Raw genomic sequence first — 94,999 nt, 5'->3', positions numbered from 1 at the left:
TGAAGTAACCAGTCGGTTACCTCACCTACTCATCAACCCTATTTGACAAAGAGCCAAAAATCATCTGAAGAATTAACTAATGTCATTATTATGTTTGACCCCCTCATCCATCACTGGCTCCATCATTACCAATTGTCTACCCACCATAACGATTATCAAGACCATCTTCAGGAGATGCGGTTAGAGTTGATAAGGCTTTATCAAAAGTTTGAAGGCGATCCCTTAAATTGTATCGATCATCGCTATCAATTTATCGCTTATGCGGGTAAGGGTTTAAAATGGTTTCTACTCAATCGTTTGCGCCAATCCACTTATCAAGTGACCCCGACAGATCCTGTTATTTTATCAGATCTTATCGAAGAGCTGAGAGAAGAATGCTCAAAAGAATCAATCTTTTTATTGGAACAAACTGTTAAAGACCATCTAAAAGAACGAGAGCGTAAGATTTTCAATTTAATTTTACAAGGAAAATGGCGCAATCGTGAAATCTGCCAGCTCTGCAACATTTCTGAGCGCACCCTCCGCAATGATAAAAAGCGTATTGCAGCTAAGCTCGGTCATCTCTTTAAAGAAAAATCTAAAAACTTGTCTTTTTCTTGCCGTTTTTGATGATCTGATTGTGTGTATAAGGTGTAAGATCGTACGGCTTACATAAATACCTAGGAGGAATGAAAAATGGAAAGTAAAGAATACAAATCAGGGCGTTTAGCGCTTAAAGGTATGAATCCGACAACGGAGAAGACTTTTAATGTCTCTATTCAAGGCTTGATTGAGGGGGTTACTCCCAATCAAGTGCAGTTGGTTAAAGATCAAATCGATCAATTAACCATTAATCCAACCGATACCGCTCAAGCTGTTTATGCTTATAATTTTATTTAATGATGGAAAGGGGAAAGCAAGATGAAAGATAGTATGGTATTAGAATTGATTTTCTTAGATGCGGCGGGTAAAACGCGTAAGATTACGATTAATCAACCAGCTGATTCAGTTACTAAAGAAACTGCCGAAGCTGTGATGCAGGCTCTAGTTGACTGTGATTTATTCAAAGATGATCAGGGCGTAGATATGTATGTGACTCCGGTTGCCGCTCGCTATGTTGAGCGTAATGTTACCGATGTTTATGCCTATGAAGAAGCTTAGTTAAGCATGATTTTAGAGGGGCTGAGTGTTTGCTCAGCTCCTTATTACTAAAAGGAGGTTGTGCATGCATTTGATTGATTTGGGTTCTTATGCTGGAGCGATTATTGCAGTGATTACCTTGATTTCTAAGTTAATTGGCCTGATTACTGCCTTGCATGATCTAATTGAACGCATTGATTGGATGCAGGCCAAACTAGAAGCGTTTAACCAAGAGCTACAAACGATTAAACAAAAGGTCGATCAAAACGATTATTTTATGTGGCCGGCAGAAAGTCGTCAATGGATATAAAAATAATAGAAAGGGTGATAGAATGTTATCTAATCGTTTTTATGATTTAGGCAAATGGCTCGTATTAATTTTTCTACCAGCCTTGGCTGTTTTTGTACAAGGAATGGCCGACTTGTACCACTTGAATCAAGGAGGTCAATGGGTGGGGCTGATTAATTTGTTAACCATCTTTTTAGGATCTATCTTACAAATATCCTCTTATCACTATCATCATAATGATAACTCGCCTAAGGGATGGGGGGCATTGATATGATAAGAGAGGCTTGGATGAGTCGAAGATTAGCTAGTTTGCGACCGCTCTTTCAAAAATATCCTAGCACTATATCCGTTGCAACTCGGATGGCACAATTTGTCTTAGAGTCAAATGGCGGGAGATCTCCACTTTATCTAAAGTCTAATAATGGTTTTGGTATTAAAGCATCTGCTCCCTGGCAGGGTAAGGTAGTCGACCATCCTTCACTGGAAGCAAATGGCCAGATGGTGGTTTCACAGTTTCGCGCCTATAAGAGTCTGGAAGAAGGCGTTGAAGACCACGCTATTTTCTTCACTTCAACCAACTACCGTAAGCAGGTTGCCTATAAAGCGGCAATCGAAGCAAAGGATTCCTTTGAAGAGGCCAGGGCTTTAACAGGCATTTATGCCAGTGACCCCCATTATGGTGATAAGTTAATTGAAATTATCAACTGCTATGATCTTACGAGCTATAACCTAGCTGTTAATAGCCTCAAGCAATTGGATGAGCCTCTTATTATTGACCGGCGGTCAGAAGCTCTAGGTGGACAAGCTCATGATCGCTCCTTAGATGCTATCACAACCATTGTCTGGCACTATACAGGTGTGAAACGGTCTTTAAATCGTCACATTACAGACCACGAGGTCTTTTGGCATAAGCAACGTGGATGGGATCGTGGAGGCTATCACTTTTATATCGATAGTCAAGGACGAATTTACCAAAATTATGACCTAGAACGCATGACTTGGGGGGTAGCCAATTGTAATCATTTCTGTGTCCATCTGTCCGTAGAAGCTAATGCCAAAGAAGACTATTCGCCTCAACAAATCAAAGCTAGAGACTGGCTCACGCGTAAACTCATGAAAGATTTAAACTTACCCGCTTCTGCTGTTAAAGGACATTGGGAAGTTAACAATAATACCCTGTGTCCCGGTTATAATCGAGCAGAAATGGAGCAATTTCGTCAGCAATTAGCGATACCACTTAAAAAAGAAAAGCAAAAATTACAAGCCACTTTTGAATTAGCCGGCAAGCGCTATCAAATCACCGAAATCTGATAAGCGAAAGTTAAGTTTATCAGTAAATATCCTAATAAATTCAATTAAAATACCTATTGAAAGGCTGAATTTACTGGGCTATAATTTAAGCATAAAAAAGAAAGAGGTGGCCGTAATGGATCAGCAGGATGATAAGTTAGAAGCAAAAGAAAGAGGGCTTGATTTCTCTAAATTAAAAAAGATTAATTTTAAAAAGAGAGACCTAAAGTTTGTTATTGGAGCCCTTGTAGCAGTTGTTTTAGTAGGAGTGGCTGGTAGCTTAGGATTTGGCCCCTTTTCTAGTATTTTTCCGCAGGATGTAACCAGTAAAGACATGGAGTTACTCAAAACGCGCTTAGAAGAGTCACAAGAATTAACGACTATGAAATACCACTATACTAATATGGCGCATTTTGAAAAACAAAAAGCCATTGAAAACTGGAAGATACCTTTTACCGAATCCGAATTTATCTATTCCTATACCGGTGTTATTCATGCCGGTATAGATCTAAAAGAGATTAAGTTAGATTCTAAAGACAACCAAGTCATTGTTACTATTCCTAAAGCTAAAATATTAGCCCACCAAGTCAATGATGACTCCTTAAAAATCATCGATGAAGACCGTTCCTTTATTAACCCATTCAAACTAAGTGACATCACAGATTTCCAGGCAGAATTAAATGCTCAAATGGAAGCGGATGCCTTGGGTAATGGCTTGTTAACTGAAGCCCAAGAATACTCTAAAGTTCAAGTTAAAAACCTCTTCTTTGATATGATTCGTTCAATCAATCCAGATATTGAACTAAAAATTGAAGTTGCTAAATAATTCATTCACTGAAAGTTCTTACCGCTTGGTAAGGGCTTTTTATTTGTTATGATTCTATACTGTAAAGCGAATTCAAATTCGTTATAATGGAAGTTGAGAAAAAGATAATGGAGGTGCATTATGAAAGTAGCAATTATTGGAGCAGGGGTTGCTGGAGCGGCTGCCGTTAAAACAATCCTTGAAGAAAATCACCAAGGTCTGATAAATCATGTGGATGTTTTTGAAGATCGGAAACAATTGGGAGTAGGCTCCCCTTATGAGCCTGATTCTAACCAATTATTAATGAACTCCTATGTCGGTGATTTAGGTTTTGAATGGCAAGACGCTGACCACTATCTAAGGTGGTTACAAGATCATTATCCCGAATATGCTCGCAGGGATATTTTTTCACCCAGACCTATTTTTGGTGAGTATATCCAAGATTATTTTAGTCCATACTTTGAAGACGAAATCATTCATGTAGTTCATCAGCGTATTCATCAACTGAAAATTAAATCCCCCAAGTCTTATTATCTATATGACGCGCAAGGTAAGCAATATGGACCTTATGATTCTGTCTTAATGACAGTAGGTCATCCACCTTATGCCGATTATTATAATCTTTTGGGACAAGAAGGCTATATTCACCATCCTTATCCAGTTGAACAGCTTCTAAGTGATTTGGACTATCAAAAAGGAATTGGAATCATTGGATCCGGATTAACTGGGATTGATATTATGCGTTATTTACAAGATCACTATCCAATTACCATTGATCATCCGGTGACTTTTTATATTTTAGACCAGCCCTTTTCGACACCGAAGTTTGAACGCTATGCCGAAGACTTGGTTTTTAACTTAAATGCAGATTGGATTGATAAGCAGTTGGCCCAATCTGATGGTCAAACAATCCCTTTAGAAGCTATATTTCATCAATTTGAAGAGGATATGGAAGCCAATGGGGTAGATTGGAAATCTTTAGTCGAAAGATACAGTCAAGGATCCATTGGGGAAGGTTTAATGGCTATCCACCAACAAAACCGTCGATTAAGTATCTTACAATTATATGGTCGCAAGTTGACTGCCTTTCTACCAGCCTTGAATATGGCCTTATCATCCAAAGATCGCATACGCTTCTTTAAAGATTTTATGGGACTTTTCGAACATTTTAGAAGTCAAACACCGGCTGAAAGTATTGCGTTTATTTTACAAGGTTTGAAAGATGGACGTATTCGGATTGTTTCTGGTATGAAAGCTGTGGAAGTGAATGCCCAAGGATTTACCGTTGTCACTCAAAAAGGCTTACGCTATCAAAGCGGCTATTTAATCAATGCAACCGGCTTTGATCAAAACTTAGAGACAGCCGCTCAACATGATCCTTTAATTAATCAAATGTATCAAGAAGGAATTATCCAAGCAAATCCATTGGGTGGTATTCTTGTTGATTGGCCGCATACTCAAGTTCTTAGTCAAAGATTTGGCCGATTGGAGCATTTATATCTAACAGGTCATTGGATTTTCTCTACTCAATTTGGTAACAATAATACCAAGCTGACCTATAAGCAAGCAGAAGCTTGTGTGAAACACTTGCTTGAATCTGCACGGGATATTTAGTTTTAACTTAGAGTGAACTTTTGTATAATAGAATTAAAATAACGAAAGATAAGGTGGCGTCATGAAAATAACAGTTGCAGGAATGGGTTATGTCGGGCTTTCAAATGCGATTCTTTTGGCTCAATATAATGAAGTGAAAGCGATGGAAATTGTTAAAGAAAGGGTCGATTTAATCAATCAAAAAATTGCACCTATTGTGGACGCTGAAATGGAAGATTACCTAGCCAATCATTCTTTAAATTTAGAAGCCACCGATGATCCTAGCTATGCTTATAGTGGAGCAGAATTAGTGATTATTGCTACGCCAACTAATTATGATGACGCTAATAATCACTTTGACACTTCAGCTGTCGAAGAGGCGCTCGATAAAGTTAAAGAATATGCCCCTCAGGCAGTAGTTGTGATTAAATCAACCATTCCTGTCGGCTATACTGAGGAAATTCGTCAAAAATATGGTATGGATATTATCTTCTCACCAGAATTTTTGAGAGAAGGTAAGGCGCTTTACGACAACTTGCATCCTTCTCGTATTATTGTCGGCAATGAATCTGTTCATAGTCAGACAGTAGCTGAATTATTTGCTGAGGCTTGCTTGGATGAAGAAGTGTCTATCTTAACCATGCCTTCAACTGAAGCAGAAGCAGTAAAACTCTTCTCCAATACTTATTTGGCTTTAAGGATTTCATATTTTAATGAATTGGACACCTATGCTGAAGTACGTGGCTTAAACAGTCAGCACATTATCCAAGGAGTAGGGCTTGACCCTAGAATTGGTGATCACTACAATAATCCGTCATTTGGGTATGGTGGCTATTGCCTGCCTAAGGATACCAAGCAATTGCTGGCTAATTATCAAGACGTTCCAAACAACTTAATTCAAGCGATTGTGGATTCGAATGCAACCCGTAAAGAACACATTGCTTCACAAGTTTTAAAACATCAAGCGCAAGTAATCGGTATTTACCGCTTGACCATGAAATCCAATTCGGATAATTTCCGTCAATCTGCTATTCTTGATATTATTAAACAGCTGCGAGCAGAAGGCAAAGAGATAATTATCTATGAACCGACACTTGAAGAAAAGCAATTTGATGGCGAAGAAGTTGTAGCTGATTTTGAAGTCTTTTGTCAAAAGGCTGATATTATTCTTGCTAATCGCCTTGCAGATCAATTAGCAGCTGTAAAAGAAAAAGTCTATAGTCGCGACGTTTTTGGCAATAATTAAGATAAATATAAAACCTTCCGTTAATTTGAAAACGGAAGGTTTCTTTTTATTGATTATGTTGATGTTTGAAAGCATCCAATTGGTTGAGTGCTTTTCGTAATTCAATTTCAGCTGAATGATAAGCGCGAATATCTTGATTGATTTCTGCTTGTTTCAGCTTATCTTCAGCCATGGACAACTCCATTTTAGTCTGGGCGTCATCAATATCTAGGGCTCGAACGGCCATGTTGGCAATAATATTAAGTTCGTTGTCCCGAATTTCCAATAGTCCACCGTTAATAGCGATATAGTCATCCGGTTTGCCTTCGACTAGAGGTGCTACGATAACAGTTGAGATGTCTAAGACGGTCATCATGGCAATATGATTGGGTAGAATGGTGATACCACCATCAATGGTTTGCACATGACATTTGCGGGCACGTTTGGTATAGACTACGCCATTAGGAGAGATAATCTGAACTTGTAGATTTTTAAGCGTTTGCGTCATCCAAATCCACTCCCATTTTCTTAGCTTTTTCAATGGCTTGATCGATATTTCCTACGTTACGGAAAGCTTCTTCAGGCAGATTATCGTAATCACCATTTAGAATACCTTCGAAGCCGTCAATTGTTTCTTGTACGGTTACGTATGAACCTGGAATACCAGTAAAGGCTTCTGCTACGTGGAAGTTTTGTGATAGGAAGAGCTGAATACGTCGGGCTCTTTTAACGGTTAGTTTTTCAACTTCACTCAACTCATCTACACCCAAGATGGCGATGATATCTTTGAGGTCTTGATAGCCTTGCAAAGTTTGTTGAACGCCACGAGCTACCCGATAGTGTCGTTCGCCAACAACATCTTCAGATAAGGCTGAAGAAGAGGAGGCGAGTGGATCAACCGCTGGGTAGATACCCTGCTCGGTTAATTTACGCTCTAAGTTAGTGGTTGCATCTAAGTGAGAGAAGGTAGTCGCTGGCGCTGGATCTGTATAGTCATCGGCTGGTACATATACTGCTTGAATGGATGTAATCGATCCTGCCTTGGTGGAAGTGATTCTCTCTTGCATGGCTCCCATTTCAGAAGCTAAGGTAGGTTGATAACCTACTGCTGAAGGCATCCTTCCAAGTAGAGCCGAAACTTCAGAACCTGCTTGAGTAAAACGGTAGATGTTATCAATAAAGAGCAAGACATCTTGATGCTTTACATCACGAAAATACTCTGCCATGGTTAAACCAGACAAAGCTACCCGCATTCTAGCTCCAGGGGGTTCATTCATTTGGCCAAAAACCATGGCTGTATTTTTAGAAACGCCAGAGTCGCGCATTTCATGGACGAGGTCGTTTCCTTCACGCGTTCTTTCACCAACTCCAGTGAAGACCGAAAGGCCACCGTGTTCTTGGGTAATGTTATGAATTAATTCTTGAATTAATACCGTCTTACCGACACCGGCTCCTCCAAAAAGACCAATTTTTCCACCCTTGAGGTAGGGAGCTAATAAGTCAATGACCTTTATTCCTGTTTCTAAGATTTCGAAGTTTGAAGCCAGCTCGCTATATTCAGGCGCATCGGCATGAATGGAATGTTTGACTACATCTGGGAAGAGTTCAGGTCCATTATCGACTGTATCTCCTAAAACATTGAATACGCGTCCCAATGTAGCTTCACCTACGGGTACTTTAATGGCTTCACCTAAATCGACAACAGCCATGCCCCGTGATAAACCTTCGGTTGCTTCCATGGCAATGGTACGTACGGTGTCATGCCCAATATCAATAGCGACTTCGAGTACCACTTTTCGGTGTTGGAGAATCGTCTTTAAGTCGGATGTTTCATTTACTTCCTCAAGGTCGGTTACAACCAGGGCATGATGGATTTCTGGTGTTCCGTATTCTAAAGGAAAGGAAACATCCACGACCGGTCCGATTACTTGTTTGATATGTCCGATTCGCATACTTATTTCCTTCTTTCTTTATGTTGGGCTTGAGCACCTGCAACAATTTCGATAATTTCATTGGTTACTTTAACTTGTCGGGCGCGATTATAGCGCAACTGCAAGTCTTCAATAATTTCTTTAGCATTTTCAGTGGCCGATTGCATGGCAATCATACGTGAGAAATGTTCAGCTGTTTTGGCCTGTAAGAGGGCACCGTAGACAAAAGATTCGATATATTGAGGAACTAAGCCTTCTAATACTGCTTCCATTGAGGGCTCGATTAAAAAGACTTCCGAAATTAATTCTTTTTTATCAAAAGATGGATCAAGTTCCATACGGCGGTTTAAAGAAACTACCGGTAATAAGTTATCGACTCCAAATTTTGAATTCGTACCGGAACCTACTCCATAGTGATTGTAAGCTAAATAAAGCTCATCACATTCTTTCTCCACATAGGCTGAACGTAGTTGTCTGATGAAGTAGTGAGCTTCTTGAAAGCCCGGCTGGTCAGACAGCGGATAGTAAGAGCGAGCAATTTTGTAGCCCCGTTCGCGGCAATATCTTTCACCTGTCCGTCCTAGGGTATAAAAAACTAATTCTTGTTCTTCATCAAAGTTTTGTTCTTCAATCCACTCATCCAGCCCCTTAATTAAGTTAACATTATAGGAACCTGCTAAGCCCTTATCAGTTGAGATAAGAAAAATACCAATTTTGTTCACTTTCCGAGGAGTGATTAAAGAGCGAATTTCTGGTTTGGAAAAGTTAGGAGGGGTGACTTTTAAGGTATAGTGCAGTTGCACTATGGTTTCTCTTAAATGATCAATATAGACTTGATAAGATTGAGTCATATCCAATAAATGGTTGACTTTATTTCTTGAGACCATCTGCATAGCATTAGTTATTTTTTTTGTTTTTTCAGTAGAAGCAATATGTCGTTTGATTTCGTTTAAAGACGGCATTACTTATCACTTCCTGTTTTAGATCCTTCAGAATGAACAAGGATAAAATTATCAACAACTTTGTCTAAAATACCATTTAATTCGATTTCAGTTGGTAGGGGTTGGTTATCTTCTAATTGTCGTAAAAGCCCGGCATGATAGGTAGTAAATTCATTAGCAATTACTTCTTCTAATTGGTGAATTAAATTAACGGATACCTTATCAAAGTAACCATTACCTAAAGCGTAGAAGACGATGATTTGAACGCCAGAGCGCATAGGTTTGTGAAGGTCTTGCTTTAAAACTTCAACGATGCGCTCGCCACGTCTTAATTGGCGGGCAGTCATTTCATCGATGTCTGATCCAAAGGAAGTAAAGGCTTCTAATTCGCGATAGGAAGCTAGGTCTAAACGTAAGGTTCCTGATACTTGTTTCATGGCTTTTAATTGCGCAGATCCCCCAACCCGTGAAACCGATAGTCCGGCATTAATGGCTGGTCGAACGCCAGAGAAGAAGAGATCACTTTGTAAGAAGATCTGTCCGTCTGTAATGGAAATAACGTTGGTTGGGATATAAGCTGAGATATCACCTGCTTGCGTTTCAACAATCGGTAAAGAAGTGATCGAACCACCGCCTAATTCATCCGATAATTTAGCTGAACGTTCTAAAAGACGTGAGTGTAGATAAAAAATATCCCCAGGATAGGCTTCACGCCCAGGTGGTCGTTTGAGCAAGAGGGACATTTCACGATAAGCTGCTGCTTGTTTGGATAAATCGTCATATATAATTAAGACGTGCTTTCCTTCGTACATAAACTCCTCAGCCATAGCAGTTGCCGCATAGGGAGCGATGTATAGAAGAGGAGCAGGCTTGGAAGCAGAAGCAGTCATTACAATAGTGTAATCCATTGCACCACGGTTGGTCAGAGTATTGACAATGTTTTTTACCGTTGATTCCTTTTGTCCAATCGCTACATAGATACAAATAACATCTTTGCCTTTTTGATTTAAGACGGCATCGATGGCGAGTGAAGTTTTACCAGTTTTACGGTCTCCAATAATTAATTCCCTTTGACCTCTTCCGATGGGAACTAGGGAGTCAATGGCCTTAATACCTGTTTCCAAAGGTTTTTTAACCGACTGTCTTTCCATGATGCCCGGAGCTTCTTGTTCGACGGGTCGTGTTTTGTTGGTTAAAATAGGTCCTTTATCATCTATGGGACGTCCCAAGGCGTCTACCACTCGTCCAAGCAGGGCCTTACCAACGGGAACTTCCATGGTGTGGTTCATTCGACGAATAATATCGCCTTCATGGATTTGATGGTAGGAGCCAAAAATAATTACTCCGACTTGGTCGTTTTCAAGGTTTTGTACCATGCCGATGGTTCCATCATTGAACTCAACCATCTCACCATACATGGCGTTGTCTAATCCTTCAGAAAAGGCGATACCGTCGCCGACATAAGAAACGGTTCCGATTTCTTCTAACTTCTTATCAATTTCAAAGTCGTGGATTTGTTTTAAAACATCTTTTGTAAACTTTTCGTTTGTGCTCATGAAGAAATCACCTCTTCACTTTCCGGAATATTAATTTCATTTTGCATAGTTTGCAAGATCTGTCCGCCAGAAAGCTCATAATAGAAGCGTTCGCTTTGTAAGCGGACACCAATAATTAAGTCTGGGTTAATAATAGTGGTAAAAGAACGAATAGAAAAGCCAGTAATGCGCATGAATTCACGGGCAATTTTGAGCTTTTCTGCTTTGGTTAAGGGGATCGCTGAAGATAAAAAGAGTCGCTCTCCAGTTAACTCTTTTAAGATTTCTTGACCTTCTTCTTCATCATTAATTTCAATGTCTAGCAGTTCGAAGAGCAGGTCATCTTCATAGGTGACCTGTCGTCCTGATTTTAGGGCGAGCTCTGCTAAGTCTTCTTGTTTGTGAAGTCTACCGTTGTTCATCGAGCTCCTCCAATCGAGTGATAAATTCTTGAATCATTTGACGGTGGTCATCTTCTGAAATTTCACGACGAATGACCTTGCCTGCCATGGCAACTGCCATATGGACTAATGATTCTTGCATATTTTCGGCAAAGTTTTGTCTTTGTAGTTTTAAATCTTCTTGCGTCATTTGCAGCATTTTGCTTTGTTCTTGACGTGTTTCTTCAATCATCTTGTCGCGCAGATGATTGGCATCAATTTGTGCTTGACGAATAATTTTTTCAGCTTCTAAGTGAGCTGATTTTAGTTGTGCATCAATTTGTGATAGGGCTTCCTTGTTCTTATTCTTAGCTTCTTCAGCCGCTTGCCAATCGTCAGTAATTTTCTTCTGACGCGTTTCTAGCATTTGGTTGAAGGGTTTCCATGCGAATTTATGGATGACAAAGAGTAAAATCAAAAAGGATGCAAGCGTTAAAAGGGCTTCGCCCAGAATAATAGTAAAGTCCAATATTGACACTCCTTAAATAGTTGATGGTTAGCTAAAGATTAAGATAAAGGAAATAACAACAGCGATAATCGGAACAGCCTCAATCAGACCAACACCTAGGAACATTAAAGCTCTTAATTGTGAGTCTAATTCGGGTTGACGTGAAATGGATTCGATGGTTTTAGAAATAACCATTCCGTTACCAATTGACGCACCTAGGGCAGCGATTCCGACAGCAAGTGCAGCAGCTAATTCAGTCATATTTAAATCTCCTTTGTATTTGGATTAGTGATTAATTTTGTGTGATAAATAAACCATAGTTAAAGTGGTAAAAATATAAGCTTGGATAGCACCAATAAAGACAGAGAAGCCTTGCCAGACAAATTGTAAGGGAATGGCAATTACCCAAGTAAATGGAATGAAGACCATAGCGAATTTAGCAATCAGTCCGACTAAAACTTCCCCGGCAAAAATATTACCAAACAAACGTAGGGCTAAGGTGGTTGTATTGATTGTTTCCTCAACCAATTGTAAAGGTAATTTTAAAATATTTGGGCGAGCGTAAAAGTTTTTAAAGTGACCTCCTAAACCATTCTTTTTAATCCCTAAAATGTGACCTGATAAAATAGCAATAATTGCTAGGGAAATGGTTACGATAGGATCAGCCGTTGGGCTTCGCCAAAATGATTCATGCTCTGTCACAATTAAAAAGGGGAGTCCAATTAAGTTTGACACAAAAATGAACAAGAAAAAGGTCAACCCTAGATTGACATAAACACTTTGGTGCTGGCCGAGGGTTGAGTCACAGATGCCTTCAACAAATTCAATGATGATTTCCATCAAAACTTGGAATTTGGAAGGATGATTGGCTGATAATCTGCGGCTAACTAATAAGCACAACACCGTGATGATGGCTACCACGACCAGGGTGGCTATCAAGGTGTTGAAGTTAAAAGATAGGCCGAGAAAACGAACAATCGGTGTATCTTCCATTCAGATTCCTTCTTTCATAAGTTTTAATGCTGATTTTACACTTATTAAACAGTTAAACTATTTTTCTAAGAAAAAAAGTAAAATTTTAGCACTTATATCCACTATAGCATAATTTTTATGACTTTCAAAAGAAATCGTAGTGCTTTGGCTTTTATAGCAGTTTAACCTTTAAGTTAACTTGTTAAAGTTTTTTAATAATTATGGAGTTATTTATTGATAGCATAGGGGATACAATCGTTTTTTATTCGCTTACATAAAACGGCATAAATTATTATTTAAGTGGTGCAATATTATACAATATAAAAATACGAATATTAGAAAAAAATTTTATTTTTATTTGTGTTTTCTGAAATTTCTTATTTATTATCGACCTCCATAGCCTTTATAATTTCTAAAATAAAAAGCAGAGTCATAAATTGACACTGCTTTTATAACTATTCATTCGCAAACTTTTCAGCTAAATTTTTAAGATAAGGGATAAATTCCTCTTTAACTTCAGGATGATCGATGGCAAATATAATAGAAGCTTTGAGCATCCCTTTAGCATCTCCTACTTCAAACCATTCGCCTTGATATTCGTAAGCTAATAGGGGATGCGTTTTTTGTAATTCAATTAAGGCGTCAGTCAATTCCACTTCACCTGTTGCTCCAACTTCAAGTTGGTCTAGGATGGAAAAGATTGTCGGTTCTAGGATATAACGCCCCGCTGCAGCCATATTTGAAGACGGTTGATCTTGTGGTTTTTCTATCATATCGAGGACTTGAAAGACGTGAGGGGTAGCTGTTTCTTCAATAGCTAAGATACCATAATTTTTGGTCTTATCAGGATCGACACGAACGCCGGCAATTACTGTTTGTCTTTTTTCCGCATAGAGATCAATAATCTGTTTGGAAAGATTTTCTCCCCTTATAATATCATCTCCTAAGAGTAGTAAGAAGGGATCATTGCCGATAAAGGCCTTGGCGTGACGAACTGCATCACCCAGTCCTCTTGGATGGTGTTGTCTGGTATAATGAATATTTAAGTTAGACGTTTCAGTGGCTAGTTTAAGGAGTTTCTCCTTCCCTTTGGCTTTTAAATTTTGTTCGAGGGTAAAGTTGGCATCAAAATGATCTTCTATTTCTTGTTTTCCTTTACCAGTAATAATTAAAATATCTTCAATCCCAGCCGCAATAGCCTCTTCAACAATGAATTGAATGGCCGGCTTATCGATAATAGGTAAGATTTCTTTGGCAATTGCCTTGGTGGCTGGCAAAAAGCGCGTGCCTAGACCAGCGGCTGGAATAACAGCTTTTTTAACTTGAACCTTAGTCATAATAACCTCCTATAAGCGCTCGTCAACAGTGGACTTGATAAATTTAATTAAGTCATCGCGTAAATCCGGAAGACTGAGACCATATTCTATTACTGTCTTCATATAACCGAATTTATTTCCTACATCATAACGATGTCCATTAAACTCCAGGGCGAAGACGCGTTGGATTTTATTCAAGCGATCGATGGCATCAGTTAATTGAATCTCGTTACCAGCCCCAGCTGTTTGTGTTTCTAATAGTGAAAAGATTTCTGGTGTTAATAGGTAGCGGCCGATGATAGCCAAATTGGACGGTGCGACTTCGGGTGCTGGCTTTTCGACAAACCGTCTCACATTATAAACACCTTTTTTGTATTGGCGCTCCGGATCAATGACACCGTATTTGGAGGTATCTTGAGGTGGGATTGACATGACTGCTAGAGTAGAGGCATGGGTATCTTTATAATTATCGATTAATTGTTTGGTCAAAGGAACCGTATCGGTCATTAAGTCATCGCCTAACATGACGACAAAAGGTTCATCTCCTACAAAATTCTTGGCTTGTAAAACAGCGTGGCCCAGGCCCTTTGGATAAGATTGACGTTTAAAGAAGAGGTTAATCTTATTAAGATCTTTGACAGTGGTTAGTAATTCTTCTTTACCTTTAGCTTCTAAGACGGCTTCTAACTCCTCATTGGCATCAAAATGGTCTTCAATGGGCCGCTTAGACCGTCCGGTCACAATTAAGATATCCTCGATACCTGATTGAAGGGCTTCTTCCACAATAAACTGAATAGTCGGTTTATTAATGATAGGAAGCATTTCTTTAGGCATGGCCTTTGTTGCAGGAAGAAACCTAGTTCCAAGCCCTGCTGCGGGGATGACGGCTTTTCTAACTTTCATAGACAGTCTCCTTTGTTTGTAATCCATTTTATCATACGGCTTTTATCTGATATTCTCAAGCCATGTCAATTCTTAATTAGCCTCAAAGTTTTTAAAGTGATTAGTGATAAGTTAGTATTTTTTGTGAATTTCTAGAAATCGCCTCGTAAATAACTTATAATAACTATGCTATTATAGAAAGGAAGATGGAACAATGTCCAAAAAACTAATTAAATATATTACTGTCTTTGCTTTATTCATGACATCATTATTCACAACTACTGTGACTACCCATGCTATGGATATTAATAAGCCATTCTCAGTCTTACTTTTAGGGATTGATACGGGCGATTTAGGTCGAACAGAAGTTGGGCGTTCAGATGTTATGATGGTTGCTACGATAAATCCTAAGGAAGAAAATATTGTCATTACCTCTATTCCTCGTGACTCCTATGTTGATATTCCTGATAGAGGAATGGATAAAATCAATCACGCTTATGCCTTTGGGGGACCAGAATTGTCAGTTGAAACAGTCGAAAACTGGTTAGATATTGAAATTCCATACTATATTACCGTTGATATGAAAGGCTTAGCTGATGTAGTTGATTCTGTAGGAGGAATTGATGTTGTTCCACCAACTTCTTTTGAAATCAGCGGTTATAGTTTTACTGAAGGTCAAGAACTACATTTAGATGGTGAGATGGCGCTTGCTTACGTTAGAGAACGCTACAATTCTGGTGGCGACTATGCTCGTCAAAAGCGTCAACGTCAAGTGGTAGTTGGTATTGCCCAATCTGCTTTAAATAAAAGCAGAGGTATTAAAGAAGTAATAGATATGACGACGGCTATTAACAAATATGTGGGGATGAATCTCAATATGTTTGATTTGGGTAAGCTAGTAATTTCACACTTAGATATGCGTCCAACGCTAACCTTTAATCAATTTGAAGGTGAAGGCTTTATGTTAGACGGCATCTATTATGATCAAATTACTGAAGAGTCCTTTAATAAGAATCAACAAATTATTAAGGACGAGTTAGACGGTAAGCTTACCAATAATTCAGAAAATGAAGAAAGCTTTAAATTAGAAAAAGAATCGGATAAATAAATGAAAATAGACAGCTAGGCATAGCATCATTGCCCCTAGCTGTCTGTTTTTTATTGTTTTAAAAGCGTTTTCTCTATATAATAAGAATAATTTTAAAAATAAATTTGATGAGTGGGTGACAATAAAATGAAGAACTTTAAAGGCTTTTTAACAGCTGGCCATTTAAAGTGGTTGGCTTTAATTTTTATGATCATTGACCATACAGCTGTTGTTCTGATCGAAATGGGCATCTTTAGACATCAGAGTGATTACAGCTATGAATTCTTAAGCCAGATGGTAAGCGTTTATGAAATTATGCGAAATATTGGGCGCTTAGCTTTTCCAATCTATCTTTATCTATTATTAGAAGGTTATCATCATACTAAAAATTTGAAGCGTTATTTTATGCGTTTGGGGTTTTTAGCAGTGATATCGGAAATACCTTTTGATTTAGCCTTTGCTGATCAAGTCTTTTATTGGAACCATCAAAATGTTTTCATAGAATTATTGATTGCCTTAATGCTTTTTGTAAGTCTGGATTATTTTAAAGATCGTTGGTTGATGCGTTTAGTGAGTGTCGGCTTATGCTTTGGCTTAGCATATTTAACTATGGCAGATTATGCCTTATTTGGTTTATTAGCTGCTTTAATTTTTTATTTTGCTTATGGTAAACGATTAAGAGAGGCGCTAGCCGTTCTGCCAGCCTTTGCTTTTGAGTATTTCATGCCCACTGTCTTTCTAAGCAGTCTATTTATTCTTTTTTATAATGGTAAGCGTGGTAGGGTTCAACAAGCCTTTCACTATTGGGCCTATCCGGGACATATTTTATTGCTTTATCTAATTAAATTAATGCTTTTTAAATCCAATTAAAAATCAGTTTTTGGCTATCGGTTTTTAGCTTAGGAAGGGCAGGAGTATTTGACTAAGAAGAATTCCTAGGGTATACCCAATAGTCAGAGAAATGATGACCATTATTGCATCAATGCCCTTGATTATACCAGCAAGATTGTTCCCTTTAAGAATATCGCGCATGGCATTGGTCGTTGAAGTTACTGGATAATTTGGCATGATCATAGCTCCTAAAATAATGCCTGGATGAATGGTTGAAGGGAAACTAGCATCAATCCATTTTACGGCTAAAGATCCTAGAGCGATGGATAAGATATTAAAGAAAAAGTCAGTGAGAAAAGTTGTTTTGCGCCAATATTCTAAAGCTAGTATGAGACAAGCAATTAGAAAAGCGACCAACATATCGATATTAGTTCCGCCAAAGAGAATGACGAAGAGGACCATCAGGATGAGGTTAATGTATTTAATTAAAAAGCCATACTTATCATCCTTGATATTTTTCATGGCTTCATAGGCTTGATCAACAGATATTGCGCCAGAAACATAGGATCTAGAAATATCATTTACTTTAGCGATGTGTTGGATATTGTTTTGTCGCTGATTTATGCGGACAATACCAGAAAAACTATATTCTGCCAAGTCTGTATCTGTTAGCGATAAAAAAAGACCGGTGGTGTTGGAATAGCTAGAAGGGGAGTCAAGGCCAGTTGTTTGAAGGATTCTCAAAGTCGTGTCTTCAACACGGTGTTCCTCGGCATTGGATTCTAAAAGAATCTTCCCAGCTAAACGTGCTAATTTAAAAACTTTCTTATAGAAAATACGCATTCAACCACCCTCCTTCTTTTTTATATTTTAGAACCTATTGCTTTAAAAGGCAAGGAGAGTCAATCAATTGGTCGAGTACTATGAGTAAAGTATAATAATTGTTAAATAATTAATTACGAAAGGACGAACCTATGGCTTATCAAGCGAAAACCAAACAAACTCAAGCTAGCGTTAAAGCATTTATTCAAAGCATCGAAAAAAGAAAAGTGTCATGATACAATAATCATAAAGGGGTGATTTAATGGATCAATCAAGTTTACTGATCAATGATTCCACAATTGAGCATTTAATTACCATGGAAGATACCGTTGAAATTATTGACAATGTTTTTAAAGAATTTGCGGCTGGTCAAGTGGTTAATCCAGGTAAGGTAACTTTGGATATGGGGGAAACGGGAGGCTGGCCTTTTCATGAAGCCTTTCTTAACGCCATGCCAGCTTATTTAGGTTCTCTAAAAGTAGCAGGTCAAAAATTTGTGGGAGGTTTTGCAGGAGAACGAGCTAAAGCGGGTTTACCCTTTATTAATGCGATGATCATGCTAGTCGATGCTAGAATGGGTAATTTTATTTCAGTATTAGATGGGACACGGATTTCGAATATGCGAACCGGAGCGCAAGCAGCTGTAGCTTTAAAATATATGCTTAATAAGCCTAAGGTTAAAATGGGTATCTTCGGCGCTGGTCAACAAGCTAGACAGGTTACTCATGCCATTTCAACTGTTTTTGAGATAGTAGAATTAAGGGTTTGGAATATCCACCACGATACAGCCGAAGAGTTTAAAGAGGATATGCAAAAATATGTCCAAGGCGCCATTAAAATCTGTGAAGACGGTCAAGAGGCTTGTCAAGTAGACGCGGTCTTTACCCTAACTCCTTCTAAGGTTGCTTTAATAAAAGAAGAGTGGGTACAAAAAGGAACTATCGTTTTCCCAATGGGATCCTACCAAGAAATTGAATACGAATTGATCCACCAAGCAGAAGCTATTGTGGTCGACCACGTCAGTCAAGCTCTTAATCGTGGAATCTTGAAACCTCTCTATCAGTCAGGTCAAATTTTAGAAGAAGATATCACAGCTACTTTGGCTGAACTTTCTGAGAGTCCGAGTGAAAAGATTGATCCAAAAAATCAGCGCATCATCTGTATTCCAATTGGAATCGGTGCCACGGATGTAGCTGTCGCTCACGAAGTCTATCAAAGGGCCTTAGCACAAGGATTGGGAACTTCCTTTGATTTTACCGCTTAATTATTTATTGACCAACATCCTAGAGCTTCTTTTAAGAGCGAGCAATACTTATATTTCCCCTATATTAAAAGTAGGTTAAATTGAGTTGTTTAAGATTACAAACGCTTACATTTTGTTTATAATGGTTTTAAGTGACTTTCAGTTAAAAAATAGGTTTAGAAAAGAGGGTTTCGATGAAAATCGTGGATGATTCGAGAAGGTTGGTTGCAGTAGATGAACAAGAAAATACACTGGCACAGATGGTTTATGAATTAACCGAAGGCGATAAAATCTGGGTCACTCATACTTTTACTCACCCTACCAACCAGGGTAGGGGGCTAGCTGGCGAGTTGTTCAATGCAATGGTCGATAAAGCCCGGAGGGAAGGAAGAAAGATTACTTCCACTTGCACCTATGTGACCCACAAGCTAGCTAAGGATCCTGAAAAATATCAGGATGTGACGGCAGACTCTTAAGGATTTAAGCCAATAAATTAAGACCTCCCATTGATGCGTTAATCAATGGGAGGTCGTCTTTGTATTAAGCTTATAGATGGAAGGCTGAAGCAATTTCTCCTTCTATCTCCGCGTTCAAAATCGCTGATAATTTAAGTCGTGCTTTTACGCCAGAAAGTCCTTGCGCAAATATGATCCCCATTTGTTTCAATTGTTTACCACCGCCTACATAGTCATAGACATCTTCAGTGACTCCGTTAAAGGCTCGAGAAACCATCACAATAGGAATGTTTTTTTCTAACAGTTGTTGAATGGGTGGAAGTGTCTCGGGTGGAATATTACCAGCGCCTAATCCTTCAATAACTAAGCCATCAAAATTATTATCTAGGACTGTTTGAAAGAGTTCGGGCCCCATGCTGGCGTAAGTTTTAATTAAGACAACTTTTTTACTAATTGAATTAACTTTATAATATTCACGGTGCAGTGATTCTTGGAAATAAATGACCTGGTTTTTAGAAATTAATCCAATCGGTCCAAAGGTAGGTGTCTGGAAGGTTGCAACATTAGTGGTATGGGTTTTGGTCACATAAGTAGCGGTATGGATTTCTTCATTCATCACCACTAATACCCCTTTGCCGCGGGACTTCTCATCACGGGCTACAAAGATGGAAGAGCGGAGATTGGCTAAACCGTCAGATCCAATTTCGTTACTTGAGCGCATGGCTCCCGTTAAAACGACTGGAATGGGGATATCAAGGGTTAGTTCTAAGAAATAGGCTGTCTCTTCCAGAGTATCTGTTCCGTGGGTGACAACAATGCCATCATATTGATCCGATATCGATTGAATATAATTGCTAAGATTGAGCATCAATTCTTCGTTCATATGCGGTGAAGGAATATTCATTAAATCTTCCACAGTGATATCAGCGAATTGGTTAAAGAAAGAAGATTGGGTAATAATTGGGTTTTCAGATGAGGGAGATACCTTACCACTGGTTTGGTCTTCAGACATGGCAATCGTGCCACCGGTATTAATTAATAATAATTTCTTCATGCTTTCACTCCTCATGGTTGTTCTTAGAAAAGTATAACGTTTTCAAATTCAGTAAACAATCCCTACCGCTTTGATTTTAATAAGAGTTTGGTTAAAGTTATGAAAAGGCGTTAATCATTATGGGTTTATAGGAAATGAGAAAGGAAAGGGTAATTGAATGGCTCACAATTATACATGGATTCGACAGGTTTTGACGCTCAATCATTTGGACGATCATTCCTTGGACGGATGATTGATTTTAATCGGCAGAACAATTTAAAATCAAAAATCCATCCCTAATTGTCAATGGGAAAGAAATGATGAAAAAGAAGGTTTTGAAGGGTTTCATCTTACTGTTGGAAAACCTTAGAAAAGCGAGGCGTTTCCCCTGTCTAAATCCAGATGAACCAGATGTAATAGGGAAAACCTCTTTGGGCTTTTAAAAAATTTAGGGTGTTAAGGATGATAATATAGGGCGGATTTTATAATGAACTTGGACACTCATTCGTCTAAGTAAAAAACGACACTGAATTCATTTTATATTGAAGTGACCAATCATCAATAAAGGAGAATTCAAATGTCGCATGATTATCGGAATACACCCACGCAAAAAGAAAAGAATAAACGGACTTTTACTTATTGACTATAGGCTACAAGCCGCATAGTTACAATAAATATTGTGGCTCGTGTTTAGGGGTTCACATCAAAAATGAGTGGATTTTATGCTTATTAAGTGATTTTTAGATGTGTCTTATTGTTGACATTTTCATAAATACACCTATACTAAATTAAGTCGAATTAGACTAAACTAAAAAAAATTTGTCAATAGTCTAATATCATTTTAATCACTTTAAAATAAAATTAAAAGAGGCCATCGGAGTTTAAGGATAAAAAATGGAGGGGATATCAGAAAAAGAAAAAGAACTAAATAGATGTAAAAAGTTCGTTAAAACTTTTCAATAATGAGTAATCTTTTAAAAAATAGATATTTTGCTGAAAATCTTTGGGTATCATTTTTATTAAATTAAATAGGAGGAAACATTATGAAAAATGCCATCGTCGAAGTTGAGGATTTAACTATGGCCTATCAAGAACAACCTGTTCTTTGGGATATTGACGTTAAAATTATGAAAGGATCAAGAACAGCTATTATTGGACCTAATGGTGCTGGTAAGTCTACTCTAATTAAAGGGATTCTAGAATTAGAAAAGCCCCTTTCAGGAAGAGTATCTATACTGGGAACACATTTTGATGCCATAAAAAATAAAGTCGCCTATATTCCCCAAGCCAGTGAAGTCAACTGGGATTTTCCAACCACTGTAGAAGATGTAGTCTTAATGGGGAGATATGTTCATTTAGGATGGATTAAACGGCCACGTAAAATTGATTATGAAAAGGCTCATCAAGCCTTAAAAGAAATTGGTATTTATGAGTATAAAGACCGCCAAATTTCCCAATTGTCAGGTGGTCAAAGACAGCGTGTATTTATTGCACGAGCCATTGCTCAAGAAGCAGAGATCTACTTTATGGATGAACCCTTAGCAGGAGTGGACAAGCGGACCGAAAGAATTTTTATCGACTTTGTCAAGCGAATCCAGCAAAAGGGGCACACGTCGATTGTTGTTCATCATGATTTGAACACTATTAAACAATATTTTGACCATGTTATTATTTTAAATAAACGTCTAATTGCGGCGGGACCAACTGAAGAAGTCTTTGTTCATGAACATTTAGTTAAAGCGAACATGACTTGGGGAGGCGAAATTTAAAGTGGATATTTTAACTAGTTATTCCTTTATTTTAATTGCACTTTCTACTTTTCTTTTAGCCTCTGCTTCAGGAGCAGTAGGAGCTGTGAGTGTATTTAAAAGTCAATCACTGATTGGCGATGCAATTGGGCATGCTACTTATCCTGGGATTGTTTTAGCCTTCATGTTGACGCTCTCCAAAGACACCATGACCATGATGATCGGAGCCGTTATTAGTGGGGGAGTGGCTTACGGTTTAATTCAAATCATTGACCAACATTCCAAACTTAATTTAGATGCAATTCTAGCCATCATTTTATCATCTTTCTTTGGTTTTGGTATGGTATTAAAGAGCAATATTTCTGGCAATCCGCGTTTTAAAGGAGCTTCTCAAGCAGGGTTAAAAAATTACCTTTTCGGTCAAGCCTCTTATATTATGGAAAATGATTTAAAAATCATTTTAATTGTGGCCCTTATCTCTATTTTTATATTAATTCTCTTTAAAAAAGAAATTAAGTTGTTTGTCTTTGATGAAGTTTATGCGAAAACAGTGGGTATTAAACCTGTTATTCTTTACAGTATTATTCTGGTCATGACGATGAGTTTAATTGCTGTAGGCTTAAAACTTGTCGGAACCATTCTAATTGCTTCAATTTTGATTGTACCTTCCATTGCAGCGATGCAATGGACCCATCGTTTTGAGCGCGTTTTAATTCTTTCAGGGATCTTTGGTGGTATATCTGCCGTGATTGGAACTTATATCTCTACCAAATATAACGGTATGAGTACGGGTCCGACTATTATTTTGACCTTATCAATTGTCGCATTACTTTCGATGCTTTTTGGTAAAAAGGGAATTGTTCAAAAAACACTCATGCCAAAAAAAGGAGGAGAATTCAATGATTGAGAATATCTTACTATTATTTGATATTACCTATGAATCACTGATCATTCTGGTATTGACAGCTATCGCTTGTGCAATCATTGGCTGTTTCCTTTTATTGAGAAATCTTTCGATGTTAGGAGATGCCATTTCTCATACCGTATTATTAGGAATCGTATTAGCTTATTTTATCGCTCATGACTTAACATCCCCCTTATTAATAATTGGCGCCGCTTTGATAGGCGTTTTTACTGTCTGGGGCGTCGAGAGTTTATCCAATACCGGCTTAATAAAAAATGATGATGCGGTTGGTGTTGTCTATCCGCTCTTTTTCGCCTTATCCGTTATTTTAATTACTAAATATGGGAGGAACGTCCATCTTGATACGGATGCTGTGTTAATGGGGGATGTGGGAATGGCTTCCTTAACTCGTTTGGATGTCTTTGGTATTTCGATTGCTAAATCAGCTGTTCAAATGAGTGTTATGTTACTCATAAATATTTTGTTTATTGTACTCTTCTATAAGGAATTGAAAATCACAACCTTTGATGCCCAATTTGCCCAAGTGGCTGGGTTTACCCAGATTGTGCTCTTTTATGGTTTGATGTTGTTAACTTCAATCACAACGGTTGTCGCTTTTGATGCGGTGGGGGCCATTCTTGTTATTTCCTTCTTAATCGCACCAGCTGCTTCAGCCTATCTCATTGTAAAAAAATTAAATCATATGCTTTTGATAGCCAGTCTTTATGCAATTTTTAACTCCGTTTTGGGTTATTTTATCGGCTTAGGCTTAAATGTTTCACTCTCTGGTATGACAGCCACCATTGCAGGAATCACGTTTGGATTGACTTTCTTGTTTAATAAAAATGGATTCATTACTCAAATGGTCCGTAAGATTCAACAAAAAAGGACCTTAAAAGAAGAATTATTTATTATGCATCTGGCAAATCATAGGAATACAGTCAATGAATTGAGTGAAGTTGGCTTCCAATCAATAAAAGAGCATTTACAATGGCCCCAAGAGCAAATTGAAAAAGTAGCAAACCGTTTAATAAAAAATGACGAAGTTTTTCATGATAATTTGAATGCTACTTATCAACTAACTTCAAAAGGTCAAGTAAGAGTAAAATCTCTTAAAGAAAGGTATAATCTTTAATTCAGTCCTCTAACGCCAGTCTGTTTACGCATAAGAATCCATGTCCATTACTAGGACGTGGGTTCTTTTAATATTGAAGATATAAATGAATAAAATAAGGAATCTTTGGTAAAAGTTTACAAAGTTAATCGTCATTTATCAAAAAATAAGGAAAAATCTTTAATTAGTTTAGATTTGTCTAAAATTCTGTTGACATGTAATGATTACTATTATATACTTACCTTACAAAAATAATTAGGGTAACTTAAAAAGGAGATATAGTATGAAAAAGTTTATTAAGTTTCTGTTCGCAATGGCATTGTTTATGGGGTCATCCGTTAGTTTAGCTTCGAGTGTTGCAGCTGAAGAAAAACCAATGGTTACTGTAACCACCTCATTTTTAGGAGATATGGTAAAGAACTTAGCCGGAGATCTGGTAACCATTGAAATGATTATTCCAGCAGGGGAGGATCCGCATTTGTATGAGCCAAGACCTCAAGATTTGCAAAAATTAAAAGAAGCTGATCTTGTTTTATACCATGGTTTGCATTTTGAAGGAAAAATGATTGAACAATTAGAACCAATTGGTGTGGCAGTTTCAGAAAATTTTGATTCGAATGAGGTCGGAGTAATGGACGATGATGGGGGAATGGCTGTCGATCCTCATTTCTGGTTTGATTTGAATCTCTATCAACAAGCTACTCAAAGAGCTTCTGAAGCCCTAATCGAGTTAATACCAGACAATGAAGCTGAAATTATGGAGCATACCGATAAGTATATTACGCAATTGAAAGAATTAGATAAAGAATTAGAGGAAAAAATTGCTTCAATTCCAGAAGAAAGTCGCTTCTTAATTACCCCACATGATGCTTTCAATTATTTCTCAAGAGCTTATAATATTCCAGTACGTGCTCCTCAAGGGGTAACAACCGATTCTGAGGTTTCTAATAAAGATATTGATGATACTGTTGATTTTATTGTTGAAAATAAAATTAAAGCAATCTTTGCTGAATCAACAACCGATCCAGCACGGATGGAAAAATTAAAAGAAGCTTGTGCCTCTAAAGGTTTTGAAGTGAAAGTTGTTAGTGGAGAAGGTCAAGAACTTTTCTCTGATTCATTAGCACCTGAAGGTCAAGAGGGAGATACATTTATTGATATGTGTCGTCATAATGTTGATTTAATTGTAAACAATTTAAAATAATAACTTAAATACGATTCGACCTAAAATATACCGAGAATTCCTCGGTATATTTTTTTGTATGGTTAACTCAAAATCTTATTTCAGTAAAGCCTTGAGAGATAAACTTATGGGCTTTATGAACATATAAATAGATTTATAGATCAAGCTTAATATGCAATGAAAGTTTAATAATTATCCTTATAATTAGCTATAATTCTTACTGAAAAGGAAGATCCGAATGATATAACTTAGATTCTAGCCGTAAATAAGATAATGTATATTATGTAAACCCATATAAATAAATTGTATTTCAAACTAAAAAGCCTAATAGAATGATTCTATTAGGCTTCTAACGAGACGGACCAAGCTATGATTAAAGATCTGATTCAACGGCTGACTCTTCTATTGAGAGGTCACTTATAGTTTCGTCTTGAAGAACTGTTTGCTCAGCATCAAGTTGAGTTTCTTCAGTTTCAGCGTCATCTGCCGATTTCTCAACCGTTGTTTCTTCAATTTGTTCAACTGATGTTATTTCTTCTTCAATCGCTTCATCTGTAGAAAGCTCTTCAAAAGTATCGCCGACAATCACTTCTTCTACGGAAGCTCCTTCACTCTGATCTTCACTAACACTTTCTTCATTAGCTTCAATTGCTTCATCCACAGCAACTTCATCATTAAGAGCTTGGATGGTAGCTTCTTCTTCAGTGACTTCTGTTGCAATCACTTCTTCGGTTTCTGTTATCTTATCATCAAACAATAATTCTAATTCATGAATCATTGAATAGACATCTCTTAAAGTAGAATTTGGATTTAATTGAACCCCAACTGCTTTTGTAAGTGTCCGATTGATTTTAGAATATACTTCATAAGGTTGTTTACCGAGAATTTCTTTATCCCGTCTAAATCTTGTATTCCAAATCACTTCATCTAGGATTGATTGAACATAAATATTAGCACGAGAATCTAAATGAAGATCGGGTGTATGGGCTGCTTTTGTTTCTAAAGCTTGCAATTCAGCCATTCTTTTTTCAATTTTTTCTTTTGAAGCAAATGGGTCTGATAAAGTAACTAGTGTTCTTGTAATTGCAAAACCATAATCTTTATGTATAGATAAATCTTTATTTTTGAGTTCACTTGTTGCATAATCAATGGACTCAATAATGTTTTTTAAAGCATTCATCCGGCTACCAATTGAGTTTAGGTTAAATATAGTATCTGATTGTTTTATCCCATTTAACTCGCCACCGAGTTTATCGATTAACTTAAAGGCTTGTTCTAATGATTTTTCATATTTTTTAGAAAGAACTCTTTCAGAAATTTTTACCAGTTTATCTTCTTCAATTTTTAATTCTTCTAGATCTGAAGCAACCTCATGATCTTTTACAATGTCTGGAAGTGTCAAGTCTTTTGATACGATTGATCCCACTTCGTAACCTAAAATTGATTGAAGTTTTTCTTGTAATTGTTGAACGGATAAATTAATATCCTTGACAGTCGATTTTGGATCCAACTGCACACCTACGGCTTTAGTAATTGTTTTATTAAGATCATTATACTGTTCAAAAGGAAGTTTACCTAATATGTTTTTATCTCTGATAAAACGTGTATTCCAAATGGCGTTATCTAATTTAGCTTTTACATAGATTGTTGCAATGTCCTCTTCAGTTAAATCTGGATAATCATTGATGGCCTCTTTTAGATCTAAGATTTGTTGTACTTGATGATCGATTGAAGCTTGTGAAGAGAATGGGTCTGCTAAAGTGATTAAAGCTTTAGTGATTGTATATCCCATGTCTTTATGGGCATGGCTGACTTTATTAGTAGCTTCAGTCGTTGCGTATACAATTCCATCAATGATCGTTACTAATGCTTCAATCCGACTTCCAATTGTATCAACCTTTAATGGAACTTTGCCCGCTATGCTTGCTTCGAGAGTGGCTTCTTTCTTGATGTTTTCAACCAATTTTGAAGCTCTTTCAAGGATATTTTCATAATTTGTACCCGCTAAAACTTCTTTCAGATGCTTAATTTGCTCTTCTTTATCTTTAATTACGAGCAGATCTTCCTTGTGATCAGCTACACGATCACGTTTAGTGACTTCTACAACTTTACCTTGTAAGGCTTGATTAAGTTGACTTTCAATTTCAGCCACCGCTTGGTCGATTTCTCCAACGGTTGATTTTGGATCAAGTTGAATTCCTACTGCTTTTGTGATTGCGCGATTTAAAGAATGATAGACATTGGCACCCATCTTACCTAATATTTTTTCATCCCGAATAAAACGCGTATTCCAAATGGCTTTATCTAATTTAGCTTTTGAGTAAATAGTTGCTGTATCTTTTTCACTGAGATCTGGTAGAGCAGCTGCCTCACTCTTGGTTTCTCTCAATTCAGCAATTAATTTCTCAATGCTATTGTTCGAAGAAAGCGGATTCAACAGAGTGTATGTAAGATGTGTAATTTTTAATCCCATCATATGGTGGGCATCGATTATTTTATTATTCAAATGATTAACGGAATAATCAATTGCCTCAATTACTTCTGTAATAGCAGTTAGACGTGGCCCTATTGAATTTAAAGCATAAATTGTTTCAGGATTTATACCCTCGCCTTTTGCTATTGCAGTAGCGTCTGAGATGACTGTTTCTAAAATATCAAAACTTTTATTTAGGAGATCTTCATAGGGAGTCCCTAAGACCGTTTGTTCTAATGCTTCTAATTTGTCTTTTTGATTTACTATTTCTATTGCTAAATCTTGTACATTTGCACTATAAGCTTGCGAAGTATTTGACGCTTCTTCTTGTGCGTATATTGATTGTTGTATCAGAGGAGTTCCAACACTAGCTAGCAATAATGCACTTGAAAAAATGATTGACATTTTTCTCATAAATACCACCTCGATCTATTATGATAAAATAATTATAACACGATTAGAAAAAAAATCAATATTTTATCTCGAAACAGTTTGATACAAATTGCTTATATTAAAATGCGTAATATGTTCATTCTCAAACCCTCCCATTTAAAATAAAAAAGAAACAATCTAAAATGTAGATTGTTTCAGGATTTGATACTTTATTCAATGGATCAATTATTGCTCATTAATCAGCTTCTCAACCGTCATAAAGTCTTTTGAGGTTCCCAGTATTACCAACATATCCCCTTTATGGATGACCGAATGAGGTTCAGGATTTCCAAGAAAATCACCCGAATCTCGAATAATTCCAACTATATTAAAGCCATGTTTAGCTCTCACGTCTAAATCGATTAGACTTTTATCCACCCATAATGAAGGGGTGGTTACTTCGAAGATGGAATAGTCATCAATAATATTAAAATAATCAACAAGATTCTTAGAGGATAAACTATAAGCTAATTTACGGCCACTTTCTTTTTCTGGAATAATAACTTTATCAATGCCAACCTTTTTAAGAACTTTGGCATAATAATCGGTAGAAGCTTTGCCGATGATTGTTTTTACACCGATTTCTTTTAAAGTGATGGTAGATAATATAGACGCTTCTAAATCCGATCCAATTGCAATAATGGCTGTTTGGATATTCGCTAGCCCTAACTCATGAAAAACCTCAATGTTTTTGATATCTGCGCAAATTGCATGGGTTACATAAGGAGCGATTCGGTTGATGCTTTCTTCATTATGATCAATAATAATCACTTCATGTCCTAATTTCATTAAATTCTCCGCTAAACTACGCCCAAATCTTCCGGCGCCAATCACTAGATATTCCTTCACATAATCACCCCACTAAGATACTTTCTTGTGCTTCGCGATAATTGTTCGAGGCTTTGGATTTGAAGAAGACAAACACCATCGCCATGGGTCCAATTTTACCAAAAATCATGGTAAAGATTATCACTATTTTACTCATCACACTTAAACTGGCTGTAATTCCTTGGCTTAATCCCACTGTACCATAAGCAGAGATAATCTCATAATAAAGATTAACCAGTGACTTATTAGGTTCAAATAGGGTAAGCAAGATTAAAGCGATACCCACCCAAGAAAAAGAAAGAAAGAAAATGGCCAGTGATTTCAATATATTCTTCCTAGGAATCCGACGTCTAAAGACAACGGTATCTTGACTTTCGCGCAAATACGACAGAGTATAAAGAATTAATAAGGCAAAGGTTGTAACTTTTAAGCCACCGGCTGTTCCTCCGGGTGCCCCCCCAATAAACATCAGTAGATTCGTCACCAAGTAGCTCGGGGTGCGTAAGCCTCCTTGTTCGATCGTCGCAAAACCAGCCGTTCTTGTCGTTACCGATTGAAAAAAAGCCGCAGTAAATTTATCCACAAGATTTAAGGGTCCTAACGTACTAGGATTTTGCCATTCAACAACTAAAAAGAATAAGGCAGGTAAGATAATTAAAAGACTTGTTGTCACTATAACAAGTTTTGTATGCAAGCGAAGAGGCTTTCCATTTAAGTAATGGTGGATTAAATTTCTGCTAACTGAAAAACCGAGTCCCCCTACTATAATTAAGAACATTAGTACGATATTTATCCAATTATTATCGACATAGCCCATAAAACTTTGGTCACCGATAATATCAAAGCCGGCATTACAAAAAGCAGAAACAGAGTGAAAGATACTATTGATGACGCCTTTAATGACCCCATATTCAGGTATAAATTGAAAGCTTAATAAAACAGCACCAATGGCTTCAATAATTAAAGTAGAATAAGCGACATACCGCACAAGGTCTGCTACCTCACTAAAAGTAGTGGTGTTTTTTTCTTCTGCTAAGAACTTACGATTAGAAAAAGACAGCCGTCTCCCCATTAACATACCAATGGTTCCCACACCGGTCATGATTCCAATACCGCCTATTTGTATGAGAATTAAAATGACCGTTTTACCAAATGGCGACCAATGACTTGCGGTGGTTAAAGTCGCTAGACCCGTGACGCAAACTGCAGAAGCGGCTGTAAAGATACTATCAATCAATGAGGTCTGCACACCCTCATTAGTTGCAAAAGGTAATTTTAAACAGAGGCTCCCAATTAAGATGAGGCCCAAGTAGCTATAGAAGAATAATTCAGCAGGATTGATTGAAATGAGATCTTTTTTCCACTGGTTATAGACAAGCATGACTTTCCACCCTTCTGTGCACAAAAGTTAGTTATATCGTGGTTTAGCTTTTTTAATTTTGCTATTCCTATAGTAGTGAAAAAAAACAGGAATTTCAAACACAAATTACTCATTGTTTATTTTGACCAGCAACTTATCAATAGACTCATTTTACCCTAGAAAAGCTACGATTAGCTTTTTTTCTTTTGATGAATAAAACTATAATAGACAAGAAAATAAATAAGCTTAACGCAATCGTAAGCCATAACTTCCATGGAGATGGCTGTCTTCTTGTTATTGTCTCTTGAACGCTTTCTTTCGGATATGGAATACGTTTACCAATAACCAATAAGCGATGACTATTAATCATATAGGGTGTGCAGGTTAATAAAGTTACTCGATCTTCTGCTTCTTCAATTTTGAGGGATTCAAAATCATTAGGTTCAATCACTTTGATTTCAATCACTTGATAAGCTAAATCATCGCGCAAGTTATGGAGGAAAAATAAGTCGCCAACTTCCATTTTGTTTAAATCAGAAAATAATTTGGCGCTAGGTAAGCCTCTATGAGCTGTAATGACGCTATTTGTTCCTTTACCACCAACAGGTAAGCTGGTTCCTTGGAGGTGAGCGGCTGCTTTTTGTAAGACTTCTTCAGTCGCTCCTGCATGGATAGGTAATGAGAGATCAATCTTAGGAATATCGATAAAGCCTATCTGTTCATTGATTTCGAGCATGCGAGCATATTCTTTAATTCCTTCCTTTTGTTTTTTGGTAAAAGGATCCACCACGCCATTCATACTAGGAAGGATGGTCGAATTATAAGCATGGGCTAATTCAATCCGACGGTCTAATTCAGTTTGTGATATTTTGATAGATTGGTCCCTAAATTCTTCTACTTGCGTTCTTGCCGCTTGGTTATGAATATAACGCGCTACAAAAGGATAGGCGACCAAGGTCAAACCCAAAAGGAAAATAAAAATGTTTAAAACAGCTTTGATATTTCTTCTATTGATTGTAACCACCTACTTTCCATTGTCAGTCTTTTTTCGATTATACAGCCAAAAAAGAATAGTAAGTAGTAGTAAAAGTAACAGGAGTAATAAAAGCCAGCGGTACTTGATAAAGAAGTTCATAGAGGTCTTGCGGTCTTTTTCAAATTCATCCTCTACATAAGGAATACGGTGTCCTCTAACCAGTAGGCGGTGACTATTGATCATATAGGGGGTACAAGTAATTAATGTCATATAATCATGTTCTGGAACAATATCAAGATATCCTATTTCATGAGGTAAGATGACATCGATTCGATCGACTTGATAGGCTAAAGTTTCATTTAAGTTGTTAAAATAAAAGACATCATCTATTTTTAACTTGTCTAAATGCGAAAATAAACGTGCATTCGGCAACCCTCGATGCCCTGTAATAACTGCATGGGTGTGAAGTCCACCTACCGGCAGACTTGTCCCTTCTAAATGTCCGATTCCTTTTTGCAGCACTTCTTCACTGGTTCCAGCAAAAACTGGTAAGTATTCATTTATTTTAGGAATATCAATGACACCAATTTGTTCATTAATCTCCAACATATGCGCATAGGCTGCACGTCCTTCTTGATGATCTTTTTCTGAAAAAGGATCCGAAAGCTTTGAAACACCCTCTTTTTTCTGACTTAATTGGTCGTTGTAGGCTTGGGCAAGAAAAACACGTCGGTCCACTTCTTGTATAGACAGTTGTTGCACAGCCTCCTTATAGCTATTCACTTCCACGCGTGAGGCTTGGTCATAGAGGTAACGTGAAATAAAAGGATAGCATAAAGCTATCCCTCCCATTATAAAAAGTAGATTATAAAAAAAGAGTTTAATTTTTTTCTTCTTCATAAAGTTTACATGAAATCCTTTCTGTACCAGTTGTCGACTTATAAAAAAGAATGAATAAACCGATGGTTATAAAAAGAAAAGCAAGGTAGAAATAATTAGTTTTACATTCTCCTGTCGTTGGTAAAAAGCCAATATCACTTGGTTTAGAAGGTCGGTTAATAGGAATATCTTGCTCTTGCTTTGATGCTTCAACTGGATGGTTGACGATCTCCATTACAGTATAGTTCCAATAACTCTGACTGGTTATTTCAAAGGGAATGGCTTGTTCAAAGGGTTGGTATTTTAGACCTTGTACAATGGGGGCTTCGATTTCGATAAGATAGTATTTTCCTAAGGGCAGATTATTGACTTCAAAATATCCTCGTGAATCAGATTCTACAATGTAGAAAGACCCTTCTTCCGAAGAGACTGGTTCGAAGAGGCGTTTTTTACTATTCCAAGTGACTACTTCAAAGCGTGCACCCATCAAGCCTTGCGCCGGCTTTTTATGGTTGACCTTTCGGAAATGTTGTCCGCCCTTTTCAAGCCCTTCTTCAAATGAGCTTTCATCTGTAGGCTCTGTGGTTGAGTCTTGAGAAGTCTCTTTAGCAATCAGATAATTTTTAACTAAAACTTCAGTAACTTCACCAGCCTTAATAGTGAAATGTATTTTTTTTGAAAGCTGATACCCATCGACCGTTTTTAGTTCAACTAATACATAGTCTCCTTCTGGTAATGAAGCGAGAGTGATTTCACCAAGAGAATTCGACTTCAATTCAGCCTTGCCCGAAGGATCCGTTGTAAAATGCCCTTCTTTAAACAACATTGGCTGGTCTGAATTCGCTGCATAAATATAAAAAGTAACATTCGCTAAATTCTTCCAATCATCCATTTGGTTAGTGGTCACTTCACCGATCACTTTGATTTTTAGGTAGCCCGTTTGAACGCGCTTAGGGAAAACATCAACTTCAAAAGCGTTTTGATAAGGCAAATCGATGATAAATGGTACCGTACGCTCTTCTTTTTTACCGGCTTGATTGATTTCTAATCCGTAATAGCTACCATCCGGAAGCCCGTCAATAATGGCTAGAGAATTTTCATTCGTTTTTGAAGAGTAAGATTGTTTAAATAGATGATCTAATTCACTAACTTTCTTTTCTTTTAAAGAAGCGATATCTGCTTGAGAATAGGTGGGATCGACCTTCCACACTCTATATTCTCTTATTGTTTCACTATCAACAGAATGAATGATCAAGCGATTGGATGTGGCTGAAATATGATTAAACGGTATGATCATTAAGGTAAAAAGCATCAATAGAAATGTAGTAAGTTGTTTAAATAACTTCATATCATACCTCCTAGTTTGAATATCCTTTGTTAAGGGAAATAGGCCTATTTCCCTTAACAAAGGATGGAGAAAATCTCCATACCTTAAATTCTTAATCGTTTAGGCTTCTTCTTTGGCCTTACGACGACCATAAATTGCAAGGAACATTAGTAATGCGCCTGCTACGATGAAGATGACAGTCCCCATACCACCAGTTGCTGGGATAGATGGACGTAAATTATTAGTAATCTCAAGTTTTTGATTATCTTTTTCTACTGAAAAATTAACAGCATCGGCTAACAACTGATAACCCTCCGGTGCTTTAGTTTCTTTAACTGAATACTGCGATGGTTTAGTTCCCTCATTTCCTTGCGCTGAGTATGCCAGTCCGTCAATTGAAAAATTACCCTCGGCATCAGATTTTAATTGGATAACCTTACCAACCATTGCATCTGGGAATTTTGGATTACTCTCGGCATTGTTAAGGGTGATAAGATGTTCGTTCCACTTCATCGGAGCATTATCTTCTAAGACAGTAAAAACAGCTTCTGAAAGAGCTTTCTTATTGGAGTCAACTTTTTGAAATTCTTGACTTCCGTATTTGATCGAAACATCATTTGAAGCGCTAGTAGTCTCTTCTACCACACTATTATTGTAAGTAATTGTTGCATTGTTTGTAATTGGTGTATCAGTAGATGAGTGAGTGCCGTTAAGGTAGGCAGTAAAACTAACTTCAATAAATGGAGCTTCATTTGTATTGGACGAAATACCATCGATTTCATTATCAGCGATTTTATTTCGATTTGCTAGAGGAACTTGAGAAGCGATTTGTTCGATACCCTTTGGTGTTAAAGCAATACTTATAGTTTGACCACTGACTGAATAATTGAAATGATCTTCTATAATTAACGTTTCATTTCCCACCTTAATCGTCGGTTTAAGGTCATCATGCTTAATTGTTAAGGCCGGATCTAACTGGTCTGTAAAGGTATATTTTGAATATTTTTCAATATTTGTTGGGATGGTTCCTTTTAAAATATATTGAAAAGCTTCGCCAACATTGAATGAGGCTTCGTTAAAACCTAACTTAGCAATATCCTTACCGATAACCGGAAAAGCACCTGTAACGTTTTTAGGATAAATATGAATATCTTTAAGATATTCACTACCGTCAAATTTAGTCATTGGAAAAGCAATTACAAATGGAACCGCTAATGACTCCGTTACGGAATTTGGTTTTTTTGTTTCAAAAACAGCAAAGTATTTAGGGTTAGCAGGATCAACATTTACTGTCCATTCAACCGTTCCATTTGAATCGGTTTCACCGAGAAGTTGGCCTCCAGATGCTGGCTGGGTAGGCTTTGTACCAGCAATTGCTTTATCATAGCTATCTTTATCAATTTCATAAGCTGTAAAGCTTACTCCAGATAAGGGTTTTACATTGGTACCGAGAGTAGAAAGGTCTGTAATTATTGTCCCGTCCTGGTTTGCTTTTGGCAAATCAGAATTATATGAATCTGCTTGCAGTTTATGAATGGTTACCTTTGCATCGAAAGGTTCTGTTGCAAATACTGAAGGGGCCTGAGTTAAAATGTTCGAGAGTCCCAAAATAAAAACAAGGACTGCTGTTAATAAGTTGCTTTTTTTCATGTGTTTACTCCTTTTCATGTGTTTTTTTTGATTGAAGATAATAAAAACTTGTTAAAGCCATTAATATGAAGCCGGAAACTAGATAAATCAGCACCCCCGTTCCTCCAGTAAGTATAAGGTCATGCGATTGGTAATTCATTACAACAATTTCATTGTCATTACCGTCAGAGCTTGTATCTCGTTTGCTAATAAAATCGACTTGCTTTTCATCCAATATGAATTCCGCTTGGCCTGTTTTATTCCCTTGGGAATCGGTACTTTCAATAATTTCAATAGTTAATGGTTGTCCCAGGAGCTTATAGCCTGCAGGTGCCTTTTCTTCATATAATAGGTACTTTCCAAGAGGTAAATCTTTAAAGACGATGGAATTATAATTATTCTGGCTAACGACTTGATCAATAAGACGGTGATCTTTATTATCCTCAGCTTTAGATTTTAAGCGAAAGATGCTGCCAGTTATTCTTGTAGTAGGGTCCTCACCGTCAATTTTATTGAAACTAAAATCGGTCCTGATAAGTTCATTAATCACAACATAGCCCTTATTAGCATCTAGGACGATTGCATTTTCGTTCTTAATTAAATCATCCGGCATTATAGAGACGTTGTTACTTCTATCTACTTGAATGATAACTGGCTTAACAATTTTTCGATAGCCATCTGGTACAAAGCTTTCATCCAGATGGAAATAAACATAATTCTCCTCTGTTCTGATGGGACGATAATTAGATAATTCTTGGTTAAAACTAACTCTTCCATTGGTATCACTGGTAACTGTCCAGCTTTCATGACTCGAACTTAATCCACTTGCTGGGTCCCCTTCCATACGGGTCAATGTGAAGCTGGCACCAGCTATAGCATTGCCGTAGTCTCCGTTTTGATTATTAATATCATCCCGTTTCCAAAATTCAATTTCGATCGGATGGAAACGGTTGATCACTCTCGGAATGCCATCACTGCTTTCGAAATTCCAATGGGCATCAGATTGGGAAAGCCAAGTTAATTCTCCTTTGTCAGAAACTTCTACTTTTGCACTGATACCTCCTCCACTTATTGTCTCATAATTAACAGGTGATTGGGTTTCTACAACTTCATAAGTTTTGCCAACTGGCAAATTCTTGAATGCAAGCAAGCCATCTGCTCCGGTTACTTTAGTAGCCAAAGCTTGTCCGACTCGTTCTTGTTTTTGTCTATCGTACTCATAAATTTGAAAGCTTGCACCTTCTAAAGGGGGCATTGACTCGATAGACAGACCTTCATTATCATCTGCTACTTTCTTTAGTTGGATATTGGTGGGGTTTTGACGATTAATGGCAAAATCTAAGCGATACTTGCCAGAGTCGTCTTTTGTTAAGAAGTCCTCCTCATCAGTACCTTCTATACGGGTGATGTGAGGGCGTATTCCTCCTGCATCCGAAACAATCTCTATTTGATAGACATTATTTGACCTTAAATGAGTGTTGGGACTACTCAATTCCCTTAATTCATATTTACCTGTTTCTACATCGGTAAAACCTGCTGTTCCCGTCGCATTGGTCGTGGCTGTTTGTAGATAGTCTTTTCCTTCTATTCCTTTTAGTTCAAATTGCACACCAGCTAAAGGAATAACCGGTTGCGTAAAAGGATCCAACTCTTCCCCTTTTTCACTATAGCCGTATTTCACAATTTTAAAGTTCGAGTCCACTAGGTTTGAAACGGTATAGCCTTGATTGTCATCTCCAGTGAGCAATTGATTGTATTCTGGCAGTATATCCGCAATATATTTATTGTCTAGCGTATCCAATTTTATCTCAATAATATCATAGGCATCGCTTTGGGCAACGTAACCTGGTGGAGCTTGTATTTCTTGTAAACGATAGAAACCTAGGGGGAGATCGTTAAAAATGACTGTGCCATCTGCAGCTGATTGAGCGATCAGAGCAGTCTGATTCGAGTCCTCAATATATTCACCTTGATCATTCTTGATAACAGGCGTTAAAGTAAACTTTGCCCCTTCTAACGGCAAGTCGTTAAGTCCCACCTTGGTGAATTGAATGGTATAGGTTAAGAGTTTGTTAGTCATTTTGATCTGATCCTCTGCCCCATCTACGACACTTGAACCAGTAAATTCGTCTGATCCAGTAGGGGGTTCCATAGTGACTTGTCCAAATTCATCTGTTGTAATTTTCCATGTTGCTTGACTCTTTTGATACCCTAAAGGTGCTCGAATCTCTTGAATAGTAAAGGTTGAATTAGGTTGAGTGGCTGTTCGATTGAGAGTCACTCGCCCTTTTGTATCACTTGTCTTTATTAAAACCTCTTCAGTTTTAGCGTCATTAACCACACGGAATTGAGCCCCTGATAAAGGCTTGCCTTTTTCATCTACCTTAAAGAAGGAATAGGATTCTCTAGTATTAGTATATTCATAAAGATTAGAAACTGGATTGCGTTTTAAAAGGGGTTCCACTTCTTTTTGTGTGTCTAAGTTAATTGTTTGAATATTTTTAATTATTAACCCGCTGTTATCTGCTAATAATTCCAAATCAAAAAGGGTTTTTAAATGTTGTTTTACATAGCCAGGCGGTGTTTTTGTTTCTATTAATTCATAGGAGCCGACTCCTAAGTCCTCAAATTGAACCTCTCCACTGGAATCCGTTGTGACTGAAGCAATCTCAGCTTCAAAGGGCTGTGTTTGTTTCAAATCAAATTGAGCCCCAGCTAAACGGCTTTCATTTAAGCCAATTTTTGTGAACTTAAAATCAAGTGTATGTTCTTGATTGATAAGATTAAAGCTTTGGCTATCATCTGTAGAATTTATCTCACTAATATTGCTTGTATTGCCTTGTAGACGGATCTTGCCATCTGCATCCACCACCAGGGTCCACTTGTTATTGTGAGGCAAATAGTAGCCAATTGGGGCCTTGTCTTCAGTTAAGAGATAACTTCCCTCTGATAAGCGACTGTATTCAAAAATTGCTGACGAATTGCTAGTTTCTTTTGGAATTACTGTTCCATTAAGTGTTTTTAATGTAAATTGAGCATCTTCAAGTAAATCGCCTTGTTTATTAACTTTGCGGATTCTTAAACGATTGGGTTTGTTTTCTAAAATGGGAGGGGTATCCCCTAGCGAAGTAACGCTTCCTTTATAGGATTGGCGAAAATTTCTGGCGAAAACGGCTGATTTATCCTCGTTTTGATCAATATCAAATAAAATTGTCTTCTCACTTTCAAGGTACCCATCAGGCGCATTAATTTCTTTGAGTTCATAGCTACCATAGCTCAACTTAGTAAAATCTAACTTTCCTTCTTGATTAGAAATTACGGTCTGACTAAAGGAAGGATCCCCCTCTTTACTTAAGCGATAGACTGCATTCGCTAAGGGTTGTTGCGTTTCTTGGTCAACTTTTTTAAAAGTTAAATCCGTCAGCAATATCTCCAGTCGGATTAGTGCGGCGTTATTTAGTACCTCACGACCATTTTTGGCAAATGGACGATAAATATTATTATAATCAGGAGATAAAGTACCATTGGGTGAAAGATTGTATGCTCCATAATAACTGCCTTCTTTGGGGTCGAATTTATTTGCAACAAGACTTGGATTCTTTTCTAGTAGGCCAATTTTAGGCGGTGCATACCCATTAGGTGTACTTATAAGCTTGACATAAAAGTAAGGGTAACTTCCATCTCTTGGAACGTTGTAATAAGCAGTATAGCCATTAGTCCCTGTATATGAAGTTGGTTGGGAGTCGTCATTTACAAGGCTTAGATCAAAGGTAAACCAATCTTCTTCTTTTCGATTATAATGAAAAAGCTTTACTTCTACATTAGGCGCCGGATTATCAAACTGGTCTAAGGCTAAGATATTAAATTTATTTGAGACGGGTGTGGTAGAATCCGTTGCTGATCGCGCTTGGATATTAGAAAATCTTGCTATTACTTCATATTCTACAGGTAATTTAATGGTTTCACCGTCAGGAAAAGTGATGGATAAAATGGTTTGGAAGACCCCTGTTTGCGAAGTATCTATGGCTTCCTCCCATTCGTACAGCACTTCTTTCGATAAATCACTGTAATTTTCGACTACATTTTCCGCTAACAAAGGTTGATCGACTTGAACAAGAATTTCATCTTTTAAGATCGGCTCAGGATTTAGCTGAGTACTTTTATCTTTTGTGTGATCTTCTTGACTTGATTCTTTATTTTCTTGATTTATAGTAGTTGCATTATCATCAACTATCGTGACTGTTGTTGATTCTTCGTTTGTCGCTAATTCTTTATTATTGTCATCGTTTTTAGGAACAGTTTGCTGGGCAGTAATCTTCCTATTCGAAAAAAGCGTAACGGCTTTAACGGTAAAACTTTTACTCATCGAATCTGAACGATCTACCTCTGCTTGCAGTGTATGTTTAAAGTAAGCTTTTGGTATCCAAAATTGATAAACTTCTTCATTAGCATTCGCTTTGAATCCGACTTGCCAAAGTTTCTCTTTTTCTTCATTATAAGGATTTTCTGGTGCTAATGGTTCTTCCATTGTAAAAACTTCAGGTTCTACTAAATCAGCTTGACTTGGGGCTTGTGGTTCAACTAGGTCGGAAGGAATTTCAAGACCACTCTCAATTAGTTGGTTATATTGTGTCCAGTATGCTTCTAGTTCTTGCTCATAATTTGCATATTCTAGCTGATAAGTCTCTAGGGCTTCTTGGTAGGCTTGCCACTCAAGATCATTTTGTTTTTTGGCTTCCAGATAAGTTTGGTATTTTTCTTCGTAATGAACCTTATCCTGCTGATAGGCCTCCATCTCTTCGCGGTATTGCATAAAATTCTTAATAGCCCTATTAAAATCTGATTGCTGATTAACTAATCGCATGGAAATAGTTTCTTCTTGATTGGTAATAAGTTTAAATGAATGGACTTGTTCAAATTCAGCATCTGTTTCAAACATTATAAGCTGATCACTTGGTTCCATATTATTGTTGCTATTCAAAAATATTTGCCAAGTAGAAGGATTATTTTTTAATTGAAGAATATTCGGGTCTATTGCTTCTTGGGCATAGGCTGTAGTGAAAGTTTTAAAGGGAATGGTTGATAGAAGCAATAGGAGCACTAACATAGTATTCCAAAGGGTTTGTGAATATTTTTTCAATTTTATCACCTCTTAATCGTTGTGTATTCTATAACTTAATAGCATTTTAAGATCATAATCAATTGCATAGCTTTCTTCAAATATTATATCTAAAAAAACAGTTCCATTGCAAATAAATCTATAGCATTTATAAAAAAAATTAAACATTAAGAGCAAAAATAACTATGAATCCGAACATTCGGCTTAAATTTCTTGTAAAAAATCATATAAATCTTTCTCCAAAGAAGACTCTATGATAGACTATTTTAGTAAATGGGTGATGGCGGTCTTCCGTCGTTTTTTTCATTTATACATTGTTGGTCGATTAATTTATCTCAATGAGAGAAAGGAATTTGATTATGAAAAGAACAGTAGGTACCGTAGTAAGAGGGTTAAGAGCACCAGTTGTCCATGAAGGAGACGACTTAGTCAAGATTGTTGTGGAGACTTTATTAGAATCTTCTAAGGAAGCTCAGTACAAGATAGAGGATCGAGATGTTCTTGCGATTACGGAATCCATTTTAGCGCGTGCCCAAGGCAATTACGTGACCCTTGATCAAATTGCAAAGGACATTCAGGATAAATTGCAAGCCAAAAAAATAGGAGTTGTCTTCCCTATTACAAGTCGTAACCGTTTTCAATCAACCCTTAAAGCGATTGCTCGTGCAGCCGATGAAGTGATCGTTCAATTGAGTTATCCGTCCGATGAAGTGGGAAATCCGCTTATGTTAATTGAAGATTTGGATGATGCTGGTATTAATCCATGGACAGATGTCTTCACAGAAGCAGAAATAAAAAAAATATTTGCCGATATGAAGCACCCCTTCACAGGTGTTGATTATTTAAGTCTTTACCGAGAAACCATCGAAGCTGAAGGAGCTGCTTGCACGATTATTTTAGCTAACCAACCAAAAGCTGTCCTAGATTACACAGACACCATAATTACAGCAGATCTTCATACACGCAATCGTACTCAAAAACGCCTATTACAAGCTGGTGCTTCAAAAGTACTCCGACTGGATGAGATTATGAATCAGCCAGTCGACGGTAGTGGTTCGAATCCAGAATTTGGATTGTTAGGTGCAAACCTATCTTCTGATGAAATCGTAAAACTCTTCCCTATTAATGGTGAAGCCTTTGTCAGTGAGGTCCAGTCTTTAATTAAAGATTTAACTGGTAAAACAATCGAAGTTATGATTTACGGTGACGGCGCTTTTAAAGATCCTCAAAGTCAAATTTGGGAATTAGCCGATCCGATAGTATCCCCTGCATACACCAGTGGGTTAGAAGGAACACCTAATGAAGTAAAGCTAAAGTATTTAGCAGATGGCAAATTTAAAGATCTTGAAGGTCAAGATTTACAAACGGCTATTTCAGATTATATTGCAGGCCATGCGGAGGCTAGTCAAGACCAAGCAGAAAGAATCGGAACTACCCCGCGTCAACTAACAGACCTATTAGGTTCTTTATCTGATTTAACTTCTGGTTCAGGTGATAAAGGAACACCTTTCATCTATATCAAAGGTTACTTCGATAAGTTTTCTGATCAATAATTTTACCCTTTAAATAAAAACTCTGTTAAGCACCTGAGTGTTTAACAGAGTTTTTTTAGATTAATTCACGAGGTAGGATGTTGTTCTTGTTTTCAAAACATCTAAAATGGTATTAAGCTCACCTTCTACTAAGTTTTTTGCGGCTTGGTCGGTATAAAAAGCACTGTGTGGTGAGGAAATGATTTTAGGGTGATTTAATATTTGAAGGAAGGTTTCATCTGAAATTTTTTGATTTTTAAAGCCATTGCCTGCATAAGGGCCTTCACCCTCAGAGCTATCCAGACCAGCTCCGGCTCAATGGTTTTCATCTAAAACTTTGATCCAGTCATTGGAATTAATGATGCCACCACCTGCCATATTTAATAAATAGGCAATTTGTTTAAAGCCAATCTTAGCTAAACTTTCATAAAAAGTATTATCTATTTGGGCTACTTGCGAGATTGTTATACGGTCATACTTATCTAAAGAGTCAAAATATTTACTACTTAGAAAATGACTGCACAAGGTGAAGTCTACTTGATGCGATATGATTTTATAAATATACTCTCTCCTACATTACTAAATATAAATTCGCTTGTCTTTTTTAGCAAAAAAGTTGCATTAATTAATCTCTATAACTTTTAGATGCTTAAAATATTTTCAAAAAGTCCCTAAAGCTCTTTTTATTTTCTTCTTCCCAATTGTAAAGCTTGTCTTCCAGTTTACTGATAATTTCTTCTTTATCTTGAGGGAACTTCCCACTTAATGAAATTGTATTTGAGGAGTGATTTCCATTTATTTTGATATTTGTATTAATATGATTCAGTAGCATTAATTCTTCCTCTAAACTTTCACGAGGCGTCAAAATTACAAAGCCTTCTCTCTCTTCCTCTTTTAAACTAGATAAGTCTTCTGCATCGATTGTCAATAAAATAAGTTCTTCTGCATCGACATGGTTAATAAGTTTGGCAGTTTCAATGGCATGTCTATCAGATAAACCATTTCCACCAGCTCCTATAACAGTCACTATAGAATAGTTAATGCCTACTTTTTTCAATTTTTTTAAAGCGATTTTTTCTTGATGAATAGTTAGATGTTTATTGTAAAAGTTTAATGTTTGATCTGATCCTGTTTCAATTAAAAGATAAAGTTGGTCTAAACCGTGAAGTCTTAACTTCAATAAATCTTCTTCTGAAGAATCTAAAATACTTTGTGAGCTAGTAATACCTTTTAAAGTTTTTGCATTAGAAAGATCTTTTTTAATTGCAGGGATTATATTAATTAAACTCTCTATATCTACATCTAATATATTTTGATTAATAATCACTATCTCTTTTGTTTCTTCACCTTTTTTACTTTTTAATTCTTTCTTATTTATAATAGATTCTTGTACATTCAACGGTTTATTTGAATCGAATGCCTTTTGATCATTTTTAATAGCTGGGTGATGAATAGATATTTTTTGGCCTTTTAGCTGATTGGTTATGAAATTGACCATTTTTAAATAAAGTTGGTTCATAGTCTTAATCGCTCCTATTTGAATAGTTTATATATAAAAAGCTAACCCCAAATTATGGTTAGCTTAATTATATGATTGAACTTGTATCGGTTTCAACCACAGAAAGCATTAAGAAGCTTTTTGGTGAATTTTGCTACTAAGAATGATGTTAAAAATGTGGGAATAAGCCCTGTTAGAATTTGTGCAGATGCTTGTGTTACGTAAGGTTCTACACTAGGATAGCTTTGAGCGATTAAAGTGGGAAATGAAGCAGAACTTTCTAGCTTAGCATTGAAGGACATGCCCATTACACCATCATTTTTAAGTAAATACTTGTCTACTAAAAATAGTGGTGAGCTTACTAAATAGAAGAATACAACTCATCACACCGATTAATCCAGAATGCAAACTATCGACAATGTTCATAGCCTGACCGATTCCTCATCCTAATAAAGGCAGGAATAATCCGATAGCTGGCGAAAAAAGTTTTACTGCCTTTTTATCGATATTTCCAATAATAATTCCTACTACTAGGGAAATAAGAGTTGATAGCAAAGGCATCTAATTAAAGCCAGAGCTATCAGCTTTTCCAAGCGAATAGACGATTAATGGAAAAGTTGGTATTCTAAAAAAGACTACAAAGTTAAAGCCAATCTTATTTTCTTCTTGGGCATAATCAGTAACTAAGGGTAAGAAGATGGTTAGATTGGCTGAACATACTGCAAGAATAAGCGCTAAAAGACTAATACCTAAGAAACCTTCATCTCCAAATACCTTTAATATCAACCCCCCCAATAATGATTGATAATTAGCTTTAACAAGAGAAAGGCCCCCTTCTCGTTGAATAACTTTCATCAAACTTTTTGTATTAATCATCGTTCCCAAACAAAAAGTGATGGCAGCCAAAATAAAAGCAATTGAGTTTTTACTTAGTATAGCCTCAGTCATTCTACCAATATAGGACAAATCAGGCCAGAAAGTGTGAAAATACAGAAGAAATTAGTAAGGGAAGGAGGAAAGTTCCAGCAGGTATTTTTTATCCACTGTAACAGATGGGACTCCTTTTTAACCTACAAACTCATCAACGACTGCAGCCATTGATATTGCCGAAATTTTTAATGATTTTTCATCGATTTCAAACTTTGGATGATGATGAGGGTAACTATTTTCTGGATCTTCATTGGCACCAATATAGAAGAAACAACCAGGAACTTCTTTAAGATAATAAGAGAAATCTTCCGAAGGAGAAATAGGTCCACTATCTTCAACAGCCTTAATATCAGAGATATTTAGACTTTCAAGTGCTGATGTAACCCTCTTAGTAACTGCAGGATCATTATATAATACAGGATAGTCTGGCTTATACTCTAATTCTGTTTCTACTTGGAAACTTTCTTCTAAACCTTTGGCTAATTGTGTTACCATATCTTGAATAGTCTTAGCTGTTTCTTCCGACATTGAGCGAACATCACCTTCTAGAACTACCTTATCTCGAATAATATTAAATTGACCTTTACCATCGAATGAACCAATTGATAAAACGCCCATATCAAATGGATTTACTCGACGACTAACTACCGTTTGAGCATTCATGACGAAAGACGAAGCAGCTACAATTGCATCGTTTGCATCATGTGGAGCCGAACCATGTCCACTTTTACCCTTAATGGTTAATTTAAAATAAGCTCGGGCAGTTTGGGTATTTCCTTCATGCGTATAAACGGTTCCGAGTTTAAACTGACTCATCACATGAGCACCAAAAATGTAGTCTACATTTTCTAAGGCTCCAGCTTTAATCATTGCTTTAGCTCCTCCTGGTGGAACTTCTTCAGCTGGTTGATGAAGGATTTTAATTGTACCTTTAATTTGGTCTTTTAATTCAATTAGAGACTCGGCTAAAATCAGCATATAAGCGGTATGGCCGTCATGACCACAAGCGTGCATTACCCCATTATTTTTAGATTTAAATGGCAAATCTACCTCTTCCGTAATAGGTAATGCATCAAAATCTGCCCTTAAAGCGATTGTAGGTCCCTCTTGCCCCCCTTTAATTGTAATAACATGGCCATATTGTCCTCCTAAGTCCGTTTCGATATGATCTATATCAAGGTCTTTATAGAAGTTTTTAATATATTTAGAAGTTTCTTTTTCTTGAAAGGATAACTCTGGATGTTGATGTAAATAACGGCGGATTTCAATTATGCGTTCTTCTTTATTTTCGATTTTAGAAATTAATTGCTCTAATAGTGTCATAGCAAACGCCTCCTCTACTCCATCATATCTACTTTAATTAAAAAGTAAAGACATACACATAGGGTGATATATAATTAAGACAAAAAAATTCTCATCAAATTCTTACAGCTTTTTTCTTAGAATTAGGTATAATGAAAGGACAGTTTAAAGTGAGGTGTCCTATGAATAATCAAGATTTTTATCGTAAAATGTTAGCCATTGCGATTCCGATTTCTTTGCAAAGTTTAATCGTTTCGTTTCTAAATACTTTAGATACCATGATGATCTCATCACTGGGACCGGAATCAATCGCAGGAGTCGGCTTGGCCAATCAAGTCTTCTTTTTTTTCACTATGATTTGTTTTGGTACAGCCACGGGAGCTTCAGTAATGATTGCTCAATACCATGGTCGAGGTGATCTTGCTAAATTACAAAAGGTTAATGCTTTTTCGTGCTTAATTACCTTTGTAGTAGCTTGTCTTTTCACTTTGTTGGCATGGCTAATACCAGAAAGAATATTAGGCTTAATGATTGATGATCCTGCTGTCATTGCAGAAGGGTCTAAATATTTAAGGGTTGTTGCTTGGTCGTATGCCTTAACTGGCGTCAGCTTCGTGAACAGTGTGGCTCTTCGCTCAACTGGAAACCCTCGTTCGCCATTAACAGCCGCTATAGTTGGTTTTGTTTTCAATGCTTTTTTCAATTATGCCTTTATTTTTGGTAAGTTTGGCTTCCCAGAATTAGGGGTAGTGGGAGCAGCAGTGGGAACAATCATTGCTCGATTAATGGAATTATTGGTTATCTTTTACACAGTCAGTCGCTATGATTGTCCGCTTAATGGTTCGATTAAAGAGATGTTTAATTTTAAGGGAGATTTTATTCAAAACTTTTTGCGCATCACCTTTCCTGTCATTGTTAATGAAACCTTTTGGGGACTCGGTCAAGTATTATATAGTGTGGCTTACGCCATGGTTGGTACTAAAGAAACAGCTGCCATTCAAGTTGTTTTTGCCATCCAGAACTTAGCCTTTGTTTTAATACGTGGTCTATCCAATGCTTGTACGATTATGTTAGGAAATACGATTGGGCGCGGCGTTATGGATGTTGTTTATCCTCATGCCATCCGTTTTCTTAAAATGGGCGGAGTCATTGCCTTATTTGTAGGCCTTTTCTTATCCGTCACCCCTTCAATTAGTTTACAGTTGTTTCCCAATTTAACACCAGAAGTCTATGAACTTTGTAAGACTTTACTAAATTATATGGGCTTTATCTTCATTTTAAAAGCTATTAACTCCATTCTGATTGTAGGTGTTCTAAGAGGTGGAGGCGATACGAAGTATTCCCTTTTCTTAGAAATGGGATCTGTATGGTTAGTAGGCGTTCCCTTAGCTTTTCTAGGAGCGGCTGTGCTTAACTTTTCTATTCAATGGGTTGTAATGTTAGCGGCCACGGAAGAAATTACCAAATTAGTGATTGGCCTATTTAGAGTAAAATCCAAAAAATGGATTCATCAAATCTCATAAAAATAAAGACTGCCGCTCATAAACGGCAGTCTTTTATAATTAATGGAGTTCTTCTAATATTTCTTGCATTCCAGCTCTAGGAGGTAGTGTTGAATGAAGTGAAGCAAAAACCTCGTATCGACCAGTCGATCAAGCCAGATCGGTCAAAATATCTTTTGTAATATACGAATCCTTGACTTATTTTTAAGGCGAAGTCCGGTTCGATGAACGTAGCACGTCCAATAGCCACTAAATCCGTATAATTCAAGGCTTTTTGAGCAGCGTTAGCATCCAATACGCCTCCTAATAAAACAATTTGTTGGATAGTTAAGGGCACAGTTTCATGATCTAGGAAATCTAAATCCACAGCTGACGGACCATATACTGTTAAACCTTCGCTGGCTCTTTGATGAGCTTGGTAACCGAAATGGTGGATTTGTATAATCACTTTGTTGCCTTTAGACTTTACTTTTTAGCTAGTTCTTTTAAACCAGCTAAATGGGCATCAGAAAAGCAGCTAATTGCACCCTTCTTTGGTAATCCTCCAAGGTTTCTTGGCTGGACCCCCCTTTTTAACCCCCCAAAAAGACATCATAGGGGGTTGAACAATCCGGTTAGCTAATTGTGTACCGTGTCTTAAGCGAATAGAATCTGTGAATTTCTTCATCTTTTTCCTTCTAAATTATTATCGTAAATATAAAGTATTAAAACTAGTTTAAACTATTAATAAAAAACTTCTACCTACTGAGACTTCAATAAGTAGAAGTTTGGATTGAGTGTCATCTGGGCTTAATTACCTTTTAATGAACCCGAAACAAAAACGGCATCACAAGTAATATCAATCCCCAAGTTTTGTAATTGGTTTTTAGTATCTTGTGATAGGATGATGCTAGAATGCGCTTGAGCACCACTTAATTTAGATAAGGCTTGATAGGCTGCTTGAGCCGTTGGATTTGTCACTGCTGAAATTGCTAGAGCAATTAGTAATTCATTTAAAGTTAAAATGGGATGCTTACTTTGCAACTTGTTAGCTTTAAGATTTTGAATGGTTTGTAAAATCATGGGAGCTAAGAGGTCGATTTGGTCTGAAATACCTGCCAAGGTCTTTAGAGCATTCATAATCGCTGCCCCCGGTGCATCCATTAATTCGGTTCGTCTGCCAGTAATCATTTGTCCATCGCTTAATTGAATAGCAATGACTGCCGGAATCTCTTCCTGCGAAAAACGTTCCTTAACCGATTGAGCATAAGCTTGAGCCTTAACCACTGGAAGACGATCTTCAGCTGTTAACCCACTTTCTTCCATTAACAAGTGCATTTTCGAACGAACCTCTTCATCCACAATGCCGACTTTATAATCTTGTTCTACTTGGAAATAGCGGCGAATAATTTCTTGCTGGGCCGCTTCTTTAACAACTTCTTCATCGGTAATTCCCGATTTAATCCGATTAACTCCCATATCCGTTGGGGATTGGTAGATTAAATTGGGTGAACTCGTATTAGCTAAAATCCGACGAATAACTGGGAACATCTGCATGTCGCGATTATAATTGACCGCCATTTCGTTATAGGCATCTAAATGATAAGAATCAAGAACATTAATATCATTTAAATCAACTGTTGCGGCCTCATAAGCCACATTAATTGGATGTTTTAGTGGTAAGTTCCAAACTGGGAAAGTTTCAAACTTAGCATATGAAGCCTTAATTCCCTTTTGATGTTCATGATAAAGTTGGTTCAAGCAAGTTGCTAGCTTGCCCGATCCAGCCCCTGGACCAGTTACAATAATCAAAGGTTGACTAGTTTCAATGTATGGATTTTTAGCAAAACCATTTTCCGAAAAGACAACTTCCAGATCAGTTGGATAGCCATTAATACTCTCATGTAGGTAAACTTTAACTCCTCTGTTTTCAATGTTTTTCTTGAAGACAGTGGCATTTTTTTGTCCTTTATATCTAGTTAATAGAACACTGTTTACTTGAATGTCTAACGCTTGGTATTCATCAATTAGCCGCAACACTTCTTGGTCATAAGTAATACCATAATCGCCTCGCATTTTATGATGTTCAATATCTTCGGCATAGATACAGATAATAATCTCAGCACGATCTTTAAGCTTGGTTAAGAGCGTTAATTTGACGTCCTCGTCATAACCTGGTAGTACCCGCTTAGCATGCTTATCACCGATTAATTTACCGCCAAATTCTAAATAGAGTTTATCAATATTCTCAAGTCGCTCAAAGATATATTTCGATTGTTCTTTGAGATATTTATCGTTATCGAAACCTAATTTTTGCATCCTCCCAACCCCTTTCATCACATACGAATTATTTTATCAAAACTTTTGGTGGGACTAAAGATTTTCTTTATTAAATGAGTTAATAAAGACTTTTTTTCTTTTTAACGTTCAGTTTTACATGAAAAAGTCTGCTAATTACTGAATCCATTGTATTCTTTTACTTTAATTCAAAGTGGTTAAAGTCTTCTGCTGTTAAGTTCTTAACGAATGCTAGGCTCAGGTCCACAGTATTTTCGAAGTCTTTATAAGAGCAGAAGCAATAATTAGTATGCGCATAACGCGTCGGAGTACCTAAAGTAGCTACAGGAACTCCTTTGTTAGAAAGGTGAATAGACCCAGCATTGGTTGAACCACCTTCTCTTACCGCATGTTGTAAGGGAATATTTTTTTCAGTAGCTAGTTGCTGAATGCGATTGAGTAACCATTCGTTGGCAATATAAGAGTTATCCCGGTAACGTAATTGAGGTCCCATTCCTAAGCGAGCTTGTTCCAAGTATTCATCGGCAGTAAAGTCATCCGAAGGGGTCCCTTCAAAAACTAAGGCCATTTGGGGATTCACACGTTTACTAGTAATGACTGCTCCACGCATTCCCACTTCTTCTTGGGCAGCAAAGGCAGCGACAAGATTAAAAGGTAGATCTTTAAGATGATCTTTCATCTCATTCATTATAGCCACCGAAACGGCCACACCGATTCGATTATCAAATCCCTTGCCAAACATTACTTGATTGCGCTCATTAAAAGCAAATTTTGTAGCAGGCACAATCGGTTGCCCGATTGTAATTTTAAAATCTTCAATCACTTCTTGACGACTACTTGCCCCAACATCAATTTTTAAATCAAATAAGGTTATCTTTTTGGCTCTTTCTTCTGCAGTCATAAAATGAATTGGTTTAGAAGTTGAAATACCTGGGTGGTAATGGCCTTGACTATCACGGACTAAATAATGTTGGGCCGAAACGTGTTCTGCTAGCCAACCACCTAGAGGCTGTAAGTGGATTAAACCGCTCTTATCAATTGCTTTAACCATAAAGGCTACTTCATCAGTGTGGGAGTCTAACATCAAGGTGGGTTTTAAAGGGTCTAGTTGATCAAGGTTATAATAAGCATTCTTAAGGTTGTCGATTTGTAGACTATAAGCTCCCTTATACTTATTAAGGACCTCTAAGACTTCATCTTCAAAGCCAGGCGCCCCTTTAGCGTTTACTAAATCACGAATTAGGTGTTGATAGTTCACTTTATTCTCTCCTATTCTAATATTTTGAGTACTTCTTCAATAATCCCATCACCATATTTTTTCTTAGCTGTAATCATGGCTGTTCGTTTAACTTCGTCTAAAGCATTGAAAGCAGCAATACTACGCCCTGCTTCTTTTAATAAGTCAATATCATTGTGGTTATCACCAGCAGCTATAACTTGATCGCTAGTAATTCCTAGATAATCAGCGATCCAATGCAAGGCTCTCCCTTTACTAACATTCGCTGCTACAATATCCATCGCCCAATCTGAATAAGTAAGATAGCGATACTCTGGTTTAAGATTATTAACTAAAGCATGGAGTCGAGACAAAGCTGTTTGTGGATGGTCATCGACGATTAAGAATTTATCCACTTCCATGCTAGCCCAATCTTCTGGCTTAATTGGGCGAATGATTTGTTCAGTAAAGTTGTTTTTCAATTCATGTCGAATAAACTCAGTATCCTCTAAAGCAAACTCTTCCCCATTCACAACATAAACAACCGTTAGTCCCATGCTTAAAGCCACTTCGATTAAAGGACGTAAAGGTCCAATAGGAAAGCTAAAGGACTGAATTACTTGTCCTTCTAGCATAATATTAGCGCCATTAGAGGTCGCATAAGGAAGCTTTAAATCTAATTCATCAATAATGGGTTGCACAGCCTTAGCTGAGCGACCAGTTGCTAATGTGAAAGCGACATCTTTTTCAGCCAAAGTGGCTCTAAATTGTTCAAAATTGGGACTCCACTTCTTATTATGATCCAAAAGTGTATCATCTAAATCGGATAGAAATAATTTAAACATAGTTTCTCCTTACTTACATAATTTGTTATCATTACCTGATTTAGTATACCCCAAATATTATATAAAATAAATTATAAGCAAAAAGCCAAGTTCACTTAATTTGAAGTGAACTTGGCGAATTCATAGTATTAATTGGCTTTAATTGCTTGCTGAAGCATATGTTCAGGCAAACGTTTGACCACACTGTTAACCATTAAAGGAAGTAATAAAGCGTCATCCATAAAGCCTAAAGGACCTAAAAAATCGGGCAGCAAATCGGTTGGTAGTAAGACATATAAAAAAGTTGCAAAAATTAGAACTCTAGCTAAGATGGGTGTTTCTCTCTTGAATAAGGATGTTATAAAGAGTGGAAACTTTTCGACTAAAGTTAATTTAATCGGTTTCTTTTTCATTTAATCACTTCTTTCGGTTGACTACGACTCTACAATTACATTCTAAATGATTGTTGTTATACTTTAATCCAACTAGAGTCTGACTTTATTTAAAAAGTTCAGCCAGTAGTTTATAAGAATGTAGACGTGCTCTTTGATCAGGTATGGGCATATAAGCCATTAATTCATCGATGCCTAAGCGATCAATTTCTTCATGTAGAATCTCTCCAACTTGTTCTGGTGTACCTTTTAGGATAAATCTTCTTTGATATTTTTCGTCTAGCATAGCTTGTTCTTCTAAACTTAAATCGATGGCTTGAGCACGTTCAGAAGACATTAACGCTAAATTATTTTTACGAATATGAGTAATTTCGGAAGGTCTTGCCCAATAATCTGCTTCTTCTTTTGAATCAGCTAAAATAATTTTATAAGAAACCATCACTTTGGGTTCTTGGAAAAATTCACTGGGTTGAAAATGATCGCGATAAGCTTTAAATACAGAAGTTTCCGTTTCTACTCCAAAGAATTTTGCAAAAGAATATCCCAATCCCATTTGACCGGCTTTGATAGCGGATTGTCCAGATGACCCTAACATCCAAGGTTGAGCAATAGTCCGGGTTTTAACTGGAATGGCTTGAGTCAGGCCGTAAAATCCTTTGGGAATAGTATCTGTCATATAATCTAATATGACTTGAGCTTTGTCATATAAATGGTCAAAATCAATCGAATTTCCTTGAGAAAGAGCCATCATACCATTGTAATCCGTTCCTGGCGCCCTTCCAATACCAAAATCAATCCGATCGGGTGCTAATAAAGTTAGAGTCTTAAAAGTTTCAGCAACTTTTAAGGGGGAATAGTTTACAATCATTGTTCCACCTGTCCCAAGGCGAATTTGTTTGGTAACTGCTGCTAAATAGGCCAATAAAATTTCTGGAGCAGAACTAGCCAGGTTAGACCTACCATGATGCTCTGAAGCCCAGTAGCGATCATACCCCATAGCTTCCAATTCTTTAACCATTTCAATGGTCTTTTCATATCTGGTTTGAGTGGACTCTCCTTCATTTAAAGGTAATAAATCATGAATTCCTAATTTCATTTTAATCTCCTTCTTAAGTATTGAGTTAATGGTTTTTATCTGACGGACTGGGTAAGAGATAATTAATGGCAAGGGCCACAAGGACTCCCATGACCGTTGAAAACAAACGAATCAGCGTATAGCTTAATTGATTATTTACAGGTATATTAAAAAAAATTACTAGCATAGTGGCACAGCCGGTTATAATTCCTTTTTGTAAGTGAATACGATTAGCGACAGAAATGTATAAGATAATGGCTATTGGAGCGAGTATAATCAATATTTCATCTTGGCTAGATGTAATCGGAAAGAGGAAAATAAATAATAAAGCCACCACACCTGATAAAAGAACACCCATAATTCTTGCCTTGCCAAAGGTATAACTACTTTCCAAGTCCTGTCTGAGTGAAAAAATAGCCGCCAGACAAGAAAGGGTTGGACTGATTTTAAGGACGTAAAAGGAAAAAAGAATGCAAAGAAAGACAGCGACTGCTGTTTTAAAAGTACGCATACCGACCGGCGATTTTGAAAAATCCAATTTAACACCCTCTTTAAATAGATAGAATTATTATAGCACGGCTTCTCTAGATAATCATTATATCGCATATTTTCCCTAAAAAGGGATGAAGCTAAAAAAGTCCGCTAAGAATAGCGAACTTTTTAATCGTTATTTAAATAGATCCAAAATCCCACCCAGGATACCTTCCTCGCCATTAGTTTGTTCTTTATAATCAGGATGCAGCTTGATCACCTATAGGGTATTACCTGCGCTAGTTGGAACCTCTCCACGCTCTTTTAAAGAAGAATTAACTCTTTCATAAGTCTGACTGACTTCTTTTTGAGGGCCCTCTTTATCTAGTTTTTTAGCCATTTTACGATCGACCATCTATTTTAATAGCAAGGGTGCTACTACAATCAAAGTTCGCTTAACAGCATTCACAGACAATTCTAAAGTGTTGGCGATACAATCAAAAATAGTTGGCTTATCTTCAAAGACATGAGCTAGAATTTTATCTCTATCTTGAGGATCAACATTTTCGCTTAATTGGTCGACGGATGGATAGTCATTAATGTCTTCATGCTTGCTTAAAGCATTATTAATGGATTCTAAGCCTTCAAGTGTTTGAGTCTTTTTATTAATTGCTGTCAAGATAATTGGTAAACCAATAGTAGCAATTTTACCCAAGACTCCTAAATTTAAGCCTGCTTTATTAGCAAGATTTTTCTTATTTGTGCCTTTGAACCTTGTAATAATCTATCTAATAGATTCAATACATCAAGTAAGCCCATCATCAACTCTTTAAAGTTTTATTATTTAAGGATAATGTAAAAATTAAGAAAGAACTACTAAAACGCTGACTGAGGCTTTAGCAACTTAACTATTTTTCTTTTAAGGACTGTAAACGGTACATATCGTAATAGATTCCTTGATGAGCAATTAGTTCATCATGTTTGCCAACTTCAATAATATTTCCTTTATTCAAAACATAGATTTGATCAGCTTTTTTAATGGTTGATAAACGGTGGGCAATCACTATTAAAGTAGCTTGTTGTCTAATTTTATCTAAACTTGTCTGAATATATTGCTCACTTTCAGTATCCATGGAGGCCGTTGCCTCGTCAAGAATTAAGATTTTAGGTTGGCGAATCACCGAGCGCGAAATATTGATTAATTGTTTTTGACCAGCTGATAGGGAAGCTCCTCCCTCGGTTACTAAATGGTCGTAACCATCAGGGAAAGCTTCAATAAAGTGATCAGCTCCGGTGAATTTTGCAGCTGCAATTACTTCTTCATCCGAATAGTCTCCATGCAAACGAATATTATCCTTGATACTACCATAGAACATAAAAGCGTCTTGTTGTACTAAGGAGACTTGGTCTTTTAGGGTCTCTATGTCATAGTCTTTGATAGAGACTCCGTCAAAATTAATTTCTCCTTGATCAAAGTTATAAAACCGCATTAAGAGATTGATGATGGTCGATTTACCAGATCCAGTGTGGCCGACCAAAGCAATCATCTGACCTTGATGGGCTTGAATATTTATATCTTTAAGCACCAGTTGCTCTTGGTCATATGAAAAGCTTAAATCTTTAGTTGAAACTTCGCCATCCAATTGTCTTTGAATTTTCTTATTAGTTTGGCTGGGGTTAATATCTGAGTTTGATAACAGCTTACGCCCTCTGGAAGCAGATACCAGGCCATCTTGATAAACAGAAAGACTATCCAACATATTACCAATTGGATTAAAGAATGACTTGGAGTAAGAGGTGAAAGCATAAATTATACCGATATCTAAGTTGTTTCCTTTTAATAGTTGATTACCAAAAATCCAAATTACTAATACTAGAACAATTTGTTCAATCAAATTAACCGCTGGCATTAAAAAGATCGCATTCATTTTGAACATATTCGTTCTTGCTTTAACATATTCTTGGTTAACTTGGTCAAACTCATCTTTCATACGCTCTGTCTGATTAAACTGCTGAATTAACCACATTCCCATAGTCGATTCGGCCAATTTAGCATTCACTCGTGCCAGAGCAGACCGCATCTTGCGGTATACGACTGTCGATATTTTTTGATAAATATAAATTAGAATAAACACTAAAGGTAGAAAGGCAATAAACATCCAAGAAATACCAGCGTGTAAACTAAACATAGCTGTTCCAACGGTTACAGCATTAATGAAGCCATCAAAAAAAGTTAAGAAAACATTCCAGAACTCTTTAATTGTTTCAGTGTCATTTGTAATGCGCGAAACAACTTCGCCGTTAGGAGTTTGGTTGAAATAGTTCATACTTAACCGGCCTAGTTTTGAATACAGACGGTTACGCATACTTGCCACAGTGTATTCGCTCGCCATAAAGAAGTAAAAATCTTTGGCATAAATCAAGATCATTCTTATAATCAAGAGGCCCAAATAAGTTAAAGCCACTTTGATGGTGATATTAAAACTTGTCACTTGACCAGCTGAAATACTGTCTAAATAACGTTTAATAATAATCGGCAAATAGGCAGCAATAGATGAGGAAGCAATCATTGCAATGACAGAAATAAGAAACCGCCACCACTGATTGGAAGCGAAAGAGAAGAGATAACGTAAGATATCGATTTGTTCAAGAATTGAAAATTTAGTTTGTCTAGTTTTCTTATTCTTCTTCACCGACTTCACCTCCTAATTTCTCTTCTAATTGTTGTTGGGTAAACATATTGGCATACCAACCATTCAAGGCAACTAGCTCTTGATGGTTTCCTCTTTCAGTTATTTTCCCTTGGTCTAGCACAATAATCTCATCGGCATGCATAACAGAAGATAGGCGATGAGTCGCAATAATCGAAATGCCATTATCTCTTTCATCTTTTAACTTACTTAAAATAGCTTGTTCAGTTCTAGCATCCACTGCTGATAGGGCATCATCCATTAATAAAATTTGAGGCTGCATAGCCAGCGTTCTTGCAATTGAAATCCTTTGTTTTTGACCACCAGAAAGTGATACCCCTCTCTCACCTACTTCCGTCTCATAGCCATCAGTAAAATCAAGAATATCTTGGTGAATATCAGCTATTTGAGTGTAATGTTCCACTTGATCTTGTGACATATCTGGCCGGCCAAAACGAACATTCTCTCTAACAGAAGTTGAAAACAGCAGGTTTGTTTGCGGAATATAGCCTACATGGTCTCTTAAGTAAGTTAAATCAATCTTAGTTAAATCTTGATTGTCAAATAAAATCTGACCTTGATCTAAATCATAGAGACGAACTAAACAGTTTAAAAGGGTCGTTTTACCTGAACCAGTTTTGCCGACAATTCCTAATGTTTGTCCTTCGCTTAGTTCAAAAGTAACATCTTGTAAATTAATTTCTTCACTAGTAGGATAGGTAAATTGTTTGATATCAACCTTTAGGTTTTTAAATGGAAGTTTCTTAATGCCATCTTTTGGATTAGTAACACTCGCCTTTTGAGCTAGGAGTTCTGTTACCCGGTCATAGGATGCATTCCCTCTTTCCATGGTATTGACTAAACGACCCACTGCTAAAAGAGGCCATGTCATATTACCTAAATAAGAAAAATAAGCAATCAATTGACCAATCGAGATTCTACCCTCACTGACAAAGTATGAGCCAAAGATAATTGTTAAAACATAAGTTAATCCTGTAATTAAGTTAATGATAGGAGAATAGGCTGAATTGACTAAGTGGACCTTACGATTTTGAGCAATTACATTATCAGTTGCTTTTACAAAGTCTAAGTGGTCTTCTTTTTCTTCGCCAAAGGCTTTAATGACTGTCATTCCAGCTACACTTTCTTGCACATGATCATTCATTTTAGAAAAAGCTCTTAGGGACTCTCTAAAGTATTTATTAATCCACTTACCTAAGTATCTTGAAACAAAAATAAGCAAAGGGAAAGGAACAATTGTATAGAGTGTTAACTTCCAATCAATAATAATTACCATGGAAAAAAGTGTGACGATTGTGATAGATAAGGCATCAGTTAAGGTTAAAATACCTCCCCCAGCTACAAAGCGTAACGCTCGTAGGTCATTAGTAGCGTGAGCCATCAAGTCACCGGTACGGTATTTTCCGTAAAAGGTTTGATCCATTTTTGTAAAGTGGTCATATAATTTATTACGCATAATCGACTCTAAAATAGTGGAATTAGTAAATAGATTCGATCGCCACATATAACGTAAGCCATACATCATTAGACCGACCAATAAAAGCAATAACATATACTGTAAAAGAGAGGATGAAGTTAGACTACCTTTTGCCATTTGGTCAACTACTTGACCAATTAATAAAGGAATTATTGCAGATAAAACAGCACAAGAAATCAACCCCCCTATTGCCAAGGTATAGGTCTTCCATCTTAATTTAAAAAACCATGCTAATTTGCGAAAAATTGCAAACATTTTTTTCTTCCTCTCTATATTTTTTTCAAGTAACTCTTATTGTAGTATATTTTAATCTCGATTTCATATTAAATGCATAAAACTCTCCCAAAATACCAAAAATGGGAGAGAACCGAGATTAAAAGTAAAAATTATTCATTTAAAGACTCGTTTTGTCTTAAAAGACGAAGACCGTTTAAAATAACTAAAATAGTAGAGCCTTCATGAAAAACTACACCTAAAGGTAAGTCTAAAGTACCTAGAAAGTTAAGGACAATTAATATAAAGATGACACTAATAGCAAAGATAATGTTTTGCTTAATGATTCGATTTAATTTATGACTCAACTGGTAAGAATAAAATAGTTTCAATAAATTATTTTTTACAACGATAATTTCAGATGACTCCATCGCGATAGACGAGCCAGATCCCATGGCAATACCAATATTAGCATGGGCTAAAGCAGGAGCATCATTAATTCCATCGCCAATCATGCCCACTACCTTATCCTTTGCTTGACTTTCTTTAACATATTTTATTTTATCTTTGGGTAAGCATTCAGCCACTACGTCTTCAATCCCTACCTGCTGACCTACTTTTTTAGCAACTTGATGGTTATCCCCAGTAATCAGGACAACTTCTACTCCGGCTTGCTGGAATTTCTTAACCGCTTCAATTGATTCGGAACGAATCTTATCAGCTAATGAGAGATAACCTAATACTTTTTCTTGATTAGCGATAAAGATAGTTGTATGCCCTTCTTCTATTCGATCAATATATTGTGCATAATTTGCTAAGTGTTCAAAAGTAGAAGGCTTTCCAACTTGAATTTCTCCCTTTTTCATCCCTTGTCCTGGTAATTCTTCCACCTTTTCATGGGTATCTACTTCCGACAAGTCTAGATCCTTAAAATGCTTAACAACTGCTAGAGCAATGGGATGGTTGGAACCTTGTTCCATATAAACTACTTCTTTTAAGTAGTCTTCTTCTAGCTCATAATCTACCACATCAAAGACACCTTGAGTTAGAGTACCAGTTTTATCTGAAAATAGAATATCCATGGTATTTAATGATTCCATGGCTGCTCCACCCTTGACCAAAATACCATTTTTAGCTCCATTAGAAATGGCTGATAAAGTGGCTGGAGTAGCCGTAGCAACTAACGCACAGGGACTAGCCACCGTTAGCAAGACCATGCCGCGGTAGAAAGCCTCTTGGAAGGAATAATCCACTAAAAAATATAAGGCAACAATGAATAAAGGCACAGCGATTAAAACACCCATAGCATAATGCGATTCAAAGCGATCGATAAAACTCGCTATTTTAGATGGATTGGACTGGGCCTCTTGAACCATCCGAATAATGGAAGAAAAGACTGTATCTTTACTTAGCTTACTTACCTCTAGTCTAAAAGAATTTCCTTCATTGATTGTACCAGCAAAAACTTCTTCGCCTTGATTTTTTTCTACTGGTAAAGATTCTCCGGTTAAAGCAGCTTCATTTATGATTACCGATCGATCTGAGAAACCATCGATTGGTAAGGCATCACCCTTAGCTACCAATACTTGATCACCTATTTCTAAACTATCTGTAGGCACTTCTTTCGTTTCACCATTTGGTAAAATTTTTAAGGCTACATTAGGCACATGCCCCATTAGTTCTTCGATGGCCTTAGTAGATTTATTGGTTGCATATTCTTCTAAAACTTCGGCCCCTGCAAAGATGAATAAAAGCATAGCTCCCTCAGACTCATAATTAATAATAACAGCTCCTAAAGCTGCTAAAACCATGAGGAGGTCTACATTCAATTTTTTTTCAATAAAAGTCTCACTGACAGCTTCTTTAGTGGCAAAAAAGCCTAAAAAGAAAATAGCTAAATAAAAAGCAAACCGACTCAAAAAAGGATTAAATGAAAATAAGAAACCCGCGATCATTAAGATAGTTCCTATGGCAAAAAACTGCCCTTCACGATTCCTAAAGATACTAACCACCACAAAATCTCCTTCTTTCTTTCGTAATTCTCTAACAAAAAAAGCGCACCAAAGACAGTTAATGAAAACTGTCTCACAGGTACGCTAAGGTATCTCTGCTGTCCTCGCAATGAGGACCGGGCTGCATGATTATATCACCGCTTGATCAGAAATATTTAATTGTTAAAGTTTATAAACATATTATACCGTCTATTTATTTTTTGTCAAGGTGTTTTTAAATCTTTTCGAAATGATCGACTAACATGGCTGGAACAAGCTGTTTATTAGAAACTTTTAAACCTTGCATCTTACCATAAACTTTGACATGATCGTCTGTATTTAGCGTTTGGTCCGTCTCGTTAATGAATTTTAAAGCTACAAGATTAACGGGTTCTTCTTGGCTAGTAGATAAAGAACCTAAGGCGATAGCGCCTTCTACTCCTAAATCTTCAGTAAAGAACGATGCGATTTTTCCTTCAAGTTGCACCCATTCATCTTTTAAGCCATTATTATCAATTAGTTCTTGATAGTGAACAAAACGATAAGAAGAATGGTCGAATGATTCACTTGAGGTAAATGCGTTTTGACTATTATTTAGGGGGGGAGTTTTTCCGTCCTCTGCTTCACTTGCTTCATCAGGATTTACTCCTATTTCATCATTATAATGCTGAGCTTTTTGAGCTGCTTGACCTTCACGTAAAGGAACGTTATCTTTGAACGGATCTTCCCCTAAAGCATTGGTTGAAGAATCAATATCAGAATTAATATGAACCGGACCTAAAGGATCGTTCATAGTCTTGTCAGTAACCTGAGGTTTATTATTTGAATCTTTACTTTTACGTGATAAGAAGTAAATGGCTCCTAAAATAATAACCAATCCGAGTATCAATAATAAAGTACTTGTATCTATCATATACATTCTCCTCTGTCATTTTGTTATAACCATTATAACTCATTTACTTGTCTTTAGAAAAATGTTTTGCTTAAATTAATAATCAGTTTATTTTGCAAGAACCATCGCTCTATTTAGCCCGTTTAGCGTTATAATAATATTAACTTATTAATAGAAAGGTGACTTATGCCGACTTATATTTACTTTGTCATAGGACTGCTTGGTCTTTGGAATATTGTTGTTTTTTCACTCTATGCTGTTGATAAATATAAAGCCAAACATCAGCTTTGGCGTATTTCAGAAAAAAGCTTATTAATAGCCACCTTTTGTTTAGGGGGCTTAGGTGGTCTAATAGCTATCTATCTCTGCCGTCATAAGAGCCGTAAAGGGATATTTTTAGCAACTGCCCGATTATCCTGCTTAATGATTGTGGCCTTTGTGGGTTATCTGACTGGTCTAAATTTTTAAAAATAATTAATTAAAAAGGATCTAAAAGCTAGATCCTTTTTCTTTTTATTTAGATTGTTTATGCTGAAAAGCTTCCCAGTCTTTTAAGAAGCCAGCAATTCCTTTGTCAGTTAATGGATGAGACCATAATTTAGGGAATAGACTGCCGGGTACCGTTGCAATATCTGCTCCTGCAACAGCTGTGGCTTCAAAATGTCCAATATGACGAATGGAAGCAGCAATAATTTCAGCGTCTAATGCATAGTTATCTAAAACTAAGCGTAAGTCAGCAATCAATTCCATACCATCTTCTCCCATATCATCGATTCGTCCAATAAATGGAGATATATATGAGGCACCTGCCTTAGCCGCTAAAAGGCCTTGAGCCACTGAGAAAATAAGTGTGACGTTAGTCTTAATTCCTTCTTTAGACAATGTATTAACAGCTTTTAAGCCTGCTTCAGTCATCGGAATTTTAACCACGATATTATCTGCCCATTGGGCAACTTGTCTAGCTTCTTTAACCATGCCTTCATAATCTAAGGCAATGACTTCAGCCGAAACAGGTCCATCAACAATTGAACAAATCTCTTTGATAACTGTTTCAAAATCTTTTCCCTCTCTAGAAATTAATGTAGGATTGGTAGTAATGCCATCCACCAAACCTAGGTCGTTGATGCGCTTAATTTCTTCAACATTTGCAGTATCTAAAAAGAATTTCATATAGGGCCTCCTAATTGTATTCGTTTACTTCTTTGAGTATAACAAGCTTAAAGAATTATTTCAATCTTGAAAACTTTATAGTCAACTGCCCAGGCCATTTAACTCAATTGATTGGTATTTGAGAGGGTATCTTGATCAAAAGCTTGTAGAAAGTCAATCATTAACTGATGACGATTTTTAGCCATTTCCTGCCCAGCTTTAGTATTCATTAAGTTTTTGAGCTTTAATAACTTATCATCAAAATGTTGGCGTACGTTTCTTACTTGACGATAAGTTTCTTTGGAGCATACAGCTTGTGCCGAAGTATGAACAGCTTTCGGATCATAAAGACTATGCCCCTTGCTACCTCCGTAGTAGAAAGTTCTAGCAATACCAATCGCACCGATTGCATCTAGGCGATCGGCATCTTGAACAATTTGGCCTTCCAATGTTAAGTGTTGTTTTTCTATTAAATTGGCAGCAAAAGAGAGGTTTTTTATAATACTTAAGACTTGCTCTATTTCTTCCAGAGACATTTGGGCTTCTTTAAGTATATGTCTTACATCTTTTTCCGTAAGGAGGTAATCAACTTTTATTTTTTCATCTAATAAATCATGGGTATAAGCAGCTGCCAAAACAACATCAACATTAATAGGCTCTTGTATATGTTTGATTATTTGCTCACAATTGGCAACCACCCGTTGGATATGTAACCAATCATGCCCACTTTTTTCTTGTCTTAAATAAGTTTTGCTAAAGTCTTTAATCTTGTCCATATCCATCGGCAGGAACCCCTAGCTCTTCTAGTTTAACAATAACCATTTGTATCACTTTTTTTGCATCAGCAGGATTATTTAAGACATCCAATTCATCAATCGATATCTTTAAAACTTGGGAAGCATGATAATGGTTATCTACCCAATCATCATAACCTTGCCATAGACGATAATAATACTCGATTAATTCAGGGTCTTGTTCAAAATCGCGACCTCTTTGATTGATTCTTTTTAAAATGCTTTCAAAAGATCCATGTAAATAAACCATCAGATCGGGTGCTTTTTTGGGTAAATCTTCTAATTCTTCCATCATATTGTCTAATAATTTCTCATAAATAATAAATTCTTCGTCCGAAATTTTACCCGCTTGATGGTTGACCTTGGCAAAATACCAATCTTCATAAATGGAACGATCTATTATATTATGTGGGTGATAAAAAGCTTTCTTGATATCACGATAACGACTGGACAAAAAGTCTAATTGTAATAAAAATGGATACCTTTTTCTTTCTTGTTCTTCTTCACTTGCGGTGTAGTATAAGGGTAAGATATGATTATCATCTACATTTTCGTAATACACCTGGCTCTTTAAGGCCTTACCTAAAAAAGTCGCTAAGCTTGTTTTGCCAGCTCCAATCATTCCTCCAATAACTATCATAGCCATGGTTTCCTCCTAAATTAAAAAATAACACAAGATGTAGTGTCGTTTTTTTAATACTAACACAAAATCTTGTGGATGACTATCTTTTTATCTGTAAAAAAATATTTGAGAAATTGACAGAGATTACTTATGATAGTCATTAAAGACTGATAATTGATTAATTTTTAGAAAGGGTTTTATTATGCTAACTAACCACTGTGCACGTCATGTATTAGAAGAAATCATTGCTCTATTTCCAGATGCTAAAGCAGAATTAAATTTCTCAAACCGCTATCAATTATTAGTAGCTGTATTATTGAGTGCTCAAACAACCGATGTAGCGGTTAATAAAGTGACGCCTGCCTTATTTGCCGCCTACCCTAGTCCTAAAGAACTTGCAAAAGCGAGCCCGCAAGAGATAATGCCTTATTTAAAAACAATCGGCTTGTATCGCAACAAGGCAAAATATCTCCACAAATGTGCCAATCAATTAATGGAACGCCATCAAGGTGAAATTCCTGGTAATCGTAAAGATCTTGAAGCCCTGGCCGGAGTTGGTCGTAAAACAACCAACGTGGTCTTGAGTGTCGGCTTTGGAATTCCTGCCTTTGCAGTGGATACGCATATCCATCGTATCTGCCTCCATCATCAGATTGTTGATCCTGGTGCGAGTGTTCGTCAAGTTGAAAATCGTGTAATGGAGGTCTTGGATAAAGACCAATGGACTCAAGCCCATCAATCTTTAATCCTATTCGGTAGGAGAATTTGTCATCCGCGCAATCCAGAGTGCCATAACTATCCTCAACTCTTTACTTGTCAAGAGGAGGAGTAGACCCTAGATTTGCACGATTTAGAACGCTAAGTTGTGGTGTCTTTTGGTCGAGGCGACCTTGCATTCTTTTAAAGATAGGATCAAGCATTTTAATCGTTGCCACTGCATAATCGCCTTTGTTTATCATGACACAATCTGAGCGAGCTCCCTCAGTAACATCTGTTACTTCAGAGCGACTCGGCACACCGGTTTTAATTAATTTATCGAAGACTTCTGTGCCCCAAACGACGGGGGCATCAGCTGCTTCAGCCATCCACATGATTGGCTGTGGAAGTTCGGCTAAGCGAATATAAACTCTTTCAACAGCTAAATCGCCACGCGCGATCATTAAAGCGAAAGGCTGCTAGCTCGCAGTTGTAAGATAATTTCAGCTAGCTTCGTAATGGCTTGGACGGTTTCTATTTTAACCATAATTGGCATATAACTCGCAGCCTTACCTAATTCAATTTGAAGTTGTTTTTGAATTTCTTTAATATCCTGAGCAGTTCTAATGCATGAGCAAGCAATTACATCGGCACATTGACAAGCAAAAGCGATACCTTGCTTGTCTTTTTAATTTAAAATATCTGTTTCAAAAATTGTTTGAGGAAAGTGAAGTCCCTTTTTCAGCTTTTTGGCGCTTGGATCTTCTCTTTACTTTTTTATCCCTAATACAGCATACTTATCATTTGCTTTACTCACTTTTGTAGTAATTACCCCATCATCAATTAAAACCGAATCTCCAATTTTTAAAGCAGAATAAATCGTCGGAATTTGACTTGCTCATATAAAAAGATCCATTCTACAATTAATCATTTGGCTAAGAGACGCCGATTGGCTTCAATCATAGTAAATATCCAATTATAAAATTGTTTTAATGATTGGACTCTGCTTGGTGATTTATCTGAGCTTGGGTGAGATTGACATTTTTTCCTTTTTGAAAGCCGTCTTGATAGGCATGGTTAGATCGCGAAAAGGAAGGTTGATTAAATGTGAGTGAACCCGTTATTTCTCGGTTAAATTTTTCTTTGACAGCTTCTGGCGTTTGAATAATCAGGGCATACTTTTCATTTTCATTCATCATGGCTTGACGTTGGATATCAAACTTTTCCTTAAGTCCGTCCATAAATCCTTGATAATAGGATTTTCTCAACTGAGATAGAGGATTGCTGCTTAAATCTTCTTCACTTAATTCAGCTAGATGAATTTTAGAATAATACTTCATTGTATCCGCTGCTAAATTAAACATTTGAAAAGCAAGATCCACATCTTCTGGAAAACCCATTAAAACAATTTTGCGTTGAACCGAATGCTGATGAGGTAATCGGTTACTTTGGATATAAAACATGCAACGAAAATTATCGGCGATAATCCTAACTAAAACTTTTTCCCACCAATACAAGCGTTTATAGACTGATAAGGAGCGTAAAATGATTTCTGGACTTTTTTTATCAGAAACTTCTTGCTGAGAGATTTTATGTTTTAACATCAGTTTTTGAGCCATCAGCAAAGCAGTTTGGCTCTCTTCATCATTTCCGCCATCTTCAGCTAAAGTCAATAAATTTCGGATCTTAGCTAAAATCTTTTGATTAGTCTCAGACATCTCTACTTCCCTCCTTTTCTAACTATTTTAGACTATTTATAATTTTTTGCATCTTTAAGGGCAATGGACATTCAAAATGTAAGGGCTCATCTGTAACAGGATGTAATAAATCAATGGCCTTTGCATGTAATAGTTGCCCGTCTTTTTGATTAGCTAATTCCCCCGGTAAATTTTGAAGATTTCTGCGATAAAGTGGATCGGCTATAATTGGATGACCTATAGCTTCCATATGGATGCGAATTTGGTGAGTCCGACCAGTCTGTAACTTTAATTGCATTAATGTGGCGTATTGAAAACGTTCCAGCACTTGAAAATCAGTAATAGCTTCTTTACCCGAGGGATCCACATGCCATCTTAAGCGATTGGATGGGTCACGTTTAACAGGCATTTCAATATGTCCGGAGTCGCTTTCAACTTGCCCATTAACTAAAGCGACATAAGTCCTCCCCATGGTGTGATCCACCAATTGTTGACTTAAGTGACGATGGGCTTGATCATTTTTTGCTACTACTAATAAACCAGAGGTATCTTTATCAATTCGATGAACAATTCCTGGTCGGTAAGATTGAAAGCCTTGGGATAGCGCTTTTCCTAAATAATGATAGAGGCCATTCACTAGAGTTCCGTTAGTGTGTCCTTTAGCAGGATGGACAACCATCCCAGCTGGTTTATTAACAAGCAAAAAACTGTCATCTTCAAAGATAATCTCTAACTCCATCACTTCAGCAATCAACTCGAATTCTTCAGGGCTGGCTTCTTTTTCAGGAAAATCAATCGTAATCATCTCATCCCCTTTTAAAATGGCGTTAGCTTTTAAAAATTGATTGTTAACTTTTACTCTTTTTTCTTTAATTAATTTTTGTAATTGCGATCTACTAAAATTTGGATAATAATTAGTCAAAACTTTATCTAAACGGTCTTGATCTGCTTCATTATTAGAGAGCTTTAATGCTTCTGTCAAATTAAATCACTTCCTTCTTCGGTCCATATAACCATTATAATCAATAAAATAACGCCTAGAGTAAGCGCCACATCTGCCAAATTAAAAATTGGAAAATCAAACAGACGAATCTGTAACATATCTACTACATAGCCTCTCACTAAACGATCAATTAAGTTGCCAACTGCCCCTCCTAATAAAAGTGCATAAGCAAGTTTAGTCCAAGGGCTATGGTAGCGATTTTTCCAAATTAAATAAACTAAATAGAAAATCACTAAAAAAGTTACCCCTATTAAGAAAAAACGTTGGCCGGCAAATAAGCCCCAACCCGCTCCTGTATTATGTATATAGTTTAACTGAAAAAAATCAGGAATAATTTCTAGCGTTTGATTTAGCGTTAAATGATTTTGGGTCCATATTTTTAAAGCTTGATCCAGTATTACGATTATAGCCGTTATGATAAAAGTGGTCGTCATTTAATCCTCCTTGTCCAAATTAATTCTAATTTGTTATAATATTTGTGTTTACAATACCTATTATTATATACTAGATGTATTAAAAAGTTCAATTTAGATAAACTATAAATGAATGACAAGGAGAAACGATGAAAACAAAAAAAATATTAATCCTCCTAAGCCTATCTATTCTCATTATTGCTTGTGGAAACTCATTAGAAAGAGCTAAACGAACTGTTGGTCTCATCCAAGACAATGTTACTCTAATTATTGGAAATATTAGTGAAATTCAAAACCGTGAATTGGATCTTCAACAAGATTTTGAAGCGACCATTAATTTAAGTGAAGATTTATCCGGCTTTGGACAGAGTGATAATCCTCTTAACAAAAACATCGCAAAGCGCAAAGATTTATTAGCTGAAATGGAAGAAAGCCGTCAGCAATTACTTGAATTATGCCAAGAGCTTAAAGACATACCAGAAAACGATCAACTTCCCAAAGATCAAATAACAAAAGTTATTGAATATACGACCAATCTATGTGATAAAACAGATATCTATATTTCTAATTATCTTGAAAACATTGAAATAGAAGATCAGTCTTATCAATCTATCACTAGTGAAGAAATTGATCATGAGAGTTTCTTCGCTGTTTTTGATAATGTTAATCTTTTATATACGGAAAATAATATGAACTTAGATCAAATTCTCGAATACTTTGAACCTTTAAATACACTCTTAGTTAATTTAAAAGTCTACCTTGTTAATCTTACAGGCAAATAATTAGAAAGCGGTGATTTAAATGAATAAAAAACGCATTTTACAATTGACTTTACTTTCCTTTTTAATGCTTTTGCTAGTAGCATGTAAACCAAAAGTAGAAGATAAAAAAGAAGCCAAAAAAGTCCAACTTCCAGAAGTAGTCTTAGCCTATTCAGATGAAGAAGTAGTGGCATTCAACAACCGCATTAATCAAGGAGAAAATAATACTTATGAGGGCTTATCGCCTCACAATAATCCTATTCTTACCGCACCTGAGAAACTACCTTCTGTCCTCTTTTATGATTCAGGCATCGATATTACCTATCCTGAAGAAGGTGTTAAAGGCATTTATCTTGCTCCTTCTGTTTTTTCTGATCCTGAACGACTAAACTACCTATTAGATTATGTTGAAACCACCGCCTTAAATGCAGTGGTTATTGATTTTAAGGATGATGAGGGGGTTATTCAAACAAAATTAGAAACAGACAATCCTTTAGTTAATCAAAATTCTTATAACAATGTAGATATTAAAGAACTTTTGAAAGATTTAGAAAAACGTCAAATTTATCCAATCGCTCGCATTGTAACTTTCAAAGATCGACTAGTGGCTGAAGCCAAACCTGAATATTCCTTTAAAGATAGTGAAACAGGAGAAATTTGGCAGGATGGTAATGGTGCTAAATTTATTAATCCATTCCTTCCAGAAATTTGGGACTACAACATTACTATTGCTATCGAAGCTGCTAAATTAGGTTTTAAAGATATTCAATTTGACTATGTTCGTTTCCCTGAAGGTTTCCAAACTTTCTCAGATCAACTAGATTATAATATTGGTAACTATCAAACCTATGTAACCGATGACCCTGAAAAATTTGGACAAGAAAGGGTTTATGCCATTAATGATTTCTTAGAAGAAGCCAATGATAAATTAGCCCCATATGGCGCAGATGTTTCAGCTGATATCTTTGGATATACTGCAATTGCTGGGGACGCTCCTGATGTACGTGGAATCGGTCAAAATTTTGAACAAATTGCTGAAAGAGTCGATACGATTTCTTCTATGATCTACCCTTCTCACTGGGGTTTAGGATTTTTTGGTATACCGGCTCCTGACTTAGAACCTTATAACTTAGTTGATCAATATATGTATTCTGAAAACCTCATCCTAAAAAATATTACCAATGCGGCAAATAGTCGTCCATGGTTACAAGACTTTACTGACTGGAATCTGGCACCTGGTACCTATCAAGAATATGGACCTCTTCAAGTTCAACAACAAATTGTTGCTTTGGAAGAAAATGGAATTACTGAATTTCTTCTTTGGAATCCATCTGGTATCTTTAACGAAGGCGTAGATTACGCTCCTGAGTCTTCAGGTAATGAATACTATTACTAAACCATACAAAAAAGAAGCTGGATATTCAGCTTCTTTTATTTTATTATTTATCAACTTTTAGAGGACGTATCATGCGACCTTGCAGGTCGTATATGTAATCTTGAACTTTTTTACCGTCTCCCATAGCCTCGACTAAACGGTCGCGATAAGGCTCGGCTAATTCATCAAATAAAACTTGCTCATCTTCTAATAAATATTTCTTCCTTAAGGATTCAATTTCTCCTTGACTCCTTAATTTTACTTTCAATGAAGGAAGTTCCTCATCCATCTCCCTTTCAACAATACGATAATAATAATTATTATCCCCGTAAGTGATTTCTAAAGCTCCTGAATTGGTTCGTCTTTCCACAACATCTTTGTAATTATCTTTTTGTAATTCCCACCAAGCTTTTATCCCTCTGAGAGCTTCTGACTCTGTAGCGTAAGATCCATGTTCTTTCACAACATTATCACGACGATTCATCCAATAATTGGTATAAACTTTATGACTCATCTGATCATCCTTTCTAACTTAATTGACACTTTCATTATAACTATAAAGGTAAACGCTTTCAATGATTTTTGATTTTAAGCTCAAATATTTATTATAGAATATCAAAAGGAAGTGTCTTATGCCACTTATAAGCATCAAGGATGCTAGACCTTGTGATATTGACGATATTCAAACAATTTATAAGACTTTATTCAAAACAGTCAGCTAACTTTGGAAAGTCCTGTTCCTTCTAACCAAAAATTTGAAGAAAAAGTCACTCGCTATCAAGAAAGTCATGCCGTTCTTCTAATTCTTATGGATCAAGAGATAATTGGCTTCGCCTATGCCTACCCTTTTTCGCCTCGCAGAGCATATCAACATTCAGCAAATATTGCTATGTATTTATTAGCAGAGCATGATGAATGGACACTTAAAAATTTACTCTATCAAGAACTAGAAAGTCGATTAAAAGCCAAAGAAATCATCAACTTGCTTACATGTCTACCGATTCATCAACAAAATCAGATCGATTTTTAAAAACCTAAAGTTTTATAATCAGAGGAAATTTTCCTAAATTTGAACGCAAATTCGATCAAATTTGGGAATGGGTTTGGCTAAGTAAAGAATTATGATTTAAAAAGCTCGATAAGGACACTTAAATCCGTACCGAGCTTTTTGACTTAATATTTAGTAACTTTCTTTCCACGATAATCAAAGCGGTAATACCCTCGTTCTATTAATTGATCAGCGTATTTTTCCTCTAGATGCAAAATATAGATATTATCGTCCAATGTTGGATCGATAGTTAATTGATAATCTACAGCAGAGAAAAATTTATCTTCATCAATGAGACGTTGAATCATCACTTCAAAAGCGCGTTTTACAAATCGATCTTGAATTTCATTGTTTTTAAATTGAAAAATAGAATAAGTTTTAGCTGGTGGTAATTGAGTATAGGCTTGTTCAAAACTTTCACTGGATTCAATTTTTTCTATCGTTTCGATAGTTGTTGAGATTCTGATTTGATCAGATTCTTGAGATGAAGTAGAACTTTCTTCAACCGTTGTTTGACTAGTTTGGTCAGGCTTGGTCTTAGTGCTTGACTCAGTTATTTCTGTTGTTGAAAGTGCTAAGGAATCAGATGATTCCTTAGCAACTTGAGATTGTATTCCAAAACTTTGACCTGCTTCTTGAATAGAGTCACTTTTTAGCCGTAACAACATGGTAGCTGAGAATAGAATAATCATAATGAAAAACCAGACAATTGGGCTTTTAGGAGTTTTTACTTGTTTTTGTTTGTCTTGCAATGTTACTCTCCTCTGTTAACTAAGCTAGTATGCTCTAGCAAAATCAATAATCTCTTCTACTTTCATAGAAGAATCGCAAACTGTTTCTGTACGATTCGAATCAGCATAAACTAATCCAGGAACTGTGACAACGTTATATTTTTCACGGAACATTTGTGTTCCTTCTAGGTCATTTTGAGTTTGTGAATGTAAGAAATAAACATTTAAATCACTTGTAATCGCAGCTTCCGCTAACTTACTAACAAACAAACGGCAATATGGGCAAGTCTCACGACCTACAAAAATAAGATTCCCTTCTTTTGCTTCTATTAATTCAAAAGCTTCATGACTATCTATTTGCTTAAAGTGCTTAACTGCTTCATTAAAATCATTTATATCCATATAAAACGCCCCTTTCGATTAGGTTTATTATATCGAAAGTTTTTAAATAGTGAAACTAAAATAGATCCTCCTCATTGAAAAGATGATCTTGTATTCGCTTTTTATGCTGAAGCTGTTTAAAGTAGCGGTTAATTAATAAGGCGATTAAGCCAATTATCAATAGAGACCATGCGATATTGAGATAGAACTTTTGCTCACCAGTAGTTGGTAAAAGTTGTGATTTTTTATCATTTGATTGCGTCTTGTCTTTGATATTTTTATCTTTATCAGAGGGTTTAGCTAAATTACTGGCTTTTTTGCCTTTAGTCTTATTGGCTAGTTTGTCTTTTAAGAAGGCTAAATTATCCTGTTTATCCGTTTCATTTGCTATTTGCTTATCTTCTAGTTTAAGTAACCCTCTATCATTTAGGTTCTTTTTGACCTGATCTACTGGCTGATCATGCTTTACATCTTCTTTAGCCATATCTGTTGATTCATTATTAGGCGTTTGAGTTTGAAGTAAGTCTTTTGCCTGATATTCTAATAAATAGCCCGAATCAGCCCCTAAATTAGCTGACCAAGTCTGATTATTCTCATTATATAAAACTAATTTCATTTGATAACGGTCATGAAGTGTTTTAATTTGTTGGATGTTTTCATCACTAATTAATTGATGCTGGTTAAGATAATTTGCAAGATAATGCTTAAGATTTTCAAATAATTCACTATTAATTAGATAAAAGTAATGTAATTGGCTTTCTTTTAGATTTAATAAATTACTATAAACAGCGTGATAAACTTCAGCCTTATTATTTATATAATAATTATTCAAGGCTTGGTAAGCCATCACTTCGATATCAAATAAGCTCAATTCTTTTGCATATTGGTAAGAGGTAAAAGTAAAATCATCTAATACAATCACTTCCTTGTCAGTAAGCTTATTATTTAGTTCTTCAACAGTCATCTTTTTATTAAAAAGATCATAAATTTGTTGAAAAGTAACTTTAGCATAGGCTTTGGGGACAATCTTTTGTAAATAATTATCGATTGAGACGATTAAAGTCGCTAGATCAGAAGCGTCTAATTGCATATTTTCTTGATTGATAAGGTAAGCAGTTGTTGAATAAGGATAAAGCTGGCATTGACTAAGTTGGGCCATTGTTTCCTTACTACTTTGAATTTGATCCCCTAAAGTTTCGTTATCATAGAGTAATTGTTGATATTCTGCTTCTAATTCGGCTTGTTCACTAATATATTGATCCAAAATTTGATTCAACTCTTCAATGTAAGCTTGCCATTCTATAACTGTTTCATCTTGACTGATTAAGGCTAATTGCTCTTGAGCAGATAGGGAAACAAAATCTTGCTGCTCAATTGATAAATTTTGGTAAAGAGTTTCAATGACCTCTTCCAATGCAAGATTTGCCTCGTTCAAGGAATTGCTAGGCCCTTCTTGAATAGAAATAATTTCTTGGTTCAAAATTTGATAGCGTTCATTAATGGCTGTCATGCGCACTTGATTGGCTTCAAATTGATTTTGTAACTCTTTATCTGAGATTATTTCTTGACTATTTGAAGAAGTCAGTGGTGTCTCTCTTAAAAGTATTTGACAAGCTTCTAAAGATACCATATTTTTATCGGTTTGGCTTTTGAGATAAGTCATTTCACCTTTTTGAGCATGAACATTCGGTAAACTGAAACTTTGAGTAAAGAGCATTAAAACAACTATTATCCTTTTCATAATTCACCCAATCCTCTATTTTGTAAGTAACTAGTTGTAAATACAGAATAGAGAGCAAAAAGATGCTATCCTTTATAGAGTTAATCTAAATAAGGTACAAAATCAAGGTCTTTTTCATAGTTAGTGAATCGTTGCTCTACTTCTTCATATAAACGATCACCGTTCCACAGACCAAAGTCTTGAGCCTTTGCTAATGGAATTACTTGATAAAAAGACCATTCTGGATAGCCAACATTATAAGTTGGCATCAATCGCATAGAATCTAAAGTAACTTTTCCATCAACATCCATCTTAAAGGTATACTCTCCAATTCCACCGACTTTTTCATATGCTCTTACTTGGCCGGACAAAAAATTACCATGAGAATACCAAGCACCTTGATGATCGTTAAAACGTTTCATGGGTTGCATAATGTGAGAATGTCCTCCTAGAACAAAGTTTGCTCCTGCATCAATAGCCAATTGAGTTAATCTAATTTGAGAATCAACTGGTAAAAAAGCATCTTCGCCAAATTGATAAATAACGATAGCTACATCACATTGTCTTTTTAAATGTTGAATTTCTAATGGGATAAGTTCTTCATCAATCAGAGTCACTAAGTATCTTTCATCTTGAGGAATTGGGTTACCATTGGTACCATAAGTATAATTTAAAAATCCTACTCGAATGCCATTTTTTTCAATGATCCGTAGACGGTTGTAATCGTCCCAAGATGAATAGGATCCGACATATTCCATTTTCTTATTTTTAAGAATTTCTAATGAAAGATGCGCCCCCTTAGCTCCGAAATCCATGGTATGGTTAGTGGCGGTTGAAACAATATTTACATCCATCGCTAATAGACTATCGACAATTTGATCTGGAACATTGAAGAAAGGATAAGAAGATACTCCCATTTGATTTCCGGCCACCAAGGTCTCCATATTGGCTGTCGTGATATCAGCATTAGCGACATATTTTGCCACTTCTTTAAACATTGGATCAAATTGATAACTCGTTGAACCAGTTTGGGCACTCCAATAAACACTATCATGTAATAAAATATCGCCAATTGATCGAATGGTTACATATTTTACTTTAGTATCTTCTTTGACTGCTTGAGTTTCTTCAGCCCTAACCTCTTCTTCTGCATAAACTCTCGTAAAAAATGGCTTAGAAATAAAGAGAATCATCCCAAAGAAGTTAATAGCGAACACATACTTCAAAATTCGATTTATTCTTTTCATCACATTACCTACTTTATCTTAAATTTTAAATATATTATAACAAACAAAACCTTCTTACTCTAGCTTCATTGAATTAAAAGAACTTATTTAAATATAAGTTAATTTAGATAATTTTTAGAACAATTTTAACTTCTAAAGATTAATAGTGCTTTTATCCTAATTAAGATATAATAGACATAAGAAGCAGAAAGGAGTTTACCATGTATAAGCAATCGACCAAGAACGCCACTTCGAAATATTTTACCTCCGTCAAGACTAACCACCAACAAATTAAACCCTTTAATCGTTTAGTAACCATTAAAAGGGATCGATCACAAGCTCTACTACGTTTTAATAAGCCAGTTATCCTAACTGAACATAAAGGATTAGCTCTATTAGTGATGACGGATACTCCAGATAAAAAAGAATCCTTTCAATTTTTTATCTTACAGAATGCGGTTCAGCTTAATGCGGGTGTATACTTTAATACCCTCTCTCTAACTGCAGAATGTAAACTTTATTTGGAACCCAGCCAAAATGAAGAACCACAAATTATTACTTTAAAAGAAGCTATAAAGGTAGAAAAAGAAATAAAACGCCTTAAAATTGAAAATGTCTTCGGTCTTGATTACCAAGTCTACTCAAGCGGTGAACGGATACTCAACCATCCACAAAATTACTATGAGTTAATTATCGTCGATCAAGGACAAGCTTCGATAGAAGTAAGCTATAATAAGCAGATTCTTTTATCAAAAAATTCCGCCTGGTTAATTTTTCCAGGACAAAAAAATCAAATTGCCTTTAAAGAAGAAGGGATGACTACACTGATTTCCATTTTATTTTCTGGTCAAGGCTTAGCCGAATCGATCGCTCAAAGGCCAATTCATCTTGGTCATCGTCAAATTCAACTTGTAAGTCGCTTGGTCAATTTAGCGGCTATTTCTGAGGATAAATGTCCTTTCTATTATGATGAAATGGTCACAAGTCTCCAATTAATACTTACGCAAATTCACAACGGTGAGAATAAAACAGAAACTGAAAGGTCTACCTCCATGCGAGAAAATTATGAAAATGACTTGTTCCAATCAATCATTGATTTTCTCCAAGAGAATGTCGGTCAGCTTCATCAAGTAAATGATCTGGTAGAAGTCTTCAATATTTCTCGCTCCAGCCTCCAAAGCTTATTTAATAAATATACAGGACAAACCCCTAAACAATACATTAACAGCTTACGTTTAAAACAAAGTAAGCTATTAATTCATGAATCTAAAATGACTCTTTCTGAAATCGCTAATGAATTAGGATATGGTTCCATCCAATATTTTTCAAGAGCTTTTTCGAAAGAATTTGGTATTAGTCCTTCTAACTATGCCAAATCAATAGTGAAATAATTCATTTCTATGTAAAGAAATCACTTCAATAGGCCCTTACTAGCTTAAAGGGCCTATTTGTTTTATAATAAATAACAGACATTTTTGAGGAGTGAGACGATGACATTTGACGGATTTTTTACACGAGCTTTAGTAGAAGAGTTACGATCACAATTAAAAGCAGGACGTGTACATAAAATTTACCAACCCTTTGAACAAGAATTACAAATAGTTATACGTGCTAACCGAACCAATCATCGCCTAGCCGCCTCGGTTCACCCGAATTATTTTTCTTTATACTTAACTCAAGAGAAATCAGCCAATCCACAACAGGCCCCTATGTTTTGCATGTTATTAAGAAAATACTTGGAATCTGCCTTCATTATTGATATCAAGCAATATGAGAACGATCGGATTATTGATTTCTATTTTACCGGTCGTGATGAAATAGGTGTTGACCAAGAATACCTGCTAACCTTTGAATTGATGGGGCGACACTCAAATATCCTTCTAGTCGACCAGAATAAACAAACCATTATTGATTGTATTAAGCATGTTCCAGATAGTCAAAACGCTTATCGTTCACTCACTCCAGGAGCAGAATTCAAGCGACCTCCCCGCAACAGACAACAAGTAAACTTATTTGAATTGAATGATTCTCAATTGTTTGAATTTAGTCATCAGAATGAAGCGATTCTAAGAGAAGGGACAGCTTTCCAATGCGTACAAGGAATGGGAAAACTTCTTGCACAAGAGATTGCTTTTTGGATGTCTGATGAAGGTGGGAATCTATCTAGTTTGGCCAGTTTAGAAAGAGTTAAATCAGCCATTGAATTCCCCTCTCCTACTCTTTATCAAACGGAAAAAAATGTTTATTTCTATGCTTTTAAATTGGCAAATTTACCAGGAACAGAAGTGGCCTTCGATTCTCTTTCCGAATTAATTTATGCATATTCTCACCAAAAGGTTCATTTAGATAGGGTCAAGCAATTATCGGGTAATATTATTCATAAATTAAAGCAAGTGATTGATAAAAATCAAAAAAAATTGAAAAAACTTACAATTGACCGACATGTTGCAGCAAATGCTGATGACTATCGCATTAAAGGTGAACTTTTAAATGCCTTTGCCTATCAAATTAATGATAAGGAATACCAGGTGACCTTGGCTAATTTTTATAATAATGACGAGCCAATGGATATCCAATTAAATCCTCGATTAAATGCTGTTGAAAATGCTCAAGTTTACTTTAAAAAGTATCAAAAATATCGGGATGCTCTCAAATATATTAATCGTGAAGAAAGCTTAACCCGCGCTGAGATTGATTATTTAGAAGGTATTTTAGTCCAACTTAAGCAAGCTGATCTTGAAGATGTTGAATCGATTAAGCAAGAATTAATTAATGAAGGCTATGTGGGACAGAAGCCTTCTTCAAGTAAAAAGCGAGCAAAAAACCAATCTAAACCCCGTCGCTTTAAATCTAGTGATGGTGTCATGATTTATGTCGGTAGAAACAATCAACAAAATGACGACTTATCCCTCAAAAAAGCATCTAAAAACCATTGGTGGCTTCATGCAAAGGATATCCCTGGTGCCCACGTTATTATCGAAAGTGATAAACCTAGTGAAGAAACCTTTGTAGAAGCTGCTCAATTAGCGGCCTATTATTCTAAATTTTCACAATCTGCTAATGTGCCTGTTGATTACGTCCAAGTTAAACATTTAAAGAAACCTAACGGTTCTAAACCTGGCTTTGTTATTTATGAAGGCCAAAAAACACTTTATGTGACACCTCAGGCATCTGTTATTAAACGTCTTTCATTAAAAGAATAATGAATTCCAGCCCCCAACTTTAATATAAAGTTGAGGGCTGGAATTCATTTTATTTGTTAAATGCTGCTGTTAATGGAGGAACCACTTGTTTCTTACGTGAAACTACTCCTGGTAAATCAAATTGATGATCTTCAACTTTAGTATTGAAAGCTGCCTCTACAACACTAATATCCGCCCCTACCACCAAACCAATAGAATCGGATTCTAAGACATCCGTAATCACTAGCACATAGAGTTTAAGATTCATTTCTTTTCGCTTATCTTCCATTACTTTTAAAAGATTTTCTTTACGACTTAAAATCTCGTCAAAGCCGATAATGTTTGTCTGACCAATACGAATATTTTGATCGTTCATGACAAAGTTTTTAGCATCCCCATCAACAATTTCCTCATCCGATTGCTTACTAAGATCAGCTCCAGCCTTTAAAAATTCTAAACCATATGATTGAATATCAACTTGGGCTATTTCAGCCAATTTTTCAGCGATTTCCTTGTCTTTTTCGGTTGTTGTTGGAGATTTGAATAACAAGGTATCTGAAATAATAGCAGATAACATCATGCCGGCAATATCTGCTGGAATTTCATAGCCATATTCTTGAAACATCTTATAAAGAATACTGGCTGTTGACCCTAGGGGCTCCGCACGGTAATAAAGAGGCTGAGCTGTATTAAAGCCTGAAATGCGGTGGTGGTCAATGACATAATCAATTTGAACTTGATCAATATCGTCTATTGATTGTTGTGGCTCATTGTGGTCCACTAGAGCAACTTGGCTCACTTCATTAGCAGCTGTATTAATAATTCTTGGTGGTTGGATACCAAATTTTTCTAAAGCAAAAGCTGGCTCACTTGATATTTCACCCAGTGCGACTGCTTCTGCTTGGTGTCCTTCTTGCTTTAAGAAATAGGCAAAAGCGATGGCTGAAGCAATAGTATCTGTATCTGGCTTTTTATGCCCAAAAACTAAGTATTTTGTCATATTTATCCTCCTAAATTAAATTACAGTCTAAGTTTATCACTTTTTAATAAATTTTTGAATCCTTATTGACATAGGATAATTAAAGTAAGTTTTTAAAAAGATAAAAATAATAAATATTTTCAAAAATTTTTACATGATTATTTACTTAGATTATAGGCTTTTGCTTTAATATATATTAGCTATATTGATAATACAATTTAATATTATATTTTTCTACTTATGGTAGAATTATAAAAGAAATAATAAAGGCATGATTGTGTGGATGCGTTTTAACTAGAACTAATGGTCTTATTTTCATTGTTTTATCCATGATCGCAGTTGCGTTATTCTTGCAAAGATACAAAGTTTTTAAATCGTTAGGACCGGTCCTGACTGTTGTTGTAATTGGAATTATTTTTTCTAATACAGGAGTCGTGCCTATCAGTCATAAAGTGTATAGTGCTATAAGTTCACTTCTAGTTCCCGTCAGTATTATTATTTGCATGCTAAGTATGGATTTAGTTGAGTTGAAAAAGTAAAAATCCGGTGATTGCTTTAAGTTCAGGTATTTTATCACTTATGGTGATTGCAACTATCTTAGCCTTCATTTTTCCCCTTATATGGATGAAGGATAAAAGATCGCTGGGATGTTTGTTGCGACCTACACTGGTGGTACTCCTAACTTAACGACTATTGCAACAGTTTTAGATGCTAGTCATCAAACCATTGCGGCTGCTAACGCGTCAGATTACGTTATTGCTACCCCTTTAACAAACTTTATGCTCGCCGCGCCAGCTATGCTTAAAGCTTCAAAAGCTTGGGAAAAGTTTTGGCCTTATCATTTAAGTGAAGAAGAACCTTCAACTAGTGACACGAAAGCATTGATGTCAGATAAAGAGTGGTCCATTAGAGAAACTACTTAGCTATTAACCATTGGTTTTGGTATAAATATTTTGACTACAGCATTTTCAAAAGCTTACATGCCGGAGACTATTTGGAAGGCTGTTCGTTTAATCTTGTTAACGACCGTTTTATCGGTCTAGCTCAATAATAAACTATGTGCTAATTTAGATTTAGGACTCTTCTTATCCTTAATGTTTTTTCAACTATTAGTTTTGCAGTTGACTGGCAGCAATTTGTAGGTTCTACCTTAACCATGACACTTTATGTTTTTCGAATGTTAGTTGGAGGTTTGACTTTACACTTGTTGATCTGTCGTCTATTTAAGATAGAATATGGATACATGATTCTTTCAATTGTTGGTTGTATCGTCGGTGGTCCAACAGCTTCTCTAACAGCAGCAGCAGCTAATTGGAAGTCTCTTATTGATAGTGGTTTAATTTTAGGAGTTTTAGCAGGAGCTGTAGGTAACTATGTAGGTATTGCTGTCGCTTATTTTACAAAATTCTTAGTTGGCGGTTAATTGATCTTATTACTAATTAGAAAAAATTGCTAAAAAAATTCTGTAGCCACCCATTAAATTTGAATGGTTACAGATTTTTTTATTATGATTTTAGGTAGCCGGTATATTCTGCACAGCGCAGTATACGGTTGGCATTTTCGACTCTTTCTTTAGTTGGAGGTTCTACACCTTCTAATTTGTATCGATAGCCTAATGCAGTGTATTTATAAACACCCATCATATGGTAAGGTAAAACTTCAAACTTTAAGACGTTATTTAAACTGGCTACATAATCGGATAAACGGTATAAATATTCATCAAAATCCGTTCTTGTTGGAACCAATACATGACGGATCCAGACGGCTTTATTAATATCTGATAAATAGCGTGACATTTCAAGAATATTATCATTTGGATGGCCGGTTAGTTTAATATGGCCTTGACGATCGATATGTTTTATATCAAACAAAAGCAGATCCGTATACATCATCAGTTCTTGAAATTTACTAAAAAAAGGCTCTTCATAAGTGAAAGGCTGGCCACAAGTATCTATGGTTGTATGTACTCCATTGGCCTTACATATTTTGAAATATTCGATTAAAAAATCCATCTGTAATAAGGGTTCCCCACCTGATACAGTGACTCCCCCTTCATTTCCCCAGAAAGCACGATACTGAATGGCTTCATTAAATAAGTCTTGTGGGCTGTATTCCTTGCCACCCGTCATCTTCCAAGTATCTGGGTTATGGCAAAATTCACATCGCATTCGACAACCTTGCATAAAAGATATAAAGCGAATACCCGGTCCATCAACTGAACCAAAACTTTCTGTGGAGTGAACATAGCCTTTAATTACTTGTGCTACTTCTGACATTTCAATTCCTCCATCTAACTTTTAGAAAAAGGAACTGAAATAAAATTCAGTCCCTTTTTCTGAAGTTTTTAATTAATTGTTTAAAGTTTACATTGAAGCGTGCATTGTACGGTTAATAACGTCTAATTGTTGTTCGCGTGTTAGCTTGATAAAGTTTACAGCATAACCTGATACACGGATTGTTAATTGTGGATACTCTTCAGGATGTTCCATCGCATCTAATAAGGTGTCACGGTTAAAGACGTTGACATTTAAGTGATGTCCACCACTTGTCGAGTAACCATCTAACATATTAGCTAGGTTAGCTTTTTGAGTGGCTTCTTCTTTACCAAGCGCTTTAGGAATAATTGAGAAGGTATTGGAAATACCATCTAAAGCGTACTCATAAGGTACTTTAGCCACAGAAAGTAAAGAAGCTAAAGCACCATGGGTATCGCGACCATGCATTGGGTTAGCCCCTGGTGCAAATGGTTCTCCTGCACGACGTCCGTCCGGTGTATTACCAGTTTTCTTTCCATAAACAACGTTTGAAGTAATAGTTAAAATTGAAGTTGTTTGTAATGAATCACGGTAAGTTTTATGTTTACGAACTTTTGTCATAAAGTTCTTCAATAATTCTACAGCAATTTGATCCGCACGATCATCATTATTTCCATATTTAGGAAAATCTCCATCAATTTCGTAGTCAATCACTAAACCATTTTCATCACGAATTGTTTTAACTTTAGCATACTTAATTGCAGATAGAGAATCTACTGCAACTGAGAAACCTGCAATACCAGTTGCCATTGTACGAAGAACTTTTGTATCGTGTAAAGCCATTTCTAATGATTCGTAAGAATACTTATCATGCATATAGTGGATGATATTTAAAGTATTTACATATAACTCAACAATCCATTCCATCATATCATCATATTTAGCCAAAACTTCATCGTAATCTAAATATTCAGATGTAATTGGCGCATATTGAGGGCCAACTTGCGCTTTAGATTTTTCATCTACCCCACCATTAATGGCATAAAGTAATGTCTTAGCAAGGTTAGCACGCGCTCCAAAGAATTGCATTTGTTTACCTACACGCATAGCAGACACACAACACGCGATCGCATAATCATCACCATATTCTGGACGCATGATCTCATCGTTTTCATACTGAATAGCAGAAGATATAATCGACATTTTAGCTGCATATTCTTTAAAGGCTTGAGGTAATGATGGTGACCAAAGAATTGTTAGGTTTGGTTCCGGAGCCGGACCTAAGTTTGTTAAGGTATGTAAGAAACGGAAAGAGTTCTTAGTAACAAGTGGGCGTCCATCTAAACCTATACCAGCGATTGATTCTGTTACCCAAGTTGGGTCACCAGAGAATAATTCATTGTATTCTGGTGTACGTGCAAATTTAACCAAACGTAATTTCATCACGAAATGATCAACTAACTCTTGTGCTTCGACTTCAGTCAATGTGCCCTTAGCTAGGTCACGTTCGATATAAATATCTAAGAAAGTAGAAGTACGTCCTAATGACATAGCCGCTCCATTTTGTTGCTTAACGGCAGCTAAATAGCCTAAGTATAACCATTGGAAAGCTTCTTTTGCATTCTCAGCTGGACGTGAAATATCAAAGCCATAAATTTCGCCTAATTCTTTTAATTCTTGTAAAGCACGGTATTGTTCAGTAACTTCTTCACGTAATTGAATCACATCGTTATCCATTGTACCATTTCCGATGTTAGCAAAATCTTTTTGCTTTTCTTCCATCAAACGCTCTACCCCGTATAAGGCTACACGACGGTAGTCACCAATAATACGACCACGGCCATATGCATCAGGAAGACCGGTAATAACACCAGAGCGGCGAGCAGCGCGCATTTCTGGGGTATAGACATCAAAAACACCTTGATTATGAGTTTTACGGTATTGTGTAAAGATATGTTCTGTTTCTGGATCTAACTCATAGCCATAAGCTTCTAAGGAATTCTTAGACATACGAATTCCACCGTAAGGTTGTAAGCTACGTTTAAAAGGAGCATCTGTTTGGAAACCAACGACTGCTTCTTTGTCTTTATCTAAATAACCTGCTTGATGAGAAGTGATAGAAGAAACTACTTTAGTATCCATATCAAGAACGCCACCTGCTTCCCGTTCTTTTTTATTAAGGTCCATCACTTGGTCCCAAAGATCTTTTGTATTTTGTGTAGCATCTGCTAGGAAACTTTCATCCCCTTCATATAAGGCATAGTTTTCTTGAATAAAATCACGAACATCGATTTCTTTTTGCCATTTGCTTCCTTGAAAGCCATCCCATGCTTTATTTAATTCGGTTTTATTTGCAATTTCCATTTTAATTCTCCTTTTTTAAAATGATCCGACAATTTCTACACCCATAATATAACACAAGAAAAGTTCAATGTAAACAGTTATTGTGAATTATATAATTAGCGTTAAGCTTTACATATCAGTGTTTTGTTAGAAAAAACAAAATAATAGAGTGTATTCTGTGCTCATTGTAGCAATAAGATTATAACAGTTGTTTGCTTTCTGTTTTTTTCTTTTAGTACACAGAGTTTTAGTTGTTGATTTTGTAAATAAAAAACAAGCATCTGGTTCAGATACTTGTTTTTTATCTTATTCTTCATCTAACATTTTCAAGCGTGCAGGATGGATGTCTATCACCTTACCTAGTTGATCAAGCTCAACAATCTGACTGCCATTATTCTGGCGTTTACTAATATTGATATCAAAAGCCATCATCTCTAATGATTTACCGGTATCCCCTTGAATAATAATCGGTATATTCCCTTTTTGTAAGGCTAAAGCTTTTAAAATCCGATGGGGATTTGATTTTATTTCTTTTAGAATGAGCGTTCCAACACTGGCGCGATTAGCACTAGCCAGTTCTTCACTATCCATTCGTTTAAGATTTCCTCGATTGGTTAATAAGAAGACTTGTGGTCTTGAAGCTGCTTGATCGATTAAGAGCATCGATACAAGATAATCATCCTTTTTCAGTTTCATACCTACGACCCCTTGTGCTTTTAGTCCTTGAATTGAAACTTGTTCTAAATCAAACCGTAAACCGTAGGAGCGGTGGGTCATACTGGCGATTTGATAGTTCTTGTCTGCTTTAGCTAATCGAGCTGCTACTAATTGATCGTGGTCATCTTGCAATTTAATTGCAGTCATTGTCCGAGTTTTATAGGATCGATAAGTTGAGAATTCTGATAAGAGGGTTTGTTTAATGCGACCTGCTTGTGTCATCATGACAATTCGGTCTTCACTCGGATTATCCGAAGCTTTTTGCGCAAACACCGCAATGATGGACTCCTCTTTATCTAATTGATATTGCTGAGACCAATGTAAACCCAGATCTTTCCAACGAATGTCTGGTAATTCGTGAACAGGTAAATGAATATAATTACCTTTAGATGTGATAATCACAATCGCATCATGAGTCGAGAGTTCTTGAACAAATAATGGATAGTCTAAATCTCTAGATCCTAAATCAGTGGAATCGGAAGCCGTAAATGACCTAACCGAAGTACGTTTCAAGTATCCTTCCTTAGTCACAGACACATAGACTTGCTCTTGTGGGATTAAAAGAGTCTTTTCCAAGGTAATTTCTTCCACTTCCTCTTCTAATTGACTCATTCTCAAACTATTAAACTTTTTCTTAATTTCCTTTAATTCCTTAACCAAAACCTTGTCTAAAGTACTGGCATTAGAAAGGATATTCTCGTACATATGGATTCTTTCGTTAAGTTCAAATTTTTCTTTTTGTAGGCCAACAATATCCGTATTAGTTAAACGGTATAACTGTAAGGAAACAATTGCTTCAGCCTGTGCCATTGAAAAATTATATTGTTGGTGTAAATTATCTTTAGCATTGGCCTTGTTTTCAGATTGGCGAATAGTGGTAATTACTTCATCTAAAATAGAAATAACTCGGATTAAGCCATCAACAATATGAAGACGGTCTTGATCTTTCTTAAGAAGAAATTGAGTTCTTCGACGAATAATGTCTTTTTGATGGTCAAGGTAAGCTTGTAACATTTTTTCTAAGGAACAAAGGACTGGTCGACGATCGTGAATGGCTATCATATTGAAGTGATAATTTACTTGTAAATCGGTGTTTTTATAGAGGTAAGCAAGAATTGGTTCGACCTCTACATCTCTTTTTAGTTCAATGACTAATGAAACACCATTAATATCTGAATCATCGCGAACATCAGCAATCCCTTCTAGCTTTTTAGAAAGACGTATTTCATCTAATTTTTGAATAAGTTTGCCTTTATTAACGTCATAGGGTACTTCACTCACAACAATTTGAGACTTACCACCCTTTAATTTTTCAACTTCTAATTTAGATCGAATAACAACTTTACCTTGACCCGTTTGATAGGCTTCTTTAATGCCCGCTTTACCTTGGATAATACCACCCGTTGGAAAATCTGGTCCTGGTAAATACTTCATTAACTGGTCGACACTGATTTTATCGGGATGCTTAATCATATAAATTAAAGCGTCAATGACTTCCCCTAAGTTGTGTGGAGGAATATCGGTTGCATAACCTGCTGAAATACCGGTTGCGCCATTCACTAGTAGATTAGGAAAGCGAGCGGGTAAAACACGAGGTTCTTCAATGGTATCATCAAAGTTCAGAATCCAATCGACTGTTTGAGAATGGATATCTCTTAAGAGTTCCATGGCGATACTTGAAAGCCTAGCTTCTGTATAACGCATTGCTGCAGCTGGGTCGCCATCCATGGAACCATTATTACCGTGCATGTCGATCAAAGGTTGGCGGTTTTTCCAACTTTGAGACATACGAACCATGGCCTCATAAACCGATGAATCTCCATGTGGATGATAATTACCGATCACATTCCCCACTGTTTTGGCTGATTTGCGATAAGCTTTTTCAGCAGTATTTCCTTCGGCAAACATAGCATATAAAATACGTCTTTGAACGGGTTTTAAACCATCGCGAATATCGGGTAACGCTCTATCTTGAATAATATACTTGGAATAGCGACCAAATCGATCACCGATAACCGATGAAAAATTTAATTCTTGGACTCCTTTATTTTCTAGTTCAGTCATTATAAATCACCTCCAAATAAATCAATTTGTCCATTTTCATCCACTAAATCCTTACTTGGATTTTCATTAAGGTCAGTAGACGGCTCTTTTTTTGATAGCGTATTTTTTGTTTTCGCAGATGCTTTTGAAGCTGGGTTTTTAGCCACTAACAAGGCTTCCTTGTCTTCTTGTGCTAGAGAGTGGTTGGTTTGGGTGTTTTCTTTTAATAGAGAATCTTCTTCATCCATGGTAAATTGAACATTTTTTTCAATCCATTTACGGCGAGGATCTACTTTACTACCCATTAAAGTCGATAAACGCTTTTCGGATAACGAATCATCGTCAAGAGTTACTCTTATCAATAAGCGTGAGGAAGGATTCATAGTCGTATGCCATAATTGATCCGCATTCATCTCTCCGAGCCCCTTATAACGTTGTAAGATGTAGCCTGGTCCCACTGCTTTAATTTTTGCTTGTAGTTCTTCATCTGTCCAAGCGTATTCGATTCTTTCATTCTTACCTTTTCCCTTTGATACCTTATATAGAGGCGGCATGGCCAAATAGACCTTGCCTGCTTCAATCAATGGCTTCATATAGCGGTAGAAGAAAGTTAAAAGCAGTACTTGAATGTGAGCACCATCCGTATCCGCATCCGTCATAATGACCACTTTATCATAGTTAGCAGCTTTAATATCAAAATCAGCCCCTACCCCTGCACCAATTGTGTAGATGAGGGTATTAATTTCTTCATTTTTCATAATATCGCTTAAAGATGCTTTTTCAGTGTTGATGACCTTACCTCTTAAAGGCAATATGGCTTGAAATTTACGATCACGCCCTAATTTAGCTGAGCCACCGGCCGAATCTCCCTCCACGATATAAAGTTCATTCTTTGAAGCATCTTTTGACTGGGCCTTAGTAAGCTTACCTGAAATTAAGCGTTCTTGTTGTTTATTAGAGTTAGAAGAACGTGAAGCCTCACGCGCTTTGCGAGCAGCTTCTCGTGTTTGTCTAGCCTTTAAAGCTTTTCTTAAAATAGTTTGCGCCCAATTACCGTTTTCTGCTAAATAATAACCTAAGTGCTCTGTTACAAAAGATTCAACAATGGTACGTGCCTTTGGACTTCCTAATTTGTCCTTCGTCTGTCCTTCAAATTGTAGATATTGCTCAGGAATACGAACCGATACAATGGCTGCCAGTCCTTCCCGGATATCGGACCCTTCTAAATTTTTATCCTTTTCTTTAATCAAACTCATTTTACGACCGTAGTCATTAAATACCTTGGTAATAGCTGTCTTCATGGCCGTTTCATGCGTGCCTCCACCATTGGTACGAACATTATTAGCAAAAGAAAGAATGGTTTCTGAATAACCATCATTATACTGCATGGCAAAATCAATCTCAAAATCTTCTGATTGGCTTGAAAAAGCCACCACATTTCCCATGACTTCTTTATCTTCATTAAGATATTGAATAAAATCTTGTAAACCATCTTCATAATGAAAAGTCTCTGAAATGTCTTTTCTTTGATCATGAATTTCAATGGTAATTCCTTTTAAAAGGAAGGCTGACTCTCTCAGCCTTTCGGAAATGGTTTCATAGTTAATGGCAGAAGATCCAAATATTTTTTCATCCGGCATAAAATGAACACTTGTACCAGTGTCTGATTGATTATTGTGCTTAGTCTTTTTTAAAGAGCTGGCAGGACGTCCGCCCTCTTCAAACCGCATATGGTATTGGTATCCCTCTCGAATAACCGTCACTTCCAACCATGAAGATAAAGCATTTACGACCGAGGCTCCTACTCCATGAAGCCCTCCAGCGGATTTATATCCACCTTGGCCAAACTTTCCACCAGCATGTAATACAGTGAAAATAACTTGAACCGTAGGAACCCCTGAAGCATGCCTACCAATCGGCATGCCCCGGCCATTATCAGTAATGCGAATCGAGCCATCTGCTTCTAAAGACACAACAATTCGATTTGCAAAACCTGATAGAGCTTCATCTACAGAATTATCAACAATTTCATAAATAAGATGGTGAAGGCCCTTTTGATCAGTCGATCCGATATACATACCCGGTCTTTTTCTTACGGCTTCTAGACCTTCTAATATCTGAATGGCATCATCATTATAATTGCTTAAATTCACTTTAGAATTTTTGTTTGCCATTTTCTCACCCTTTTAATGTTATTTAATAAGAAATAGTCATGCGTTTTTTGAATAATCTTTTAACAATAGTATCTATTCAGTATAAAGGCTCTATTTCCCAACTCTATTATCATAGCAGAATAAATCCTGCTTTGACACTTTTGATTTACTTAAAGTTGTTTTGATGCCTAAAAGTCAAAAATATTGCATTTTTATAATTAAGAAATTCGCTTGGTGAAAATTATTCAATCATGTTAGAATGAAGATAGTAAACTAGGAGGTTAATAAATGTTAGCTATCTTAATGATTATTGTCGGATACTTGGCGGGATCGATTCCCTCAGGTGTCTGGTATTCAAAATATATCCACAATATCGATGTTCGGACCCTCGGTTCAGGCAATTCTGGTGGTACGAATATCGGCAGAAATTTTGGACCGATTGCAGCCATTGTAGTTATTATTGTGGATATTTTAAAGGGCTATCTTCCAGTTTTAATGGCCCAACAGCTCTTAGGCTCGGATAGTGATTTAGCTATTATGCTAACGGCTATTGCTGCTGTTCTGGGACATGCCTATCCAATTTTCAGTCAATTCCGTGGTGGAAAAATCGTTGCGACATCGGTAGGTGTACTATTGGCATTTAACTTTTATATTGCTTTAGCCATGGTCGCTCTCTTTATAACCATTCTCTTATTGACATCAATTGTGAGTATTGCTGCCATGACCTCTTTTTTGCTGGTCGCTATTTGGATTATTCTACGAGAACCTTTAGTATATTCTTGGGGCTTTGCCTTTATGGCTGTTTTGATGGTCTATCGTCATCGAGAGAATATTCAAAGACTGCTTAAAGGAGAAGAAAGTCGAGTGACCTTCGGTTTAAATCCTAGAAAAAAATAAATTAAAATAGCTAAGGCATTTTCCTTAGCTATTTTTATCTTTTTAATTTTATTCACCCTTGAAAAATTCCATCGTCAAATCATGAGTACTGATGGATTGGGGGGCTAAACTATGAATTCCCCGTTTATGCTTAAATAGCTCAGGCTCATTGGCAATATCCGGTAAGCCAGACCATGCTTCTACGGCTAAGAAAGGAGCTCGCTTAGGATAAGGAGACCATAAAGCAACATAGTCAAAGCCAATAGAACGAAATTTAATTTCAACATCATTAATAGCATCCATTAAGATAAGTTCAGCTTTTTCACTTACTTGATAGATTAAGGCATCATTTCTAAATTGTTTGTGACGCAGCTTTTGATTAATCACTTCTGTATACTTAGCTCTTTCTAAGTTGACTAGGCCATCATTATTAGTTTGTAAGAGATAATAATACCCTTCTGGATTTAATTGGTAACTTACTTGATTGAATTCCGGATAATTTCTTCCTACTGTATGTGGGAGATTAAAGGCCGGATGATAACCCACTGAATAATATAAAGGTTTTTCAAGTGAAGGATTATAAACTTCAAAAGTAATTGTTAACTTATGATCATATAAAACATAATTAACCTGAAGCGAAAATTCAAAGGGATAGGATTCTAGCGTGTTTTTATTGTTTTTTAAGTAAAAACTTGCAGAAGATTCGGTTTGACTTTGAACAGTAAAGGTATAATCTCTAGCAAACCCATGGCGACTCATTTGGTAGAATTTTCCACCATAAAGATACTGATCATCCTGTAGGCGCCCAACGATGGGAAAAAGGATGGGGGCACTGCGAGACCAATAGAAAGGGTCTGCTTGCCAGAGAAATTCATAGTCTGTCTTTAGATCAGTAATTGACTGGACTTCTGCCCCATTCTCAGTTATCTCCACTTTTAAAAAACTATTTTGAATGGTTACCATAGGCTTCACCCATTTCTTTATAAGATATAGTGGCTAAGATCTTGATTCTCAACCTTATCTGCTAATTTATCATCGACGTATTTTTCAGTAATTTCAATTACCATTGGTGTGTCTGCTGCTTCAAATAATAAATCTTCTAAAACTGTCTCAATAATCGTATGTAGGCGTCTTGCTCCAATATTATCTGTATTGCGGTTTAAGGTTTCCGCATAGTAGGCCATTTTCTGAACTGCTTCATCGCTAAAGTTAACAGTCACCTCTTCAGTAGCTAAAAGGGCCTGATATTGGATAAGTAAGGCATTTTTAGGTTCGGTTAGAATTTTAACAAAATCGTCAGCGGTTAAGTCCTGAAGATTGACTCGAATGGGAAAGCGTCCTTGTAACTCTGGAATTAAATCAGAAGGTTTAGCAACATGGAAAGCACCTGATCCCACAAAGAGAATATGATCAGACTTTATAATACCGTATTTGGTTTGAATTTGACTACCTTCAACGATTGGTAAAATATCACGCTGAACACCCTGTCTTGAAACTTCTCCCGATTGATTACTTGAAGAGGCAATTTTATCTAACTCATCAATAAAAATAATACCGTTTTTCTCAGCTAGTTTTAAGCCTTTTTGATGAATATCCTCTTCGTTTACCAATTTGTCTGCTTCGTCTACTGTTAATAACTTAAGCGCTTCTTTGACAGTCACTGTACGCTGAATCATTTTCTTCGGTCTTAAAGCGTTGAGGGATTCTTGCATATCCATCATTTGCTCCATAGCAGGATTAAGTGAGTTTAACTGTAGTTTCTTTTCTTCCATTTCAATAGTCACTTCTTGTTTATCCAACACACCCTCACGAATTTGCTGGCGAATATGACGACGGTTGGAAGCCACTTCTTCCGTCACTTCTTCTTTTTCTGCTTCTACTTCACCACGCATTTGGCGCATAAAAGCTTCCATATCTGGCAAGACGAAGCCACCGGCATTGTTAGGATCTTTTTTTACTTCCTTCTTTTTCTTCTTACCAGGGACTAGTGCTTTAGCAATTCGATCAATTGCTTTTTCACGTGCTTCATCTTCAACCTCTTGGCGCATTTCATCACGAACGATACGAATTGCTTGCTCTACCAAGTCTCTGACCATTGATTCTACATCACGACCAACATAACCAACTTCGGTATACTTAGTGGCCTCCACCTTTAAAAAAGGGGCCTTAATAATCTTGGCTAGACGTCTAGCAATTTCTGTTTTTCCAACTCCGGTTGGACCAATCATTAATAAATTTTTAGGTTTTACTTCATCTTGCATTTCAGCTTCAAGGCGTAACCGTCTTTGTCTATTTCGAATAGCAACGGCTATTGAACGTTTGGCTTCTGCTTGACCAATGATATATTTATCTAATTCTGCAACTAATTGTCTGGGACTTAATTCCATTCTTACATTCTCCTTTAAATCTAGGATTCAAAACTTTCGACCATGATTTGTTTATTAGTATAAACATCAATTTCTGCAGCAATTTCTAGGGCTTGAGAAACGATCTCTTTTGCACTTAATTGCTCACTTGTTCTAAGCATGGCTCTAGCTGCTGCCAAGGCATAATTGCCCCCCGAACCGATGGTTAAAATACCGTCATCCGGTTCGATAACTTCTCCCGTGCCGGATACTAATAAGAGACTTTCTTTATTCATAACGATTAAAAGGGCTTCTAACTTTTGTAAAGAGCGATCTGTCCGCCATTGTTTGGCTACTTCTACAGCTGCTCGAGTTAATTGGCCTTGATGGGCTTGTAACTTCGTTTCAAACATTTCTGACAAGGTAATAGCATCAGCAACTCCTCCGGCAAATCCAATAACCACTTGATCGTTAAAAATTCTACGAAGCTTGCGGGCACCACCTTTCATAATGACCGTTTCTCCCATTGTGACTTGACCATCTCCCGCCATTGCTAATTTATTATCTTTTTTAACTGCACATATTGTTGTCATTTATTCTTCCTCCTGCTTCTTTCTACGAGCTCTCGGATGAGCTTTTAAGTATTCTGATCGCATTTTATCGCCGGTTATATGGGTATATATTTGTGTAGAAGATAAATTCTCATGGCCTAGGAGTTCTTGGACGGAACGTAAATCTGCCCCACGATTTAATAGATGGGTCGCATAAGAATGTCTCAATTTATGGGGATTAATCTTTAAATTAAGCTGACTTTCTTCTACTATTTTTTGTAAAATATGGCGCACTTGATCAGGGTTAATTGCTTTCCCTTTTTCCGATAAGAATAATATATCATTATTTCTTTGATTCTGCATGGACCATTTACTTAATAACTCTTTACGCTCCGTTTCAATATAATCTTTTAAAGCTCGCATAGCTGGATCTCCAAAAGGGACAATTCGTTCCTTATTCCCCTTGCCGAACACACGTAGAATTTGCAAGGAAAAATCAAGTTGGTCTAGTCTTATCTGACAGCATTCTGAAACGCGGATACCCGTTGCATACATCAATTCAAGGATGGCGAGGTTTCGCTTGGGATAATCTAAAAGACTAGTTTTAGCTACTTTAATGAGACTTTCAATTTCATTTTCATAGAAAAAAGAGGGTAAATGAGTCTCTTTTGCTTTATAAGTAATTAACTCCATTGGATCTTGGTCAATCCAATGCCGACGCAAACAATAATTAAAAAAAGAACGTAAAGAGGATAATTTTCTGGCAATCGTTTTGGGATTAAGCGAGCGTTCGTTTAGATAGGCTAAATAAAGCCTTAAATCTTGATAGGAAATTTGCTCTAAGCTAACTTCTCCTGAACTTTTAATAAAAAGCCAGAATTGGTTCAGATCTCTTTGGTAGGCGATGACTGTATGTTGAGAATAACGACGTTCGTTCAATAAATAATTCAAAAAATTAATAATCTTATCCTGCATCATTTATCACCTCAATTTCCTCTTTTTTTATTATACCTTTTCTTTGAATTCATAGCCAATTAAGCGCCATATTCAAAATGCAGGCTAAAAGTAAATTTTATAGTTCAGTTAATATTGCTAAATAGATAAAAAACCGAACACTCACAAAACTGTGAAGCATTCGGTTTTAGCTAAATTGATTGATTTAAAGAAGTTTTTTTAAAATTCGCTTAGCTTTCTATGGCTTCAGTATAATCACAAGAAGAACATTGAACTTGCTTGCCTTTACGAGATTTCTTTTCGATAAGATACTCATTACATTTTGGACAATTACGACCGATTGGTTTGTCCCAAGAAACGAATTCACATTCTGGATATCTTGAACACCCATAAAATATTCGGTTCTTCTTCGATTTTCTTTCGATAATTTCGCCCTCTTTGCATGTAGGACATTTTACACCAATTTCTTTGACGATGGCTTCAGTATGACGGCATTCTGGAAAATTGGAGCAGGCATAAAACTTACCATAGCGACCAATTTTGATGACCATTGGATTGCCACACTCTGGGCAGTCAAAACCAGCTGGTTCATTTTTTATCTCAATTTTTTCCATCTCTTCTTCTGCCTTGTCTAAATCTTTAGCGAAAATCTGATAAAAGTCATTCAGAACTTTCTGCCATTCTACTTTATTTTCCTCGATTTGGTCAAGTTTATTTTCCATCCCAGCTGTAAATTCAGAATCAACAATATCTGGAAAGTAAATTTCCATCATGTCATTGACAATTTCTCCTAGTTCTGTCGGCGTAAAACGTTTAGCTTCCATTTTAACATAGTAGCGTTTACGCAAGGTTTCTAAGGTTGGTGCGTAAGTGGAAGGTCGCCCAATCCCCAACTCTTCAAGCATTTTAACTAAGCTGGCTTCATTATAGCGTGCTGGTGGTTGAGTAAAATGCTGACTTGGATCAATCTTTTCAGCTGTAACTGCATCTCCTTCTTTCAAAGCTGGCAGATAGTTATCTTTATCTGATTTACTTGGATAAACTTTCAAGAAGCCTTCAAATTTAATGCGTGAACCATTCGCACGAAAGAGAACATCATTTTGAATGATATCTGCTTTAATTGTATCATAGACGGCATTTGACATTTGTGAAGCCACAAAGCGTGCCCATATTAAAGCATAGAGACGGAATTGGTCCTTAGTTAATGAATCTTTAATCGATTCGGGTGTTAAACTGACATTTGAGGGACGTATAGCTTCATGAGCATCCTGAGCCCCTGCTTTATTATTCACCTTATGTCCTGCTCCCAAATACTGCTCACCATAGGTATCTTTAATAAAATCTCCTGCCATCTTTTTGGCTGTTGGTGAAATTCGAGTCGAATCGGTACGCATATAAGTAATCAAGCCGATGGTGTTACGACGAATAGATATGCCTTCATAAAGCTGCTGAGCAATCATCATGGTTTTGCCGGTACGGAAATTCAAACGATTGGCAGCATCTTGCTGCAAGGTAGAGGTAGTAAACGGTGCATTGGGCTTACGAAAACGTTCTTTTTCAGTAATTGATTGAATATTAAATTCACCTTTAAGGTCAAGACGTTTCATAACTTGATCAACTTGCTCTTTATTCTTGAGCTCAGTTTTTTTACCGTCTAGTCCATAGAATTCTGCTTCAAATTTCGACCGTCCTTTTTTAAAGTTCGCTGGAATTTTCCAATATTCTTCTGGTTTAAATTGGCGGATTTTCTTTTCACGGTCAATAATTAGTTTTAAAGTGGTCGATTGAACACGCCCTGCTGATAAACCACCTTTAATCTTCTTCCATAATAAAGGTGAGATAGAATAACCCACTATTCGGTCTAAAATTCTTCTTGCTTGTTGAGAATCCACTAAGTCTTGATCGATTTGTCGTGGTTGCTTAAATGCTTCTTTAACCGATTCTTTAGTAATCTCATTAAATACTACACGGTTAGCCGCTTGCGGATCTAATTTTAATAGATAGGAAAGATGCCAAGCAATTGCTTCTCCTTCACGGTCCGGGTCACTTGCTAAATAGACTTTTTCAGCCTTATTGGCTAATTTTCTAAGCTCCTTAATGGTATCGCCTCTGCCCCTAATTGAAATATAATGCGGTTCAAAATTATTTTCTAAGTCAATGCCCATTCGTGATTTCGGTAGATCTCTGAGATGACCTTTTGAAGCAACGACTTTATAATTTTTGCCTAAATATTTATCAATAGTTTTGGCTTTGGTTGGTGATTCGACTATGACGAGATATTTATAGGCCAAGTAACAATCACTCCCTTTCTTATTCCTTTGCTCACATGCAAAATCGTAACAATCTTATGCTAAACTTTCAATTATGTCAATGAATACTCTTTATTTTATCTTTTGCCGTGTTAAACGTAAATGATAATGTCTCAAGAGAACACAAATCAAAATGTCCCACTA

Annotated in this window: 89 protein-coding genes and 2 pseudogenes; 29 read left to right on the top strand and 62 right to left on the bottom strand. The window is 36.4% G+C overall.

The window, feature by feature from the left end:
• Positions 1–42: 42 nt before the first annotated feature.
• The 9 genes from ACQV2T_RS02175 (at position 43) to ACQV2T_RS02135 (ending at position 6,342) form a co-directional block, all read left to right on the top strand.
• A complete protein-coding gene (locus ACQV2T_RS02175; RefSeq protein WP_428893182.1) occupies positions 43–609 on the top strand; it encodes a sigma-70 family RNA polymerase sigma factor in 567 nt (188 codons plus the stop codon).
• Between the two features lie 66 nt (positions 610–675).
• The gene (locus ACQV2T_RS02170; protein WP_428873671.1) at positions 676–879 is read left to right on the top strand and encodes a hypothetical protein; all 204 of its coding nucleotides are present in this window, start codon (positions 676–678) and stop codon (positions 877–879) included.
• A gap of 21 nt (positions 880–900) precedes the next feature.
• Entirely contained in the window at positions 901–1,140 is a 240-nt protein-coding gene (locus ACQV2T_RS02165; RefSeq protein WP_428875851.1) for a DUF2922 domain-containing protein, read from the top strand.
• Positions 1,141–1,204: 64 nt separating this feature from the next.
• Positions 1,205–1,429: a hypothetical protein gene (locus ACQV2T_RS02160; RefSeq protein ID WP_428873673.1), complete on the top strand. Its 225-nt coding sequence runs from the start codon at positions 1,205–1,207 to the stop codon at positions 1,427–1,429.
• Between the two features lie 22 nt (positions 1,430–1,451).
• Complete coding sequence (locus ACQV2T_RS02155) at positions 1,452–1,682, top strand: phage holin (RefSeq protein WP_428873674.1); 231 nt, start codon at positions 1,452–1,454, stop codon at positions 1,680–1,682.
• Entirely contained in the window at positions 1,679–2,719 is a 1,041-nt protein-coding gene (locus tag ACQV2T_RS02150) for a glucosaminidase domain-containing protein (protein ID WP_428893181.1), read from the top strand. Before ACQV2T_RS02155 ends, ACQV2T_RS02150 begins: the two co-directional genes overlap by 4 nt.
• Positions 2,720–2,834: 115 nt before the next feature.
• Positions 2,835–3,524, top strand: a complete 690-nt coding sequence (locus ACQV2T_RS02145) for a DUF4230 domain-containing protein (RefSeq protein ID WP_428893180.1) — start codon at positions 2,835–2,837, stop codon at positions 3,522–3,524.
• Positions 3,525–3,644: 120 nt separating this feature from the next.
• On the top strand, positions 3,645–5,117 hold the full coding sequence (locus ACQV2T_RS02140; RefSeq protein WP_428893179.1) for an FAD/NAD(P)-binding protein: 1,473 nt from the start codon (positions 3,645–3,647) through the stop codon (positions 5,115–5,117).
• A 61-nt stretch (positions 5,118–5,178) separates the two neighbouring features.
• Positions 5,179–6,342, top strand: a complete 1,164-nt coding sequence (locus ACQV2T_RS02135; RefSeq protein WP_428893178.1) for a nucleotide sugar dehydrogenase — start codon at positions 5,179–5,181, stop codon at positions 6,340–6,342.
• A gap of 46 nt (positions 6,343–6,388) precedes the next feature.
• Here ACQV2T_RS02135 and atpC read toward each other — a convergent pair whose 3' ends face one another.
• From atpC to galU, 10 genes are all read right to left on the bottom strand, one after another.
• Entirely contained in the window at positions 6,389–6,829 is a 441-nt protein-coding gene (atpC, locus tag ACQV2T_RS02130; RefSeq protein WP_428873679.1) for an ATP synthase F1 subunit epsilon, read from the bottom strand.
• Complete coding sequence (gene atpD / locus ACQV2T_RS02125) at positions 6,813–8,273, bottom strand: F0F1 ATP synthase subunit beta (RefSeq protein WP_428873680.1); 1,461 nt, start codon at positions 8,271–8,273, stop codon at positions 6,813–6,815. Before atpD ends, atpC begins: the two co-directional genes overlap by 17 nt.
• A 2-nt stretch (positions 8,274–8,275) precedes the next feature.
• Positions 8,276–9,214 (bottom strand): ATP synthase F1 subunit gamma, encoded by a 939-nt coding sequence (gene atpG, locus ACQV2T_RS02120; RefSeq protein ID WP_428873681.1) that lies wholly within the window; start codon positions 9,212–9,214, stop codon positions 8,276–8,278.
• On the bottom strand, positions 9,214–10,749 hold the full coding sequence (gene atpA / locus ACQV2T_RS02115; protein ID WP_428893177.1) for a F0F1 ATP synthase subunit alpha: 1,536 nt from the start codon (positions 10,747–10,749) through the stop codon (positions 9,214–9,216). Before atpA ends, atpG begins: the two co-directional genes overlap by 1 nt.
• A complete protein-coding gene (locus tag ACQV2T_RS02110; RefSeq protein WP_258435920.1) occupies positions 10,746–11,150 on the bottom strand; it encodes a hypothetical protein in 405 nt (134 codons plus the stop codon). The genes atpA and ACQV2T_RS02110 overlap by 4 nt, the downstream gene beginning before the upstream one ends.
• A complete protein-coding gene (gene atpF / locus ACQV2T_RS02105) occupies positions 11,137–11,637 on the bottom strand; it encodes a F0F1 ATP synthase subunit B (RefSeq protein WP_428874747.1) in 501 nt (166 codons plus the stop codon). Before atpF ends, ACQV2T_RS02110 begins: the two co-directional genes overlap by 14 nt.
• A 27-nt stretch (positions 11,638–11,664) precedes the next feature.
• Entirely contained in the window at positions 11,665–11,877 is a 213-nt protein-coding gene (atpE, locus tag ACQV2T_RS02100; protein ID WP_258435918.1) for a F0F1 ATP synthase subunit C, read from the bottom strand.
• A gap of 24 nt (positions 11,878–11,901) precedes the next feature.
• Positions 11,902–12,609: a F0F1 ATP synthase subunit A gene (gene atpB, locus ACQV2T_RS02095; RefSeq protein WP_428875844.1), complete on the bottom strand. Its 708-nt coding sequence runs from the start codon at positions 12,607–12,609 to the stop codon at positions 11,902–11,904.
• Between the two features lie 434 nt (positions 12,610–13,043).
• Entirely contained in the window at positions 13,044–13,925 is an 882-nt protein-coding gene (locus ACQV2T_RS02090) for a UTP--glucose-1-phosphate uridylyltransferase (RefSeq protein ID WP_428875842.1), read from the bottom strand.
• Between the two features lie 9 nt (positions 13,926–13,934).
• On the bottom strand, positions 13,935–14,807 hold the full coding sequence (gene galU, locus ACQV2T_RS02085) for a UTP--glucose-1-phosphate uridylyltransferase GalU (protein ID WP_428875841.1): 873 nt from the start codon (positions 14,805–14,807) through the stop codon (positions 13,935–13,937).
• 193 nt (positions 14,808–15,000) lie between these two features.
• On the opposite strand from galU, the gene ACQV2T_RS02080 reads away from it, so the two are divergent.
• Complete coding sequence (locus ACQV2T_RS02080; protein WP_428873687.1) at positions 15,001–15,894, top strand: LCP family protein; 894 nt, start codon at positions 15,001–15,003, stop codon at positions 15,892–15,894.
• 126 nt (positions 15,895–16,020) lie between these two features.
• On the top strand, positions 16,021–16,743 hold the full coding sequence (locus tag ACQV2T_RS02075; RefSeq protein WP_428893176.1) for a TraX family protein: 723 nt from the start codon (positions 16,021–16,023) through the stop codon (positions 16,741–16,743).
• A gap of 24 nt (positions 16,744–16,767) precedes the next feature.
• Here the strand turns inward: ACQV2T_RS02075 and ACQV2T_RS02070 are convergent, their stop codons facing one another.
• Entirely contained in the window at positions 16,768–17,547 is a 780-nt protein-coding gene (locus ACQV2T_RS02070) for a threonine/serine ThrE exporter family protein (protein ID WP_428873689.1), read from the bottom strand.
• Positions 17,548–17,788: 241 nt separating this feature from the next.
• Here ACQV2T_RS02070 and ACQV2T_RS02065 point away from each other — a divergent pair, with 241 nt between their 5' ends.
• On the top strand, positions 17,789–18,790 hold the full coding sequence (locus tag ACQV2T_RS02065; protein ID WP_428893175.1) for an ornithine cyclodeaminase family protein: 1,002 nt from the start codon (positions 17,789–17,791) through the stop codon (positions 18,788–18,790).
• A gap of 173 nt (positions 18,791–18,963) precedes the next feature.
• Complete coding sequence (locus ACQV2T_RS02060; protein ID WP_428873691.1) at positions 18,964–19,245, top strand: GNAT family N-acetyltransferase; 282 nt, start codon at positions 18,964–18,966, stop codon at positions 19,243–19,245.
• Between the two features lie 70 nt (positions 19,246–19,315).
• Here ACQV2T_RS02060 and ACQV2T_RS02055 read toward each other — a convergent pair whose 3' ends face one another.
• Positions 19,316–20,278: an asparaginase gene (locus ACQV2T_RS02055; RefSeq protein WP_428873692.1), complete on the bottom strand. Its 963-nt coding sequence runs from the start codon at positions 20,276–20,278 to the stop codon at positions 19,316–19,318.
• A 1,022-nt stretch (positions 20,279–21,300) separates the two neighbouring features.
• Here ACQV2T_RS02055 and ACQV2T_RS02050 point away from each other — a divergent pair.
• The 4 genes from ACQV2T_RS02050 (at position 21,301) to ACQV2T_RS02035 (ending at position 25,227) form a co-directional block, all read left to right on the top strand.
• Complete coding sequence (locus tag ACQV2T_RS02050) at positions 21,301–22,026, top strand: metal ABC transporter ATP-binding protein (RefSeq protein ID WP_428874743.1); 726 nt, start codon at positions 21,301–21,303, stop codon at positions 22,024–22,026.
• A gap of 1 nt (position 22,027) precedes the next feature.
• Positions 22,028–22,912, top strand: a complete 885-nt coding sequence (locus ACQV2T_RS02045) for a metal ABC transporter permease (protein ID WP_428873695.1) — start codon at positions 22,028–22,030, stop codon at positions 22,910–22,912.
• Positions 22,905–24,044, top strand: coding sequence for a metal ABC transporter permease (locus ACQV2T_RS02040; protein ID WP_428881808.1), 1,140 nt, complete (start codon positions 22,905–22,907; stop codon positions 24,042–24,044). Before ACQV2T_RS02045 ends, ACQV2T_RS02040 begins: the two co-directional genes overlap by 8 nt.
• Before the next feature lie 262 nt (positions 24,045–24,306).
• Positions 24,307–25,227, top strand: a complete 921-nt coding sequence (locus ACQV2T_RS02035) for a metal ABC transporter solute-binding protein, Zn/Mn family (protein ID WP_428874741.1) — start codon at positions 24,307–24,309, stop codon at positions 25,225–25,227.
• A 352-nt stretch (positions 25,228–25,579) separates the two neighbouring features.
• On the opposite strand, the gene ACQV2T_RS02030 is transcribed toward ACQV2T_RS02035, so the two are convergent.
• The 8 genes from ACQV2T_RS02030 to ACQV2T_RS01995 form a co-directional block, all read right to left on the bottom strand.
• Positions 25,580–28,093, bottom strand: a complete 2,514-nt coding sequence (locus ACQV2T_RS02030) for a CAMP factor family pore-forming toxin (RefSeq protein ID WP_428893174.1) — start codon at positions 28,091–28,093, stop codon at positions 25,580–25,582.
• Between the two features lie 204 nt (positions 28,094–28,297).
• Positions 28,298–28,960 (bottom strand): potassium channel family protein, encoded by a 663-nt coding sequence (locus ACQV2T_RS02025; RefSeq protein ID WP_428873353.1) that lies wholly within the window; start codon positions 28,958–28,960, stop codon positions 28,298–28,300.
• Positions 28,961–28,964: 4 nt separating this feature from the next.
• Positions 28,965–30,320 carry a TrkH family potassium uptake protein gene (locus ACQV2T_RS02020; protein ID WP_428885054.1) on the bottom strand — a complete coding sequence of 452 codons (1,356 nt, stop codon included), beginning with the start codon at positions 30,318–30,320 and terminating at the stop codon, positions 28,965–28,967.
• Positions 30,321–30,465: 145 nt separating this feature from the next.
• Positions 30,466–31,323, bottom strand: a complete 858-nt coding sequence (locus ACQV2T_RS02015) for a class C sortase (RefSeq protein WP_428893173.1) — start codon at positions 31,321–31,323, stop codon at positions 30,466–30,468.
• Positions 31,324–32,175: a class C sortase gene (locus ACQV2T_RS02010; protein WP_428875257.1), complete on the bottom strand. Its 852-nt coding sequence runs from the start codon at positions 32,173–32,175 to the stop codon at positions 31,324–31,326.
• Positions 32,156–33,502, bottom strand: a complete 1,347-nt coding sequence (locus ACQV2T_RS02005) for an MSCRAMM family protein (RefSeq protein ID WP_428893172.1) — start codon at positions 33,500–33,502, stop codon at positions 32,156–32,158. The genes ACQV2T_RS02010 and ACQV2T_RS02005 overlap by 20 nt, the downstream gene beginning before the upstream one ends.
• 99 nt (positions 33,503–33,601) lie before the next feature.
• Positions 33,602–35,131 carry a SpaH/EbpB family LPXTG-anchored major pilin gene (locus tag ACQV2T_RS02000; RefSeq protein WP_428873358.1) on the bottom strand — a complete coding sequence of 510 codons (1,530 nt, stop codon included), beginning with the start codon at positions 35,129–35,131 and terminating at the stop codon, positions 33,602–33,604.
• 4 nt (positions 35,132–35,135) lie between these two features.
• The gene (locus ACQV2T_RS01995; protein ID WP_428893171.1) at positions 35,136–40,250 is read right to left on the bottom strand and encodes a SpaA isopeptide-forming pilin-related protein; all 5,115 of its coding nucleotides are present in this window, start codon (positions 40,248–40,250) and stop codon (positions 35,136–35,138) included.
• A gap of 338 nt (positions 40,251–40,588) precedes the next feature.
• Between ACQV2T_RS01995 and ACQV2T_RS01990 the strand changes: the two genes are divergently transcribed.
• Positions 40,589–41,782, top strand: a complete 1,194-nt coding sequence (locus ACQV2T_RS01990) for a coenzyme F420-0:L-glutamate ligase (RefSeq protein ID WP_428876432.1) — start codon at positions 40,589–40,591, stop codon at positions 41,780–41,782.
• 294 nt (positions 41,783–42,076) lie between these two features.
• On the opposite strand, the gene ACQV2T_RS01985 is transcribed toward ACQV2T_RS01990, so the two are convergent.
• The 5 genes and pseudogenes from ACQV2T_RS01985 to ACQV2T_RS01965 all read right to left on the bottom strand — a co-directional run bounded on the left by ACQV2T_RS01985 (position 42,077) and on the right by ACQV2T_RS01965 (position 45,512).
• Complete coding sequence (locus tag ACQV2T_RS01985) at positions 42,077–42,286, bottom strand: hypothetical protein (RefSeq protein WP_428873361.1); 210 nt, start codon at positions 42,284–42,286, stop codon at positions 42,077–42,079.
• 124 nt (positions 42,287–42,410) lie between these two features.
• Positions 42,411–43,280 carry a radical SAM protein gene (locus tag ACQV2T_RS01980; RefSeq protein ID WP_428893170.1) on the bottom strand — a complete coding sequence of 290 codons (870 nt, stop codon included), beginning with the start codon at positions 43,278–43,280 and terminating at the stop codon, positions 42,411–42,413.
• A gap of 92 nt (positions 43,281–43,372) precedes the next feature.
• Positions 43,373–43,621, bottom strand: a pseudogene (locus tag ACQV2T_RS01975) (2-keto-3-deoxygluconate permease); the annotation flags it as partial.
• 199 nt (positions 43,622–43,820) lie between these two features.
• Positions 43,821–44,252 carry a 2-keto-3-deoxygluconate permease gene (locus ACQV2T_RS01970; RefSeq protein WP_428893183.1) on the bottom strand — a complete coding sequence of 144 codons (432 nt, stop codon included), beginning with the start codon at positions 44,250–44,252 and terminating at the stop codon, positions 43,821–43,823.
• Positions 44,253–44,324: 72 nt separating this feature from the next.
• Positions 44,325–45,512: a M20 family metallopeptidase gene (locus tag ACQV2T_RS01965; protein ID WP_428873363.1), complete on the bottom strand. Its 1,188-nt coding sequence runs from the start codon at positions 45,510–45,512 to the stop codon at positions 44,325–44,327.
• Between the two features lie 161 nt (positions 45,513–45,673).
• On the opposite strand from ACQV2T_RS01965, the gene ACQV2T_RS01960 reads away from it, so the two are divergent.
• On the top strand, positions 45,674–47,014 hold the full coding sequence (locus ACQV2T_RS01960) for an MATE family efflux transporter (RefSeq protein WP_428873364.1): 1,341 nt from the start codon (positions 45,674–45,676) through the stop codon (positions 47,012–47,014).
• A gap of 76 nt (positions 47,015–47,090) precedes the next feature.
• Here the strand turns inward: ACQV2T_RS01960 and ACQV2T_RS01955 are convergent, their stop codons facing one another.
• The 14 genes from ACQV2T_RS01955 to ACQV2T_RS01890 form a co-directional block, all read right to left on the bottom strand.
• Complete coding sequence (locus ACQV2T_RS01955; RefSeq protein ID WP_428892645.1) at positions 47,091–47,441, bottom strand: hypothetical protein; 351 nt, start codon at positions 47,439–47,441, stop codon at positions 47,091–47,093.
• A 69-nt stretch (positions 47,442–47,510) separates the two neighbouring features.
• Complete coding sequence (locus ACQV2T_RS01950) at positions 47,511–47,660, bottom strand: hypothetical protein (protein WP_428892644.1); 150 nt, start codon at positions 47,658–47,660, stop codon at positions 47,511–47,513.
• A gap of 122 nt (positions 47,661–47,782) precedes the next feature.
• Complete coding sequence (locus ACQV2T_RS01945; RefSeq protein ID WP_428873366.1) at positions 47,783–49,291, bottom strand: DUF1846 domain-containing protein; 1,509 nt, start codon at positions 49,289–49,291, stop codon at positions 47,783–47,785.
• Positions 49,292–49,448: 157 nt separating this feature from the next.
• Positions 49,449–50,528: a M42 family metallopeptidase gene (locus ACQV2T_RS01940; RefSeq protein ID WP_428873368.1), complete on the bottom strand. Its 1,080-nt coding sequence runs from the start codon at positions 50,526–50,528 to the stop codon at positions 49,449–49,451.
• Between the two features lie 11 nt (positions 50,529–50,539).
• Positions 50,540–51,331 carry a Cof-type HAD-IIB family hydrolase gene (locus ACQV2T_RS01935; RefSeq protein ID WP_428885050.1) on the bottom strand — a complete coding sequence of 264 codons (792 nt, stop codon included), beginning with the start codon at positions 51,329–51,331 and terminating at the stop codon, positions 50,540–50,542.
• Between the two features lie 128 nt (positions 51,332–51,459).
• Positions 51,460–51,723, bottom strand: coding sequence for a YkvA family protein (locus tag ACQV2T_RS01930; RefSeq protein ID WP_428873370.1), 264 nt, complete (start codon positions 51,721–51,723; stop codon positions 51,460–51,462).
• 85 nt (positions 51,724–51,808) lie between these two features.
• Positions 51,809–52,798 carry an MsnO8 family LLM class oxidoreductase gene (locus tag ACQV2T_RS01925; RefSeq protein ID WP_428873371.1) on the bottom strand — a complete coding sequence of 330 codons (990 nt, stop codon included), beginning with the start codon at positions 52,796–52,798 and terminating at the stop codon, positions 51,809–51,811.
• A gap of 25 nt (positions 52,799–52,823) precedes the next feature.
• Positions 52,824–53,315, bottom strand: coding sequence for an FUSC family protein (locus tag ACQV2T_RS01920; protein ID WP_428873373.1), 492 nt, complete (start codon positions 53,313–53,315; stop codon positions 52,824–52,826).
• A 213-nt stretch (positions 53,316–53,528) separates the two neighbouring features.
• Positions 53,529–53,663: a hypothetical protein gene (locus ACQV2T_RS01915; protein ID WP_428893169.1), complete on the bottom strand. Its 135-nt coding sequence runs from the start codon at positions 53,661–53,663 to the stop codon at positions 53,529–53,531.
• A complete protein-coding gene (locus ACQV2T_RS01910; protein WP_428875263.1) occupies positions 53,664–54,029 on the bottom strand; it encodes a DUF937 domain-containing protein in 366 nt (121 codons plus the stop codon).
• Between the two features lie 127 nt (positions 54,030–54,156).
• Complete coding sequence (locus tag ACQV2T_RS01905) at positions 54,157–55,941, bottom strand: ABC transporter ATP-binding protein (RefSeq protein WP_428873375.1); 1,785 nt, start codon at positions 55,939–55,941, stop codon at positions 54,157–54,159.
• Complete coding sequence (locus ACQV2T_RS01900) at positions 55,928–57,691, bottom strand: ABC transporter ATP-binding protein (RefSeq protein WP_428873376.1); 1,764 nt, start codon at positions 57,689–57,691, stop codon at positions 55,928–55,930. Before ACQV2T_RS01900 ends, ACQV2T_RS01905 begins: the two co-directional genes overlap by 14 nt.
• A gap of 131 nt (positions 57,692–57,822) precedes the next feature.
• Positions 57,823–59,664 carry a heavy metal translocating P-type ATPase gene (locus tag ACQV2T_RS01895; RefSeq protein ID WP_428893168.1) on the bottom strand — a complete coding sequence of 614 codons (1,842 nt, stop codon included), beginning with the start codon at positions 59,662–59,664 and terminating at the stop codon, positions 57,823–57,825.
• 211 nt (positions 59,665–59,875) lie between these two features.
• Positions 59,876–60,553: an LPXTG cell wall anchor domain-containing protein gene (locus ACQV2T_RS01890; RefSeq protein WP_428873379.1), complete on the bottom strand. Its 678-nt coding sequence runs from the start codon at positions 60,551–60,553 to the stop codon at positions 59,876–59,878.
• Positions 60,554–60,718: 165 nt separating this feature from the next.
• Here ACQV2T_RS01890 and ACQV2T_RS01885 point away from each other — a divergent pair, with 165 nt between their 5' ends.
• Positions 60,719–61,000: a DUF1294 domain-containing protein gene (locus tag ACQV2T_RS01885; protein ID WP_428873381.1), complete on the top strand. Its 282-nt coding sequence runs from the start codon at positions 60,719–60,721 to the stop codon at positions 60,998–61,000.
• A 45-nt stretch (positions 61,001–61,045) separates the two neighbouring features.
• Here the strand turns inward: ACQV2T_RS01885 and fsa are convergent, their stop codons facing one another.
• From fsa to ACQV2T_RS01870, 3 genes are all read right to left on the bottom strand, one after another.
• On the bottom strand, positions 61,046–61,702 hold the full coding sequence (gene fsa / locus ACQV2T_RS01880; protein ID WP_428893167.1) for a fructose-6-phosphate aldolase: 657 nt from the start codon (positions 61,700–61,702) through the stop codon (positions 61,046–61,048).
• Positions 61,703–61,800: 98 nt separating this feature from the next.
• Entirely contained in the window at positions 61,801–62,463 is a 663-nt protein-coding gene (locus tag ACQV2T_RS01875) for an HD domain-containing protein (RefSeq protein ID WP_428893166.1), read from the bottom strand.
• Positions 62,444–63,121, bottom strand: coding sequence for a deoxynucleoside kinase (locus ACQV2T_RS01870; RefSeq protein WP_428873385.1), 678 nt, complete (start codon positions 63,119–63,121; stop codon positions 62,444–62,446). Before ACQV2T_RS01870 ends, ACQV2T_RS01875 begins: the two co-directional genes overlap by 20 nt.
• Positions 63,122–63,296: 175 nt before the next feature.
• Between ACQV2T_RS01870 and nth the strand changes: the two genes are divergently transcribed.
• Positions 63,297–63,929, top strand: a complete 633-nt coding sequence (gene nth, locus ACQV2T_RS01865) for an endonuclease III (RefSeq protein WP_428875221.1) — start codon at positions 63,297–63,299, stop codon at positions 63,927–63,929.
• On the opposite strand, the gene ACQV2T_RS01860 is transcribed toward nth, so the two are convergent.
• The 5 genes and pseudogenes from ACQV2T_RS01860 to lspA form a co-directional block, all read right to left on the bottom strand.
• Positions 63,907–64,257 carry a pyruvate kinase gene (locus ACQV2T_RS01860; protein ID WP_428875187.1) on the bottom strand — a complete coding sequence of 117 codons (351 nt, stop codon included), beginning with the start codon at positions 64,255–64,257 and terminating at the stop codon, positions 63,907–63,909. The genes nth and ACQV2T_RS01860 overlap by 23 nt on opposite strands.
• Positions 64,257–64,469, bottom strand: a pseudogene (locus ACQV2T_RS01855) (hypothetical protein); the annotation flags it as partial. The pseudogene ACQV2T_RS01855 and the gene ACQV2T_RS01860, both read right to left, overlap by 1 nt.
• Positions 64,470–64,782: 313 nt before the next feature.
• Positions 64,783–65,511, bottom strand: a complete 729-nt coding sequence (locus ACQV2T_RS01850) for a DUF2786 domain-containing protein (RefSeq protein WP_428873387.1) — start codon at positions 65,509–65,511, stop codon at positions 64,783–64,785.
• A gap of 22 nt (positions 65,512–65,533) precedes the next feature.
• Positions 65,534–66,472 carry an RluA family pseudouridine synthase gene (locus ACQV2T_RS01845; protein WP_428875189.1) on the bottom strand — a complete coding sequence of 313 codons (939 nt, stop codon included), beginning with the start codon at positions 66,470–66,472 and terminating at the stop codon, positions 65,534–65,536.
• Complete coding sequence (lspA, locus tag ACQV2T_RS01840) at positions 66,469–66,927, bottom strand: signal peptidase II (RefSeq protein ID WP_428875190.1); 459 nt, start codon at positions 66,925–66,927, stop codon at positions 66,469–66,471. The genes ACQV2T_RS01845 and lspA overlap by 4 nt, the downstream gene beginning before the upstream one ends.
• Before the next feature lie 128 nt (positions 66,928–67,055).
• Here lspA and ACQV2T_RS01835 point away from each other — a divergent pair, with 128 nt between their 5' ends.
• Both ACQV2T_RS01835 and ACQV2T_RS01830 read left to right on the top strand, forming a co-directional pair.
• Positions 67,056–67,688, top strand: coding sequence for a YkyA family protein (locus tag ACQV2T_RS01835; protein WP_428873392.1), 633 nt, complete (start codon positions 67,056–67,058; stop codon positions 67,686–67,688).
• 19 nt (positions 67,689–67,707) lie between these two features.
• Positions 67,708–69,063: a putative glycoside hydrolase gene (locus ACQV2T_RS01830; protein WP_428893165.1), complete on the top strand. Its 1,356-nt coding sequence runs from the start codon at positions 67,708–67,710 to the stop codon at positions 69,061–69,063.
• A gap of 43 nt (positions 69,064–69,106) precedes the next feature.
• Here the strand turns inward: ACQV2T_RS01830 and ACQV2T_RS01825 are convergent, their stop codons facing one another.
• Positions 69,107–69,556: a hypothetical protein gene (locus ACQV2T_RS01825; protein WP_428873394.1), complete on the bottom strand. Its 450-nt coding sequence runs from the start codon at positions 69,554–69,556 to the stop codon at positions 69,107–69,109.
• A 210-nt stretch (positions 69,557–69,766) separates the two neighbouring features.
• Between ACQV2T_RS01825 and ACQV2T_RS01820 the strand changes: the two genes are divergently transcribed.
• A complete protein-coding gene (locus ACQV2T_RS01820; protein WP_428875193.1) occupies positions 69,767–70,072 on the top strand; it encodes an N-acetyltransferase family protein in 306 nt (101 codons plus the stop codon).
• 143 nt (positions 70,073–70,215) lie between these two features.
• Here ACQV2T_RS01820 and ACQV2T_RS01815 read toward each other — a convergent pair whose 3' ends face one another.
• The 4 genes from ACQV2T_RS01815 to ACQV2T_RS01800 all read right to left on the bottom strand — a co-directional run bounded on the left by ACQV2T_RS01815 (position 70,216) and on the right by ACQV2T_RS01800 (position 74,169).
• A complete protein-coding gene (locus tag ACQV2T_RS01815) occupies positions 70,216–70,842 on the bottom strand; it encodes a hypothetical protein (protein WP_428881777.1) in 627 nt (208 codons plus the stop codon).
• Positions 70,843–70,866: 24 nt separating this feature from the next.
• The gene (locus tag ACQV2T_RS01810; protein ID WP_428873397.1) at positions 70,867–71,223 is read right to left on the bottom strand and encodes a thiol reductase thioredoxin; all 357 of its coding nucleotides are present in this window, start codon (positions 71,221–71,223) and stop codon (positions 70,867–70,869) included.
• Positions 71,224–71,278: 55 nt separating this feature from the next.
• Positions 71,279–72,943 carry an LPXTG cell wall anchor domain-containing protein gene (locus tag ACQV2T_RS01805; RefSeq protein WP_428881776.1) on the bottom strand — a complete coding sequence of 555 codons (1,665 nt, stop codon included), beginning with the start codon at positions 72,941–72,943 and terminating at the stop codon, positions 71,279–71,281.
• 80 nt (positions 72,944–73,023) lie between these two features.
• Positions 73,024–74,169, bottom strand: coding sequence for a CapA family protein (locus ACQV2T_RS01800; protein ID WP_428892639.1), 1,146 nt, complete (start codon positions 74,167–74,169; stop codon positions 73,024–73,026).
• A 200-nt stretch (positions 74,170–74,369) separates the two neighbouring features.
• On the opposite strand from ACQV2T_RS01800, the gene ACQV2T_RS01795 reads away from it, so the two are divergent.
• Together ACQV2T_RS01795 and ACQV2T_RS01790 are read left to right on the top strand one after the other, a co-directional pair.
• A complete protein-coding gene (locus ACQV2T_RS01795; RefSeq protein WP_428873400.1) occupies positions 74,370–75,539 on the top strand; it encodes a helix-turn-helix domain-containing protein in 1,170 nt (389 codons plus the stop codon).
• 99 nt (positions 75,540–75,638) lie between these two features.
• The gene (locus tag ACQV2T_RS01790; protein ID WP_428893164.1) at positions 75,639–77,351 is read left to right on the top strand and encodes an Rqc2 family fibronectin-binding protein; all 1,713 of its coding nucleotides are present in this window, start codon (positions 75,639–75,641) and stop codon (positions 77,349–77,351) included.
• Positions 77,352–77,400: 49 nt separating this feature from the next.
• On the opposite strand, the gene ACQV2T_RS01785 is transcribed toward ACQV2T_RS01790, so the two are convergent.
• Positions 77,401–78,330, bottom strand: coding sequence for a manganese-dependent inorganic pyrophosphatase (locus ACQV2T_RS01785; RefSeq protein WP_428873403.1), 930 nt, complete (start codon positions 78,328–78,330; stop codon positions 77,401–77,403).
• Between the two features lie 626 nt (positions 78,331–78,956).
• Between ACQV2T_RS01785 and ACQV2T_RS01780 the strand changes: the two genes are divergently transcribed.
• Complete coding sequence (locus ACQV2T_RS01780; RefSeq protein WP_428875200.1) at positions 78,957–79,232, top strand: hypothetical protein; 276 nt, start codon at positions 78,957–78,959, stop codon at positions 79,230–79,232.
• A gap of 164 nt (positions 79,233–79,396) precedes the next feature.
• Entirely contained in the window at positions 79,397–79,732 is a 336-nt protein-coding gene (locus ACQV2T_RS01775) for a DUF819 family protein (RefSeq protein ID WP_428875222.1), read from the top strand.
• Positions 79,733–79,814: 82 nt separating this feature from the next.
• Here the strand turns inward: ACQV2T_RS01775 and pflA are convergent, their stop codons facing one another.
• The 4 genes from pflA to parE form a co-directional block, all read right to left on the bottom strand.
• Positions 79,815–80,585: a pyruvate formate-lyase-activating protein gene (gene pflA / locus ACQV2T_RS01770; RefSeq protein ID WP_428891755.1), complete on the bottom strand. Its 771-nt coding sequence runs from the start codon at positions 80,583–80,585 to the stop codon at positions 79,815–79,817.
• 87 nt (positions 80,586–80,672) lie between these two features.
• Complete coding sequence (pflB, locus tag ACQV2T_RS01765; RefSeq protein WP_428873407.1) at positions 80,673–82,928, bottom strand: formate C-acetyltransferase; 2,256 nt, start codon at positions 82,926–82,928, stop codon at positions 80,673–80,675.
• A gap of 285 nt (positions 82,929–83,213) precedes the next feature.
• Positions 83,214–85,688, bottom strand: a complete 2,475-nt coding sequence (parC, locus tag ACQV2T_RS01760; protein ID WP_428875201.1) for a DNA topoisomerase IV subunit A — start codon at positions 85,686–85,688, stop codon at positions 83,214–83,216.
• Positions 85,688–87,841, bottom strand: coding sequence for a DNA topoisomerase IV subunit B (gene parE / locus ACQV2T_RS01755; RefSeq protein WP_428893163.1), 2,154 nt, complete (start codon positions 87,839–87,841; stop codon positions 85,688–85,690). Before parE ends, parC begins: the two co-directional genes overlap by 1 nt.
• A gap of 267 nt (positions 87,842–88,108) precedes the next feature.
• Between parE and plsY the strand changes: the two genes are divergently transcribed.
• Positions 88,109–88,717 (top strand): glycerol-3-phosphate 1-O-acyltransferase PlsY, encoded by a 609-nt coding sequence (gene plsY / locus ACQV2T_RS01750; protein ID WP_428873410.1) that lies wholly within the window; start codon positions 88,109–88,111, stop codon positions 88,715–88,717.
• A 48-nt stretch (positions 88,718–88,765) separates the two neighbouring features.
• On the opposite strand, the gene ACQV2T_RS01745 is transcribed toward plsY, so the two are convergent.
• From ACQV2T_RS01745 to topA, 5 genes are all read right to left on the bottom strand, one after another.
• Positions 88,766–89,659, bottom strand: a complete 894-nt coding sequence (locus ACQV2T_RS01745; protein WP_428873411.1) for an aldose 1-epimerase family protein — start codon at positions 89,657–89,659, stop codon at positions 88,766–88,768.
• Positions 89,660–89,676: 17 nt separating this feature from the next.
• A complete protein-coding gene (gene hslU / locus ACQV2T_RS01740) occupies positions 89,677–91,083 on the bottom strand; it encodes an ATP-dependent protease ATPase subunit HslU (RefSeq protein ID WP_428876253.1) in 1,407 nt (468 codons plus the stop codon).
• A 20-nt stretch (positions 91,084–91,103) separates the two neighbouring features.
• On the bottom strand, positions 91,104–91,634 hold the full coding sequence (gene hslV / locus ACQV2T_RS01735; RefSeq protein WP_428873413.1) for an ATP-dependent protease subunit HslV: 531 nt from the start codon (positions 91,632–91,634) through the stop codon (positions 91,104–91,106).
• Positions 91,635–92,570 (bottom strand): tyrosine recombinase XerC, encoded by a 936-nt coding sequence (gene xerC / locus ACQV2T_RS01730; protein ID WP_428893162.1) that lies wholly within the window; start codon positions 92,568–92,570, stop codon positions 91,635–91,637.
• 206 nt (positions 92,571–92,776) lie between these two features.
• On the bottom strand, positions 92,777–94,837 hold the full coding sequence (topA, locus tag ACQV2T_RS01725) for a type I DNA topoisomerase (RefSeq protein ID WP_428873415.1): 2,061 nt from the start codon (positions 94,835–94,837) through the stop codon (positions 92,777–92,779).
• Between the last annotated feature and the right edge of the window lie 162 nt (positions 94,838–94,999).

The organism is Facklamia sp. P13069, from assembly GCF_050409405.1.
GTDB lineage: Bacteria > Bacillota > Bacilli > Lactobacillales > Aerococcaceae > Facklamia.
Note: the sequence above shows the minus strand (reverse complement) of the source record. Positions and strands in the feature narration are given on the sequence as shown.

Excerpts from the sequence above, each read along its gene's own strand:
- ACQV2T_RS01835 (WP_428873392.1), top strand. The coding sequence starts at position 67,056 with ATGAAAACAAAAAAAATATTAATCCTCCTAAGCCTATCTATTCTCATT.
- fsa (WP_428893167.1), bottom strand. The coding sequence starts at position 61,702 with ATGAAATTCTTTTTAGATACTGCAAATGTTGAAGAAATTAAGCGCATC.
- ACQV2T_RS01990 (WP_428876432.1), top strand. The coding sequence starts at position 40,589 with ATGAAAAGAACAGTAGGTACCGTAGTAAGAGGGTTAAGAGCACCAGTT.
- ACQV2T_RS02075 (WP_428893176.1), top strand. The coding sequence starts at position 16,021 with ATGAAGAACTTTAAAGGCTTTTTAACAGCTGGCCATTTAAAGTGGTTG.
- ACQV2T_RS01810 (WP_428873397.1), bottom strand. The coding sequence starts at position 71,223 with ATGGATATAAATGATTTTAATGAAGCAGTTAAGCACTTTAAGCAAATA.
- ACQV2T_RS02145 (WP_428893180.1), top strand. The coding sequence starts at position 2,835 with ATGGATCAGCAGGATGATAAGTTAGAAGCAAAAGAAAGAGGGCTTGAT.
- ACQV2T_RS02135 (WP_428893178.1), top strand. The coding sequence starts at position 5,179 with ATGAAAATAACAGTTGCAGGAATGGGTTATGTCGGGCTTTCAAATGCG.
- ACQV2T_RS02155 (WP_428873674.1), top strand. The coding sequence starts at position 1,452 with ATGTTATCTAATCGTTTTTATGATTTAGGCAAATGGCTCGTATTAATT.
- ACQV2T_RS01790 (WP_428893164.1), top strand. The coding sequence starts at position 75,639 with ATGACATTTGACGGATTTTTTACACGAGCTTTAGTAGAAGAGTTACGA.
- parC (WP_428875201.1), bottom strand. The coding sequence starts at position 85,688 with ATGACTGAACTAGAAAATAAAGGAGTCCAAGAATTAAATTTTTCATCG.
- ACQV2T_RS02020 (WP_428885054.1), bottom strand. The coding sequence starts at position 30,320 with ATGCTTGTCTATAACCAGTGGAAAAAAGATCTCATTTCAATCAATCCT.
- ACQV2T_RS02165 (WP_428875851.1), top strand. The coding sequence starts at position 901 with ATGAAAGATAGTATGGTATTAGAATTGATTTTCTTAGATGCGGCGGGT.
- ACQV2T_RS01830 (WP_428893165.1), top strand. The coding sequence starts at position 67,708 with ATGAATAAAAAACGCATTTTACAATTGACTTTACTTTCCTTTTTAATG.
- plsY (WP_428873410.1), top strand. The coding sequence starts at position 88,109 with ATGTTAGCTATCTTAATGATTATTGTCGGATACTTGGCGGGATCGATT.
- ACQV2T_RS02030 (WP_428893174.1), bottom strand. The coding sequence starts at position 28,093 with ATGAGAAAAATGTCAATCATTTTTTCAAGTGCATTATTGCTAGCTAGT.
- ACQV2T_RS02005 (WP_428893172.1), bottom strand. The coding sequence starts at position 33,502 with ATGAAGTTATTTAAACAACTTACTACATTTCTATTGATGCTTTTTACC.
- ACQV2T_RS01945 (WP_428873366.1), bottom strand. The coding sequence starts at position 49,291 with ATGCAAAAATTAGGTTTCGATAACGATAAATATCTCAAAGAACAATCG.
- ACQV2T_RS01900 (WP_428873376.1), bottom strand. The coding sequence starts at position 57,691 with ATGTTTGCAATTTTTCGCAAATTAGCATGGTTTTTTAAATTAAGATGG.
- ACQV2T_RS02070 (WP_428873689.1), bottom strand. The coding sequence starts at position 17,547 with ATGCGTATTTTCTATAAGAAAGTTTTTAAATTAGCACGTTTAGCTGGG.
- pflA (WP_428891755.1), bottom strand. The coding sequence starts at position 80,585 with ATGTCAGAAGTAGCACAAGTAATTAAAGGCTATGTTCACTCCACAGAA.
- hslV (WP_428873413.1), bottom strand. The coding sequence starts at position 91,634 with ATGACAACAATATGTGCAGTTAAAAAAGATAATAAATTAGCAATGGCG.
- parE (WP_428893163.1), bottom strand. The coding sequence starts at position 87,841 with ATGGCAAACAAAAATTCTAAAGTGAATTTAAGCAATTATAATGATGAT.
- ACQV2T_RS02090 (WP_428875842.1), bottom strand. The coding sequence starts at position 13,925 with ATGACTAAGGTTCAAGTTAAAAAAGCTGTTATTCCAGCCGCTGGTCTA.
- ACQV2T_RS02110 (WP_258435920.1), bottom strand. The coding sequence starts at position 11,150 with ATGAACAACGGTAGACTTCACAAACAAGAAGACTTAGCAGAGCTCGCC.
- ACQV2T_RS02160 (WP_428873673.1), top strand. The coding sequence starts at position 1,205 with ATGCATTTGATTGATTTGGGTTCTTATGCTGGAGCGATTATTGCAGTG.
- ACQV2T_RS01780 (WP_428875200.1), top strand. The coding sequence starts at position 78,957 with ATGTTTGTTGCGACCTACACTGGTGGTACTCCTAACTTAACGACTATT.
- atpC (WP_428873679.1), bottom strand. The coding sequence starts at position 6,829 with ATGACGCAAACGCTTAAAAATCTACAAGTTCAGATTATCTCTCCTAAT.
- ACQV2T_RS01795 (WP_428873400.1), top strand. The coding sequence starts at position 74,370 with ATGTATAAGCAATCGACCAAGAACGCCACTTCGAAATATTTTACCTCC.
- ACQV2T_RS01800 (WP_428892639.1), bottom strand. The coding sequence starts at position 74,169 with ATGAAAAGAATAAATCGAATTTTGAAGTATGTGTTCGCTATTAACTTC.
- galU (WP_428875841.1), bottom strand. The coding sequence starts at position 14,807 with ATGAAAGTTAGAAAAGCCGTCATCCCCGCAGCAGGGCTTGGAACTAGG.
- ACQV2T_RS02080 (WP_428873687.1), top strand. The coding sequence starts at position 15,001 with ATGTCCAAAAAACTAATTAAATATATTACTGTCTTTGCTTTATTCATG.
- ACQV2T_RS02050 (WP_428874743.1), top strand. The coding sequence starts at position 21,301 with ATGAAAAATGCCATCGTCGAAGTTGAGGATTTAACTATGGCCTATCAA.
- atpD (WP_428873680.1), bottom strand. The coding sequence starts at position 8,273 with ATGCGAATCGGACATATCAAACAAGTAATCGGACCGGTCGTGGATGTT.
- ACQV2T_RS01825 (WP_428873394.1), bottom strand. The coding sequence starts at position 69,556 with ATGAGTCATAAAGTTTATACCAATTATTGGATGAATCGTCGTGATAAT.
- ACQV2T_RS01785 (WP_428873403.1), bottom strand. The coding sequence starts at position 78,330 with ATGACAAAATACTTAGTTTTTGGGCATAAAAAGCCAGATACAGATACT.
- ACQV2T_RS01930 (WP_428873370.1), bottom strand. The coding sequence starts at position 51,723 with ATGAAAAAGAAACCGATTAAATTAACTTTAGTCGAAAAGTTTCCACTC.
- ACQV2T_RS02150 (WP_428893181.1), top strand. The coding sequence starts at position 1,679 with ATGATAAGAGAGGCTTGGATGAGTCGAAGATTAGCTAGTTTGCGACCG.
- ACQV2T_RS01890 (WP_428873379.1), bottom strand. The coding sequence starts at position 60,553 with ATGATAGATACAAGTACTTTATTATTGATACTCGGATTGGTTATTATT.
- ACQV2T_RS02000 (WP_428873358.1), bottom strand. The coding sequence starts at position 35,131 with ATGAAAAAAAGCAACTTATTAACAGCAGTCCTTGTTTTTATTTTGGGA.
- atpG (WP_428873681.1), bottom strand. The coding sequence starts at position 9,214 with ATGCCGTCTTTAAACGAAATCAAACGACATATTGCTTCTACTGAAAAA.
- ACQV2T_RS01875 (WP_428893166.1), bottom strand. The coding sequence starts at position 62,463 with ATGGATATGGACAAGATTAAAGACTTTAGCAAAACTTATTTAAGACAA.
- atpB (WP_428875844.1), bottom strand. The coding sequence starts at position 12,609 with ATGGAAGATACACCGATTGTTCGTTTTCTCGGCCTATCTTTTAACTTC.
- pflB (WP_428873407.1), bottom strand. The coding sequence starts at position 82,928 with ATGGAAATTGCAAATAAAACCGAATTAAATAAAGCATGGGATGGCTTT.
- ACQV2T_RS01860 (WP_428875187.1), bottom strand. The coding sequence starts at position 64,257 with ATGATCGCGCGTGGCGATTTAGCTGTTGAAAGAGTTTATATTCGCTTA.
- ACQV2T_RS02060 (WP_428873691.1), top strand. The coding sequence starts at position 18,964 with ATGAAAATCGTGGATGATTCGAGAAGGTTGGTTGCAGTAGATGAACAA.
- ACQV2T_RS01960 (WP_428873364.1), top strand. The coding sequence starts at position 45,674 with ATGAATAATCAAGATTTTTATCGTAAAATGTTAGCCATTGCGATTCCG.
- hslU (WP_428876253.1), bottom strand. The coding sequence starts at position 91,083 with ATGGAATTAAGTCCCAGACAATTAGTTGCAGAATTAGATAAATATATC.
- ACQV2T_RS02010 (WP_428875257.1), bottom strand. The coding sequence starts at position 32,175 with ATGAAGAAGAAAAAAATTAAACTCTTTTTTTATAATCTACTTTTTATA.
- ACQV2T_RS02040 (WP_428881808.1), top strand. The coding sequence starts at position 22,905 with ATGATTGAGAATATCTTACTATTATTTGATATTACCTATGAATCACTG.
- ACQV2T_RS01935 (WP_428885050.1), bottom strand. The coding sequence starts at position 51,331 with ATGTTTAAATTATTTCTATCCGATTTAGATGATACACTTTTGGATCAT.
- atpA (WP_428893177.1), bottom strand. The coding sequence starts at position 10,749 with ATGAGCACAAACGAAAAGTTTACAAAAGATGTTTTAAAACAAATCCAC.
- ACQV2T_RS01965 (WP_428873363.1), bottom strand. The coding sequence starts at position 45,512 with ATGACACTATTAGAGCAATTAATTTCTAAAATCGAAAATAAAGAAGAA.
- ACQV2T_RS01980 (WP_428893170.1), bottom strand. The coding sequence starts at position 43,280 with ATGAACCAACTTTATTTAAAAATGGTCAATTTCATAACCAATCAGCTA.
- ACQV2T_RS01925 (WP_428873371.1), bottom strand. The coding sequence starts at position 52,798 with ATGAAATTAGGAATTCATGATTTATTACCTTTAAATGAAGGAGAGTCC.
- ACQV2T_RS02065 (WP_428893175.1), top strand. The coding sequence starts at position 17,789 with ATGGATCAATCAAGTTTACTGATCAATGATTCCACAATTGAGCATTTA.
- xerC (WP_428893162.1), bottom strand. The coding sequence starts at position 92,570 with ATGATGCAGGATAAGATTATTAATTTTTTGAATTATTTATTGAACGAA.
- ACQV2T_RS01805 (WP_428881776.1), bottom strand. The coding sequence starts at position 72,943 with ATGAAAAGGATAATAGTTGTTTTAATGCTCTTTACTCAAAGTTTCAGT.
- ACQV2T_RS01870 (WP_428873385.1), bottom strand. The coding sequence starts at position 63,121 with ATGGCTATGATAGTTATTGGAGGAATGATTGGAGCTGGCAAAACAAGC.
- ACQV2T_RS01885 (WP_428873381.1), top strand. The coding sequence starts at position 60,719 with ATGCCGACTTATATTTACTTTGTCATAGGACTGCTTGGTCTTTGGAAT.
- ACQV2T_RS01915 (WP_428893169.1), bottom strand. The coding sequence starts at position 53,663 with ATGGTCGATCGTAAAATGGCTAAAAAACTAGATAAAGAGGGCCCTCAA.
- ACQV2T_RS01950 (WP_428892644.1), bottom strand. The coding sequence starts at position 47,660 with ATGAAGAAATTCACAGATTCTATTCGCTTAAGACACGGTACACAATTA.
- ACQV2T_RS01745 (WP_428873411.1), bottom strand. The coding sequence starts at position 89,659 with ATGGTAACCATTCAAAATAGTTTTTTAAAAGTGGAGATAACTGAGAAT.
- ACQV2T_RS02170 (WP_428873671.1), top strand. The coding sequence starts at position 676 with ATGGAAAGTAAAGAATACAAATCAGGGCGTTTAGCGCTTAAAGGTATG.
- ACQV2T_RS02035 (WP_428874741.1), top strand. The coding sequence starts at position 24,307 with ATGAAAAAGTTTATTAAGTTTCTGTTCGCAATGGCATTGTTTATGGGG.
- lspA (WP_428875190.1), bottom strand. The coding sequence starts at position 66,927 with ATGACGACCACTTTTATCATAACGGCTATAATCGTAATACTGGATCAA.
- ACQV2T_RS02140 (WP_428893179.1), top strand. The coding sequence starts at position 3,645 with ATGAAAGTAGCAATTATTGGAGCAGGGGTTGCTGGAGCGGCTGCCGTT.
- ACQV2T_RS01850 (WP_428873387.1), bottom strand. The coding sequence starts at position 65,511 with ATGTCTGAGACTAATCAAAAGATTTTAGCTAAGATCCGAAATTTATTG.
- ACQV2T_RS02055 (WP_428873692.1), bottom strand. The coding sequence starts at position 20,278 with ATGAAGAAATTATTATTAATTAATACCGGTGGCACGATTGCCATGTCT.
- atpE (WP_258435918.1), bottom strand. The coding sequence starts at position 11,877 with ATGACTGAATTAGCTGCTGCACTTGCTGTCGGAATCGCTGCCCTAGGT.